General features: G+C 63.7%; 114 protein-coding genes, 1 tRNA gene and 3 pseudogenes (1 of these 118 running past the window's edge). 50 read left to right on the forward strand and 68 right to left on the reverse strand.

Going from position 1 to position 111212, the window contains the following annotated elements; genetic code table 11:
* The 3 genes from ET21_RS0112590 to ET21_RS27700 all read left to right on the forward strand — a co-directional run.
* On the forward strand, positions 1-578 hold a 578-nt coding region (locus ET21_RS0112590), incomplete at its 5' end, for a hypothetical protein (RefSeq protein WP_237751560.1).
* A gap of 93 nt (positions 579-671) precedes the next feature.
* The gene (locus ET21_RS0112595; RefSeq protein ID WP_156029161.1) at positions 672-1142 is read left to right on the forward strand and encodes a hypothetical protein; all 471 of its coding nucleotides are present in this window, start codon (positions 672-674) and stop codon (positions 1140-1142) included.
* A 112-nt stretch (positions 1143-1254) separates the two neighbouring features.
* Positions 1255-1959, forward strand: coding sequence for a hypothetical protein (locus tag ET21_RS27700; RefSeq protein WP_156029164.1), 705 nt, complete (start codon positions 1255-1257; stop codon positions 1957-1959).
* A gap of 264 nt (positions 1960-2223) precedes the next feature.
* On the opposite strand, the gene ET21_RS0112605 is transcribed toward ET21_RS27700, so the two are convergent.
* Positions 2224-3330, reverse strand: a complete 1107-nt coding sequence (locus tag ET21_RS0112605; RefSeq protein ID WP_030539987.1) for an FAD-binding oxidoreductase — start codon at positions 3328-3330, stop codon at positions 2224-2226.
* Positions 3327-4292 carry an alpha/beta hydrolase gene (locus tag ET21_RS0112610; protein WP_030539988.1) on the reverse strand — a complete coding sequence of 322 codons (966 nt, stop codon included), beginning with the start codon at positions 4290-4292 and terminating at the stop codon, positions 3327-3329. Before ET21_RS0112610 ends, ET21_RS0112605 begins: the two co-directional genes overlap by 4 nt.
* 42 nt (positions 4293-4334) lie before the next feature.
* On the opposite strand from ET21_RS0112610, the gene ET21_RS0112615 reads away from it, so the two are divergent.
* Genes ET21_RS0112615 through ET21_RS0112645 form a run of 7 tightly spaced genes read left to right on the forward strand, consistent with a single transcriptional unit; the run spans position 4335 to position 11415 of the window.
* On the forward strand, positions 4335-4808 hold the full coding sequence (locus ET21_RS0112615) for a prepilin peptidase (protein ID WP_021236921.1): 474 nt from the start codon (positions 4335-4337) through the stop codon (positions 4806-4808).
* A 50-nt stretch (positions 4809-4858) separates the two neighbouring features.
* Entirely contained in the window at positions 4859-5863 is a 1005-nt protein-coding gene (cpaB, locus tag ET21_RS0112620) for a Flp pilus assembly protein CpaB (RefSeq protein ID WP_030539989.1), read from the forward strand.
* A 1-nt stretch (position 5864) separates the two neighbouring features.
* Positions 5865-7406 carry a type II and III secretion system protein family protein gene (locus ET21_RS0112625; RefSeq protein ID WP_030539990.1) on the forward strand — a complete coding sequence of 514 codons (1542 nt, stop codon included), beginning with the start codon at positions 5865-5867 and terminating at the stop codon, positions 7404-7406.
* Positions 7407-7423: 17 nt separating this feature from the next.
* The gene (locus ET21_RS0112630; RefSeq protein WP_223308053.1) at positions 7424-8086 is read left to right on the forward strand and encodes a CpaD family pilus assembly protein; all 663 of its coding nucleotides are present in this window, start codon (positions 7424-7426) and stop codon (positions 8084-8086) included.
* 1 nt (position 8087) lies between these two features.
* A complete protein-coding gene (locus ET21_RS0112635; protein ID WP_030539992.1) occupies positions 8088-9377 on the forward strand; it encodes a pilus assembly protein CpaE in 1290 nt (429 codons plus the stop codon).
* A 30-nt stretch (positions 9378-9407) separates the two neighbouring features.
* Complete coding sequence (locus tag ET21_RS0112640; RefSeq protein ID WP_030539993.1) at positions 9408-10406, forward strand: type II secretion system F family protein; 999 nt, start codon at positions 9408-9410, stop codon at positions 10404-10406.
* Positions 10407-10422: 16 nt separating this feature from the next.
* On the forward strand, positions 10423-11415 hold the full coding sequence (locus ET21_RS0112645; protein WP_030539994.1) for a type II secretion system F family protein: 993 nt from the start codon (positions 10423-10425) through the stop codon (positions 11413-11415).
* 56 nt (positions 11416-11471) lie between these two features.
* Here ET21_RS0112645 and ET21_RS0112650 read toward each other — a convergent pair whose 3' ends face one another.
* The 5 genes from ET21_RS0112650 to ET21_RS0112670 form a co-directional block, all read right to left on the reverse strand.
* A complete protein-coding gene (locus ET21_RS0112650; RefSeq protein WP_030539995.1) occupies positions 11472-12164 on the reverse strand; it encodes an aspartate/glutamate racemase family protein in 693 nt (230 codons plus the stop codon).
* A 48-nt stretch (positions 12165-12212) separates the two neighbouring features.
* Positions 12213-12869 carry a hypothetical protein gene (locus ET21_RS0112655; RefSeq protein ID WP_030539996.1) on the reverse strand — a complete coding sequence of 219 codons (657 nt, stop codon included), beginning with the start codon at positions 12867-12869 and terminating at the stop codon, positions 12213-12215.
* A complete protein-coding gene (locus ET21_RS0112660) occupies positions 12866-13135 on the reverse strand; it encodes a hypothetical protein (RefSeq protein ID WP_030539997.1) in 270 nt (89 codons plus the stop codon). Before ET21_RS0112660 ends, ET21_RS0112655 begins: the two co-directional genes overlap by 4 nt.
* Positions 13136-13209: 74 nt before the next feature.
* Entirely contained in the window at positions 13210-14328 is a 1119-nt protein-coding gene (locus ET21_RS0112665) for a Re/Si-specific NAD(P)(+) transhydrogenase subunit alpha (protein WP_021236718.1), read from the reverse strand.
* A gap of 25 nt (positions 14329-14353) precedes the next feature.
* Positions 14354-14479: an aa3-type cytochrome c oxidase subunit IV gene (locus ET21_RS0112670; protein ID WP_030539998.1), complete on the reverse strand. Its 126-nt coding sequence runs from the start codon at positions 14477-14479 to the stop codon at positions 14354-14356.
* Positions 14480-14628: 149 nt separating this feature from the next.
* On the opposite strand from ET21_RS0112670, the gene ET21_RS0112675 reads away from it, so the two are divergent.
* Complete coding sequence (locus tag ET21_RS0112675) at positions 14629-16077, forward strand: sigma-54 dependent transcriptional regulator (protein WP_021236720.1); 1449 nt, start codon at positions 14629-14631, stop codon at positions 16075-16077.
* An 88-nt stretch (positions 16078-16165) separates the two neighbouring features.
* Complete coding sequence (locus tag ET21_RS0112680) at positions 16166-16801, forward strand: hypothetical protein (protein ID WP_021236721.1); 636 nt, start codon at positions 16166-16168, stop codon at positions 16799-16801.
* A 120-nt stretch (positions 16802-16921) separates the two neighbouring features.
* Here the strand turns inward: ET21_RS0112680 and folP are convergent, their stop codons facing one another.
* Both folP and ET21_RS0112690 read right to left on the reverse strand, forming a co-directional pair.
* Complete coding sequence (gene folP, locus ET21_RS0112685) at positions 16922-18046, reverse strand: dihydropteroate synthase (protein WP_030539999.1); 1125 nt, start codon at positions 18044-18046, stop codon at positions 16922-16924.
* Positions 18047-18089: 43 nt separating this feature from the next.
* Entirely contained in the window at positions 18090-19214 is a 1125-nt protein-coding gene (locus ET21_RS0112690; RefSeq protein WP_030540000.1) for a site-specific DNA-methyltransferase, read from the reverse strand.
* Positions 19215-19501: 287 nt separating this feature from the next.
* On the opposite strand from ET21_RS0112690, the gene ET21_RS0112695 reads away from it, so the two are divergent.
* Positions 19502-19846 carry a helix-turn-helix transcriptional regulator gene (locus tag ET21_RS0112695; RefSeq protein WP_030540001.1) on the forward strand — a complete coding sequence of 115 codons (345 nt, stop codon included), beginning with the start codon at positions 19502-19504 and terminating at the stop codon, positions 19844-19846.
* On the opposite strand, the gene ET21_RS0112700 is transcribed toward ET21_RS0112695, so the two are convergent.
* A complete protein-coding gene (locus ET21_RS0112700) occupies positions 19843-20316 on the reverse strand; it encodes a hypothetical protein (RefSeq protein WP_030540002.1) in 474 nt (157 codons plus the stop codon). The genes ET21_RS0112695 and ET21_RS0112700 overlap by 4 nt on opposite strands.
* Before the next feature lie 107 nt (positions 20317-20423).
* Between ET21_RS0112700 and betI the strand changes: the two genes are divergently transcribed.
* The 3 genes from betI (at position 20424) to ahpF (ending at position 23610) form a co-directional block, all read left to right on the forward strand.
* Positions 20424-21071: a transcriptional regulator BetI gene (betI, locus tag ET21_RS0112705; RefSeq protein ID WP_030540003.1), complete on the forward strand. Its 648-nt coding sequence runs from the start codon at positions 20424-20426 to the stop codon at positions 21069-21071.
* A gap of 118 nt (positions 21072-21189) precedes the next feature.
* Positions 21190-21753, forward strand: a complete 564-nt coding sequence (gene ahpC / locus ET21_RS0112710) for an alkyl hydroperoxide reductase subunit C (protein ID WP_021238392.1) — start codon at positions 21190-21192, stop codon at positions 21751-21753.
* 273 nt (positions 21754-22026) lie between these two features.
* Complete coding sequence (ahpF, locus tag ET21_RS0112715; RefSeq protein WP_030540004.1) at positions 22027-23610, forward strand: alkyl hydroperoxide reductase subunit F; 1584 nt, start codon at positions 22027-22029, stop codon at positions 23608-23610.
* A gap of 504 nt (positions 23611-24114) precedes the next feature.
* Here ahpF and ET21_RS28505 read toward each other — a convergent pair.
* The 5 genes and pseudogenes from ET21_RS28505 to glmM form a co-directional block, all read right to left on the reverse strand.
* Positions 24115-24663: pseudogene (locus tag ET21_RS28505) on the reverse strand (L,D-transpeptidase family protein); the annotation flags it as partial.
* Positions 24664-24881: 218 nt separating this feature from the next.
* A complete protein-coding gene (locus tag ET21_RS0112725; protein WP_030540006.1) occupies positions 24882-25481 on the reverse strand; it encodes a ribonuclease HII in 600 nt (199 codons plus the stop codon).
* On the reverse strand, positions 25474-26232 hold the full coding sequence (thiD, locus tag ET21_RS0112730; RefSeq protein WP_030540007.1) for a bifunctional hydroxymethylpyrimidine kinase/phosphomethylpyrimidine kinase: 759 nt from the start codon (positions 26230-26232) through the stop codon (positions 25474-25476). Before thiD ends, ET21_RS0112725 begins: the two co-directional genes overlap by 8 nt.
* A complete protein-coding gene (locus ET21_RS0112735) occupies positions 26229-26453 on the reverse strand; it encodes a DUF1272 domain-containing protein (protein ID WP_021238397.1) in 225 nt (74 codons plus the stop codon). The genes thiD and ET21_RS0112735 overlap by 4 nt, the downstream gene beginning before the upstream one ends.
* On the reverse strand, positions 26453-27793 hold the full coding sequence (gene glmM, locus ET21_RS0112740) for a phosphoglucosamine mutase (protein WP_030540008.1): 1341 nt from the start codon (positions 27791-27793) through the stop codon (positions 26453-26455). The genes ET21_RS0112735 and glmM overlap by 1 nt, the downstream gene beginning before the upstream one ends.
* Before the next feature lie 83 nt (positions 27794-27876).
* Here glmM and ET21_RS0112745 point away from each other — a divergent pair, with 83 nt between their 5' ends.
* Entirely contained in the window at positions 27877-29292 is a 1416-nt protein-coding gene (locus tag ET21_RS0112745) for a sodium:alanine symporter family protein (protein WP_051768164.1), read from the forward strand.
* Between the two features lie 74 nt (positions 29293-29366).
* Here ET21_RS0112745 and ET21_RS0112750 read toward each other — a convergent pair whose 3' ends face one another.
* From ET21_RS0112750 to ET21_RS0112770, 5 genes are all read right to left on the reverse strand, one after another.
* Positions 29367-29549 carry a CsbD family protein gene (locus ET21_RS0112750; RefSeq protein ID WP_021238400.1) on the reverse strand — a complete coding sequence of 61 codons (183 nt, stop codon included), beginning with the start codon at positions 29547-29549 and terminating at the stop codon, positions 29367-29369.
* Between the two features lie 143 nt (positions 29550-29692).
* Positions 29693-30229 (reverse strand): 30S ribosomal protein S9, encoded by a 537-nt coding sequence (gene rpsI, locus ET21_RS25905; RefSeq protein ID WP_037470946.1) that lies wholly within the window; start codon positions 30227-30229, stop codon positions 29693-29695.
* Positions 30229-30708 (reverse strand): 50S ribosomal protein L13, encoded by a 480-nt coding sequence (rplM, locus tag ET21_RS0112760; RefSeq protein ID WP_021238402.1) that lies wholly within the window; start codon positions 30706-30708, stop codon positions 30229-30231. The genes rpsI and rplM overlap by 1 nt, the downstream gene beginning before the upstream one ends.
* A gap of 148 nt (positions 30709-30856) precedes the next feature.
* Positions 30857-31147 (reverse strand): divalent-cation tolerance protein CutA, encoded by a 291-nt coding sequence (gene cutA / locus ET21_RS0112765; RefSeq protein ID WP_030540012.1) that lies wholly within the window; start codon positions 31145-31147, stop codon positions 30857-30859.
* Positions 31144-32190, reverse strand: coding sequence for a COX15/CtaA family protein (locus ET21_RS0112770; RefSeq protein ID WP_030540013.1), 1047 nt, complete (start codon positions 32188-32190; stop codon positions 31144-31146). The genes cutA and ET21_RS0112770 overlap by 4 nt, the downstream gene beginning before the upstream one ends.
* Before the next feature lie 141 nt (positions 32191-32331).
* On the opposite strand from ET21_RS0112770, the gene ET21_RS0112775 reads away from it, so the two are divergent.
* Positions 32332-34368: a PAS domain-containing sensor histidine kinase gene (locus ET21_RS0112775; RefSeq protein WP_030540014.1), complete on the forward strand. Its 2037-nt coding sequence runs from the start codon at positions 32332-32334 to the stop codon at positions 34366-34368.
* Positions 34369-34486: 118 nt separating this feature from the next.
* On the opposite strand, the gene ET21_RS0112780 is transcribed toward ET21_RS0112775, so the two are convergent.
* Positions 34487-35128, reverse strand: a complete 642-nt coding sequence (locus ET21_RS0112780; RefSeq protein ID WP_030540015.1) for a 2-dehydro-3-deoxy-6-phosphogalactonate aldolase — start codon at positions 35126-35128, stop codon at positions 34487-34489.
* Between the two features lie 4 nt (positions 35129-35132).
* Positions 35133-36029: a 2-dehydro-3-deoxygalactonokinase gene (locus ET21_RS0112785; protein ID WP_030540016.1), complete on the reverse strand. Its 897-nt coding sequence runs from the start codon at positions 36027-36029 to the stop codon at positions 35133-35135.
* A gap of 134 nt (positions 36030-36163) precedes the next feature.
* Between ET21_RS0112785 and ET21_RS0112790 the strand changes: the two genes are divergently transcribed.
* The 4 genes from ET21_RS0112790 to ET21_RS0112805 all read left to right on the forward strand — a co-directional run bounded on the left by ET21_RS0112790 (position 36164) and on the right by ET21_RS0112805 (position 41344).
* Positions 36164-37966, forward strand: a complete 1803-nt coding sequence (locus ET21_RS0112790) for an IlvD/Edd family dehydratase (RefSeq protein WP_030540017.1) — start codon at positions 36164-36166, stop codon at positions 37964-37966.
* 112 nt (positions 37967-38078) lie between these two features.
* Positions 38079-39674 carry an aldehyde dehydrogenase (NADP(+)) gene (locus ET21_RS0112795; RefSeq protein ID WP_030540018.1) on the forward strand — a complete coding sequence of 532 codons (1596 nt, stop codon included), beginning with the start codon at positions 38079-38081 and terminating at the stop codon, positions 39672-39674.
* On the forward strand, positions 39671-40600 hold the full coding sequence (locus tag ET21_RS0112800; RefSeq protein WP_272945214.1) for a Gfo/Idh/MocA family protein: 930 nt from the start codon (positions 39671-39673) through the stop codon (positions 40598-40600). Before ET21_RS0112795 ends, ET21_RS0112800 begins: the two co-directional genes overlap by 4 nt.
* A gap of 12 nt (positions 40601-40612) precedes the next feature.
* Entirely contained in the window at positions 40613-41344 is a 732-nt protein-coding gene (locus ET21_RS0112805; protein ID WP_021238411.1) for a FadR/GntR family transcriptional regulator, read from the forward strand.
* A gap of 84 nt (positions 41345-41428) precedes the next feature.
* Here the strand turns inward: ET21_RS0112805 and ET21_RS0112810 are convergent, their stop codons facing one another.
* Together ET21_RS0112810 and ET21_RS0112815 are read right to left on the reverse strand one after the other, a co-directional pair.
* Entirely contained in the window at positions 41429-42286 is an 858-nt protein-coding gene (locus ET21_RS0112810; protein ID WP_030540020.1) for an SMP-30/gluconolactonase/LRE family protein, read from the reverse strand.
* A 4-nt stretch (positions 42287-42290) separates the two neighbouring features.
* Entirely contained in the window at positions 42291-43415 is a 1125-nt protein-coding gene (locus ET21_RS0112815) for an aldose epimerase family protein (protein ID WP_051768180.1), read from the reverse strand.
* Positions 43416-43579: 164 nt separating this feature from the next.
* Here ET21_RS0112815 and ET21_RS0112820 point away from each other — a divergent pair, with 164 nt between their 5' ends.
* Positions 43580-44884: a sugar MFS transporter gene (locus ET21_RS0112820; protein ID WP_030540022.1), complete on the forward strand. Its 1305-nt coding sequence runs from the start codon at positions 43580-43582 to the stop codon at positions 44882-44884.
* Between the two features lie 88 nt (positions 44885-44972).
* Here ET21_RS0112820 and ET21_RS0112825 read toward each other — a convergent pair whose 3' ends face one another.
* The gene (locus ET21_RS0112825) at positions 44973-45866 is read right to left on the reverse strand and encodes an N-formylglutamate amidohydrolase (RefSeq protein ID WP_030540023.1); all 894 of its coding nucleotides are present in this window, start codon (positions 45864-45866) and stop codon (positions 44973-44975) included.
* 145 nt (positions 45867-46011) lie between these two features.
* Between ET21_RS0112825 and cpdR the strand changes: the two genes are divergently transcribed.
* Positions 46012-46389, forward strand: coding sequence for a cell cycle two-component system response regulator CpdR (cpdR, locus tag ET21_RS0112830; RefSeq protein ID WP_030540024.1), 378 nt, complete (start codon positions 46012-46014; stop codon positions 46387-46389).
* A 261-nt stretch (positions 46390-46650) separates the two neighbouring features.
* Here cpdR and ET21_RS27090 read toward each other — a convergent pair whose 3' ends face one another.
* Positions 46651-46983: a YnfA family protein gene (locus tag ET21_RS27090; protein WP_081856723.1), complete on the reverse strand. Its 333-nt coding sequence runs from the start codon at positions 46981-46983 to the stop codon at positions 46651-46653.
* Between the two features lie 73 nt (positions 46984-47056).
* Positions 47057-48391, reverse strand: coding sequence for a dicarboxylate/amino acid:cation symporter (locus ET21_RS0112835; RefSeq protein WP_021238921.1), 1335 nt, complete (start codon positions 48389-48391; stop codon positions 47057-47059).
* Positions 48392-48516: 125 nt separating this feature from the next.
* On the opposite strand from ET21_RS0112835, the gene ET21_RS0112840 reads away from it, so the two are divergent.
* Positions 48517-48591, forward strand: a tRNA-Val gene (locus tag ET21_RS0112840).
* A gap of 312 nt (positions 48592-48903) precedes the next feature.
* Here the strand turns inward: ET21_RS0112840 and ET21_RS0112845 are convergent.
* From ET21_RS0112845 to ET21_RS0112865, 5 genes are read right to left on the reverse strand one after another with little or no spacing between them, the layout of a single operon-like run.
* Positions 48904-50151, reverse strand: coding sequence for a transporter (locus ET21_RS0112845; protein ID WP_051768166.1), 1248 nt, complete (start codon positions 50149-50151; stop codon positions 48904-48906).
* Entirely contained in the window at positions 50141-50695 is a 555-nt protein-coding gene (locus ET21_RS0112850) for a hypothetical protein (protein WP_030540026.1), read from the reverse strand. The genes ET21_RS0112845 and ET21_RS0112850 overlap by 11 nt, the downstream gene beginning before the upstream one ends.
* Positions 50692-51414 carry a C39 family peptidase gene (locus tag ET21_RS0112855; RefSeq protein ID WP_051768167.1) on the reverse strand — a complete coding sequence of 241 codons (723 nt, stop codon included), beginning with the start codon at positions 51412-51414 and terminating at the stop codon, positions 50692-50694. Before ET21_RS0112855 ends, ET21_RS0112850 begins: the two co-directional genes overlap by 4 nt.
* Positions 51401-51763: a hypothetical protein gene (locus tag ET21_RS0112860; RefSeq protein WP_030540028.1), complete on the reverse strand. Its 363-nt coding sequence runs from the start codon at positions 51761-51763 to the stop codon at positions 51401-51403. The genes ET21_RS0112855 and ET21_RS0112860 overlap by 14 nt, the downstream gene beginning before the upstream one ends.
* Position 51764: 1 nt before the next feature.
* The gene (locus ET21_RS0112865; protein ID WP_030540029.1) at positions 51765-52304 is read right to left on the reverse strand and encodes a hypothetical protein; all 540 of its coding nucleotides are present in this window, start codon (positions 52302-52304) and stop codon (positions 51765-51767) included.
* A gap of 587 nt (positions 52305-52891) precedes the next feature.
* Here ET21_RS0112865 and ET21_RS28510 point away from each other — a divergent pair.
* Entirely contained in the window at positions 52892-54283 is a 1392-nt protein-coding gene (locus tag ET21_RS28510; protein WP_021238914.1) for a sugar transferase, read from the forward strand.
* A 34-nt stretch (positions 54284-54317) separates the two neighbouring features.
* Here ET21_RS28510 and ET21_RS0112875 read toward each other — a convergent pair whose 3' ends face one another.
* Positions 54318-54647, reverse strand: a complete 330-nt coding sequence (locus tag ET21_RS0112875; protein WP_021238913.1) for a hypothetical protein — start codon at positions 54645-54647, stop codon at positions 54318-54320.
* Between the two features lie 156 nt (positions 54648-54803).
* Between ET21_RS0112875 and ET21_RS26665 the strand changes: the two genes are divergently transcribed.
* Entirely contained in the window at positions 54804-55238 is a 435-nt protein-coding gene (locus ET21_RS26665) for a hypothetical protein (protein ID WP_051768168.1), read from the forward strand.
* 439 nt (positions 55239-55677) lie between these two features.
* Here ET21_RS26665 and ET21_RS0112890 read toward each other — a convergent pair whose 3' ends face one another.
* The 5 genes from ET21_RS0112890 to ET21_RS0112910 form a co-directional block, all read right to left on the reverse strand.
* The gene (locus tag ET21_RS0112890) at positions 55678-56844 is read right to left on the reverse strand and encodes an AGE family epimerase/isomerase (RefSeq protein ID WP_051768169.1); all 1167 of its coding nucleotides are present in this window, start codon (positions 56842-56844) and stop codon (positions 55678-55680) included.
* Complete coding sequence (locus tag ET21_RS0112895) at positions 56841-58067, reverse strand: glycosyltransferase family 4 protein (protein WP_081856724.1); 1227 nt, start codon at positions 58065-58067, stop codon at positions 56841-56843. The genes ET21_RS0112890 and ET21_RS0112895 overlap by 4 nt, the downstream gene beginning before the upstream one ends.
* Before the next feature lie 4 nt (positions 58068-58071).
* Positions 58072-58731 (reverse strand): putative colanic acid biosynthesis acetyltransferase, encoded by a 660-nt coding sequence (locus ET21_RS0112900; RefSeq protein WP_021238908.1) that lies wholly within the window; start codon positions 58729-58731, stop codon positions 58072-58074.
* Positions 58724-60262: a hypothetical protein gene (locus ET21_RS0112905; protein ID WP_156029170.1), complete on the reverse strand. Its 1539-nt coding sequence runs from the start codon at positions 60260-60262 to the stop codon at positions 58724-58726. Before ET21_RS0112905 ends, ET21_RS0112900 begins: the two co-directional genes overlap by 8 nt.
* A gap of 131 nt (positions 60263-60393) precedes the next feature.
* Positions 60394-61665, reverse strand: coding sequence for a WcaI family glycosyltransferase (locus tag ET21_RS0112910; protein WP_030540037.1), 1272 nt, complete (start codon positions 61663-61665; stop codon positions 60394-60396).
* Positions 61666-62345: 680 nt separating this feature from the next.
* On the opposite strand from ET21_RS0112910, the gene ET21_RS0112915 reads away from it, so the two are divergent.
* From ET21_RS0112915 to ET21_RS0112935, 5 genes are all read left to right on the forward strand, one after another.
* Complete coding sequence (locus ET21_RS0112915) at positions 62346-63581, forward strand: glycosyltransferase (RefSeq protein ID WP_030540038.1); 1236 nt, start codon at positions 62346-62348, stop codon at positions 63579-63581.
* Between the two features lie 54 nt (positions 63582-63635).
* Positions 63636-64700: a GDP-mannose 4,6-dehydratase gene (gene gmd / locus ET21_RS0112920; RefSeq protein WP_030540039.1), complete on the forward strand. Its 1065-nt coding sequence runs from the start codon at positions 63636-63638 to the stop codon at positions 64698-64700.
* Entirely contained in the window at positions 64700-65647 is a 948-nt protein-coding gene (locus tag ET21_RS0112925) for a GDP-L-fucose synthase (protein ID WP_030540040.1), read from the forward strand. The genes gmd and ET21_RS0112925 overlap by 1 nt, the downstream gene beginning before the upstream one ends.
* 282 nt (positions 65648-65929) lie before the next feature.
* Positions 65930-66643: a polysaccharide biosynthesis/export family protein gene (locus tag ET21_RS0112930; protein ID WP_081796390.1), complete on the forward strand. Its 714-nt coding sequence runs from the start codon at positions 65930-65932 to the stop codon at positions 66641-66643.
* Positions 66644-66693: 50 nt separating this feature from the next.
* A complete protein-coding gene (locus ET21_RS0112935) occupies positions 66694-68790 on the forward strand; it encodes a polysaccharide biosynthesis tyrosine autokinase (RefSeq protein ID WP_030540042.1) in 2097 nt (698 codons plus the stop codon).
* A gap of 78 nt (positions 68791-68868) precedes the next feature.
* On the opposite strand, the gene ET21_RS0112940 is transcribed toward ET21_RS0112935, so the two are convergent.
* Positions 68869-69177, reverse strand: coding sequence for a hypothetical protein (locus ET21_RS0112940; protein ID WP_021238900.1), 309 nt, complete (start codon positions 69175-69177; stop codon positions 68869-68871).
* Positions 69178-69535: 358 nt separating this feature from the next.
* Here ET21_RS0112940 and ET21_RS0112945 point away from each other — a divergent pair, with 358 nt between their 5' ends.
* The 12 genes and pseudogenes from ET21_RS0112945 (at position 69536) to ET21_RS25920 (ending at position 83194) form a co-directional block, all read left to right on the forward strand.
* Positions 69536-71800, forward strand: a complete 2265-nt coding sequence (locus ET21_RS0112945) for a hypothetical protein (protein WP_030540044.1) — start codon at positions 69536-69538, stop codon at positions 71798-71800.
* A gap of 134 nt (positions 71801-71934) precedes the next feature.
* Positions 71935-73425, forward strand: coding sequence for a D-glycero-beta-D-manno-heptose-7-phosphate kinase (gene rfaE1, locus ET21_RS0112950; RefSeq protein ID WP_030540045.1), 1491 nt, complete (start codon positions 71935-71937; stop codon positions 73423-73425).
* Positions 73422-74432, forward strand: a complete 1011-nt coding sequence (locus tag ET21_RS0112955) for a glycosyltransferase family 9 protein (RefSeq protein WP_051768171.1) — start codon at positions 73422-73424, stop codon at positions 74430-74432. The genes rfaE1 and ET21_RS0112955 overlap by 4 nt, the downstream gene beginning before the upstream one ends.
* Positions 74425-75006, forward strand: a complete 582-nt coding sequence (locus ET21_RS0112960) for an HAD-IIIA family hydrolase (RefSeq protein WP_051768172.1) — start codon at positions 74425-74427, stop codon at positions 75004-75006. The genes ET21_RS0112955 and ET21_RS0112960 overlap by 8 nt, the downstream gene beginning before the upstream one ends.
* Positions 75003-76064 (forward strand): glycosyltransferase, encoded by a 1062-nt coding sequence (locus tag ET21_RS0112965; protein WP_037470951.1) that lies wholly within the window; start codon positions 75003-75005, stop codon positions 76062-76064. Before ET21_RS0112960 ends, ET21_RS0112965 begins: the two co-directional genes overlap by 4 nt.
* On the forward strand, positions 76061-77413 hold the full coding sequence (locus tag ET21_RS0112970) for a lipopolysaccharide biosynthesis protein (protein ID WP_150113425.1): 1353 nt from the start codon (positions 76061-76063) through the stop codon (positions 77411-77413). Before ET21_RS0112965 ends, ET21_RS0112970 begins: the two co-directional genes overlap by 4 nt.
* Entirely contained in the window at positions 77410-78603 is a 1194-nt protein-coding gene (locus ET21_RS0112975) for a glycosyltransferase family 4 protein (RefSeq protein WP_051768173.1), read from the forward strand. The genes ET21_RS0112970 and ET21_RS0112975 overlap by 4 nt, the downstream gene beginning before the upstream one ends.
* Positions 78600-79550, forward strand: coding sequence for a glycosyltransferase family 2 protein (locus ET21_RS0112980; protein ID WP_237751562.1), 951 nt, complete (start codon positions 78600-78602; stop codon positions 79548-79550). Before ET21_RS0112975 ends, ET21_RS0112980 begins: the two co-directional genes overlap by 4 nt.
* A gap of 52 nt (positions 79551-79602) precedes the next feature.
* Positions 79603-80502, forward strand: coding sequence for a UTP--glucose-1-phosphate uridylyltransferase (locus ET21_RS0112985; protein WP_030540052.1), 900 nt, complete (start codon positions 79603-79605; stop codon positions 80500-80502).
* Between the two features lie 448 nt (positions 80503-80950).
* Positions 80951-81564, forward strand: a pseudogene (locus tag ET21_RS27095) (IS481 family transposase); the annotation flags it as partial.
* Positions 81560-82060 carry a hypothetical protein gene (locus ET21_RS27710; protein ID WP_162180709.1) on the forward strand — a complete coding sequence of 167 codons (501 nt, stop codon included), beginning with the start codon at positions 81560-81562 and terminating at the stop codon, positions 82058-82060. The pseudogene ET21_RS27095 and the gene ET21_RS27710, both read left to right, overlap by 5 nt.
* Before the next feature lie 68 nt (positions 82061-82128).
* Positions 82129-83194, forward strand: a pseudogene (locus tag ET21_RS25920) (IS630 family transposase).
* Between the two features lie 14 nt (positions 83195-83208).
* Here the strand turns inward: ET21_RS25920 and ET21_RS0113010 are convergent.
* The 5 genes from ET21_RS0113010 to petA form a co-directional block, all read right to left on the reverse strand.
* Entirely contained in the window at positions 83209-83388 is a 180-nt protein-coding gene (locus ET21_RS0113010; protein ID WP_030540055.1) for a hypothetical protein, read from the reverse strand.
* A gap of 41 nt (positions 83389-83429) precedes the next feature.
* Positions 83430-83966: an adenine phosphoribosyltransferase gene (locus ET21_RS0113015; RefSeq protein ID WP_030540056.1), complete on the reverse strand. Its 537-nt coding sequence runs from the start codon at positions 83964-83966 to the stop codon at positions 83430-83432.
* Between the two features lie 77 nt (positions 83967-84043).
* A complete protein-coding gene (locus ET21_RS0113020; RefSeq protein WP_021238698.1) occupies positions 84044-84892 on the reverse strand; it encodes a cytochrome c1 in 849 nt (282 codons plus the stop codon).
* Positions 84893-84910: 18 nt separating this feature from the next.
* Positions 84911-86230 (reverse strand): cytochrome b N-terminal domain-containing protein, encoded by a 1320-nt coding sequence (locus tag ET21_RS0113025; protein ID WP_021238697.1) that lies wholly within the window; start codon positions 86228-86230, stop codon positions 84911-84913.
* An 11-nt stretch (positions 86231-86241) separates the two neighbouring features.
* A complete protein-coding gene (petA, locus tag ET21_RS0113030) occupies positions 86242-86808 on the reverse strand; it encodes a ubiquinol-cytochrome c reductase iron-sulfur subunit (protein WP_030540057.1) in 567 nt (188 codons plus the stop codon).
* Positions 86809-87014: 206 nt separating this feature from the next.
* Here petA and ET21_RS0113035 point away from each other — a divergent pair, with 206 nt between their 5' ends.
* The 3 genes from ET21_RS0113035 to ET21_RS0113045 are packed head-to-tail and all read left to right on the forward strand — an operon-like array spanning position 87015 to position 88943.
* Positions 87015-87473, forward strand: coding sequence for a tRNA (cytidine(34)-2'-O)-methyltransferase (locus tag ET21_RS0113035; protein WP_030540058.1), 459 nt, complete (start codon positions 87015-87017; stop codon positions 87471-87473).
* Positions 87474-87486: 13 nt separating this feature from the next.
* Positions 87487-88338, forward strand: coding sequence for an oxygen-dependent coproporphyrinogen oxidase (gene hemF / locus ET21_RS0113040; RefSeq protein WP_030540059.1), 852 nt, complete (start codon positions 87487-87489; stop codon positions 88336-88338).
* Between the two features lie 5 nt (positions 88339-88343).
* Complete coding sequence (locus tag ET21_RS0113045) at positions 88344-88943, forward strand: GNAT family N-acetyltransferase (RefSeq protein ID WP_021238693.1); 600 nt, start codon at positions 88344-88346, stop codon at positions 88941-88943.
* On the opposite strand, the gene ET21_RS0113050 is transcribed toward ET21_RS0113045, so the two are convergent.
* Positions 88925-89710 carry a membrane protein gene (locus ET21_RS0113050; protein WP_021238692.1) on the reverse strand — a complete coding sequence of 262 codons (786 nt, stop codon included), beginning with the start codon at positions 89708-89710 and terminating at the stop codon, positions 88925-88927. The two genes, ET21_RS0113045 and ET21_RS0113050, sit on opposite strands and share 19 nt — an antisense overlap.
* A gap of 77 nt (positions 89711-89787) precedes the next feature.
* On the opposite strand from ET21_RS0113050, the gene lipB reads away from it, so the two are divergent.
* The 3 genes from lipB (at position 89788) to ET21_RS0113065 (ending at position 91632) form a co-directional block, all read left to right on the forward strand.
* Positions 89788-90498 carry a lipoyl(octanoyl) transferase LipB gene (lipB, locus tag ET21_RS0113055; protein WP_030540060.1) on the forward strand — a complete coding sequence of 237 codons (711 nt, stop codon included), beginning with the start codon at positions 89788-89790 and terminating at the stop codon, positions 90496-90498.
* 57 nt (positions 90499-90555) lie between these two features.
* Positions 90556-90846, forward strand: a complete 291-nt coding sequence (locus ET21_RS0113060) for a hypothetical protein (RefSeq protein WP_021238690.1) — start codon at positions 90556-90558, stop codon at positions 90844-90846.
* Positions 90847-90945: 99 nt separating this feature from the next.
* Positions 90946-91632, forward strand: coding sequence for a hypothetical protein (locus tag ET21_RS0113065; RefSeq protein ID WP_030540061.1), 687 nt, complete (start codon positions 90946-90948; stop codon positions 91630-91632).
* 132 nt (positions 91633-91764) lie between these two features.
* On the opposite strand, the gene queE is transcribed toward ET21_RS0113065, so the two are convergent.
* The 23 genes from queE to fliF all read right to left on the reverse strand — a co-directional run.
* Entirely contained in the window at positions 91765-92412 is a 648-nt protein-coding gene (gene queE, locus ET21_RS0113070; RefSeq protein WP_030540062.1) for a 7-carboxy-7-deazaguanine synthase, read from the reverse strand.
* A 4-nt stretch (positions 92413-92416) separates the two neighbouring features.
* The gene (queC, locus tag ET21_RS0113075; protein WP_021238687.1) at positions 92417-93109 is read right to left on the reverse strand and encodes a 7-cyano-7-deazaguanine synthase QueC; all 693 of its coding nucleotides are present in this window, start codon (positions 93107-93109) and stop codon (positions 92417-92419) included.
* 45 nt (positions 93110-93154) lie between these two features.
* Positions 93155-93568 (reverse strand): DUF3617 family protein, encoded by a 414-nt coding sequence (locus ET21_RS0113080; protein WP_030540063.1) that lies wholly within the window; start codon positions 93566-93568, stop codon positions 93155-93157.
* A gap of 145 nt (positions 93569-93713) precedes the next feature.
* Complete coding sequence (locus ET21_RS0113085; RefSeq protein ID WP_030540064.1) at positions 93714-94622, reverse strand: Hsp33 family molecular chaperone HslO; 909 nt, start codon at positions 94620-94622, stop codon at positions 93714-93716.
* An 88-nt stretch (positions 94623-94710) separates the two neighbouring features.
* Entirely contained in the window at positions 94711-95640 is a 930-nt protein-coding gene (gene argF, locus ET21_RS0113090; protein WP_030540065.1) for an ornithine carbamoyltransferase, read from the reverse strand.
* A gap of 147 nt (positions 95641-95787) precedes the next feature.
* On the reverse strand, positions 95788-96981 hold the full coding sequence (locus ET21_RS0113095) for an aspartate aminotransferase family protein (RefSeq protein ID WP_030540066.1): 1194 nt from the start codon (positions 96979-96981) through the stop codon (positions 95788-95790).
* A gap of 152 nt (positions 96982-97133) precedes the next feature.
* Positions 97134-97529, reverse strand: coding sequence for a flagellar export chaperone FliS (gene fliS, locus ET21_RS0113100; protein ID WP_030540067.1), 396 nt, complete (start codon positions 97527-97529; stop codon positions 97134-97136).
* 15 nt (positions 97530-97544) lie between these two features.
* The gene (fliD, locus tag ET21_RS0113105; RefSeq protein WP_021238681.1) at positions 97545-98951 is read right to left on the reverse strand and encodes a flagellar filament capping protein FliD; all 1407 of its coding nucleotides are present in this window, start codon (positions 98949-98951) and stop codon (positions 97545-97547) included.
* Between the two features lie 92 nt (positions 98952-99043).
* Positions 99044-99505: a hypothetical protein gene (locus tag ET21_RS0113110; RefSeq protein ID WP_030540068.1), complete on the reverse strand. Its 462-nt coding sequence runs from the start codon at positions 99503-99505 to the stop codon at positions 99044-99046.
* Positions 99506-99588: 83 nt separating this feature from the next.
* On the reverse strand, positions 99589-100725 hold the full coding sequence (gene flhB / locus ET21_RS0113115) for a flagellar type III secretion system protein FlhB (RefSeq protein WP_030540069.1): 1137 nt from the start codon (positions 100723-100725) through the stop codon (positions 99589-99591).
* Position 100726: 1 nt separating this feature from the next.
* Positions 100727-101509 carry a flagellar biosynthetic protein FliR gene (gene fliR / locus ET21_RS0113120; protein WP_021238678.1) on the reverse strand — a complete coding sequence of 261 codons (783 nt, stop codon included), beginning with the start codon at positions 101507-101509 and terminating at the stop codon, positions 100727-100729.
* Positions 101506-101778 carry a flagellar biosynthesis protein FliQ gene (fliQ, locus tag ET21_RS0113125; protein WP_021238677.1) on the reverse strand — a complete coding sequence of 91 codons (273 nt, stop codon included), beginning with the start codon at positions 101776-101778 and terminating at the stop codon, positions 101506-101508. Before fliQ ends, fliR begins: the two co-directional genes overlap by 4 nt.
* Positions 101779-101876: 98 nt before the next feature.
* Complete coding sequence (gene fliP / locus ET21_RS0113130; protein ID WP_081856733.1) at positions 101877-102653, reverse strand: flagellar type III secretion system pore protein FliP; 777 nt, start codon at positions 102651-102653, stop codon at positions 101877-101879.
* Between the two features lie 97 nt (positions 102654-102750).
* Entirely contained in the window at positions 102751-103017 is a 267-nt protein-coding gene (locus ET21_RS0113135; protein WP_021236401.1) for a flagellar biosynthetic protein FliO, read from the reverse strand.
* 83 nt (positions 103018-103100) lie between these two features.
* The gene (fliN, locus tag ET21_RS0113140; RefSeq protein WP_021236402.1) at positions 103101-103439 is read right to left on the reverse strand and encodes a flagellar motor switch protein FliN; all 339 of its coding nucleotides are present in this window, start codon (positions 103437-103439) and stop codon (positions 103101-103103) included.
* Positions 103436-104320 (reverse strand): flagellar motor switch protein FliM, encoded by an 885-nt coding sequence (locus ET21_RS0113145; RefSeq protein ID WP_021236403.1) that lies wholly within the window; start codon positions 104318-104320, stop codon positions 103436-103438. Before ET21_RS0113145 ends, fliN begins: the two co-directional genes overlap by 4 nt.
* A gap of 52 nt (positions 104321-104372) precedes the next feature.
* A complete protein-coding gene (gene fliL / locus ET21_RS0113150; protein ID WP_030540071.1) occupies positions 104373-105014 on the reverse strand; it encodes a flagellar basal body-associated protein FliL in 642 nt (213 codons plus the stop codon).
* 27 nt (positions 105015-105041) lie between these two features.
* Positions 105042-106760: a flagellar hook-length control protein FliK gene (locus ET21_RS0113155; protein WP_051768176.1), complete on the reverse strand. Its 1719-nt coding sequence runs from the start codon at positions 106758-106760 to the stop codon at positions 105042-105044.
* A gap of 1 nt (position 106761) precedes the next feature.
* A complete protein-coding gene (locus tag ET21_RS0113160) occupies positions 106762-107187 on the reverse strand; it encodes a hypothetical protein (RefSeq protein ID WP_030540073.1) in 426 nt (141 codons plus the stop codon).
* Positions 107184-108512 (reverse strand): FliI/YscN family ATPase, encoded by a 1329-nt coding sequence (locus tag ET21_RS0113165; protein ID WP_030540074.1) that lies wholly within the window; start codon positions 108510-108512, stop codon positions 107184-107186. The genes ET21_RS0113160 and ET21_RS0113165 overlap by 4 nt, the downstream gene beginning before the upstream one ends.
* Positions 108509-109087, reverse strand: a complete 579-nt coding sequence (locus ET21_RS0113170; protein ID WP_152522037.1) for a FliH/SctL family protein — start codon at positions 109085-109087, stop codon at positions 108509-108511. The genes ET21_RS0113165 and ET21_RS0113170 overlap by 4 nt, the downstream gene beginning before the upstream one ends.
* A gap of 52 nt (positions 109088-109139) precedes the next feature.
* The gene (gene fliG / locus ET21_RS0113175; protein ID WP_021237070.1) at positions 109140-110153 is read right to left on the reverse strand and encodes a flagellar motor switch protein FliG; all 1014 of its coding nucleotides are present in this window, start codon (positions 110151-110153) and stop codon (positions 109140-109142) included.
* A protein-coding gene (fliF, locus tag ET21_RS0113180; RefSeq protein ID WP_030540076.1) for a flagellar basal-body MS-ring/collar protein FliF crosses the window boundary here: on the reverse strand, positions 110146-111212 show its 3' portion. 652 nt of this gene lie beyond the right edge of the window; 1067 of the gene's 1719 nt are visible here — the last part of the coding sequence; the start codon falls outside the window, past its right edge — the gene reads right to left on this strand; the stop codon is at positions 110146-110148. Before fliF ends, fliG begins: the two co-directional genes overlap by 8 nt.

A 111212-nucleotide genomic window follows, 5' to 3' on the forward strand; every position in this document is an offset into this window, starting at 1 on the left:
CGCTGCCCGCTTCAAGGCACAACCATCGCGGTAACAATCGGGCGGTTACGATAGGGGCTGCAGGACGCATTTTGATCGGCGTACTTCTTGCTGTGGCAATCCTAATCCTTATGACAATGTGTTCTGTTGGAACCAAACAACCCTTGACGCCCGAGAATGAGCAGGATGCATACAAGCGTTTCTCTAGCATCGTCTTCGAATTTGCTTCGGCCTATCCCAACGCATCAAACGAAATCAAGAAAACCGATATGAGGTTTGCCCGAGGCCAAGCCCTATGTAGGATTCAAAGCAAGTTCTTCATCACCCCCGCGACCATCCGGTCAATCCATACGAACAAAGAGGGCACTGCCAAAATCATCTTCCGATCGGCAGATGGAATCGGACTCGAAACTGGGTTCGATGCTTCGCGCGGTTCGCGTCTTCACGAACTGCTACGCCGTCATAATGAGGGTGATGCCGTCGCTATCAGGTTCAGCTTCCGGCCCGACCGCAAGGATTGCTTCTATAGCACCCGCTGGCTCGAGAAGACGAATATGGTTGATCCTAGCTTTTATGTCGAGCTCGATGGGATCAGCTAGACATAGTTTCGATCAGGCTGAGATATTGTGAGCCAAGCTGACGAACTTACGGACGCAGACATCCGGGTCCTCCAGTCGATAACGGACTTTCAGATGGCGATTAGCGCCGTGACTTTCCTGTGCGAGCTTGAACCAGATCAGCGAATTTCCCGCGTCGAGCGTCGCCGCTATCGCTGCTTCGAGGATACGGCCATTGTGTCATACTGTCGACCATTTACGCAGTCCAAGGGGCTGCCGACACTGAGCCTCAAGAAGCTGGGCGTGAAACCGACCACAGAACAACAGGTCCTCCATGACCGATTGTGGGAACGACGCAATAAGGTGGTCGCTCACACAGATATCGACCGAATGCGTCTTGCCATGTCGTCATTCCAGCCTTTCGACGACCATCCCGTCATGCTGCCGATGATGGACTTCGATGATGGCCTCGCCTTCTTCAACGAGCGTCATGAATGGGAGGAATGGGTGCAATTGCTCATCCATAGGGCCACGAAAAGCGTCTTCGATCGGGTTCAGGGCAGATTGCCAATCCGATTTAGGCGTGACCACGCCGACGACCGCTGAACTAAGGTCACTGGCGCTCCGGTAGGCCCTTGAACTTCGAAACCCTAATGACGATCGTCACATCATTGACGGTCGCAAGCATGCGTGCGTGCATCGCGCGAAGGAGAACGTCGTGAGTACCATCAAAACAGCTCTGCATGACGCACAGGAGGCGGTTGCTGACATCGCTGATCAGGTGTCACCAGAGGAAATGGAACAGGCGGCTTCTGAGGCGCGGCGGAGTAGATCAGCCATTTTTGCTGGATATGACGACTTGCGGTCGGTCCGCATGGCAATACAACATCGTGTCCTTCGGGCTGTGCTCATGAAACTCCACGGGGTTCAGCCGGTTGGCGAGGACGCCTTCAACGCACGACTGAAGCATATTCTTGATCTGGAACTTGTTACGGATCGGCGGCCAAACGGTAGGGGATGGAGAACCTACGGCTTGGTTGACGTGTTCGAAATAGCGCTCTGTCTCCAACTCCAGCGGTCATTCATCCCACCAGCCACCGCAGTGCGGTTCATCGTAGAAAACCGCGCATATTTGGATAAATTCTGGTCCGAAGGAGCGAAAGGATCGGCTCCTCGACTATATGTTGAGGTTGATGCATTTGCGGCAATCGGCGCTACCGGGCGCGATAATGGTCGGGGGTCTCGGGGCAATGAGGTCGGCACCATCAGCATGAGCCGACTAGGACATCTAGACGCAGATGCCATTCCGCCTTCGTCCCTCATAATTGACTTAAACGATCTACAGAGGCGAGTGCAAGATCAACTGGTGCGAGTGGGCGTCAGAGACGTTCTTTCCCGGGCAAGAGAAAGTGGATGTTTGTGAACGCAATGCCTCGAAGAGGAGGGGCAAACGCCAAACACTTGTGACAGACAAGATACACGTATTTTGCCTAAAGGATTTATGGACATCTTTTGGGTGCCGCCCACCCCCATATGGACAACTTATGGGTGATGAAACATCAAATTATGGTTGTGCCTGATGCTTGTAAGCATTGGAAAAATTAGGTAACCTATGGACAACTTATGGAAGGGAACGCACTAGGGTTTGTTCTCGTCCAATAATCAATGGAACGGCGGCGCGAAGCCGCTACCTCCGAAACCGCGCCGGATCGTAAGGCGCCGGGTCCAGCGCCGCGATCGAGGAAGGCGGAGAATCCCCCGTCAGCAGGCTGGCCGCCAGCAAAGCCGCCGCAGGCGCGGTCTGGATGCCGAAGCCGCCCTGCCCCGCGAACCAGAAAAAGTCCGGCTGACCGGGATCGAAGCCATAGACCGGCGCGCGATCGGGCGCGAAGCTGCGCAGGCCAGCCCATTTGCGCTCGACCGCGGCGATGGGCCAGTCCACCACTTGCTGGAACCGGGCGATCGCCTGCGCCACCGCCATCTCCTCCGGCGCGGCGTCGCATGGGGGCGATGGCTCCTCGTCATGCGGGGTCAGCCAGATGCGGTCCTGCCCCTCCGGCTTGAAGTAGAATTGCGATCCCAGGTCCATGACCAGCGGAAGGTCCGGCGACGGCAGCGACGGCACGCGCAACTGCACCACAGTGCGGCGCAGCGGCGTGATGCCGACCGGCGCGAGGCCGCAAAGCCGCGCGGCATGATCCGCCCAGGCCCCCGCCGCATTGACCAGCAGGCCGCATTCGACCGCGCCCCGCGCTGTGACGATCCGCCATCCGCCGCCATCGCTCGCGGCGCTCAGAAGCCCCGCGCCCATCCGCAGCTCACCGCCCGACTGCCGGAAACGGCGCAGATAGGCCTGGTGCAGCGCCGTCACGTCGATGTCGCACACATCGGGTTCCAGCAGGCCGACCGTCCATTCGGGCCGCAGTCCGGGCACCAGCGCCGCCGGGTCCACCGGGCGCAAGTCCACCCTGCCCGCAAAATCGGCCATCAGCCGGTCGCGCGCGGCTGCCTCGCCAGCGCGCCCGACATAGAGCGTCCGGCGCGGCGACAGGAACGGCGCGGGGGCGAAGTCCGGCGCGGGAAAGCGCAGCATCGGCCCCGACGCGGTGGTCAGCGGCTGCACGACCTTGCCGCCATAGGTTTCTTCCCAGAAGGCGACCGACCGCCCGGTGGCGTGATAGCCCGCGCTTTCCTCCTGCTCCAGGATCAGGACGGAGCCACGCCCCGCCAGCTCCGCGCCCAGGCTGGCCCCGGCGATGCCAGCGCCGATGACGACGAAATCGAAACGGCTCATGCAGGCGCGGCTTCGTCGAAAAATTCGTCGATCCGGCGCAGCGCGTCCAGCCGCACATGGTCGCGCTCGCGCAATATCTCATGCGCGGCGTCGCGCCCATAGACATGCAGCCGCGCGCCCGGAATGCGCCGCGCCACCCGCCGGATCGCGGGGGTGGACACCAGCCGGTCATGCCGCGCCGCCAATATCAGCAAGGGCACGGCGATCCGCTCCAGCCCGTCGCCGCGCTCCAGCGCCCGCGTCGATTCCAGCGCTTCGGCCACCCACCGCCAGCTTGGCGGGCCCAGCGCTATGTCCCGGCTATGTTCGCGCCACCATAGTTCGTCGGCATAGCGGTCCGGGTCGTGGGTCAGCCGCTTCTGCCGCGCCGCGCGCTGCCAGCCGGATTCTTCCTTCTGCGTCCATGCCTGCCGCGACGCATGGCCCATCGCGCACATGCCCCTGGCGATCAGCCGCGCCAGTCCCATGGGCAGCAGGCCCGCATGCACCCCCATCATCGGCGCGACCGCCGCCGCCGCATCGGGCGGCGGCATTCCTTCGGCCAGCGCGCGCAGCAGCAGATGGCCGCCCATGCTGTGGGCGACGATGACGGCAGGACCTTCGCCCTCGCCGCGCCATTCCGCCGCGAAGGCTTCCAGATCGGCGATCCATTGGCCGAAATTCTCGATATGGCCGCAGAGCGGATCATCGGTCAGCCGCCCCGATCCCCCCTGCCCCCGCCAGTCGAAGGCCGTGACCGCCCACCCCCGTTCGGACCAATGGTGGATCACTTCGAGATATTTCTCGATCATGTCGCCGCGCCCGCCAAGCACCAGCATGCGGCCGCGCGCGCCATCCCCCAGCCGGTAGCGGCGCAGCGGCCATCCGCCGGGCGCGGTCCAATAGTCCAGCCGCCCGTTCATCGGCCAGGCGCGGCGGTCAAAGGCCGGGGGAGCGAACACAGGCGAATCCATTGGGCGCATGGTTACGGTTTGGTAAGCCATGCGGTCTAGAGGGTTAGAGTCATGACGGGGGAATATTTCAGGCTGGCGCTGCTGTGCGCCCTGGGGCTGCTGCTGGTCGGCGCGTCCGTGACGGATCTGCGCTCGCGCATCATCTCCAACCGGCTGAACCTTTCCATCGCGGCCATGGCGCCGCTGTGGTGGCTGGCGAATGGCCTGCCGCTCTGGCCCGGCATGGCGGCGCAGCTTGCCCTGGCGGTCGCCGTCTTCGCCATTTTCGCGGCGCTGTTCGCCTTGGGCTGCATGGGCGGCGGCGACGTCAAGATGCTGGGCGCGCTGGCGCTCTGGTTCCCGTGGCAGGCGCTGCTGTCGATGCTGATGGTGATGGCGGTGCTGGGCGGCGTGGTGACGATCGTGACGGTCGTCCACCATCGCATGACCCGGCGGCTCGGCCAGCCCCAAATACCTTATGGCGTCGCAATATCCGTGGCTGCTCTGTGGCTGATTGGCGAACGATATCTTAACCAATTTGCGTAATCATGAAGGCTCAGGTGCAACTCGCCTGATTGAGGGAGACGAATTTCATCATGGACGCCAAGAAAATCGTTCTGCTTGCCGGAGCGCTTATCATAGCGGTCACGACGGCCCTTCTAGCGCGCAACATGCTGAGTTCGTCGGGCGCGCCCCAGGCGGGTGCATCGGCCATGCCCGTGGAAGCCAATCAGCCCCATGTGCTGGTCGCCACCAAGGCGCTGCCGGTGGGCACCATCCTGAACGCGGAAAGCTTCCGCTTCCAGCCCTGGCCCAAGGATCTGGTCGAACAGGCCTATTATATACAGGGGCAGGCCGATCCGGCCAAGCTGATCGGCAGCGTGATCCGCACCGCCATTTCCGCTGGCCAGCCGATGACGGTGGGTTCGGTGATCAAGCCGGGTGAGCGCGGCTTCCTGGCGGCGGCTCTGGGGCCGGGCATGCGCGCCGTGACGGTGCCTGTGTCGGCGCAGAATTCCGTCGCCGGCTTCGTCTTTCCCGGCGACCGCATCGACCTGGTCCTGACGCAGAGCGTCAGCGGCGGGGGCGACGGCGATCCGCTCAAGGTATCCGAAACCATCCTGCGCAACCTGCGCGTGCTCGCCACCGACCAGCGCATGGACGCGATGGGCGAAGACGGCAAGCCGGTGGTCCAGACCTATTCCAACGTCACGCTGGAAGTGACGCCCAAGATTGCCGAGAAGATCGCCGTGGCGCAGACCATCGGGTCGCTGTCGCTGTCGCTGCGGTCGCTGGCGGACAATCCGTCCGACCTGGACGCCGCGATCGCCGGGGCCGATGTGGACCTGTCCAACGCCGCCAATCCGCAGGCGGAAAAGAAGATCATGGCAAAGCTGGCCGCGCGTCCGATCGACCGTGGCACCACCTATTCCACGGGCGCCGACGTGTCCCGCTACCAGCGCAGCAGCGTGCCCGCCAAGACGGCGGACGGCTCCGTTCCCGCCGTGCCCACGGGGGGCGCACCGGCGGGCGCGAGCGGCCCGGTCATCCGCATCGCTCGCGGCACCAATGTGACCGAAGTTCCGGTCGGGGGGAAGTAAGATGAAGCGTTTCCACCTTCACGCGGGCAAGACGGCGATCAAGCCGCTGATCGGCCCCGCGATCGCGCTGGGCCTGGCGGCCGCCATGGCCGCGACGCCTACCGCCGCGCTCAACGCGGCCCCCGCTTCGATGCAGGACAATGCGATCCTGATGTCGGTGGGCGGCAGCCGGGTCGTGAACCTGTCCGCCAGGATGTCCGATGTGGTCATCGCCAACCCGGATGTCGTCGACGTCCATGTCCGCGCGCAGAACCAGCTCTACCTCATCGCCAAAAAGCCGGGCGAGACGACCGTGTTCGTCACCGCCACCAATGGCAAGGTGCTGTTTTCCGGCACGGTGCGGGTGGGCAACAACCTGACCAGCATCGATGACATGCTGAAACTCGCCATGCCCAATGCCGACATCGCGGTGAACAAGATGAACGGCATGGTCCTTCTGACCGGCACGATCGGCGCGCCCGAAGACGCGGCCGAAGCCGAGCGCCTGACCCAGGCCTTTGTCGGCAAGGACGTGACGGTCGTCAGCCGCCTGCGCACCGCCACCCCGCTACAGGTCAACCTGCAAGTGAAGATCGCCGAAGTCAGCCGCGACATCGGGCACAAGATCGGCACGAACTTCATGTCCGCCGACAATAGCGGCGGCAAGGTGCTGGGCAATATCGGCGGCGGCACGCGCGACTTCGCCGAATATACCCGGCCGACGATCGCGAATGGCGTCGTGACCCAGCCGGGCTTCTGGAACTTCACCAATGTGGCGGACGGCAGCTACAGCATCGGCGGCGTCGCCCGCCTGCTGGGCATGGACATTGCCGGAGCGCTCGACCTCGCCGAATCGGCGGGCCTCTCCACCACCCTGGCCCAGCCGAACCTGACCTCGCTTTCGGGCGAAACCGCCAGCTTCCTGGCCGGTGGCGAGTTCCCCTATACGGTCAGCAACGGCACGCAGGGCAACAGCTTGGAATGGAAGCAGTACGGCGTGCAGCTTGCCTTCACGCCTACGGTGCTGGCCGATGGCCGCATCTCGCTGCGTGTCCGTCCCACCGTGTCGACCCTCGACTTCTCGGTCGACCTCAACGTGCCTGCGCTCAAGACCCGCACGGCTGAAACCACGGTCGAACTGGGATCGGGCCAGGCCTTCATGATCGCTGGCCTGCTCAACAACGACACCGGCAATTCGATCAACAAGGTTCCGGGCCTGGGCAATATTCCGATCCTGGGCAGCCTGTTCAAGTCGCGGTCTTTCCAGCGCAACGAAACCGAACTGGTGATTGTCGTCACGCCCTATCTGGTGAAGCCGATCAACGCGTCGGACGTGCGCCTGCCGACCGATGGCTTCCGCAACGCCAATCAGGGCCAGGGTCTGTTCCTGCAACAGGGCCATGACGGCGTCAGCGGCGCGCGCGACCCGATGCCCAGCCGTGGTCCGGGCGAACAGGTCCCGCCGCCCGGCCCGCAGGCATCCGCCCCCGCACCCGCCGCCACCGCGCGGAATGAAGGCAAGCGGCAGGCCAAGTCCAGCGCCGCTCCCGGCTTCAGCTTCTGATCCGAAGGACGAAAGACATGATCATGATGTCCCGCACCATCCCGGCGTCCCGGACGTTGCTCCGCCTTGGCGCCCTCGCGCTTCTGGCGCTGCCGCTCGCCGCCTGCGAACTCGACAATCGCGGCATGCAATCGGTGCACCAGCCGGTCGTCAGCTATACCAGCTTCACCTATGACGTGCAGGCCGCGCCTGACGGCGGCCTTACCACGGCGGAGGCGGTCCGCCTGCAAGACTGGTTCGCCTCCATCGGCCTTGGCTATGGCGACAAGGTCTCCTTGGTCACAGACGGCGCTTATTACAGCCCCTCGCTGCGCGAAGGCATTGCGGGCGTCCTCGCACGCCGCGGCATGCTGATCGGCGAGGACAGTTCCGCGACCGCCGGGCATGCGCCTGACGGCAGCGTCCGCCTGATCGTGCGCCGCGCCAGCGCCAGCGTTCCCGGCTGCCCCGACTGGTCGGACAAGGCCGAATCCACCACGCAGATGGGCACATCGGCCAATTTCGGCTGCGGCGTGAACGGCAATCTGGCGGCGATGATCGCCGACCCGGAAGATCTGGTCCGCGGCCAGAGCACCGACAGCGACCTGCGCACGGCGACGTCGAACCGCGCGATTTCCACCTATCGCGAAAAGACGCCGACAGGGTCTGGCGATCTTAAATCCCAATATGGAGGCAATTGAGATGAACGCGCCCTGGAAACCCGGAATGGCCGGCCAGCGTGATCCTTTCCACGCCTTCGTCTGCGACGATCACAGCCACGACCTGCTTTCGGCCATCGCCGCCGAAATGGGATGGGCCCCCGAAAAGGTGAACAAGGGCGGCATGCGCAATGCGGTGCAGAGCCTGTCCGTCAGCGCCAGCCCGCAAATCCTGTTCGTCGACATGTCGGAAAGCGGCGATCCGCTGAACGACATCAACAGCCTTGCCGAAGTGTGCGAACCCGGCACGGTCGTGATCGCCGCCGGGCAGGTCAATGATGTCCGCCTCTATCGCGACCTGCTCGCCAGCGGCATTCAGGACTATTTGTTGAAGCCTTTCGGCGCGGACCAGTTGCGCGATGCGCTGGCGCAGGCGCAGGCGGTGTTCTTCGCGCCGCGCGACGCAGCGCCTGAACATGCCCACATCACCACCGCCGTCATCGGCACGCGCGGGGGCGTCGGCGCATCCAGCATCGCCACATCGCTCGCCTGGCTGCTCAGCACCCGGCAGAAGCGGCCGACCGCGCTGCTCGATCTGGACGTTCATTTCGGCACCGCTGCGCTCGCCATGGACCTGGAGCCGGGCCGCGGCCTGACCGACGCGATCGAAAACCCCAGCCGCATCGACGGCCTGTTCATCGAACGCGCGATGGTGCGCGCAAGCGAGACGCTGGCGATCCTGTCGGCCGAAGCGCCGATCAACCAGCCGATGATGACCGACGGCGGCGCTTTCTACCAGTTGCTGGAAGAATTCCGCCTGGCGTTCGAATGCAGCGTCATCGATCTGCCGCGCAACATGCTGATCCAGCATCCGCACCTGATGGGCGACGTCAATGTGACGGTGGTCGTCACCGAACTGACGCTGGCGGCGGCGCGCGATTCCATTCGCATCCTGTCCTGGCTCAAGAGCAACGCGCCGCAGTCGCGCGTGCTGGTCGTCGCCAACCGGGTCCATCCCGGCGTGCCGGAAATCAGCCGCAAGGACTTCGAAGCCTCGATCGAACGCAAGGTCGACATCCTCGTCCCATTTGACCTGCGCATCGCAGCACAGTCGGCCAAGCTCGGCAAGACGCTGGCCGAAACCGCCAAGGGCAACAAGGTCGGCGCGGCCTGCATCGCCCTGCTCGACGCCGTGATCGGCGCTGCGGAGGAAAATGAAGGCGAAGGCGCGCCGAAGAAGAAGAAAGGCGATTCCCTGCTCGGCAAGATCGCGGACCTCAAGTCGCGCATCCCCGCCCGCCGCAAGGACAAGGCAGCAGCAGCGCAGAACTAAGCGCACATCCATCACGGAACGGGCGATCATATGGACGGCAATTTCATCCTGCTCCTGATACTGCTGATGACCCTTTTCGGGATGGCCGCCATGGCCATTTCGGGTCCTTCGGTGTCGAAGGCGAGCAGGCGGCGCGTGGGCCTGATCCGCGCCCGCCACAGCGGCTCGCACGACGCGATTCTGGAAGCGCGCATGCGCAAGGCGATCTCCAATCGCCAGACCGGCACCGAATTGAAGATGCTGACGTCGCTGGTGCCCAACCCGGAAAACCTGACCAAGCGTCTGAAGGCGACGGGCAAGAAGTGGACGCTCAACAACTATATGCTGACCTGCGCCGGACTGGCCCTGACGCTGTGCGCCATCATGTTCATCCGGGAATATCCGCCGCTGCTGGCGGTCATGATCAGCCTGGCGGTGGGCCTTGGCCTGCCGCATATGTGGGTCGGCCGCCTGATCGCCAAGCGGGTGCAGAAGTTCACGGCCAAGTTTCCCGACGCGCTTGAACTCATGACGCGCGGCCTGCGCTCCGGCCTGCCGGTCGCCGAAACGCTGAGCGTCGTCGCATCGGAAGTCCCCGGCCCCGTGGGCGAGGAATTCAAGCTGATCACCGAACGCATCAAGATCGGCAAGACGATGGATCAGGCGATGCAGGAAACCGCCGATCGCCTCGAAACGCCGGAATTCCAGTTTTTCGTCATCAGCCTGGCGATCCAGCGCGAAACCGGCGGCAACCTTGCCGAAACGCTGGCGAACCTTGCCACGGTGCTGCGCCAGCGGTCGCAGATGAAATTGAAAATCCGCGCCATGTCGTCGGAATCGAAGGCGTCGGCCTATATCATCGGCGTGCTGCCGTTCCTGGTCTTCGGCCTGATCTGCTACATCAACTACGACTATATGTCGCCCTTCTTCACGCCCGATCCGGCGGGTCTGTTCGGCCTTTCGCTGATGCAGCTGATCGGTGTCGGCGGCATGTGCTGGATGGCCATCGGCGCCTTCATCATGGCGCAGATGATCAGCTTCGAAATCTGATGGGAAGGAGATAGACATGGAATCCGCTCCTGTCCCCGGCGGCACGCTGTTCGGCATGACCGCCGCCGACTTCGGCACTTTGCTCGCCGCTCTGGCGACGCTGGCCACCCTGTTCGCCCTCTACGCCATCATGACGGCGCGCGATCCGATGGCCAAGCGCGTCAAGGCGCTCAACGAACGGCGCGAACAGCTAAAAGCGGGCATCACCGCCTCGACCGCGCGCCGCCGCGCGAAGCTGGTCAAGAAAAACCAGGCGACCGACCAGATGCGGTCCTTCCTGTCCAGCCTGAAGGTGCTTCAGGACGATCAGTTGAAGGAAGCGCAGATCCGCCTCGGCCAGGCCGGCATCCGCTCCAAGGACTGGGCCGTCGCGGTCATTTTCGGCCGCATGGTGCTGCCCATCGTCATCGGCGGCACGGCGGCGCTGCTGCTCTACGGCCTTGGCGCATTTCCCGACTGGGGCGGCGGCAAGCGGTTCATGGCCTTCGCCGTGGCGCTGCTGCTGTCCTACAAGGCGCCCGACCTTTTCATCGACAACAAGATCCAGAAGCGCTCCGCCGCGATCCGCAAGGGCATTCCCGACGCGCTCGACCTGCTGGTCATCTGCGCAGAAGCGGGCCTGACCGTGGACGCCGCGTTCAGCCGCGTCGCCCGCGAACTGGGCAAGGCCTATCCGGAGCTTGGCGACGAGTTCCAGCTTACCGCGATCGAGCTGTCCTTCCTTACCGAGCGGCGGATGGCGTTCGAAAATCTTGCGACTCGCGTGAAGCTCGACGCGATCAAGGGCGTGGTCACGACCATGATCCAGACGGAAAAATACGGCACGCCGCTGGCCTCGGCGCTCCGCGTGCTGTCGGCGGAATTCCGGCATGAGCGCATGATGCGCGCGGAAGAAAAAGCCGCCCGCCTCCCCGCGATCATGACCGTCCCGCTGATCCTCTTCATCCTGCCTACGCTGTTCGTCGTCATCCTGGGCCCGGCGGCCTGCTCGATCAGCAAGGCTTTCTAGGGAGAGTTGGGGCACGGATCAGCCTTGGCGCTTTGCCAAGGCCTCATCCGAACGCCCTACTCTCCCAATATGAAATCCGCCCCCGCGCGCGCATGGATGGCGGTGCCGTCATAGATGGGCAGCACATTGGCGCGCACGTCGACGATCATTTCCAGCTCGGTGCAGGCCAGGATCGCCGCCTGCACATCTTCCTTCGCGATATCGGTCAACTCCGATCGCATATAGCGTTCCGAATCGCGGCTCGCCTTGCCCAGCGTCAGTTCCTCATAGACGATGCGGTCGATCCGCTCCGCCAGTTCCAGATCGGGCGGCAGCAGCGATATGCCGTGGGCCACCAGCCGTTCGCGATAGAAATCCTCGGTCATGACGTTGCGCGTGCCGACCAGCGCCGCCTTCGTGATGCCGTCGGCCTGCATCTTGCGGCCCACCACATCGGCGATGTTGATGATGGGAATATCGACGCCGCGCTGCACATCGTCATAGACGCGATGCATGCTGTTGGCGCAGATCAGCAGCGCGGCGGCCCCGGCCTGCTCCAGACGCCGGGCGGACGCGGTCAGCACCTCGGCCGCATAGGCCCATTCCTCATCGGTCGTCGATCGGCCGATATCGGCGAAGTCCAGGCTTTCGATGATCAGCGGCGCGCTGTGCTGCCCGCCCTTGGCGCGATAGACTGCCTGATTGATGATCTGATAATAGCGCGCGGTGGATGTCCAGCTAAGACCACCGATCAGACCGAGTTTCTTCATCTATCGCCCTACCCCACAGCTAGTTCCGGGACCTTTTTCCCGCCCATCTCAAGGGTTAGGGAGGCCGCCGCGCCTCGGCAAGTCCCTTCCGGCGCGCACCGCGCGAAGGCGCGCCGCCAGCACCAGCCCGGCCGTGCCGCCTAGCCCGCCCCCCACGGCCAGCCCCGCATGCTGGAACAGAAAGCCAAGCGCCGCGATCGAACAGCCAGCAAGGCCGCCCGTCAGCGCGAGCAAGCGCGCCCGCTTCGCCTGATCCGTGGCCCCGCGCGGCATCATCGCGCATAGCGCCGTGATCGCGCCGCTGATCACCGTCACGGCGGCGCAGGGAGCGGCCCAGGGCAGCAGCCCGTCGCCCTCCTCCGGCAACAGCCCAAAGGCGTTGGGGTTGAGCAATGCGGCCAGCGCTGCGCACAGCATGGCGATGCCGGTCAGCCCCGCCAGCCCCAGCATCAGCCGGAACAGCACCTGCCCCGGCAGCCCCCGCCCCAGCATCAGCCCCAGCGCCCCGCCTGCCGCCAGCATGGCGGCGATCTGCGGCAGGTTGACGACATCCACGCTGTAGATGGCCGCCGCGCCCAGCATCACGGCTCCGGCAAGAGCGGCAAGCTGACGCCTGTGGCCCGGCCCGGCGCCCCATAGCGACAGGAGGAACAGGAGCGAGGAAAGCGCCCATGCCAGCGCCACCAGATCCACGCCGCCGCTCACCGCCGCCGGTCCTTTTCCATGCGGCGGAGCGCCATGACCGATCCGGTCAGGACCGCGCTGGCCAGCAGCACCGCCAGCAGGCCCAGATAGCGCGCGGCTATGCTGCCCGCCTCAGCAGCGGCGATGATCGATCCGGCAAGTCCGGCCGAACACAGGATCAGGACGATGCCAGCAAGGGCGAAGGCGTCCTTGCGCGGCGTGCGCATCGCCGCCAGCCCGCCCAGCAGGCAGGACAGGAGGAAGAGAATGACGAAGCCCATGTCCATCCGCCCCGCTCCCTGCCCGGCTGCGCCCGCCCCCTCCTCTCCGGCTGCGGAGAGGAGGGGGCGGAAGCGCGATATTACAGCAGCCGTTCGCTGACGACCTTGCCGCCCTGGGTGATGCGGATGGCGTTGCCGATCTCTTCGTCCAGCACCGGCGCGTTCTGGTCCTTGTTCCAGAAGGCCGAAAGGAAGTTGTAGAGATTGCGCGCGAACAGGGCGGACGCATCGGCCGCGAGGCGCGAAGGCACATTCTTGTGCCCGACGATCTTGACGCCGTGCCGCTCCACCACCTGGCCCGCCACCGCGCCCTCGACATTGCCGCCCTGCTCGACGGCGAGGTCGACGATGACGCTGCCCGGCTTCATCGACGCGATCTGCGCATCGGTGATCAGGCGCGGCGCGGGCTTGCCCGGAATCAGCGCGGTGGTGATGACGATGTCCTGCCGGGCGATGTGGCTGGACACCAGTTCGGCCTGCGCCTTCCTGTATTCCTCGGACATTTCGGTGGCATAGCCGCCCTTGCCCTCACCCTCGATCCCGGCGACGCTTTCCACGAAGATCGCCTTCGCGCCCAGGCTTTCGATCTGCTCCTTCGTCGCGGATCGCACATCGGTGGCCGACACCTGCGCGCCCAGCCGCTTGGCCGTGGCGATCGCCTGGAGCCCCGCGACGCCCACGCCCATGACGAAGGCGCGCGCGGGCGAGATGGTGCCCGCTGCCGTCATCATCATCGGGAAGGCGCGGCCATATTCATGGGCCGCGTCCAGCACCGCCTTGTACCCGGCAAGGTTCGACTGGGACGAAAGGATGTCCATCGACTGCGCGCGGGTGATGCGCGGCATGAATTCCATGGCCAGCGCTTCATATCCGGCCGCCGCATAGGCGTCCACGCGCGCGCGCTCGGCAAAGGGGTTGAGCCCGGCGACGATCCAGGCGCCCGGCTTCGCGCCTGCAATGCTGGCCGGATCGGGACCCTGCACGCCCAGGATGATGTCCGCGCCCGCGACGGTGGCGGCGCGATCGCCCAGCGCCGCGCCCATGGCGGCATAGTCCTGGTCCGCGATGTCGGCGGTCAGGCCCGCGCCCGCTTCGACCGCGACCTCCGCGCCCAGCGCCTTGAACTTCTTGACCGTTTCGGGCGTGCCCGCGACGCGGCGCTCGCCCTCTGCGAGTTCCTTGATGATGGCGATTTTCATTGTCATCCCCCTGTCGGCGCTGGCCTTAGCCGGAGATCAGCAGAACGACGATGGCGGCCACGATCACGCTGGCGATCGTCCCCCACTTCATCAACGCGACGAACCCCGAATAGGTCTGGTTCGCGCTGTCCATATTTCCTTCCGACGCCATGTCAGGTCCCCTTGTCAGCCGTTTCGAGCGCCCTCTTATCGCCAAGCCTGCCCCCTCTCAACCCGCAAAAGCCGGAAAAGATGTCGCGGTTAAGTCCGCCTTTACCCGCAGGCGGTACGCTTTGCCCTCAGTTCAAAAAGAGGGTCCCAATGGCACGCGACGGCGTACCCATGCTGATGCTGATCGATGACGAGCCCGCGCAGCGCAGGCTGGTGTCGGCCCTGGCCGCGCGCGCGGGGTGGCGCACGATCTTCGCCAATGACGGCGAAAGCGCCATCGCGATGCTGGGCACGCAGGACGGCATGCGGCTGGACGCCGTGCTGCTGGACCAATGGAGCCCGAATTACGAGCCCGCTGGCCTCATCCGCGAATTGCGCAGCCGCCGCCCGGCGCTGCCCATCCTGATCCTGACCGCGCACAACAGCGTCGCCGTCGCGGTCGAAGCCATGCGCGCGGGGGCGACGGACTATCTCTCCAAGCCGGTCGCGCCCGAACGGCTGCTCGCCGCGCTCAACGCCACCGTGTCGAGCGAGCATGGCAAGGGGGAGTTGCGCCCGCTCACCGAAAAGATTTCCGCGCCCCTCTCGTTCGAGGATGTGGTCGGGGCCGCGCCGCAATTCCGCGCCGCGCTCGCCATCGCGGCCAAGGCGGCGCGCGCTCGCGTGCCCGTGCTGATCGAAGGGGAAAGCGGCGTCGGCAAGGATGTGATCGCCCGCGCGATCCACGCCGCCTCCCCCCGGCACAAGCAGGCGATGATCACCGTCAATTGCGGCGCCATCCCCGCCAACCTGGTCGAATCGGACCTGTTCGGGCATGAGCGCGGCGCGTTCACCGGCGCGTTCGACCGCCATGTCGGCAAGTTCGTCAGCGCCGACACCGGCACCATCTTCCTTGATGAAGTCAGCGAAATGCCGCTCGACGCGCAGGTGAAGCTGCTGCGCGTGTTGCAGGATGGCGAGGTGCAGCCGATCGGCGCGCGCAGGCCCCTGCATGTCGACGTGCGCGTGATCGCCGCCACCAACAAGCGGCTGACCGATGAGATCGAGGCGGGCCGTTTCCGCGAGGACCTTTATTACCGCCTGAACGTGGTCCAGCTCACCGTACCGCCGCTGCGCGAACGGCTGGGCGACGTGCCCGCGCTCTGCCGCCATCTGCTCGCCCGCATCGCGACCCAGCCGGGCCTGCGCAGCCTTGGCCTGACCGACGATGCGCTTGCCCTGCTGATGCAGCATGACTGGCCGGGCAATGTGCGCCAGTTGCAGAACGCCCTCTTCCGCGCGGCCGTGCTGTGCGAAGGCGACGCGCTGACGCCGCAGGACTTTCCCCAGATCGCCAGCCAGATCCGCGCGCGCGCGCAGGGCGAAACGGCGCAGCCCCGCCTGCGCGCCATTCCGCAGAGCCATCGCGAGGCGGCCGGGATCACCCTGTTCGAAGGCGACGGCCATGTGCGGCAACTGGCGGAGATCGAAGCGGACGTCATCCGCCTCGCCATCGGCCATTATCGCGGGCGCATGACCGAAGTCGCCCGGCGGCTGGGCATCGGCCGTTCGACCCTGTACCGCAAGCTTACCGAACTGGGCATCGACAGCGCCGCCTGAACGCGCCAGCGCCCGCTCCGGTTCGCCTTATCGCGCCGCGCGTCGTTGCGGCGTTGAAATGTCGCAGCGGCTATGCTTTGGAAGCGACATGAAAAGCTTCCCCTTCGCCGCCTGCCTCCCTGTCTTGCTGCTCGCCGCCTGCGGCCGTGCCGAGCCGGTGGAGGACATGCCGAGTCAGGAGGAGCTGGCCGCCGCCGCCAATGCCGCCGCCGCCAAGGCGCTGGCCAGTGCGAAGGCGGACGATGCGGAAAGCCGCAACTATGTGAATGTCCAGCGCGGCTTTTCCGTGACCTTCCCGGAAGGATGGGAAAAGGACGCGGCCGCCAGCAACGCCAATGGCGCGGTGTTCCAGGACCCCGGCGCAGGCGCTGACGTGCGCGTCTTCTGGCAGGACAATCGGGACAACCAAACGCTGCAACAAATCGTCCAGAGCGTCAGCAGCGGGGCCGAAGGAGTCGATGGCGACTTCATCGGCGACAATGAATATCGCGGCACCGCCAATGACGGCGAAGGCAACAACGTCGCCATCCGGCTTGTGCGCCAGCCCGATGGCGGCATCGTCACCGCCACCTTCGTCTATCCCGAAATGCTGAGCGAACAATATCAGGCGATCGCCGAGCGCGTGCTCGACAGCCTGCGCGTCTTCGCCCCGGCCAGCCAGACGCAGGGCGGCGCGGCCCCGGCGGCAACCGGCAACAGCGCCGCAGCGCAGCCGGAGGGATAAGGGCTGCGGCCGAAAAGGCTGGAACCCCATTCCCCAACCGTTCAGGCTGAGCGAAGTCGAAGCCCTCGCCGTAGCGAAGGCGCCTCGCAGCCTTCGAGGCCAAGAGGAAACCGGCCAGACTTAAACCGCGCTCAACCCCGCATCCGCCAGCCCGCGCCAGAGGTGCAGCGCCTGCACGCTTTCCGGCACGTCATGCACCCGCACCATCTGCGCGCCCTGCTGCGCCGCCTGATAGGCCAGCGCGATCGATCCGCCCAGCCGCTGCGGCGCAGGCGCTTCGTTGGAGAGGGCGCCGATCAGCCTTTTCCGGCTCCCCGCGAACAGCACCGGCACGCCCAGCGCCTGAAACAGCGCCAGCCCATTCACCAGCGCAAGATTGTCGGCCAGCGACTTGCCGAAGCCAAGGCCGGGATCGACCATGATCCGGTCCCGCGCGATGCCCGCCTCCACGCACGCGGCGATCCGCGCCTCCAGCATGTCGAACACGTCCGCCACCACATCGGCATAGCCCGCCGGATTGTCGTGCGGATCGTCGCCCGCCGATGGCGCATGCATCAATATGACGGGGCAGTCCGCCTGCGCCGCCACGTCCATCGCGCGGGGATCATGCGCCAGCGCGCTGACATCGTTGATGACCTTCGCCCCCGCCGCCAGCGCGGCTTCCATCACCGCGGCCTTGCGCGTGTCGATGGAAACAGCCACGCCCGCCGCCGCCAGCCGCTCGATCACCGGGACGACGCGCGCAATCTCGTCGCCTTCCCACACCTTTGGCGCACGGGGGCGGGTCGATTCGCCCCCCACGTCGACCAGCGCCGCCCCCGCCGCCGCCATGGCAAAGCCCGCGTCCGCCGCCGCCTGCGGATCGCCCGCATGCTTGCCGCCATCGGAAAAGCTGTCCGGCGTGATGTTGAGGATGCCCATCACCTGCGGGGCGTCGAAGCGGATGGTCCGCTCGCCAAGGCCGAGCGGCGGCCGTGGCGCGGAGATGTTGGCCGCCTGCGCCCGCGCCCGGCGCGCCAGCGGATCGGGCAAGGCCGCCACCGCCTCCTCGAACCCGGCGGCCGGCACGATCTGCCGCGCCAGCCGGTCGCGCCCGCGCCGGACCGTCAGTTCATAGGCCTGGAACCAGATCAGCCCGTTGCCCATCCGCGCCGCCGACCCGTCCGGCAGGCCGATGGGCGAAGGCACGAACCAGGCGGGTTTCAGGTACAGCCGCGCATCGGCGGGAAGAGGTGGCAGGGACATTTTTACTCCCGTTCGCCCTGAACGAATCTATTCCCGCTCGCCCTCAAGGCTCATTGGCCAGCAGATAGGTCTGCCGCAACGCGTCGATCGGCTTCAACCCGCCCTCGCCCTCATAATGCCAGAAGGTCCAGCCGTTGCAGCTCGGCGCGCCTTGCAGCGTCGCGCCCAGCTTGTGGATCGATCCGCTTTCCGCGCCCGCATTCAGCGATCCGTCCGCGCGAACGGTCGCCTGCCAGCGGCGCTTGCTGTCCATCAGCACCGCGCCCGGCTGCAAATAGCCCGTCTCCACCAGCGTGCCGAAGGCGACCTTGGGCTGCGCCTTGGCGCTCTGCATGATGGTCAGCGCCGATTCGTCCAGCGGCAGCGCGGCCTCGATCCGCTCCAGCGCGACCTCGATATAGCTGTCCTCGCGCTCGATGCCGATCCACCTGCGCCCCAGCCGCTTGGCCACCGCGCCGGTCGTGCCGGTGCCGAAAAAGGGATCGAGCACCACGTCGCCCGGCCTGGTGCAGGCCAGCAGCACGCGATAGAGCAGCGCTTCGGGCTTCTGCGTCGGGTGCGCCTTCGTCCCGTTGCGCTTCAACCTCTCCTGCCCGCCGCAGATCGGCAGCACCCAGTCCGACCGCATCTGCAACTCGTCATTGAGCGTCTTCATCGCCTTGTAGTTGAAGGTGTAGCGGGCATCCTCGCCCTGGCTCGCCCAGATCAGCGTCTCATGCGCGTTGGTGAAGCGCGTACCCTTGAAATTGGGCATCGGGTTCGCCTTGCGCCAGATGATGTCGTTCAGAATCCAGAAGCCTTCATCCTGCAAGGCGGTGCCGACGCGGAAGATATTGTGATAGCTGCCGATCACCCAGATGGTGCCGTTGGGCTTCAAAATGCGGCGCGCCTGCGCCAGCCACGCCTTGGTGAAGCGGTCATAGCTGGTCAGCGTGTCGAACTTGTCCCAGTCATTGTCGACCGCGTCCACGCGCCCGCCTTCGGGCCGGAAAAGGTCGCCGCCCAGTTGCAGATTATAGGGCGGATCGGCGAAGATCATGTCGATGCACGCGTCGGGCAGCTTCGCCATTTCGGCGATGCAGTCGCCACGCAGCAGGCGATCCGCCTCGATTTCAACAGGCGCGACCGCCTTCTTGCGCCGCGTCGCGACGCGCTCCATCACACCCATTGCCGGACCCCCGTTCGTTACGCCGCCAGCGTTGAGTCCTCTGGAGTCCGCCGTCAAGATCAGCAGCTTAGCGTTCGCGGCTGACACGGCGTCGCCGCTGGACGGAACGAATGGAGTAGCCACGAGATGTTGAGTCCTTGGGTTCGGCCTGGACTCAATATAAGGTGGTGTGACTCAAAAGACTCACCCTTTGGCGATGCCCAACTTTTTTTGGTTAACGGCATGGCGAGGGCAAATTCGCCGCCTGATCTTGATCCATTCATAACAACATGGTTATGACTTTGGCGATGACGGATCAACTTTCCAGCGGCGACCGCAGCGCCGCCTGCGACGAACTTTTCAAGGCGCTGTCCGACGGCACCCGCCGGGCCCTGCTCGAATATCTGGTGAAGGAAGGCGAACAGAGCGTCCATGCCCTGACCGCCATCTCCGCCGTGTCGCAGCCCATGGTCTCGCGCCATCTGGGCAAGCTGAAACGCGCGCGGCTGGTGACGGCGCGCCGGGCGGGCCGCGAAACCTATTACAGCGCGCGGGTCAAGGGGCTGGCCCCGGTGGTGCAATGGATGGCGATCTATGGCGCGCTCTGGTCGCAGCGCTTCACCGCGCTGGAGAAACTGGCCGAGCCTGCCTAACGGCAATAGCCTTCCCTGCCCGGCACCAGGATCAGGCAGTCGCTCTTTCCCGCCAGATATTTGAAGCCGGTCTCCTCGCCCGATCCGGGCCGGATCGTCACATCCTTGCCATCGCGCGTGAAGCGGATCGCCGCGCCCTCGCGCACGCCTGCATAATCCGCCTGCCGGTCCAGCGTGTCGCGATTGGCGATCGCATAATGGCCCGGCTTGCCGTTGGGCGAAGGCTGGATGTCGAGGAACAGCCCTTCGGGGCCGGTCCAGCGCCCCACCCAATCGTCGGTCGGCAGCCTTTCCGGCGCATCCTCATTCCCGGCGCGCGGCGAATCGGGGTCATCGATCGCTTCCACCTCAGGCGCCTGCGCCACATTGTTCGCCGCCGCCTGATCGTCCACGGCCCCGGAGCAGCCGCCCAGCGCCGCCACGCCCAGCAGCATCGGCATCAGAAGGGCAGCGGCGGCATTGCGGTTCATGCATCTTTCCCCTTGCAATTCCTTCCTCAAACGGGTGAACGATGGGGTTTGATCCATGAATGCCGGGCATCCATGGCGGCAGGAAAAAAGACGTGGAGCAAAAAAGCATGAGGAGCCCCCGGACGGGGCAGACAAGGGCCCGGTTCGTCCGGGAGTCGGCCGACGTCAGGCGTCAGGCGCTGATCGAAGCGACAGCGCGCTGCCTTGCGGAAAAAGGAGTGGGCGCGATATCGGTGCGCGCCATCTGCGCCAGGGCCGGGGTCTCCGCTGGCCTGCTCACCCATTATTTCGACGGCGTGGAAGCGCTGATCCTCGCCACCTATCGCGATGTGGGCGAAAAGGTCGCGGCGGCCATGGAACAGGCGGTGGCGCAGGCCGGGCCTGATCCCCGCGCGCGCCTCTGGGCCTATCTGCGCGCCAATTTCCAGCCGCCGGTGCTCGACCCCAATCTGCTGGCGACGTGGATCTCCTTCTGGAGCCTGGTCAAGACCAACCCGGAAATCGCCGCCACCCATGCGGAAACCTATGGCGGCTCGCGCGAGCGGCTGGAAGTGCTGCTGCGGGAAGCCGCCCCTCAAATCCCCCGTCCCGCCGCACGGGTCGCCGCCATCGCCCTTACCGCGATGGTCGATGGGTTGTGGCTTGAACTCTGCCTCGATTCGTCCACCTTCACCACGGAAGAGGCGCTGGCGATGGTCAAGGAAGCGATGACCTATATCATCGAAAAGCCCAGAGACGGCGCTGTCGATCAATAACCCGCCCTCTGATCGCTTTTCTCAATATGACCGGGCGAGAAAACCAATTTCCCCCGGCGGCGCTCCTTCCCTACATAGGCCAGGCAACAGCAACCCCTCAGAAGGAACTGGAAAGCTCATGGCGCTTATCAACACCACCATCAAGCCGTTCAAGGCCACCGCGTACAAGGAAGGCAAGTTCGTCGATGTCACTGACGAGGATGTGAAGGGCAAGTGGGCGATCTTCTTCTTCTACCCCGCTGACTTCACCTTCGTCTGTCCGACCGAGCTGGAGGACCTTGCCGGCATCTACCCGACGCTCCAGTCGCTGAACGTGGAAGTCTATTCGGTGTCGACCGACACGCATTTCAGCCACAAGGCATGGCACGACACCTCGCCCGCGATCGGCAAGATCAACTATTACATGCTGGGCGACCAGTCGGGCCAGATCACCAACAATTTCGACGTGATGCGTCCGGGCGTCGGCCTGGCCGACCGCGCCACCTTCCTCGTCGATCCCGAAGGCGTGATCCAGTTCATGGAAATCACGTCGGAAGGCGTCGGCCGCAACGCGACCGAACTGCTGCGCAAGGTCAAGGCCGCGCAATATGTCGCCGCTCACCCCGGCGAAGTGTGCCCGGCCAAGTGGGAAGAGGGTGAAGAAACCCTGGCTCCCTCGCTCGACCTCGTCGGCAAGATCTAAGAGCTGACAGCATCCGCCGGGCCGGGTCGAGGACCCTCCCCGGTCCGGCGGGCGCCTATGACATGACGCACTCCATCATGGGTGCGTCATACCGGGCCTGACCCGGAATCCCGCTTCACTTCGGGCAATGCAGGCAAGTGAGCGGGACCCCGGATCAAGTCCGGGGTGACGGTAACGAGACGAGATAGAGACAAGCGCCGGAACCTTCGGGCCGCACCGGCGATCGGACAATCGCGTGCCCGCAAAGCGGCGCGCTCATGGAGCTTTGACACGATGTTGGACGCAAATCTCAAGGGCCAGCTCAAGGCCTATATGGCGAACATCACGCAGCCCATCGAGCTGGTGGCGTCGCTGGACGAAGGCGCGAAGTCGCGCGAACTGGAAGAATTGCTGACCGAAATCGCCGGGCTGTCGGACAAGGTTTCGCTGGTGCTGACGGGCAATGACCGCCGCAGGCCCAGCTTCATGATCCGCCGGGCTGGCACGGATATCGGCGTGACCTTCGCCGGCATTCCCATGGGGCATGAATTCACCTCGCTCGTCCTCGCCCTGCTCCAGGTCGGCGGCCACCCGTCGAAGGCGGCGCAGGACCTGATCAGCCAGATCAAGGATCTGGATGGCGATTTCAGCTTCGAAACCTATTTCTCCCTGTCATGCCAGAACTGCCCCGACGTGGTGCAGGCGCTGAACCTGATGAGCGTGCTCAATCCCCGGATCAAGCATGTCGCCATCGACGGCGCGCTGTTCAAGGATGAGGTGGACGAGCGCAAGGTGATGGCCGTGCCCACCGTCTTCCTGAATGGCGAGCCCTTCGCTTCGGGCCGGATGGAGCTGGAGCAGATCGTCGCGAAGATCGACAGCGGCGCTGCGGACCGCGCGGCGGAGAAGATCCGCAACCAGCACCCGTTCGAGGTGCTGATCGTCGGCGGCGGCCCCGCAGGGGCGGCGGCGGCGATCTATGCGGCGCGCAAGGGCATCCGCACCGGCGTGGCGGCGGAACGTTTCGGCGGGCAGGTGCTCGACACGATGGATATCGAGAATTTCATCTCGGTCCAGCATACCGAAGGCCCCAAATTCGCCGCCGCGCTCGAAGCGCATGTGAAGGATTATGACGTCGAGGTCATGAACCTGCAAAAGGCGGCGAAGCTGATCCCGGCCAGGAGCGAGGGCGGCTATCATGAGGTCGTGCTGGAAAATGGCGCGTCGCTCAAGGGCCGCACCGTGATCCTCTCCACCGGCGCGCGCTGGCGGCAGATGGGCGTGCCGGGCGAGGAGGAATATCGCAACAAGGGCGTTGCCTACTGCCCCCACTGCGACGGCCCCCTGTTCAAGGGCAAGCGCGTGGCGGTGATCGGCGGCGGCAACAGCGGCGTCGAAGCCGCGATCGACCTTGCCGGTATCGTCGCCCATGTGACGCTGATCGAATTCGACAGCCAGTTGCGGGCCGACGCCGTGTTGCAGCGCAAGCTCGCCAGCCTGCCCAATGTGCGCATCATCACGTCCGCGCTCACCACCAGGGTGGACGGGGACGGGACCAGGGTGACGGGCCTCAGCTACAAGGACCGCAACCAGGGCACCGAACATGATGTTGAACTGGAGGGCATCTTCGTGCAGATCGGACTCGTTCCGAACACGGAATGGCTTAAGGACACCGTTGCGCTTTCCCCGCGCGGCGAGATCGAGATTGACGCGCGCGGCGAAACCAGCCAGCCGGGCATATTCGCCGCGGGTGACTGCACCACCGTTCCCTACAAGCAGATCGTGATCGCTTGCGGGGGCGGCGCCACGGCCGCGCTGTCGGCGTTCGATTATCTGATCCGCCTGCCCGCTTCGGCGGAAACGGCGGAAGCAGCCTGACGAGACAACCCCGAGCGGGGGGTTGGGAAGCGGCCGGCCCCAAGCCCGGTGCCGGTCGCTTCTTTAGGCCGTGATCGCCCCATGCGGGACCATCCGCGATAAGGCTCCTTTCCGTCACCCTGGACCTGACAAAGGGTCCGGGGCGGCGATCCCTCAAACCTGATCATGCTCTGGCAGGTTACTGACTGAACAGCCCGATCACCGGCGCAGGCGCGGCCGGAACACGCTGGGATCGACCGACAGCGACGGGGCATCCTGCGCCGCGAGTTGAATGCGGCTCTCCTTCTCCTGTACCCGCGCGGGCCGGGCTACAGGCTCGGCCCGGCTCGGCTGCACCGGCATCTCCTTTGCGGCGGTTTGAACCGCGCTCCCGTCCATCGGCGCTTTTTTCGCCTCCTGCCGCACATCAGGCCGCGCGATGGGCGCAGGCGCGGCGGTCTCGCGCACGGCCATCTGCACCCCGGCCTGCTGCACCGGCGCGGGCACAGGCTTCGCATCCGGCGTAAAAGTCACGATCGCCGTCCCCGGATCGTTCAGGACCAGTTGGTCCAGCATCAGCGCGGGCCGCAACTCATCCGCATTCACCCGCACCAGCGTTCCCAATTGCGTCAGCGTAAACAGCTTGCGGGCAAAGGCGGTCGGCAGGCGGATGCAGCCATGGCTCGCCGGATAGCCCGGATTATGCCCGGCATGCAGCGCCACCCCGTCCCAGGTCAGCCGCTGCATGAAGGGCATGGGCGCATTGCTGTACAGGTTCGACCGGTGCCATTCCCGCTTCTGTAGGATGGGAAACTCGCCCGTCGGCGTGCGATGGCTGCGCGTCCCGGTCGATACGCTGGCCATGCCGATCAGGCGGTCGCCGCTATAGACATGGACCATCTGCTGCCGCAGGCTGATGATCAGGTAGAGCGGGCCTTCGAACGGCCCCTCCTCCAGCCAGCGATAGGCGCCAGCCTCCAACTGTCCGGCATCCGCGGGCTGCGCGATCGCGCCTCCCGCGCCGGGAAGAATCGTCAGGGCGGCTATGGCGAACAGGGACGGCAGGCAGCGCATAAATTTATTCTTAACCATAAGTAAGCGCCGCGCCAGCCCCGGCAGGCGCATCGCGCGCGCTATCCCATCATGGGACAGGCAATATTTTCCTGTCCTACAGCCCGCCGGTCATGATAGCGCCCAGGCGGCTCTTTCAACCGTCGATCCCTCCTGTAGGAAAATACACGAAAAACCACGCTTTTCCGCGCGCCTGTCGTGTCACCTATGTCACCCAGATCCTACAGCAGCATCAACTGCGCGACGGGGGCGAAGCTGCGGCGGTGCAGCGGCGTCGGCCCATGTTTCCGCAGCGCCGCAAGGTGCATCGGGCTGCCATAACCCTTGTTGCTTTCCCACCCATAATGCGGATGCTCGCTGGCCGCTTCCACCATCATCCGGTCGCGCGCTTCCTTGGCCAGGATGGAGGCGGCGGCGATGGACAGGCATTTGGCGTCGCCCTCCACCACGGCCGTCGAGGCCCAGCGCCATTTGGGGCAGCGGTTCCCGTCCACCAGCACATGGGCGCAGTCCCGGTCCAGCGCCTCCATGGCCCGCGTCATCGCCAGCATCGTCGCCCACAGGATGTTCAGGCTGTCGATTTCCTCCACCGAAGCGACGCCGACCCCCCAGCACAGCGCCCGCGCCTTGATCTCCCCCTCCAGCACGGCGCGGCGGGCGGCGGTCAACTGCTTGCTGTCGTTGAGGCCATCGGGGCAATCCTCCTGCCGCAATATGACGGCGGCGGCGACCACGGGCCCGGCCAGCGGCCCCCGGCCCGCCTCGTCCACCCCGGCGACAAGGCCGGGATGATGCCGCAGTTCGTGCGCGAAATCAGGCATGGACATGAAATCCCAGCGGCGATCCCATGGGACCGCGCCCCTGCCCCAGTCCGGGCGCCAGCGCCAGCGCCTCGCGCACATATTTGCGGGCCCGCTCGATCGCATCGATCAGGTCCCGGCCCTGCGCCAGTCCGGTCGCGATGGCGCTGGCCAGCGTGCAGCCGGTGCCATGATTGTGGGGCGTGTCGATCCGGGCGTTGCTCCACGCCTTGAGCACGCCGCCGGGGCCAATCAGCCGGTCGGTCAGCATGGGGCCTTCGCCATGCCCGCCCTTGGCAAGGACATGCGTGCCGAACCTGACGGCGATCTCCTCACCGCCCAGCGCCGCCAGTTCGGGGATGTTGGGCGTGACCAGCGTCGCGACTGCCATCAGCCGCTCGAACGCCGCAATCGTCGCTTCGTCGGCCAGGACGGAGCCGCTGGTCGCGACCATCACCGGGTCGAAGACGATGGGAACCTCCAGCGCCGCCAGACGATCGGCAACGGCAGCGGCGGTCCCGGCCGAACCGATCATGCCGATCTTGACCGCATCCACGCCGATGTCGCCGATGACGCTGTCCATCTGCTGCACCACCATGGCGGCGGGAATGGCATGCACGCCCTGGACGCCGGTCGTGTTCTGCGCCGTGACCGCCGTAATCGCGGTCATGGCGTGCCCGCCCAGCAGCGTCACCGTGCGGATATCCGCCTGAATGCCCGCGCCGCCGCCGCTGTCGGACCCGGCGATGATCAGGATGCGCGCAATGCTCATGCCTTGTAATGACGCTGGGTTGAGGCGGGATGCCGGGCGAGCGCATCCCCGGCGCGGACCGGCCGGTCCATCAGTTCGCCGCCGCAATTGGGGCAGCGATCGTCCAGCGCTTCGGCGCAAGGCGCGCAGAAGGTGCATTCGAACGAGCAGATGAACGCGCCCGGCTCGTCCGCAGGCAGATCCACGCCGCAACGTTCGCAGTCCGGCCGCATCTCCAGCATCAGGCCGCCACGCGCGCCACGGCGTCGCAGATGCGCTCCACCACGTCCCTGACCTGATCCTCCCGGTCGCCCTCGGCCATCACGCGGATCACCGGCTCGGTTCCTGACGGGCGGATCACCAGACGGCCGCAGCCGTTCAGCTCCGTCTCCGCCTGCGCGATCACCCGCTTCACCTCGTCATGATCCAGCGGCTTTCCGCCGGAAAAGCGGACATTTTTCAGCAACTGCGGCACGGGATCGAACTGGTGCAGCAGGTCGCTGGCCCGCTTGCCCGACCGCACCAGCGCCGCCAGCACCTGCAATGCGGCCACGGTGCCGTCGCCGGTCGTGGCATAGTCGCTCAGGATCATGTGGCCCGACTGCTCGCCGCCGACGTTGAACCCGCCCTCGCGCATACGCTCCAGCACATAACGGTCCCCGACCTTGGTGCGCTCCAGCCTGATGCCCTGGCCTGCAAGGTGGCGCTCAAGGCCCAGGTTGGACATGACCGTGGCCACCAGACCGCCGCCGCGCAGGCATCCCTCGCGCGCGAAATTGCCCGCGATCAGCGCCATGATCTGGTCGCCATCGACGATGCGGCCCTTCTCATCCACGACGATCAGCCGGTCCGCGTCCCCGTCCAGCGCGATGCCGATGTCGGCGCCGGACGAAACGACCGTCTCCTGGCACAGCAGCGGCGATGTCGATCCGCACTGGTCGTTGATGTTGACGCCATTGGGTGAAACCCCCACGGCAATCACCTCCGCGCCCAATTCCCACAAGGCGGAAGGCGCGACCTGATAGGCGGCGCCATTCGCGCAATCGACGACGATCTTGAGCCCGTCGAGGCGCAGGTCGGCCGGGAAGCTCGACTTGACCGCGTGAATATAGCGCCCGCGCGCATCCTCCACCCGGCGCGCCCGGCCAATGTCTGCCGCTGGAGCGAGGGGGATGTCCTGCTCCAGCATCGCCTCGATCTTCAGTTCGTCCTCGTCGGACAGCTTGTAACCGTCCGGCCCGAACAGCTTGATGCCATTGTCGGCATAAGGATTATGGCTGGCGGAGATCATGACGCCCAGGTCGGCGCGCATCGAATGGGCCAGCAGCGCGACCGCCGGAGTCGGGATCGGACCGAACTGGACGACATCCATGCCGACAGCGGTGAAACCGGCGACCAGCGCATTTTCCACCATATAGCCCGACAGGCGCGTATCCTTGCCAATCACCACGCGATGCCGGTGGCTGCCGCGCTGGAAATGCTTTCCCGCCGCCATGCCGACCTTCATCGCCAGTTCCGCGGTCATGGGCCACTGATTGGTGCGTCCCCGAATGCCGTCGGTGCCGAAATATCGCCTGCCCATGATTCCCTGTCCCGGTCTGACCTTGCGACACCCATAGCAATCTTTGTTCGACTTTCCACCGGAGACCAGCCATTCCCTTGCCGATGAGCGCATTCAACGCCGCAGTCGACGCACTATCGGGCGCCGTCTTTTTCAAGGTGCCGCTGCTGGGCGCGCACATCGAACTGATCGTCCTCTATCTCGCGCTGCCGATGCTGTTCTTCACCGTCTGGCTGGGCTTTCCCAATGTCCGCGCGGTCGGGCGGGCACTGCGCATCCTGCGCACCCAGCCGGAGGCCGGCGAGGCAAAAGGCGATGTCAGCCAATGGGGCGCGCTGACGACGGCGCTGGCCGGGACGATCGGCCTCGGCAATATCGCCGGGGTCGCCGTGGCGCTGACCATGGGCGGGCCGGGCGCGATCCTGTGGATGTTCATCATCGGCTGGTTCGCCATGACGGTGAAGATGGCGGAAGTGACGCTGGGCCTGAAATATCGCGTGTTCGATGAACGCGGCCATGTTCATGGCGGGCCGATGTATGTGCTGAAAGCCATTGGCGCGGCACGGGGATGGCCCCGGTTGGGCCTGGCGCTGGGCGGGCTCTACGCCTTCTTCGCGCTGTTCGGGGCCATCCCCATGGTGCAGGTGAACCAGAGCTTCGCGCAGGTCCAGGTCGTCACCGGCCTTTCCAACGGCTGGACCTATGGCGTGATCCTGGCGGCAGCCGTTGCGCTGGTGACGTTGGGCGGCGCTGCGTGGCTGGGCGAGGTCGCCAAGCGGCTGACCCCGCTCAAGGTCGCGGTTTATCTGGCGGGGGTGGCAGCGGTGCTGATCTTCCATGCGCCGCAAATACCTGCGGCGCTCGCCCAGATTTGGCATGGCGCGTGGAGCGGCAATGCGGCGACGGGCGGCGCTGTGGGCGCTTTCGTTGCGGGCATGCGGCGCGCCGTGTTCGCCAGCGAGGCCGGGGTCGGTTCCGCCGTGATGGCACACAGCCTCGCCAGAGTGCGGCACCCTGTGTCCGAAGGGCTGGTGGCATTGCTGGAACCGCTGCTCGGCACCATGATCGTCTGCGCAGTCGGCGGGCTCGCATTGGTCGTGGCGGGCACATGGACATCAGGGTTGGAAGGCATCGCCATCACTTCCGCCGCCTTCGCGCAGGTATCGCCCTGGTTCCCATGGCTGCTCGCGATCGTCGTCGTGCTGTTTGCCTATTCGACGCTGGTCGCCTGGGGATTTTATGGACTTCAGGCCTGGGGTTATCTGTTCGGCAACGGTTCCAGGGCGCAATGGAGCTACAAGATCCTCTACATCATCGCGCTTCCGCCCGCCGCCGCGATCGATCTGGGGCGCGTGGTGGATATCGTCGACAGCAGCTTTTTTCTGATGGCGATCCCGAACGTCATCGCGCTCTATCTCTGCGCCGGGGAATTGCGGCGCGACGTCAGGGATTATCTTCGCCGAAGCGAGGCGGAACACGCATCGGCTGCTGATGAGGCGCTGGCCCGATCCCGCACTTGAAGCCTTTGCGATACGGCAGACAAGGCGAAGGCCTCACCCCAAAGGGGCGAAGCCTTCTGCCATTCAGCTATGTGTCAGATGTCGTCGCCAAGCGCGCCCTTGATCGAGCCTTTGACATTCTGGGCCGTGCCTTTGGCCTTCTGAGCGCGGCCTTCGGCTTCAAGATCGGGATCACGCTGGTGGCGGCCCACGGCTTCCTTCACCGAGCCTGCCGCCTTGTTGGCAGCGGCCTTCGCCTTGTCGGTCAGTTCGCCCATCGCATTTCTCCTGTCGATTGCGGTTGACAGATGAACATCCGGCACGGCGGGAAGTTGCGTCCGGTACGGGGCCGGAATGGAAAAAGGGCAAAAGAAAAGGGCCGGCAAATGCCAGCCCTTCCCTGATCTTGCAAAAGAGGCGCTTAGCGCTTCGAGAACTGGAAGCTGCGGCGAGCCTTGGCGCGGCCGTACTTCTTACGTTCGACCGTACGGCTGTCGCGGGTCAGGAAGCCTTCGGCCTTGACCGCGCTGCGCAGCGCCGGTTCATATTTGCTGAGCGCCTGGGCAATGCCATGCTTGACAGCGCCAGCCTGACCCGACAGGCCGCCGCCCTTGACGGTGGCGATCACGTCATACTGGCCTTCGCGGTCAGTGACGCCGAAGGGCTGGTTGATGACCAGACGCAGGGTCGGGCGAGCGAAATAGACTTCCTGATCGCGGCCGTTGACCGTGATCTTGCCGGTGCCGGGCTTTACCCAGACGCGGGCGACGGCATCCTTGCGGCGGCCGGTGGCATAAGCGCGGCCGAGGCTGTCGATTTCCTGCTGGCGCAGCGGAGCAGCGGGCTGAGCGGGAGCGATGGGCGCGTCGGCAGCGGCGGGAGCCTCACCAGCGGCGGGCGCGGGAGCGTTGGCGGTCAGCGACGCGAGGTCGGACAGGGACTGGCGGTTATCGGACATTATGCACCCACCTTGTTCTTGCGGTTGCGCGACGCGAAATCGAGCACTTCGGGGTTCTGGGCTTCGTGCGGATGTTCGGCACCGGCGAAGACGCGCAGGTTGCGCATCTGCTGACGGCCGAGCGGGCCGCGGGGGATCATGCGCTCCACGGCCTTTTCCAGCACGCGCTCAGGGAAACGGCCTTCCAGGATCTTGGCGGGCGTGGTTTCCTTGATGCCGCCGGCATAGCCGGTGTGCTTGTAATAGACCTTGTCGGTCAGCTTGCGGCCGGTGAACTTCACCTTGTCCGCGTTGATGATGATGACATTGTCACCGCAATCGACGTGGGGGGTGAAGGACGGCTTGTGCTTGCCGCGCAGGATGTTCGCGACGGTCGACGCGAGGCGGCCGACGACGAGGCCTTCCGCGTCGATCAGGATCCATTTCTTTTCGACCGTTGCCGGGGTCGCCGGCTTGGTGGTCTTCATCAGCGCCTTCATGGTGCCAATCTCCAGAGTGTAATAGAGGACTGCGCGGCTTTTTCCGGCCGTGCAGAAGTGGGGCGCTAATGACGGGCGGGAGCCAGGAAGTCAAGAGATTCGGCGGCTTTCGTGACGGGTAAAATAATACCCGTCGCCTTTACCCCCCTCATCTGGAGATGTGGCCGGCGATCCATTTCGCGTAGGCCGGCTCGGCCGCATCCACCGGCAAAGCGAGGATCGCCGGGACGTCATAATCATGCAGTTCGCGGATGCGCTGCATCAGCGCGTCGCGGCGGGGGGGGGCGGGCTTGATGACGCCGTTCCATTCGTAGATTGAGGTCGCCGCCCCCAGGATATTGGCGCAGGCGGCCAGCCTTTCCTGCACCATCTGCCGCCCCACCTGCTCCGCGCGTTCGGCCGAGCCGAACAACGTGTAGACGAGAGCGACCCCGCTCATGCCCGGCGGATGCCCGCGGCGTGCGCGCCCCATGCGGCGGTGGCCACGACCAGCGCGCCGACGGCCTGATGAAGCACGGCGAGCGGCAGGGCGATGCCGCTGATCACGGTCGCGATGCCGAGCGCGATCTGGGTGCCGACCGCCGCGTTGATGGCGATCGACGCCCCGCGCCGCCCCGCCCGCTTAGCGCCGCGCGCCAGCAGGATGAGGGCGGCAGCGGCGGCCCAGGCCCACCAGCGATGGATAAAATGGACGAGGTAGGGATCGCTGGAGACGGTCGCCCACAGCGAGCCCAGCCATTCGATCCCTTCGGGCACGAAATGGTCGTTCATCAGCGGCCATGTGCTGGAGACATAGCCCGCGTCCAGCCCGGCGGTGAACGCGCCGAACATCAGCTGGACGAACAGGATGAGCAACACCACCAGCGCGAAGGGCCGCAGCGCCGCTGGCCGCGCGCGCGAGTTGCGGGCCAGCATGAACAGGTCGAGCGCGGTCCAGATCAGCCCGCCGATGATGAACAGCGCGGTGAGCAGGTGGACGGCAAGACGATAATGGCTGACATCGGTGCGCACCGACAGGCCGGATGTCACCATCCACCAGCCGATCGCCCCCTGAAGCCCGCCGAGCGCGAGCAGCGCGGCCAGACGCGGGCCATAGCCCGCCGGAATGGCGCGTACCCAGGCGAACCAGATGAGCGGCAGCGCGAAGGCCAGCCCGATCAGCCGCCCCAGCAGGCGATGCACCCATTCCCAGAAGAAAATAAACTGGAAGTCCGACAGGCTCATGCCCCGGTTGATTTCCTGATATTCCGGGATCTGCTGGTAAAGCCGGAACGCTTCCATCCACTGGTCATGAGTCAGGGGCGGGATGGCGCCGGTGATCGGTTTCCATTCGGTGATGGAAAGGCCCGATTCGGTCAGGCGGGTGATCCCCCCCACCACGACCATGCAGAAGACGAGCGCGGCAACGGCAAGCAGCCAGCGGGCGATCGACGCCGGCCGGGGGGACGGCCAGGCGGGGCGGCGGAGAGCGAGCGCGGTCATGGCGCGGTTCATGCGCTGGCGGCGGCACTGTTGCAAGAGGGCGGCGCGCGGACAAAAGGTCATAGGCAAAGCGAAACGGCCGGATACAATCGCGCGGCCGGGCGTATCCCGCCAGATGGGAAAGTTAACCGAGGATAGTCAATGATCGGCCCGGTTCAGCAAGCAGCCGGGATGATCGCGGCGCAGGGCCCGCTGGGCGCGATGACCGCCCGTATCGATTCCCGATCACCACTGGGGCCGGTAAACCAATGGTCGCCCGCGCTGCTGTCCACCGTGCGGCTGATGCTGTCGTCCAGGGCGGAGATCGTCCTGTTCTGGGGACCGGACCTGTGCGCCCTGTATAATGAAGCCTATGCGCCCACGATCGGCGACAAACATCCCCATGCGTTGGGCCGCCCGGCGCGCGAATATTGGGCGGAGCTGTGGCACGATCTGGAGCCGCTGCTGCTGTCGGTCGTGCGCGACGGCGAGACGGTGCATGCCAAGGACCGCCCCTTCTACATCGAGCGTGACGGCGGCCGGGGCGAGCAGGTCTATTTCGACATCAGCTATTCCCCGGTGTACGAACTGGACGGATCAGTGGGCGGCGCGCTGTGCATCGTCAATGAAACGACGCGCCGGGTCGAGGCAGAGCGCCAGATGATGGCGGAACGCAACCGTTTGTGGACGCTGGCGCGCGATCCCTTCCTGATCGCCGACAAGGCGGGCACATGGATCGCCGCCAGCCCCGCCTGGACCGAGATATTGGGGTGGAGCCAGGAAGAACTGATCGGCCGCACGTCCGAATGGATGGAGCATCCCGAAGATTTCACGAAGACCCGCCAGCAGATCGAAAGCCTGAACGAAGGGACGCCGACGCTGCGGTTCGAAAACCGTTTCCGGGCGAAGGACGGCAGCTACCGCACCTTTAGCTGGACCGCCGTGCCGGACGGCGGGCTGGTCTATTGCGTGGCGCGGGACGTCACCGACCAGCGGTCGCATGCGCAGGCGCTGGCGGAGACGGAAGCGGCGCTGCGGCAGGCGCAGAAGATGGAAACGCTGGGCCAGCTGACTGGCGGGGTCGCGCATGACTTCAACAATCTGCTGCAAGTGGTGACGGGCAATCTGGAACTGCTGCAACGCGGCCTTGCGGGCGATGAGCGGCTGCGCCGGGCGGCCGACAATGCGATGGGCGGCGCGCAGCGGGCGGCGATGCTGACGCAGCGGCTGCTGGCCTTTTCACGGCGTCAGCCGCTCGCCCCCGAACAGGTCGACCCCAACCGGCTGGTCGCGCAGACCACCGAATTGCTCAGCCGCACGCTGGGCGCGACGATCGAACTGGAAACCATCCAGGCGGCGGGCGCATGGCCGATCGAGATCGACGTGCCGCAGATGGAAAATGTACTGCTGAACCTGGCGGTCAATGCGCGCGATGCGATGCCCGCTGGCGGCAAGCTGACCATCGAGGTGGCGAACACGCATATCGACGCTTATTATGCCGCGCTGGAAGAAGAGGTGACGCCCGGCCAATATGTGCTGATCTGCCTGTCGGACACGGGCCATGGCATGGACGAGGAAGTACTGGCGCGCGCGATCGAGCCTTTCTTCACGACCAAGGAAGTGGGGCGCGGAACGGGCCTGGGGCTGTCGATGGTCTATGGCTTCATGAAGCAGTCCGGCGGCCATCTGCGCGTCTATTCCGAACCGGGGCAAGGCACCACGGTCAAGCTCTACCTGCCGCGCAGCCGCGGCCGGGTGGCGGCGAACGACCAGTTGGCCGAACCCGCCCGTCCGCCGCGCGGCGCTGGCAACGAAACGGTGCTGGTGTGCGAGGATGACGAGAAGGTGCGCGCCTATTCGGTCGAGGTACTGACGGAACTGGGCTATCATGTGCTGGAGGCGGAGGACGGGCGCGCCGCCCTAACCCGGCTGGACGAGACTTCTCCGCCGGTCGACCTGCTGTTCACCGATGTCGTGCTGCCCGGCGGCATGACGGGGGCGGACATCGCGCGCGAGGCGCTGGAACGCCAGCCTGCGCTCAAGGTGCTGTTCGCCACTGGCTATGCGCGCAACGCCATCTTTCACCATGGGCGGCTGGACCCCGGCGTGGAATTGCTGACCAAGCCTTTCACCTATGCCGATCTGGCGCGCAAGGTGCGGGAGATATTGGACCGGACCAAGGCCAAGGGGGCGGCTTGAGGGGGTGTGGCAAGCTCAGGCGGGCGGGAAAGCGGCAGCGGGTTTGAGGAACGAAGAGGGGCTTCGACAGGCTCAGCCTGAACGGGGGAGAGCGATGGAGGCGATCAAAATGCTGCGCCTAGCGGAACTCGCCCTTCGCCGCTTTCCACGCCGCGACCAGTTCGCGCGCCTTTTCGCCAGCCTGGGCGGCGCTGTCACCGGGGCGGTAGAGCGCGCCACCGACGCCGATGCCTTCGCAACCAGCGGAAAGCCATTCGCCGATGCTGTAGGCGCCCGTGCCTCCGACAGCCCACAGGCCAACGTCGCGCGGCAGCACTTCCTTCACCGCCTTCACATAGGATGCGCCGAGCCGGGCGGCGGGGAACAGCTTGATTCGGCGCGCGCCTGCCCTGACGGCGGCGAAGGCTTCGCTGGGCGTCATGAAGCCGGGCATCAGTTCCAGCCCCAGCGCCGCGCCACGGGCGATGACGGCGGGGTCGGTGTTGGGCGTCACCATGATGCGGCCACCAGCGCCGTGCAGCCCTTCGGCGGCCTCGACCGACAGAACCGTGCCGCCGCCGATCAACGCTTCCTCGCCAAACTGGCGCTGGAGCGCGGCGATGCTGTCCAGCGGGCTGGGCGAGTTCAGCGGCACTTCGATGATGCGGAGCCCGGCGTCGATCAGGGCCGCGCCGACAGCGGGCGCTTCCTGCGGGGTGAGGCCGCGCAGGATGGCGACGATGGGGGGCGCTCCATCAGCGAGCAGGTCGTCAAGGGTCATGGGATCAATTCTCCGTAAAGCCAAGGCCAGCGAGCGCGCAGGCTTCGCCGTCGAGCAAGCGGGATCGCACGCCCTGCGCCTCCAGCGCCTGGGCATAGCGGGCGGACAGGCGCGGGTCGCCGATCAGGGTGACGTTATCGCCGTGAAACAGGGTGGCGCGGATTTCAGCGATCTCGCAGCCGATGAGCAGGCCCGACAGATAGCCGGACGCCCAATCGGCGGACTTGTTCGCGCGCAGCCGCATGGACCGCGCGGCGAACAGGCCAGTGAGCAGCCGCCCTTCGCCCGCGCGGGCAAGCCCGTCCGCGAAACCCGCTTCCTCCTGCTCGGCGTCGCCAGCGGCGTCCCTTGGGGCCAGGGTGGAACGGTCGCGCAGCAGGGCGAACAGTTCCCCGGTCGGGACGGTGCGGAAGGCGAGGACCCGGCCATCCTCCACCAGCGTCCATTTATTATGCGTGCCGGGCAGGACGATGAGGTGGCGGCCCCGCGCCAGATCGGGATGGAGGGCGCAGGCTCCGAATATCTGCGTTTCTTCCCCCCGCATGACGTCTGGCACGCCGTCCGCGCCATCGCAGGTGAGGCCCGCCATGATGCTGACCGGCACGCCCCGCCAGTCGAAGCTGGCGGCGGTGGCGCGCCATGCCGCTGCGCCCGCGGGGCACTGGGCATAGGGCGCTTCCACCCAGCCATCCCGCGCGCCCGCCATGCCACAGAGGCGGATTTCAGCGGGCATGCCATCTTCAAGCCATGGCGCGATCGCCCCGGCGAAGGCCGGTTCGGCCTGATGCCCCGCCTCCCCGATGCCGGGACCTTCGGCCTGCGCCGTGATGCGGCCATGCTGCACACGGAAAAGGCGCAGGTTGCTGGTGCCCCAGTCGCCCAGGACGGCGTAGCTGCTCACAGTGGCGATCCTGCGCTGAACAGGGTGGATCGGGGCATGGTCATGTCAAGTCCTTGAAACAGTATTTGTATGAGTATATGGGGAGAGGCGAGCGCGTCAATGCGTCCCTTCCTCTTCACCGTCAGGATGCCGTCATGAGCGAAAACTCCAAGCCCGCCCCCAAGTTGCGCAGCCGCGCCTGGTTCGACAATCCCGACAATATAGACATGACGGCGCTGTATCTGGAGCGCTACCTGAACTTCGGCCTGACGCTGGAGGAACTGCGCAGCGGCCGGCCGATCATCGGCATCGCCCAGACCGGCAGCGACCTGTCGCCCTGCAACCGCCACCATATGGTGCTGGCGGAACGGGTGCGCGAGGGCATTCGCGAGATGGGCGGCATCGCGCTGGAATTTCCCGTGCATCCCATTCAGGAGACGGGCAAGCGGCCGACCGCCGGGCTTGACCGCAACCTTGCCTATCTGGGCGTGGTCGAGGCGCTGTACGGCTATCCGATCGACGGCGTGGTGCTGACCACCGGCTGCGACAAGACGACGCCCGCGCTGCTGATGGCGGCGGCGACGGTGAACATTCCCGCCATCGCCCTGTCGGTCGGGCCGATGCTGAACGGCTGGCACAAGGGCGAGCGCACGGGGTCGGGCACGATCGTGTGGCATGCGCGCGAACTGCTGGCGACGGGGCGCATCGACGATGAGGGATTCATCAAGCTGGTGGCGTCGTCGGCGCCGTCCACCGGCTATTGCAACACGATGGGCACGGCGACGACGATGAACAGCCTGGCGGAAGCGCTGGGCATGATGCTGCCGGGATCGGCGGCGATCCCCGCGCCCTATCGCGACCGGCAGGAGGCCGCCTACCGCACCGGCAAGCGCATCGTCGAGATGGTGCGTGAGGACCTCAAGCCCTCCGACATCCTGACGCTGGACGCGTTCCACAATGCGATCACGGTCAATTCGGCGATCGGCGGATCGACCAACGCGCCCATCCACCTGGCCGCGATCGCGCGTCATGCCGGCGTCGGCCTGCCGCTCAAGGATTGGGAGACGGTGGGGCACAAGGTGCCGCTGCTGGTCAATCTGCAACCGGCGGGCGAATATCTGGGCGAGGATTATTACCGCGCCGGCGGCGTGCCCGCAGTGGTCGGCCAGCTGATCGCCCAGGGGCTCATCCGCGAAGGCGCGATGACCGTCAACGGCAGGACCATGGGCGAAAACTGCCGGGGCGTGGAGATCGAGGATGAGCGCGTCATCCGCCCCTTCGCCCAGCCGATCAAGGAGGAAGCAGGCTTCCTGGTGCTGTCGGGCAATCTGTTCGACGCGGCGGTGATGAAGACCAGCGTCATCAGCCCGGAATTTCGCGAGCGTTATCTTTCGAACCCGGACGATCCCGATGCGTTTGAAGGCCCGGCGGTCGTGTTCGACGGGCCGGAGGATTATCATGCGCGGATCGACGATCCGGCCACGGGCATCACGGCCGACACGCTGCTGTTCATGCGCGGCGCGGGGCCGATCGGCTATCCGGGCGCGGCGGAAGTCGTGAACATGCGCCCGCCCGCCTATCTGATCACCGAAGGCGTCGGCGCCCTGCCCTGCATCGGCGACGGGCGGCAGTCGGGGACGAGCGGCAGCCCGTCGATCCTGAACGCCTCGCCCGAGGCGGCGGCGATGGGCGGCCTTGCGCTGCTGGAAACGGGTGACCGGGTGCGCATGGACCTGAAAAAAGGGACGGTCGACGTCCTGATACCGGACGAGGAACTGAAGGCCCGGCGCGATCGGCTGGTGGCGGCGGGCGGCTATCCCTATCCCGCATCGCAGACGCCATGGCAGGAAATCCAGCGCAATCTGGTGGGTCAGCTGAGCGAAGGCGCGATCCTGGAGGGCGCGGAGAAATATCAGCGCATCGCGCAGACCAAGGGACTGCCGCGCGACAATCATTGAGGCGGCCCACAGCCGCCTTTTTGGCATTGAGGCGGCCCACAGCCGCCCTGGCGAAACGAATCATGCCGGTCCCGCCTGCTGCACGGGCGGACCGGCGAGCAGGAGATTAAGCATGTTCAACGGAGCGATACTGGTTGGCGCAAGCGAACGGCGCGGGGGCGATCCCTTTTTCGCGGTCCATCCCGCCAGCGGCGGGCAGGGCGAGGTCGCCTTTTCCAACGCGTCGCCCGCCGATGTGGCCGACGCCTGCGCCTTGGCGGAAGCGGCGTTCGAGAGCTTTTCGGCGCTGACGCCGGACGCGCGCGCGACCTTCCTTGAGACAGCGGCCGAGCAGATATTGGCGATCGGCGACCTGCTGATCGAAACCGCCATGACCGAATCCGGCCTGCCTCGCCCCCGGCTGGAGGGCGAGCGCGGCCGCACCGTGGGCCAATTGCGCCTGTTCGCCAGCTATGTGCGGCAGGGCGACTGGCTGGACGCCGCCATCGACAAGGCCCTTCCCGAACGGCAGCCGCTGCCCCGCAGCGACCTGCGCCGCGTCAATCAGGCGCTGGGGCCGGTCGCGGTGTTCGGCGCGTCCAATTTCCCCCTCGCCTTCTCGACGGCGGGCGGCGACACGGCATCAGCCTTCGCGGCGGGTTGCCCCGTGGTGGTGAAGGGCCATCCCGCCCATCCCGGCACCGGCGAGCTGGTGGCGCGCGCCATCCAGGCGGCGGTGAAGGCATGCGGCCTGCATGAGGGCGTCTTTTCTTACCTGCCCGGATCGACCCATGAACTGGGCGGCGCGCTGGTTTCGGACCCGCGCATCAAGGCGGTGGGCTTCACCGGATCGCGCGGCGGCGGCATCGCGCTGATGCAGATCGCGGCCAAGCGGGCCGAGCCCATCCCTGTCTATGCGGAGATGAGCAGCATCAACCCGGTCGTCCTGCTGCCCGGCGCGCTTGCGGCGCGTGCCGATGCTCTGGGCGCGGCCTTCGTCGGGTCGCTGATCATGGGATCGGGCCAGTTCTGCACCAATCCGGGGCTGGTCATCGCGCTGGAAGGGCCGGACCTCGACCGCTTCGTCGCCGCCGCCGCGCAGGCGATGACGGCGAGCGAGCCGCAGGTCATGCTGACGCCCGGCATCCATGAAGCCTATGAAAAGGGCGTCGCCGCCCTGCTGTCGGCCGAAGGCGTCACCACTGTCGCGCGCGGCGCGCAGGCGCAGGGCGCGAACCGGGGGCAGCATGCCTTGTTCACAACGGACGCGGAGCGGTTCCGCAGCAACCCGGCGCTGGCCCATGAAGTGTTCGGCTCCTCCTCCATCCTGCTTTCATGCCGCAGCATCGACGAGGTGCTGGAAACCATCGCCGGGCTGGAGGGTCAGCTGACCGCCACGCTGCACATGGAGGAAGGCGACAGCGCCGATGCGGCCAGGCTGCTCCCGGCCCTGTCGCGCAAGGCAGGGCGCATCCTGACCAATGGTTGGCCGACCGGCGTCGAGGTCACCTATGCCATGGTGCATAGCGGGCCGTTCCCGGCGACGTCGGATGGGCGCACGAGTTCCGTTGGAACCCTGGCCATGGAGCGCTTCCTGCGCCCGGTCTGCTATCAGGACGTGCCTGACGCGCTGCTGCCCCCCGCCTTGCAAGCCGCCAATCCGTGGAAGCTGATCCGCCGGGTCGAAGGCAGGCTGGAGGCCGCCGCCGGTCAGGACCGCGCGCTGTGAGCGGCGGCATCAAAGCCGGGCTGGTCGGCCTGGGCAAGATCGCGCGCGACCAGCATCTGCCCGCGATGGAGAAGGTGGAGGGCATAGAGCTTGCCGCCGTCGCCAGCCGCAATGCGCAGGCGGAAGGCGTGAACAACTATCCCGGCCTTGACGCCATGCTGGCGGGCGAGCCCGATCTGGACGCGGTCATCCTGTGCCAGCCGCCGCAGGTGCGTTACGAGGCGGCGCGGCAGGCGCTGCTGGCGGGCAAGCACGTATTCCTGGAAAAGCCGCCGGGCGCGACCGTTTCGGAGGTGGAGGCGCTGATCGCGCTGGCCGAACGGCAGGGCGTGACGCTCTATGCCAGCTGGCATAGCCGCTACGCCGCCGCTGTCGCGCATGCGGGCCAGTGGCTGGCGACGCGGACGATCCGCCATATTTCGATCCAGTGGCGCGAGGATGTGCGGCACTGGCATCCCGGCCAGCCGTGGATCTGGGAAGCGGGCGGCTTCGGCGTGTTTGACCCCGGCATCAACGCCCTGTCCATCCTGACCGAGATCGTGTCCGATCCGCTGGCGCTGCTGTCGGCGAAGCTGGAGGTGCCCGCGAACAAGCAGGCCCCGATCGGCGCCGAACTGCGCATGGCGACGGCGTCGGGCGCATCCGTGGATGCCGTGTTCGACTGGCGGCAGACAGGCCCGCAGACATGGGACATCGCGGTGGAGACCGATGACGGCCAGCTACTGCTGTCCGAGGGCGGCAATATGCTGCGGCTGGATGGCGAAGTGCAGGTGCAGGCGCCGGACGAGGAATATCCCTCCATGTACCGGCGGTTCGTGACGCTGGTGGCGAATCACGCGATCGACGCCGATGTCGCGCCCCTGCGGCTGGTGGCCGACGCCTTCCTTTGCGGCGAACATTGTCCTACTACAGCCTTTGAGGATTGAAGGGGTTGGGGTTTGGCAGGCGCGCACAGGACCGGGAATGAAGAAGGCGCGCTGCGCATCCATCAGGCTATCGCGCGCGATCTGGGCACGGCGATCCTCATGGGCAGGCACCGCCCCGGCGACCTGTTCGAAGGCGAGATAGAGGCGGCCGAACGGCTGGGCGTATCGCGCACCGCCTATCGGGAAGCGGTGCGCATTTTGGTGGCCAAGGGGATGCTGGAAAGCAGGCCCAAGGCAGGCACCCGCGTGCTGCCGCGCAGCCGGTGGAACGTGCTGGACCCGGAAATGCTGGCCTGGATGTTCGCAGGGGAGCCCGACCCCGCCTTCATCCGCGACCTGTTCGAACTGCGCGGCGTGATCGAACCGGCGGCCGCGGAGTTCGCGGCGCGGCGGCGCACGGAGGACCAGATCGCCACGATGCAGCGCGCGCTGGAGGAAATGGAGCGGCATGGCCTGTCCACCCCGGCGGGGCGGCTGGCGGACCAGCAATTCCATAATGCGATATTGGCGGCGACCCACAATGATGCGCTGGCGGCGCTGGCCAGTTCAGTCGGCGCGGCGGTGGGATGGACGACCATGTTCAAGCAGCGCAAGCAGAAGGCGCCGCGCGATCCCCTGCCCGACCATCAGGCGGTGTGCCGCGCCATTGCCGCCAGCGACGCGGCGGCGGCGCGCGATGCGATGATGGAGCTGCTGCGGCTGGCGCTGGCGGACATGGACCTGGCGCTACCGGAGCCGGGATAGCCATCGCATGAAGCGCGGCGTCGCCCGGCTTTAACCCGGAAGCGGGATTGCCGGGCATCTCCCTCGCCCGCCCACGCCGATCGATCAGCCAGCGAACAGGGATGCGGGAAGGCCGGTCACGCCTGCGTCGACTTCGAAAAGTGCGCCGTCATATTCGCTTTCAGGCAGGTTGAACGCCGCCGATGTCACGAACATGCGGTCCAGCTTCGGCCCGGCGAAGGTGATGTTCGTCACCTGCCGCGCGGGCAGCGGGATGACGCGGTCCAGCTTTCCTTCGGGCGTGAAGCGGCTGATGCGCGCGCCGCCCCAATGCGCGATCCACAGATGCCCCTGGGAATCGACCGTCATGCCATCGGGATAGCCTTCCTCTTCCGAAAAGAGGATGAAGGGCTGGCGGCTGGCAAGGCCGCCGCCATCGGTCCGGGAGAAGCGGTAGATGGTGCGCCGCGCCGAATCGGTATGGTAAAGCCAGCGGCCGCAGGGAGAGAAGGCTGGGCCGTTGGGCACCAGATAGCCGGTGTCCATCACCGTCCAGCGGCCGTCCGGGTCGAGCCGGTAGAAGGAGCCGCTATCCTGTTCCTCCGCCATATCCATGGTGCCGCACCAGATGCGCCCGTCCGCATCGGCCTTGCCATCGTTCATGCGGTTGCCGGGCAAATGAGGTTCGGGATCGCCGATCGGATCGATCGCGACGGGATCGAGCGTCAGCCGGGCAAAGCCGCTCTGGAACCCAGCGACGAAACCGCCGCCGCGCCGTTCCACCACCCAGCCGAGCGGTTCGGGCATTGGCCAGCGCCTGATGCCGCCATCGGTTAGCGACAGGCGGTTGAGCGCGGGCGCGCGTATGTCGACCCAATAGACAGCGTTTTCGCGCGCCGACCATAATGTCCCCTCGCCCAGCGTGTCGCGCACATCGCGGTCGATCCGTTTCCATTCGCTCATCGCATCAATGCCTTACTGACAGACGGTAGATCATGACATGGCGGTAGGGCTTGCCGGGATCCACGCGCGCGGATGGAAAGTCCGGCTTGTTGGGCGTGTCGGGGAATTTCTGCGGCTCCAGCGCGATGCCATCGCCCATGCGATAGAGATGCCCCTGCTTGCCCGCCAGCGTGCCGTCGAAGAAGTTGCCGGAATAGAATTGCAGCCCCGGCTCGGTGGTCAGCACGTCCAGCACGCGGCCCGACACGGGATCTTCCAGCCGCGCGGCGAGTTCGGGCCTGGCCGTGATCCCCTTGTCCAGCGCCCAATTATGATCATAGCCCCGGCCGAACCTGATCTGCGCATCGGTCCCGTCCCTGACGCCGTCTTCCACCCGCCGGGGCGTGCGGAAATCGAAGGGCGTTCCGGCTACCGGCCTGATCTCTCCAGTCGGGATGAGCCCGGCATCGACGGGCGTGTAGGCCTTTGCGGCTATGGTCAGCAGATGGCCGAGCGCGCCACCGGGCGCCCCCTCCCCCGACAGGTTGAAGATGGCATGGTTGGTGAGGTTGACGATGGTCGGCTTGTTCGCCGCCGCCTCGAAGCTGATGGTCAGGGCGCCGCTTTCGTCCAGCGCGTAGCTGACCTGCGTGTCGAGCCTGCCGGGATAGCCGGAATCGCCGTCGGGGCTGCTGTAGGACAGGACGGCCTGCGGCCGGGGCGTGCTGCTGACCGACACGACCTTCCAGACCTGCTTGTCGAAGCCCTTGCCGCCGCCGTGCAGCGTATTGGTGAAGCCCTTGCCGCCGCCGTGCAGCGTATTGGTCTTGTCATTGAAGGGAAGCTGGTGATCATGGCCGTCGAGCATGAACCTGCCGCCCGCGATGCGATTGGCGTAGCGGCCGATGGTGACGCCGAAATATTCGGGATGCGCGAGATAGCCCGCCACGTCGTCATAGCCCAGCAGCACATCGGCGATCCTGCCGTTCCGGTCAGGCCCCGTCAGCGACTGCAAGGCCGCGCCATAAGTCAGTATTTTTGCCGTGACGCCTTTTCCATTGTCCAGGGTGATGACCTCGACCGGGGTGCCGTCCGGCAGCTTTCCTGCGGGAGCGCGGCTTGCTTCTGCCGATGCGGATGTGCTTGCCATGATCAGTCCGAGAAAATAGAACGCAAATGTTCGAAAAACATGGCTGCCCGTCCTTTTCAGCACGACCCCTTCCGCCGCCGAGACATATTGACGCCCGATGGGGAGCTATATACTCGGACAAATTGAAACAGCACAAGCCTGTTGCCGCTTGACGGAGAAGATGAATGCCTGCTCCCCCATCATCATCGGCCACCCTGACGGCGGAGCATCATCCAGCCACCCGCTACGGCCCGGCGCTGACGCTTCTGGCCAGCCTCTTCTTCATGTGGGGGTTCATCACGGTCATCAACAACACGCTGCTGCCCCATCTGCGCAGCGTGTTCGACCTCAACTACACCCAGACGACGCTGATCGAATCCGTGTGGTTCATCGCCTATTTCGTGGCGTCGATACCTTCGGCCAAGCTGATCGAGCGGGTCGGCTACCAGAAATCGCTGGTGATCGGGCTGCTGATCATGGCGGCCGGGTCGCTGGGCATGATGCTGGCGGCCAGCCTGCCTTCCTATGGCGTGACGCTGGCCATGCTGTTCATCATCGCCAGCGGCATCACGCTGCTGCAAGTGGCGGCCAATCCCTATGTCGCGGTGGTCGGCAAGCCGGAAACCGCGTCGTCGCGCCTGAACCTGGTGCAGGCGATGAATTCGGCGGGCACGATGCTCGCCCCCCTGTTCGGCGCGTACCTGATCCTGGGCCGGTCGAAGGGCGGCACGGCGACCGCTGGCACGGTGCTGACCGAAGCGGAACGGCTGGCCGACGCGCAGTCGGTGATCCTGCCCTATGGGCTGGTGGCGCTGGTGCTGTTCGTGCTGGCGATCATCATCGCCCGCTTTCCCCTGCCCGCGATGGGCGGAGCGACGGCGCGGCTGGCGCGCGAGGAGCGCAAGCGGCATTCGCTGTGGAATCACCGCAACCTCGTCTTCGGCATTCCGGCGATCTTCATCTACCTGATCGCGGAGATCGGCGTCGCCAACCTGTTCGTGAACTTCGTCAGCCAGCCCGACATCGCTAACCTGACGCATGAGCAGGCGGGCCGCTACCTCACCTTCCTGTGGGGCGGCATGATGGTCGGGCGGTTCGCCGGGTCCGCGATCATGCAGAAGGTGGACGCGGGCAAGGTGCTGGCCGCCTTCTCGATCGGCGCGTTCATCGTCATGATGATCACCGTGTTCGCCAATGGGCCGGTGGCGATGTGGTCGCTGATCCTGGTCGGCCTGTTCCATTCGATCATGTTCCCGACCATCTTCACCCTGGGGATCAAGGGGCTGGGCCCGCTGACCGAGGAAGGGTCAGGCCTTCTGATCATGGCGATCGCCGGTGGATCGCTGGTGGTGGTGCAGGGCTGGCTGGCGGACCGTTATGGCCTGCAAACCTCCTTCCTGCTGACGGCAGCGTGCGAGCTTTACATCCTCTTCTACGCGCTCTGGGGTTCGCGCCCGACCCCCGCCCTGCCCGACCAGCATATCGAATAGAGCCGGGCAGCGCAGCGCTGCTTCAAAAGGAAAAGGCCGGAACGATCGCCGTTCTGGCCTTCTCCCGTTTCCGCCCTGAACGATCGCGCTATTCGGCGGCGAGCGGATAGGCGGCGCGCGGCTGTTCGCTGGCAAGGGCCGTTATCATTGCCGTCAGCGCCTGTTGCAGGGCGGGCAGCCCCGGCCCCGGTTCGTCCAGCGCCGCGTCGAGATAGAGGCTGCGGTCCACCTCCACCTGCAAAGCGTACAAATCCCTGGCGGGGCGGCCATGCCGTTCGATCATATGATCGCCCGCATAGGGATGGTTCTGCGCGGCGGTGATGCCGTGTCCCGCCAGCACATCCTGCGCCAGCGTCATCAGCCGCGCCGACGCCGCCCGTCCGAAGCGGTCGCCCAGCACCACGGCGGGCGGGCTCTGCCCGGCGGCGGGCGGCGGCAGCGGCGGCATGGAGTGAAGGTCGATGAGGATGGCGTGGCCATATTCCTCGCGCGCCGCGCGCATCAGCGATCCCAGCGCGGCATGATAGGGCCGGTGGATGGTGTCGATCCGCCGCTGGACCTCCGCCCAGTCGACCGGCCGCCGCCATAGCTCATAGGCGCCCGGCAGCCTGCGCGGGATGAGGCCCAGCCCGCCGCGCAGCTTGGCGCTGGTCTGAAGCGGCATGTCGCGCGGAATGCCGGTCACCATGGCGGGATCGATCTCCCGCTCATGCCGGTTGAGGTCGATCAGGGCGCGGGGCGCGCGGGCGACGATCACGGCATGCCCCTGTCCGATCAGCGGATGGGCGAGAAGGTCCGCCCAGCGATCCTCGAGTCGCCGCAGCACGGCCGGTTCGACGCGGGCAGCGCCCAGCAGCGCGCCATCATAGTCGCGCCCAGCATGCGGAACGGAGATGACGACCGGCGCGACCGGCCGGTCCGGCCGGTAAAGGTCGTAGGCAGCTGTGGTTTCGGCCGGAGCCCGCGGCGCGGAATAGTTCAACTCGTCTCCTTTCACCCGCGCGGCAAAAATGGTTACCCGGCTGGATAATATCCGCGCCTTGTCGCATATATGGGCCGGAAGCGCCATCCGTGACGGATGGGTATTAGGCAGGCCGTGGGCCGCCAGAGGCGAGACTGACGCAGCGATGGTTCGAATTTTGCTGGCCGAGGATGATGACAGCATGCGCGCCTATCTGGCCCGCGCGCTGGAGCGGTCCGGCTATGAAGTCGTGGCCGTCGCGAACGGCGCGAACGCCGTACCGCATATCAACAGCGACCGTTTCGACCTGCTGCTGACCGACATCGTCATGCCGGAAATGGACGGGATCGAACTGGCGCAGCACGCCGCATCCGTCGCGCCGGACATGCGGATCATGTTCATCACCGGCTTTGCCGCCGTCACGTTGAAGGCGGGCAAGGCCGTGCCGCAGGCCAAGGTGCTCTCCAAGCCCTTCCACCTGCGTGACCTGGTGCTGGAGATCGAGCGCATATTCGGCAGCGCGACGATGAGCGGGCTGAGCTGATCCAGCGGAGGGGTTGAAGCGGCTGCGCTCCGTGTTGTTGCGCAGGGGCAACCCGGTGCCGAGGTATGAAGCGGTTGTCTTGAGGCCTTCCCCATATGCATGCGCGTGCAGGAACAGGCCGCGCCTTGTCCTGATCGGGCAAATGCTGGCGGTGTAGACAGGTTCAATGTGCGCCGAACAGGTTGGATGGGTTGTTAGCAGGCGCCGCCAGTTCACAATTTCGTCGTCCCTCGCGCGGGCGGGGACGACGAAGATGGGTGGTTAGACGATATTTCCCGAACGGGGGCCGAAGTAGATGATTGCTGCACCGACAAGACAGACTGTTGTGCCTAGAAGGTCCCAACGGTCAGGCTTCGCTCCCTCGGCGATCCACAGCCAAATCACCGCCGCAGCAATATAGACGCCGCCATAAGCGGCATAGGATCGTCCAGCTTGATCTGCATCTGGAAGGGTCAATAGATACGCGAATATACAAAGCGATGCGATCCCCGGCGCGATCCACCAGGCCGACTTTCCAAGCCTGAGCCAAGCCCAGAAGGCGAAGCAACCAGCAATTTCCGCGAGCGCGGCACCTACAAAAGCGAATGCAGTCATGATGGGACGTATTTCAGTTTAGCGGAACGTCCGCTAGCGGTCGATTCCAGACCATCCGAATTGCCCACGCACTCTAATCGGGAACGACTTCCTGCATGTCGGGCGTGGGGTCCAGCGCCAGGCCAGCCATGGCGGCGTCGAATCGCTCCCGGTCCAGCCCCTTCTCCCAGGCTGACACCACGATCGTCGCAACCGCATTGCCGATGAAGTTGGTGAGGCTGCGGCATTCGCTCATGAACCGGTCGACGCCCAGGATCAGCGTCATGCCAGCGACCGGAACCGACGGCACGATCGACAGCGTGGCGGCGAGCGTGATGAAGCCCGCTCCGGTCACCCCCGCCGCTCCCTTGCTGGACAGCATCGCCACCAGCAGCAACAGCAATTGCTGGCCAAGGCTGAGATCGACGTTGGTGGCCTGGGCGATGAACAGGGCGGCGAGCGTCATGTAGATGTTGGTGCCGTCGAGGTTGAAGCTGTAGCCCGTGGGCACGACCAGCCCGACCACGGACTTGCGGCACCCGGCGCGCTCCATCTTTTCGATGAGGCTGGGCAAAGCGGCTTCGGACGAGGATGTGCCGAGCACCAGCAGCAGCTCTGCCTTCAGATAGCGGATCAGGTGCAGGATGTTGAAACCCGCCAGGCGCGCGACCACGCCCAGCACGATCAGGACGAACAGCAGCGAGGTCAAATAGAAGGTAACGACCAGCCCCGCGAGATTGGCGAGCGTGCCAATGCCATATTTGCCGATGGTGAAAGCCATCGCTCCCAAGGCCCCGACCGGCGCGACTTTCATGAGGATGAAGACCAGCTTGAAGATAGCGTGGCTCGCCGAATCGAGCAGCTGCATCAGCGGATCGGCCTTGTCCCCGATCAATATCAGCGCGATCCCGAACAGGATGGCGACGAACAGCACTTGCAGGATGTTATGCCCGTCCGCGACCGCCGAGATCAGCGTGCCGGGAATGATGTCCAGCAGGAACGCCGTCAGCGTGCGGGCATGGGCCTGCTGCTGATATTCGGCGACCTTGCCCGCGTCGAGGCTGGCGGGATCGATATTGAGGCCCGCGCCCGGCTGGACCACATTGGCGACCAGCAGGCCGACGATCAGCGCCAGGGTGGAAAAGGTGAGGAAATAGGCGAAGGCCTTTGCCGCGACCCGGCCGATCGCGCCCAGCTCCTTCATCCCCGCTATGCCGGTGACGATGGTGAGGAAGATAACCGGCGCGATGATCATCTTGACCAGCTTGATGAAGGCGTCGCCCAGCGGTTGGAGAGCCACGCCCACGCCGGGGAAGAAATGGCCGATCAGCACGCCCAGGGTGATGGCGGCGAGCACCTGGACATAAAGCTGGCGATAGAATGGCAGGCGCGGCGTGGTTTGAATCGGCGCTGTGGTCGATGGCATCATGGCTGCGTCTACCCCCTTTGCACCGCAGCATATGGGCAGAACATCGCCTGTCCAGAAGATTAGGAAAAAGACGCAATTTCCCGCTTGCGCCACCCCGCGCCCCCCGCTATTGGCCCAACTCCCGTGGGCGTGTAGCTCAGTGGTAGAGCACTGTGTTGACATCGCAGGGGTCGCAAGTTCAATCCTTGCCACGCCCACCATGGAAAAGCCCGTTAGGTCAGTGACTTAGCGGGCTTTTTCTATGCTCTCATCGGGATGATCGTTGCGCCTCTTCCGGTGTCTTTTCGGTGAAGCGCTCCCGGAGCGAACTCTTCGATCTCATCTATGAGCCCGTCGATCGTGCGGATGCATTCAGCCAGGTAGACCGGATCTTAGCCGCATAGAGGTAACGCTGTCTATGCGGAGGTTCCAGTTGTGCCTGGGCATCTTGCACGCGGGGTTGCGCATATCTGCGCGACCGAATGGCGGATAAGCTCTGGCCATTCTCGCCATCCTTGTCGGGCCAGCCCAGCCTAGCGGACAGAAAAGGGCATGCGGACCGTGACATTGGCATCAGGCGCGCTGTCGGTCGTGCCAACTTCAACCGCGACGTTCAGCATCTGCCTTTCGGTTAGCCGGTAGGACATGCCGAAGGAAAAGGCGCCGATCTGGATCGATCGCGATCGCTGCACCACGCCATCGATCATCGTCTTTGTCGGAAAAATATAATTATGCTCATAGCCAAGGGAAAATGAAAAACGGGGATTGAGGGCGAAGCCAAAACCCAGATTTGCGTTTATCGCGTCGCCTGGATCGACCCGTCCAACAGCGACGCCGCCAATCTCCCGGCCGATGTCCGCCGAAAAATTGCGTAAGTAGCTGACGCCGCCGAAAATCACTGCCGGGTCGGATGGCAGCAGGAAGCTAAGGCCCGGCTGCATCGCCCAGAAACCGGAGCCCGTCGCCAGGCCTTGCGCCACTCCATATTCGTCGTAGGCGATGTCGAACGGCCCCTTGCCGGTAGGCATCTTGACGCGAAGGCTTCCGATCCAGATCGGGTGATCGCCCGATGCTTGATTGAGCTGATAGCGCAGCGCCAGTTCAGCATCGCCGATATGCTGTTCCGACAGATGCAGGACCCTGCTGATGCTGCTTTCCCGCTGCTGCACGACTTCCACGCGATCAGACCGGAAGAGATAGGGCAGCCGCGCCTCCAGCTCGATCCGGTTCGTCAGGCCGTAGCGCAGCGTCGCGGTGGGGACGATGCTGTTGCGGACCGCTTCATTGGCCTCGATCAGTCCGATCTGAATGCCCGGCGTCAGTTCAATGCCACGAAACACCAGCCGGTTGCTTGAAGAGGTGCTATATTCGATCGACGGATCGAATGTGAGGCGCCCTGCCCGTGTCAGCACGCCGGCTTCCTCCGGCAACGCTTCAACCTTGGGCTCGGTGAAGATCAGGCTGGGCGCTTCGCCGACAGGCTGCGTTGGTGCGCTCGCCTCGGCGTGGGTCGTTGCCTTGGCGGAGGTGCCCTTCTCTTCGACAGGCCCGGCGGCCGCCATGTCCGCTCGCAAGCGCGCGATCTCACGATCCTGCAACGAGATTCGCGCATTCTGTGCCTCGATCGTCGCTCGCTGCGCGTCAAGGTCCCGGCGCATGGCCTGGAGTTGCGCTTCAATTGGACTTGCGCCGCGCGCCAGAGCAAGCGGCGGCGAAACCCCGGCTGAGAGCATCAGGCAACCTGCGGCCAGACGGGCGATCACCATGCGGTCACCGTCCATAGGCACCCACCATCTCGCCGACGGTCTCACCAAGCTTGCTCGTCAAAAGCCCCGCCTGAAATGGCACGAAGCCGCCAAGGTCCAGCCGGGCGTCAATCTCCTGGCGCAACGCGACATTGCTGGCGCTATTAAGGATCATCGTCTGCAACGACCCGTCCACGCGCTGAAGTAGAACGGTCTGCCCATGGTTGGCGAGAAGGAGACCGCCGCCACCGAGATACTTCTCCAGCCCGGAACCAAGGCCAGCCGCCGCCAGCGTCTCATCGGTCGCGGTCGTCAGCGCCGAGGAGAACGAACGCTCGACACTCCTTTCCTGGCCGCTCCAGCTGACATTGGTTTGCAGGACCAGGCTGCCGCCGACATAGGTTCGCATCTCCACGCCCAAACGGATATCGACGCCGCCGATGACGAAACCGCCGCGCTGCGCTTCCAACTGCGCGTCCGTTAATTGAACGGCCGGCACTTCAATCGGCTGCGCATTGGCGGACTCCACGCCGGCAGGGCAGCAGAGCAGCAACAGCGCCAGGCCGCTGACGCACCTCATGGCGAGACCGCGTTAATGGACGAGCTGATTTGATAAAGCGGAGGCAAACGGTGGAGGAGATCGGTGATGGCCGCCGGCCGCCCCACTTCCCTGACTGGCGCGCGCAGGCGGTTCTCCCATTCGGCCGCGAGATTGTAGAGCGGCGGATGCGCAGAAGCCGGTGAGAGCACCGCCAGAAATATCCCGTTCCACATCGCGGAGAAGTCGGAGAAGGAATAGATTTTCAGCCCCAGCATCGGATCACCGACAAGCACCTCTTCGCCACGGACGCCCTTCACAACGACGAAATGCTTGTAACCTTTGATGTCCAGAATAACGATTCCGGGCTGCCCCAATCGCCGCAACTGAACCGGCGTGAGGCGAAAGCCTTCGGCGCGCAACCCGATACTCTCTAGGTAAAGCTTCATGTCCCGCATGGAAAAGCCAAGCTTGCGAATCTTGGCCTGATCCCCCTCCTCCCACATGGACAAGAAAACCGCTCGCTCAGGCATGGGGCGTTCATAATGGTAGCTGAGCAGCGTCGCTATCGCCGCCGATCCGCAGCTGAAGTCGTAGCGTTGGCGCACCACCCTGCGGAACGGCATGTCCCGCCAGCTCAGAACCGAAACGGCGGGACGTCCACCATCGCTGTCCAGCCGGACCTGCGCCTGCACGACCGGAGCCGCTATCGGCAGGCTGGACACCGCGGCAAAGAGGGACAGGCGCCTAGGGGTGAACATTGATGGTAAGGTTCACCGCCGTTTGGAGGCTGACCTGCGCTCCTGTATTGATTGCGAAATTGCCGATGCCGTTGAAGTTGGACAATGCCTCGCCGCTCAGACTAATCGCCCCGGCGCTATAGTCGCCTTTCAAGCTGTTGCCGGAAAGAACGGATGTGAGCGTCTGACTGCCGGAAACGATGGTTTGCCCGCCGCGATTAATGTCCAATTCCGCTTCACTCAGCGGCTGGCCTGTAGCCGCCTTATCCGCATCTGGCCCATCCGCAGCCCGCCCAGGCTGAGGCAAAAGTACACCGCCGCCGAGCAGCGCTGCGGCGAGCAAATTATTGTGGCTGGAGAACAGACGCATGTCAGTTGCCGCGCCCCACCGTCGTGTTTCCCTGCGCCGCGATGTTCGTCGCCGCGAGCGCGTTGGAAGCGAGGCCGCTGTTCCAACCGTTGTTCAGGACACCGGCGAAGTTGGCGAAGCTTGCCCCGCTCACTACATTATCGCCCGTGCGGATCGCGGGCGTTGACTGCGTAGCCGAACCTTCGACACTCACGCCGCTATTGGTCGTAACAGTCGACAAGTCCTGTATCGCCATGATGATCGTATGCGAGCTGCTGTCCTGGCTATTGTCGATACTGTTATCAAGGACACCGTTGCTGGTCGCCGTGGCCGTCGCATTGTTTCCGATGTCCGTAGTTACAGTATTCGCGGAAGAGGACTGGTTGATGACATCCGCGTTGCTGTTGCCGGTGGCATGAGCGTCGCTTCCGGCCTGGCTGTTTGAACCCGCATTCTGGCTGATGCCTGCCTCAAGACTGATTGGAGCTTGAGCGGCGGCCACGCCGGGGATTCCGGTGAGCACCATGGTCATGGCGGAAAGGACGTTGAACCTGAAAGCCATCTTGAATCCTCACGTTGCAAGTGGCCGCAACGATGCAGCCTGTGTTGATTGAGTTTCCAAAGAGCAGTCGTTCCGAGCCAAGTATGAAGGAACAGCGGCCCCCTATCTTAAAACGCACAAAACAGGCGCGCACTCTTAAACGCAGAACAATTTCCAAAGGGATTTATAGTGCAGTGCGTCATAAAGCTGCTATGATTCGGCTCATGCTGTCAATGTGAATCAGCGGATAACGAAGGATAGAACGTCTCAAATACAGACAGCCGGGCTATTTTGGTTTGATTGTCGATATTGCACTTGCACTAAAGCATCTCCAAGATATTCCATATACGATCATTTGTTATGTGAACGAATCAGTAACATGATGTTTCGTCGCTCACCGCCCATAGGTGATGCGCCGCTATTGCAGAAAACTCATATGGTCGCGCCATAAGGAAGAATAGCGATACCGGATGGCGTCATGCGACGCGATCGAGGGAAATGGGATTGAAACTCATAACCTCCATGGCTGAATATTCATCCGGTGAATAATTGGAGAGGATGGCTGAACACCATAGCTGATCGGATCCACGATCCGAGGGATGGTTTTAGTGTATCTGCTGAATGACATCAGGAGTGCTGCTCAGACCCGCGATCTTCTCCCGCTGCGGCGGTCGAAGAGTGAAATACGCTGGCATCTCTATGTCGAATTGCTCCTGCTTGACTGTATTTGCCTCACCGCGCTGCTGATCCTGGCGGAAGGATTGTTTCACGATGGGTGGTTCAACCGGGATGCGATCAATTTGGTGGCCATGGTCGTTCCCATCTATGTAGGCGCGGCAGTCAACAGTAACGCCTATTCCTTGCGAGCATTGACTCAACCATTGCAGGCGGCTGTGAAGGCAGCGCTGAATATCGGACTGACGATGCTGGCGGTGCAATGCGTGCTCTATTTCGCCCAGGTCAGCGAGAGCGTCACGCGGCTACCCTTTGCGATCGCGATTTTGTGCAGCGCAATAGTCCTTCCAGCCTTGCGAAAGCCGTTCAGTTTACATGCGCTCTCCCGCGCGGGCGGCAAGCTGACCAACGAACTGATCATCAGCGATGGCGTCCCGCGCGACCGGCTTCCCCGAACGGAGATACTGGATGCGGACCTGCACAAGCTCGGACCTGATCTTAGCGATCCCTATATGCTCAATCGCCTCGGCCGGTGGCTTCGCACCTTCGACCGGGTCGTCGTGGCTTGCCCGGCGGAGCGGCGTTCCGCCTGGACGATCGTGCTCCAGGGGGCAGCGGTGCAGGGTGAAATAATGCTGATGGACGACAGCAACGCGGGCGTGCTCGGCATAGGCCGCTGCTTCGACAGCGACACCCATATCGTGTCGAAGGGACCGCTCAACATGTCCGATCGACTACAGAAGCGGCTGTTCGACCTGGCCCTCACGGCCCCCGCGATATTGCTGCTCAGCCCTTTGTTCATCCTGGTTTCGATCGCGATCAAGCTGGAAAGTCCAGGGCCTGTCCTGTTCTTCCAGAACCGGGTTGGCCTTGGCAACCGGTTGTTCAAGATCGCGAAGTTTCGCAGCATGCGGGTTGAGACGTCCGATAACGACGGATCTCTTTCGGCCAGCCGCTCCGATGACCGCATCACCCGCGTTGGTCGCTTCATCCGCCGGACCAGCATCGATGAACTGCCCCAGTTATTCAACGTTCTTCTGGGCGACATGAGCATCGTCGGCCCGCGCCCGCACGCGCTGGCGTCCACCGCCGATCGCAAGCTGTTCTGGGAGGTGAGCCAGAATTATTGGCGCCGCCATGCGCTAAAGCCCGGCATGACGGGACTTGCGCAGGTGCGCGGCTTCCGCGGCGCTACCGAGAAGATCGAAGACCTTGAAAATCGATTGAGGGCGGATCTGGAATATCTTCACGACTGGTCGCTGCTGCGCGAAGTCATGATCATCCTCAAGACCTTCAAGGTCTTGGTCCACAAGAACGCCTACTGAGGGCGAAGCCTTGTGGAAAGCCTAGCTCAAACGCCTATTCCTTTTTGTCAGCGCGTCGCGCTCCCGCGATTGAAGCCAATATCGGCGCGCCGGCCCTGCATATTCTGGACGCGATTCCAGCCAATGCGCGACGGTGCCGAAGCCTCGTGCGGGTATCGGCTGGCGTTGACAAACCGGCAGGAGAAAAAAGATCGGGAGCCATCTCATAAGCGCGCCTTGCGATGGCCAGCGCATCGTCACCATCCTCGGCCCGGCGATAGGTCCATGCCTGACGCCAATCGACAACAAGCCCTTGCCCATTGTCCAGCATACAGATCAAATCATCCCCTTCCGGCATGATTGATATAATGGCGTTTGCGCCCATCTTCCTTTCCGTCATTGTGGTGTGCCGGACTGCTCGCGACCGGTGCGCACCTCTCGCTGCTGCGCGCACAATTGGACATGCTTCGATGTCCAGTCAATCCGCAGGACTTCGATTGATCCGCGCAGTTCATCGGCCCGTCCTGCAACGCAGGATGCGATGGAGCGCCGCAAATTACGCGGCCCCCTGATCATGGAATATGTCGCCCTTTACCAGCAGCTTGTCGGCTGGGTCGTCGGACTGTTCGGCAGTGACAAGATGGCGCATGTTGTCGTAGGCCTAGCCCTATGGTTCGGAAGCGCCTGGGCGCTGCGAAAGCCTTTTCACAGCCTGCCCCCTTTGGCAGTCCTTGTGGCCGCCGAAGCACTTAATGAATGGCTGGATCGGATCACCTATGGTTCCTGGCGTTGGACCGACACGAGTATGGACATCGTGGCGACCCTTGCCTGCCCCTTGCTCATATTGCTAGCGCAATCCTGCGTGACCTTCGTCCTGAGGCGCCAAGCGCTCTCGCGGCGATCAGAAGAACCGCGGCAAGGCGAACAGGGTAACGGCCGCGCCACCGAGCAGGGCGGCGATCCCAGCCGCGCGTGACACAGCCCGGATAAAGCGCTCGCCATGAGATAACGGGTCCGAAAAATGCTGCCAATCCGCAAGGGCCGATGCGCCCCCAGGCGCGGCATTCACCACCTGAAGCTCGGAGACGGACCCTTCATGGGGCGAACCGCTCGCAATCTTTACATGTTTCATGTTCAGCCCCGGAAAAAGCCTCTCTTCCTCCTATCCGGGACAGGTTTAGAATGACTTAACAGGCGCGAACGGCTTTGCTTTCGCGGCCGCATTCGCTTTTTCGGCTGTTTCATCGAAGCGATCAGCGTGATCAGGACGAAGGGCAAGAACAAAGGCAGCCACATCAAGGCTATCGCGCGATCAGTCCAGTTGATAGAGACAAGCTTCGCCGACTGACTTTGCTGCTTCCATAGGTGGCAAGCACCGGCAGCCCAGATTATGGCGGTCCCGCATAAGAGGATGATCACAAGCCGTTCCTGATCCTGACATCCTGCTGCGGAACCATCTTCACTGGCGAAATGGCCTCCTCTGCAATCAATGCCGTAAAGCCGGTCATGATGTGGTAGAGGGAGGAGGCAGGTGCTGCTTCCAGCACCCATTCGCCTCCGGCCGTCATCCGGTCATGCCAGAGGCCGGGCGTACGCACATTCAGGAAAGCGCGAATACACTCGAAGCTTTCGATCGCGTCGTTCTCGCACTGACGAACGATTGCGGTGCGCAGCCGTTCAGTCTGCGCCCAGAGGCGCGACGATGCATCGATCGATCTTCCGCTTGGGTCTACTGAAAAAAGCACGCGACCATCGCAAACGCCCCAGCGCCTGCCGAATTGATACAAGCTGGCGCTGACGAGCTGGGTATCGAAACCCAGCAGCCGTTCGGCTTCACTCAAGAGAAACGCCCATTCAAACTGATGCCCTGGCTCGCGGATGCAGCCGCTGTCATCGCACTGGGGCCGCCACTCGGCATCGAAATACTCGCCTACTGAGCCTGTCGATCCGTCTATCATCCGGTCGAGCGCCAGCGCAGTCAGCCCGCATGCGATCCGTTCCATTATCGAACCGGGCGACAGCTCCGTCCAGGCGATCATCGCCTCCAGCATGTGCATATGCGGGTTGGAACGGAGCCCGGTCCGCCCATCTATTTCGATAAAGCCGCCTTTGGGATGGGCATAGTGCTGGATCAACAGCGACAGCAAACGGATTGCCTGTTCCTCATGCCCCGGCTCGTCAGGAAATGCGCGCTGCGCGGCCGCCAGCGCGAACAGGACGAAGGCCTGATCGTAAAGGTCGGCTGTATCCTCGACCACGGTCCCGTCGCGTGCGACTGCGGCTCGATACAAGCCGTCCGGGCGACGATAAGCGTCCAGAAATGCCAGGCCGGCGCGCATTGCGCCGCGCCAGTCACCATTCCAGCCCATCGCTCCAGCTTGGCCGAAGACATATATCTGCCGCGCCTGCACGCGCAGCCGCTTAGGCAGATCAACCGGATGGCCATCCATGTCGAGCCGGTCATGGAACCCGCCAGCCTCGCGATCATGACCAGCCTCGCACCATAGGGGCAGAGCGTGGTCGAACAACCAGTCCTCGGCCCATTGCGCAGCCCACTTCAGCCTTTCATTCGTTGCTTTCATGACGGGCGCACCCCACTGAATTGAGCCGTAGCAATGGCTGGCGCCGCGATCGGTTCGCGTCGCACGGGGACCGCCGCATGCCTCATGCCTCCATCCACAGGCATGCCGGTGAGGGCCGAGAAATCCTTAAGGAAAAGCTGGGCGACCCGCCCAGGCACATATTCCTGGCTCTTGGCTTTGGAAGCTTCGGCGAAGCGCCGCCGGAGGGCTTCGTCCAGCATGAGCTTTTCGAGCGCCTGCGCCAGGGGTTCTCCGGTCGGGTCACGATGATCGAAGCTTAGGCCATGCGCGCCGGGCGTTATCGCATCCTCGAAACAACCGAGGTCCGACACGATGGGCGCGCAGCCACATGCCATCGCCTCCAGCGGCGCGACAGGAAAGGCTTCGCCAAGTTCGGCTACGGACGGGTAAACGAAAAGCGCCGAGCGCCGGAAATGATCGGCCAGTTTCTGCTGATCGAACACCGGTCCCGTAAAGTCGATTGGCGCCCCCGAATCCTGCGCCTGCTGTTTCAATTCTGCCATGAATGCTTCCCCGTCTCCACCCTGACTTTCCAGATGTGGTCCAACGACGACCAGCCGCCAATCAGGATACCGGCGCGACAGCAGAGCGAAGGCGCGGATCAGCAAATGAATGCCCTTCTCTCGCGCAACCCGGCCGACAAACACGATTTGCTTTTCCTTCTCCAGCGACAAAGGCGCTTCCGCCTCCCGCGCGAAGACGCTGGTCAGCGCATTGGGGATGGCTTTCACCAGATGAGCGACCGAAGGCGTCTGCTCGATCACCGCCCTCGCGATATGGCTGGAGCAGCATTGCAGCCGATCGACGCGGCTATAGAGCGCCATCTGCCCCTTTGGGTAACGGGCAACATCGACATAGATCTTGCCCGCCTTATGGCGCGGAATGATGACTGGCGCCGACACGCTATTGGTAATGGTGACGTCCGCTTGGGGCATCGCTTTGCGAATCCGCCATGCATAGAGAATGTCGGCGAGCCGGAAGATGATCTTGTTCCTGGGCATGTCGCGCGAACGGACACGTAGATGGCGGACGCCGTTGATGACTTCCTCACGGGGAAATTCGCCATATGCCCGTGAGATCATTGTCACATCATGACCCCGCCGCGCGAATTCTTCACAAAGGGCATAGAAGATTTTTTCACAAGCTCCACCCATTACGGGCGGCAGTGGCAGGAAAGGTCCAACGATGCAGTTTATGCGCATGACGCTAATTCTTTCTCAGGGGGATCATGACGGCGCTGGAAGCATCGCAACATTGCCGCGGCGCACGAGGCCGAACGATCGCCGCCGGGTTCCCCCGGTAAATGGTCCAGGGCTTAAGCGCGGTGAAAGCGCAGGCGCGAGCGCCAAGTACCGCTCCGTCGCCTACCTGAACGCCCGGACCTACAAAGGCTTCCGCGGCGATCCACACGTCCGCGCCGATGGTGATCGGCCGGGCGATCAACTGAAAGTCCGGGTCTGCGACATCATGCGATCCCGCGCACAGATGGGCGCGCTGCGATATGATGGTTCGCCGCCCAATACTGACCATGGCCATGCTGTAGCAGTTGACACCCGGCCCCAGCGTCGCGTGGGCGCCCAGGCGCAGATGCCGGGGATACCAGACGAGCGCACTGGCCGCGATCGCCGCCCCCTTCTCCACCTGAGCGCCGAAGGCTTTCAGCAACAGGATGCGCCACGGACTGAACATCGGCGGCGTCCAGCGCGCGAGTAGCGTCCAGCAGATTTGCCAGGCAAGACGCTCCAGCCGGTTCGCCAGCGAAAAGCTCGCCCCCCCCGTCAGCGGCGTCGTGTCACGCGCGCTCAATATCTTGGAACGATCGGGCGCGTCGAGCGGCGCCGGGCATTCGCGCAAGATTTCAGCCATGGCCCAGATTCCTTTGCCCTTGGAGGCCCGCCAACGGCGCGAGCGCCAAGCGGATGCCGAGTGTCAAAATGGTGTAGACAAAGATCGCCTGAATATAGGCCCGGCTCGCACTCTCAACGAGGCTGCGGAAGGACTCGTAGACCAGTCCCCGCGCGACGATTTCATATAGCAGCACAAAGGAAATCGCCGATATCAGCAACCGGCCATCATGCATCAGCGAATAGCTGTCGAACTCGATAAACATCAGAATGCAGATCGCGAACACAACTAGCGGCCAGAAGACGCTCAAGACGTCGATCGTGTTTGTGATTGATGATCCGGTGCGATAGCCGCCCAGATCTTCGTTGAACGCCAGGTTCGCATAAACGTCACCCGTGGAAAAACCGCGATTGGCCTTATCCACCGACAGTCCCAATGCATTAATGATAGGTGTTGGCAAAATGCTGATAATACCTTCGTAGGCATCGCGTCTGATCTGCGACTGTTGAAAGTCGGATAGGCGCAGCGAAGCCGCCATGGTCAGGTCGGTATATTTGGTATAGGTCAGCCGCTGAAAAAACTCGCTTTCCAGATAGATTTCCGAAATTCCACTAAAGCCCGATTCCATCGTCATGCTGGCTTCATCGCGCCGCATCGCCTCCAACCGCGCCTTGTCGCCAAAGGCCCGCACCGTTTCCATCGCGATTTCCGCCGGGGTTGCCTGACCGCGCAGCAGGCGCCCGGCCTGCATCGCAGTCGCCAGATCCTGCGCCACGCCCGCGATCGGCAGCGCGACCAGCACGCCAACCGCGATCATGACCTTCGCCCGGCGGGAAAAACGCACACGGCCCATCGCCGCCATCATCAGGATCGATAGCAGCACGGTGAAGATGCAGACCGCGAATATGACTCGTGCGTTGAAGAACAGGGCAGTCACCAGCACCAGCGCGAAATAGCCGCTCAGCATAGGGATGGTCCCCGGCGGATCTACGATGTCACGATCGAAGAAATAGCGGCGAAGCGGTATGAAGAAAGGCGCGACAATGAAAGGGACCAGCGCCTGAAGGAACTTGCCTCCGACATTTCCGAATTCAACCGCATCGCCGAACATGATGCGCGAAACCCATGTGGCGCCGATGCCGAGTAGCCCCAACGCCCACAGCTCGACCGGCCGAGGAATGCGAAAGATCCAGATCGGCTTCAGCACCCGCCGGGCGAGCCACCGCGATGGCGCCTGCAAAGCCGGAGCATTCGTGTAAACGATGTGAGCGGCCAGTACCACAGCCTGAAAGGCTACCGTTGCTTCAAAGACTTCGCGCGGAACCAGCAAATTGTAGATTAGTGGCCGCCAGCTCATCGTCTGCGCCAGGAGCGGCAACGCATAGGTGGTGACCGCAAAACCCATCACCGCCATGCTGGAAATCGGGAACCGGCTGACCGTCTTGCGCCTGAGGCAATGGATGGTCGTCGCCACCCCGGCGACAGCGCATAAAATCGAACAATAGATGTTCACGACCGACGGCTCTATGATGATCTGCGCCAGCACCAGCATCGCAGCGCCGGTCGAGCAGATCAGCAGCATGCGCAGGCCGGGCCGCGATACGTCGATGAACCTCATCGCGATACCCCTTCATCGAAGGACGTGGTGCGGGGTGCGGGGCGGATCATGCGCCGTCCCTCCGCTTAGCTGACTGCTGCGTCGGTGATTGTGTCCGCTGTCTTGGGAAGATCGCGCATGCAAAGGGCCGAAAGCTCCGCCTGGACCGCACTCATGATGGCGGCCTTGGACCAGCGCTCACGCGCCCGCTGCCGCGCCACCTCGCCTAGGCCAGAACGCATGGCGGGCGAGTCCATTACCGCCTCGACCGCAGCAGAAAAGGCGTCTGCGTCGCCCGGCGGAATCGCCAAGCCGCACCCTTCTATCTCCCAGGCCAGACCGGTTTCGGCTCTGGCGGTAGCGATCACCGGCCGGCCCGAGGCGAGCATGTTGGTGAGCTTTGACGGCAATACCAGATCTGCGGCACCCTCGATCTGCGGCAGCAGGTGCACCGAAGCGAGTGACAGCAGCGATCCTAGCTGCTCGCGTGGCTGCAATCCTTTCAACAGCACGTTAGGCAGGTCGCGGGTCGCTTCGGCGAGATGGATCATCTCCGGCCCCTCTCCGCAAATCACGAAGCGAATGTCGTCGCGCCGCTTCAGCTTGCGGGCCGCGTCAACGACAATGCCGATGCCCTGCTTGCGGCTGACATTGCCGGAATATAGCGCGATCTGCTTGCCGTCGAGCGCCCACTCGGCACGATAGGCCCGGTCGTCGGAATTGCTTTCGACCAAGCTCATGTCCGCCCAGTTGCGCACCTCCAACACTTGCGCTGAGGAAGGAAGCAGCCTTGCAAGTTTAGCGCACATCTGCGGCGAAATGCTGCTGTAGCGATCAAAGCCGCGAAAGGCCCAGCATTGAAATGCGAGCGCGAGCCGGGCAGCGCGGCCTTCCTGCGCGACAAGGCCCGTCGCAAAGGCGGCCTCCACCTCGAAATCCTGCACATGAACCCAGGTTCGCGCACCTGAAAGCCGCCCCGCCATGCGCGTAAGCGGTGCCGACATCAGGGAGGGCGCGATTGCGATCACCACATCAGGCCGCTGGAACAATATGTTCAGCATCACCGGGATCAGCGCGCTGAACACGAAGCTCAGATGATGGATGATGCGCCGGAAACCCGTTGGATTTTCTGGAACATAAATCGGGCAACGGGTTACAGAGACGCCCTCCTCCACCGCATGGCGATAGAGAAAGCGGCTATACCCCTGCGCCACCCGCCAATGGGGATAATAAGGCGCAGCAGATACGACGGAGACCTGCGTTCCCGCCTGCGCCAAAAATGTCGCCATGTCGCGTGTGTAGGGACCTATACCAATAGGTTCCGGCGCGTAATTGAGCCCGATGATTAGCACTTTCATGGGAAACCCCAATATTGAACGACGCTAATCCTCTCCCGAACTATCTATCATTCACGCCGAAGCGTGCGTTCTGTTCAATTGGAGCGACCCATTTTCATGTTCTAAGTTCTGCCGCGGCCATAGGCATCGTCATGGATCGAGCGCACACAGCAACATATTGTTGCTTTGCACCCAAAATGTCGATGATTAACAACCGCGCCGCGACATAGCGCGCTTTTGTTAGCCTATTGTTATAAAACGCTGTAACGTCATGGTCTTTATTTATATTGCGACCGTCCAGCTGCCCTGTTTGGCATTTTCGCTAGAGCTTGTTGACTCCTGAACCTTCTTTGATTCGCAAGCACAAGTCAACGTCTATTTTAACACTGATAAAGTCTTCTTCTCCTCACGAATCGTTACGTTATCCCGAACAAATTTCAGGCAAAATTCTTGAGAAGCAGGGGAAGAATCTGGATGCTTAGTAACCGTGTCTTGGTTATGTGCAACCGAACGATGTTGATCTATCACTTTGGAAACATAGATAAATATATCTAAAGGTAGCCCTTCGATCGTTCAGTTTGCCTCATTTTGGTTAACAGCCCTTTACCACTCCCAGGAAAGAGTGTTATCGCTGCGTTGCAGCATAGGTGACTGCGCAATCGCAAAAATAAGCAGCAATTCAGCATGGAAGGTAACGTCGAGTGCGTATTCTTCATGTTATCGCATCTGCTGATTCAAGGGACGGTGGACCGATTGAGCATGCGGTGCGCACCGGCCATGCGTTTGCGCTGCGCGGCCACAGCCAGGATTTCCTGACCTTCGATCACGCCTCCATGAGCAGCGCGACCGACCTGAACGCCCATGTTTTCACCTTCGCGCGTCGGCCGCGATCCGGCTGGCTCGGGAAGTTCGCCAGCGTTATATTGGATCTCCCGCTTGCGCTTGGCTGGATGCGTCGGCGTCTGGCTGATTATGACGTGGTGGTGGTTTCCGGCCTATGGAATGTCGCGACACTCGCCGCGCGCCTTGGTCTGCCTCGCGGAAGGACGCCTTACATCGTTTTCATCCATGGCATGCTCGACCCCTATTTCAAGCACGCCAATCCGCTGAAATCATTTATGAAACAGTTGCTGTGGCTGGTAAATGAGCGCGTGCTCGTCCGCCACGCGGACCGGGTACTTTTCACCTGTGAGGAGGAACGCCGACTCGCGAGGCGCAGCTACTGGCCTTATTCCGCACGCGAGCAGGTTGTCGCCTTTGGAACGGCCGATGTCCCTATTCCAAGCCAGACGCAGCTTGCTGCTTTCGATGATCATGTCCCCGGTCTTGGCGATCGCCCCTTCCTGCTGTTCCTCAGCCGCATTCATGAGAAGAAGGGCGTCGATCTGCTTATCCGCGGCTACGCCGCATGGCTGCGATTCAATCCTGGAACGAGCTTTGACCTTGTCATCGCAGGCCCCGACAACAACGGCCTGCGTGATCGCTTGAAGGAGCTGGCCCGGCAGGAGGGCGTCGAGAGTCGCATCCATTGGCCTGGCATGCTCAAGGGTCACGCCAAATGGGGGGCGTTCCGGCGCTGTGATGCATTCATCCTGCCCTCTCATCAGGAAAATTTCGGCATTGTCATCGCAGAAGCCTTGGCCTGCGCGCGCCCTGTCCTCATCAGCGATAAAGTCAATATCTGGCGCGAAGTTGCGGATGACGGCGCGGGGCTTGTTGAAACAGACTCGGTAGAGGGAGTCACCACCCTGTTGCAGAGGTGGACGTCGCTTAGCGACGACCAGCGCAGGCTGATGGAAGATGCAGCGCGAGCGACGTTTTCGCGCCGCTACGATTTGAACAGTGCAGTGAAAGATCTTGAGCGCGTCATGCTCGAGACGATTCAGGAGAGAGGCAAGGTTACCGATAAAATCAAAATGGAAGTGGTCGCACAATAACATCCAAACGGATGAAATAGCTTAGCCTTCCTTATGTGATTTTGGGGTTACAACATGGCTAAAAGGACCGCTCTCATATCGGGCATAACGGGTCAGGACGGTGCGTATCTTGCACGCTTCCTGCTCAACAAAGGGTATCATGTCCACGGCATCAAGCGCCGATCATCGTCATTCAATACCGGACGTATTGAGGACATCTATCAGGACCCGCACGAACCAGACCGAAACTTCTTCCTCCACTATGGAGACCTGACAGACGGGTCGAACCTCATACGCCTGGTCGAACATTGCCAGCCGGACGAAATCTACAATCTTGCCGCCCAAAGCCATGTTCAGGTGAGTTTTGACACGCCCGAATATACGGGCAATGCCGATGGCCTGGGGACATTGCGCTTCCTTGAGGCGATCCGTATCCTCAAGATGGAGAAGGCCACTCGCTTCTATCAGGCTTCCACATCAGAGCTTTACGGCCTTGTTCAGGAAGTGCCGCAGCGCGAGACAACGCCCTTCTATCCTCGCTCGCCCTACGCGGTGGCAAAGCTCTATGCCTATTGGATCATCGTCAACTATCGCGAAGCCTATGGCATGCATGCGTCAAATGGCATATTGTTCAACCATGAAAGCCCGCTGCGCGGCGAGACCTTCGTCACCCGCAAGATAACCCGGGCCGCGGCGGCGATCTCGCTGGGGCGTCAGTCAAAGCTCTATCTTGGTAATCTCGACGCAAAACGCGACTGGGGCCATGCGCGCGAATATGTGCGCGGCATGTGGTTGATCCTTCAGCAAGACGAACCCGACGATTATGTGCTCGCCACTGGCGAGACGACGACGGTGCGCGACTTCGTGTCGATGGCCTTCTCCGAGGTAGGCGTCGATATCCGGTGGACCGGCAAGGGCGTGGACGAAAAGGGTCTTTGTGCGCGCACCGGCACATGCCTGGTCGAAATCGATCCGCGCTACTTCCGTCCGACGGAGGTCGATCTGCTGATCGGCGATCCGACCAAGGCGCAGACGAAGCTTGGCTGGCATCATGAAACGTCGGTGCGCGAGCTGGTGGCGGACATGATGCGCGAGGATCTGAAGGTCATGCGCTACGAAAAGATCCAAAAGGACGCGTGATGAGCTTCACACTGCACAACAAACGAGTCTGGGTCGCGGGCCATCGCGGCATGGTCGGGCGCGCGATCGTGCGCCGTCTGGCAAGCGAGGACTGCGAGATACTGACCGTCGGCCGCGATGAACTGGATCTCAAGGATCAGGCGGCCACGCGCTCCTGGATAGAGGATCGCAAGCCCGACGCGGTCATCGTGGCCGCTGCGAAAGTGGGTGGAATCCTGGCCAACTCTCGCTTCCCGGCCGACTTCCTCTATGACAATCTGGTCATCGAAACCAACGTCATAGAGGGCAGCTTTCGCGCGGGCGTATCGAAGCTGCTGTTTCTCGGATCGTCCTGCATCTTTCCCAAGTTCGCTCCCCAGCCGATTGTGGAGGAAGCGCTGCTGACAGGCGCGCTCGAACCCACGAACCAGTGGTATGCGATCGCCAAGATCGCCGGGATCAAACTGTGCCAAGCCTTTCGCCAGCAGCATGGCGCGGATTTCATCTCCGGCATGCCAACCAACCTTTATGGGCCATGGGACAATTTCGACATCGAATCCAGCCATGTGCTGCCCGCACTGATCCGTAAGTTTGACGATGCGAAGCGGTCAGGTGCGGACAGCGTCACCTTATGGGGTACAGGCACGCCGCGGCGGGAATTTTTGCATGTCGATGATTGCGCCGAGGCCTGCCTGTTTCTGCTGAAATCCTATTCGGGCGATCAGTTCGTCAATATCGGTTCGGGCTCGGACGTCACCATCAGCGAACTGGCTTCCTTGATCCGTGACGTAACGGGATTCACCGGCTCTGTCGAATATGACGCCTCCCGCCCCGATGGCACGCCACGCAAGCTCATGTCGTCGGCTCGCATCAACAGCATGGGATGGACGCCACGGATCAGTCTGCGCGAGGGCATTGAGCAGACCTATCGATGGTATCTGGAAAATGTAAATGCGCTGGCGGCCTGACAAGACCAGTATAGGAAACATGATCGAATCTGGATGAGAGAATTATCGATGATCTCACGTCTCTCCAACATAGTCGAACGTGGTATCTGGGGCGTTCATATCGGTCGATATGATTTTGCCATAAGCACATCGTGGGTTCGTGCAGTTCCAGATCTTTATTCCATAAAGCATTCACGATTATACAGATTCGGCCGATGCCTGATCGTCATCAGCGCTCTGGATCGTCACGGATAACCGAAAGCACAAAGCGGCCAGGCCGCGATGTAAGCAAAGGTGTAAGGCATGCAGCGACATCGACAGGGACATGGCGGCCGCTATGGCGTTGCTACCACAAGAGCAACATTGCTGCTTGCCGCTGCGCTGATCACACCGAACGTGGCGAGCGCGGCGCGGTCCGACCCCACGATGGCGGCGACATCCCTGCCAGCAGCCACACCGGGCCAGACTGTGATCGGGGCGGGCGACCTGATCGACATCCAGGTCTATGACGTGCAGCAACTGAGCTTTCAGGGCATTCGCATTGATCCGGCCGGACATTTTTCCTACCCGCTGCTCGGAACGATAGACGCGCAGGGCAAAGCACCCCAGGTCCTCTCCGCCGAAATGGCCGAAGGACTGCGCCGCTACCTCGTCAATCCGCAAGTCACAGTCTTCGTCAAGGAATCCGCGACCAATACCGTCACCGTCATCGGGTCAGTTACCGAACCGGGCAAGTTCAAGCTGATTGGCCACACCAGCCTGATGGACGCCGTCGCCCTTGCGAAGGGCTTTACCCGGATCGCGGACCAGAAACAGGTGACGATCCTGCGCACGATCGGCGGACAGCAGACGGCCGCGCTGTTCGACATGCGCAAGATCAGACGCGGAGAAATGACTGACCCGCCGCTACTGGGAGGGGACAAGGTCGTCGTGGGCATCAACCATCTTGAGGCGGCATGGCGCGATGCGCTGCTGGCGGCGCCGCTGCTCGGCATATTCGCGCAACTCAACAACTGACCGGATCGACATTTTGGCAAGCTCCGACGGGAGCGACAAGGAACAGGCACATGGCAACCATCGCGCCAAACCAGATCACCCAACGCCCCCGCCGCGACGATGACGGCGGTAGCGAAGGCATAGATATAGACTTCCCCGCGATCTGGAATCTGCTCCGGCGCAACGTCCACCTCATCGGCGGAGTGGTGGCGATCGCGCTATTGATCGGGGTGGTCATCGTTATGCGCGCTGAGCGGCTCTATCGCGCGACAGCCACCGTGCAGATCGAGGAGCAGTCGGCCAAGGTTCTCAACAGCGAAGACGGCAGGCAGGCGAGCGGATCGCAGGAGGCCGAACGCTTTCTCCAGACCCAGCTCAGCCTCTTGAACAGCCGCGCCATGGCGCAATTGGTCGTCAAGAAGCTCAACCTTGCCTCACGTATCCCGCCAGGGCCAGACGGCCGCATCCTCTCCCCGCAGGAGCGGGAGGAAGCCGCCATCGCCAAGCTGCAATCATCGATGAGCCTCACCTTGCCGCGAGATTCGCGGGTAGCGCAGATCACCATCACGGACCGCGATCCGCGCTTCGTGGCGGACGCCGCCAACGCCTATGCCGAAGAATTCATCCAATATAATCTGGGACGCCGTTTCGGCGAGACCAGCTATGCCCGCACGTTCCTGGAAAATGAACTCGGAAAGGCCAAGAAGCGTCTCGAAGCATCCGAAGTGGCGGTGGTCGATTATGCCCGCCGAACCCGCCTGATCGACGCCACGGGTGGCAAGGGCACGGAGGATGGCGTGCGCATGCTCACCTCTTCGAACCTCATGGACATCAATTCCGCATTGGGCCGCGCCAAGGTTGAACGGATCGAAGCGGAACGGCGCTGGCGTCAGGCGCAAGCTACCCCCGCGCTGAACATGCCGGAAGTGATGACAAATCCTGCCGTACAGCAACTTGTCGAAAAACGCGCGCTGAGCACCGCCGATTACAGCCGGGACCGGGAGAAATTCAGGGAGGATTATCCGGGCATGCGCGACCGTGCAACCGAGCTGACCGCCCTCAACAACGAGGTGCAGAAGATCGCCCAAACCATTCGGGGCGGCCTGCGCAATAATTATGAAATCGCGGTCAACCAGGAGCGTGCCCTCGCCAGCCAGCTCGAATCGCTCAAGACGCGCACGGTCGAGGAGCAGAACAAGAGCATCGGCTACAATATCCTACGGCGCGAGGTCGATACCAATCGTCTGATGTATGACGGGCTGCTGCAACGCTTCAAGGAAGTAAGCGCCGCAGCGGGCGTGACCGCCAATAATATCTCGATCGTCGATCGGGCGGAGGTTCCCAACCGGCCTTTCACCCCGCGGACGACCATGACGCTTCTCTCCAGCCTCGCTTCCGGCTTTGCGCTGGCTCTCGTTCTGGTGGGCGTCCGCTCGCGACTTGATGACATCATCCGCTCGCCCGAAGATGTGGCCAGCGCGCTTGATCTGCCGGTGCTGGCGACCATTCCTTCACACCCGTCCCGCTTGTCGATGACGGAAGTAATCGAAGGCTCATCGCTCTCCGAGGCCTTCTGGTCATTGCGGCTGGCGGTCGAACGCACATCGTCCGGCGGCGTGCCACGATCGCTGCTGTTCACCAGCAGCCGATCATCGGAGGGTAAGTCGACCTGCGCTTACGCCGTCGCATTGAACTTCGCCCGCAGCGGGCGGCGCGTGCTGTTCATCGACGCCGATCTGCGCAGACCTACCCTCCACCGCGCCATCGGCCTGCCTAATGACAAGGGGCTGGCCAGCGTCCTGGCGGGTGAAACGACGCTGAACGATGCAATCCGCTATAGCGTGGCGGATCGGCTGGACGTCCTCACCGGGGGGCAGCCGACCCGCAATCCCGCCGAGCTGCTGGCGCAGCCGGTGCTCGCCTCGATCATCGCCGCAGCCGAGCAAAGCTATGATCTGGTTGTCATCGACAGCGCGCCGGTACTCCTGCTTGCCGACGCCATCGCCCTCGCTTCGGCGGCCGGGGCCACGGTATTCGTGGTGGAGGCCAATGGCGCCAGGGCGCGCGAGGCGCGCGCAGCGGTCCAGCGGCTGGATGAGAATGGCGCCAGGCTATGCGGCGCCGTTCTCACCAAATATGACCGAGAACTGATGCAGTATCGCTATTGAACGGCTGCGGCGATGTCTCACACATTCACCGATGTATGGGCGGAGGCGCGGCCCGTGCCATGCGCCCCCTCCTCTGTTTCATTGGCAGGCCTGGACTGCCGCCGGGTCGCTTCCCGCCGCCTTCAGGCAGGCCTGTTTGCGGATGTCCTCGCTCGATTCGGCGGTCTGATCGTTCCCGCCATCTGCGGGCGTGCTCGCGGCCTCGGGGGCACTGACTCCCAGCTTGCTGAAGATGGCCTGACGCAGCGCTACACTTTCCTTGCGGTAGAAAGCATCGTCGATCCAGCCATTGGCCCGCGCGTTGCACAGGTGCCAGGACATCTGCCCGACAACCTCGCCCAGATTGTCCCCTGCGGCCTGCAACTTACCTTTGCCGGCTCCGGCCAATGGCTTGCTCTCCTGCCCCTCCGCACTGACCGAAGGCGAAGGGCCGCAAACATCGCCGAGTGTCTGCCGCCCCCCTTCGGAACTGCCGCAGGACGCCAGGAGGAAAGACATCATTGCCGCCGCTGGATATCGAATCTGCATGTAACGCCTCCTCAAGTAAATATCTCTATAAATAGCTCATTTTAAGTCAGTGTAAAAGTAACTATTAATAACATTATTTTCCCAACCTGATCTACTCGTGAATATGTTTTACAAAATATTATATCTATAAATATTTGGAGGAAATTTGAGGATTTTTCGCCAATTGATGCTGCGTTTAAGACACTCCCAGACGCGCGATAGCATCTGGCGCGGAGCCTTGCGCGCCAGCGTCATTCTGGTGACCGCCTGTGGCGGGTCCTCCTCCAATATTGTCGGCGGTGCGAACGGCGCCGGAACCGAAAGCCCAAACACCTCCCCCTCCTCGTCCACCGCGCCCATCATCTTCAACGCGCCGCAATCGGCTCAGGCAGGCGACATCATCTATTTGCAGGGCGAGAATTTCGGCCCCGCTCCGGCCGTGGTGATGCAGTCATCCGGGTCCAATCCTGAAAGGCGGCTGCGCATCGTCAATCACGTGGGCGATTGGCTAGCCGCTGAAATCCCCGCCGATGCAGGACCCGCTCTGGCTGTCCGCGTTGTAAGCGGCGCCTTGTCGAGCGCGACGGTCTCGTTGAACGCCCCGATCATCTACAATTTTGACAGTATTGCAACCGCTCCAGGTGGTGCGTTCCGCATCTTTGGCCGCAATCTCATGCTCGCATCATACACCCCGCGCGTTGACGTAGATGGGGTAGCCGCCTCTGTCGATCTCGCCGCCAGCGGCCCGGAAATGCTCGTGGTCAGGGCGCCATCGAACCTGACCCAAAAGCAAGCTGTAGCGGTGCGGGTCGATAATGGCGGCGGCTTGGCTCCAGCTACCGCCGATCAGACAATAGAGATCGTGGCTGGTGCAGGACACAACATCTTCGGTGGGGAAGCAGGATGGCTGGATCTCTTCGCCCCCCTTCTTGGCCGGATCGCGCAGGTGGATTGCAGCGGGAACAGGTCCGCGTCGCAAGCCATCCAGACGCAGGCAGACGCACTCGCCCGGAGCGGCGGGGGAATGATTTCGCTAAGCGCGGGAGTCTGCACGTTGGACAGCAGCATAGTCCTCCCCAGCAACATCGTCCTTCAGGGCGCGGGACAGAATGCGACGCAGCTTCTCTACCGCAGCGACTACCCGCTCTCCGCCATCCAGAAACAAGTGATCGCGATCCGAGATCTCACCCTCACCAACGCGGGCGCGTCGGAAGGACCGATTCTTCACAAGAGCCGTTTCCTGCTGCTGCAAAATGTGACGATGAACTTCGGTACGCAGCGCCAGTCTTTTTTTGACGGCAACGAAAACACCCTCGTGACCGGCTGCACCTTCAACCAGACCGGCAGCATGAACCAGCAGTCACCCTATCTGTTCAGCGATTCCAATGGCTTGATTTTCCAAAACAACGTCACACGTCTCGTCATGGGCGCGGCGGCGTTCGAACGCACGCGCAATAGCTATATCGGCAAGAACCTGTTCCGCCGCGACGCCAGCCGCCAGGACGAAGCTGGCGCGCTGCACATGATGACGGTCGATTTCGCGTCCGGGATTGCGATCATCGGCAATGTCTTCGACACGGTGAATGGCCCTATCACCAATCGCACCCGCAATGACGGGGAAGCGATCCTGACCGAAGGGGGCGGAGCGATCCGAACGGAAAGCATCGGGACCGTCGAGGCCGCTGACGCCAACAGCATCACTGACAGCAGGTTTTCAGCAAAGCTCGGTCCCTTCTCGCAACTGCCCGGCAATTATGGGATCGCGATAGTCGCAGGCCGGGGCGCGGGACAGACCCGCTCGGTACGCAGCGCCAACGGCTCGGTGCTGACTGTCGACCATCCATGGAACAGCATCCCCGACGCGACCAGCAAATATGCGGCCTTCGTCTGGGGACTGCAAAAGGCTCTGATCAAGGATAATGTTTTCAGCCAGATGCCACGCGGCGTGTGGCTCTATCAAACCGCCATTCGTCATGTGTTGATCAGCGGAAACCACTTCCTGGAAAGTGGCGGCGTCTACCTGCGCTCCTATCAAAATCTCGATACGGGTATGTTCGACCCGATCTACGATGTCGATATTCTCGATAATGAGGTGAAAAACCTCACCCTCTCCTGGCCTTCTTACCTGACATCGATGTTCGTGAACGCGGACGCACGCGCCTTCGGCATTGCGATGATGGGGATCAGGTTCCGCGACAACAGCATAACGGCGCACAATCCACCCTTCACGCCCAATTCGGAGGAATATGCCGGAAATGAAGGATATTTTGCGATGATGCGGGTGGAAAATAACACGCGCTACGAACCGATGACCGTGCCCCGCGTGCTTGGGACGATCTTTCAACGCAATAGCTGCACCGATTGCGACGTCGCATATCGGATCGGGACAGGAAGCGGCGGCACAGTGATCAGCGCGGCGCGCACATCGGGACGCGGGGAGTTCTTCGAAGATTGGAGGACCACCGCCTCGGCCGAAAAGGCGGCGAACACCGTTATTGAATAGCGATACCGCACCGCAGAACAAATCGGACGATTTTGAAACACTCATGGGTACAAAATCTGGCCATTTGTGCACTTGCTAATAAATGAATTTTGAAGCACGATTATGACCAACGGCATGAACGGAGCATCATTGTTATGATTCGGCCGAAAGATTTCTCATTTGTCCGAACTATTTGCGTTGGCGATCTCATGTTGGATCGTTTCATATATGGCGCAGTTACCAGGATATCACCGGAAAGTCCGGTCCCTGTAATCGCAATAGAGCGGACGGAGAGCGTTCCTGGCGGTGCAGCGAACGTTACGCGCAACATCGCAGCAATGAACGGCGAATGTTCTCTGATTGGCGTCATAGGCAATGATAAGGTCGGATCAGATCTGATCGGTTCCTTGTCGGAATTTGATCATGTCCACTTCGTACCAATAAATGACGATGCGCGCCCGACGATAGAAAAGACCCGTTATGTCGCGCAGGGGCAGCAGCTGCTACGCGCCGATCATGAAAGCGTCCATAGCGTATCGAAATCCGCCGAGGATCGAATTTACGCATGTGCGGTAGAAATGCTGCAATCGCGAGATGTTCTTGTAATTTCCGACTATGCCAAGGGCGTGGTCACCGATGGATTGCTGCGCCGCCTGATCCCGGCGGCGCGCCTTTCCGGCGTTCCCGTCATCATCGATCCCAAGTCCAGCGATCTCACCCGCTATGCTGGCGCGACGGTGCTGACGCCTAATATCAACGAAGCGCGGGCAGCGACTGGCATGATGATCACGAACGATGCCGAAGCCGAAGCCGCTGGACTGAAGATGCTCGCCATGGCGCAGTGCGACGCCATCCTGCTCACGCGCTCCGAACAGGGCATGTCACTCTTCCGGCGAGATCAGGCTCCCCTCCATATCTCAGCCAGCGCACGCGAGGTTTTCGACGTCTCAGGCGCGGGCGATACCGTCGTCGCAACCCTCGCCATCGCGCTTGGCGGCGGCATGACGATGGATGACGCAGCCAGAATGGCCAATGCAGCGGCCGGCCTCGTGGTGGGCAAACGCGGCACCGCCACTGTGTCGATCTCCGAAGTGCAGGAAGAACTGAACCGCCTCGCCGAGCAGCATCTGCAAATCCCCAGCGGCAAGGTGCGCACCCTCCGTTCCGCCCGCGTCCAGCGGGAGGATTGGGCGGCACGGGGCTTGACCGTGGGCTTCACCAACGGCTGTTTCGACATATTGCATCTTGGCCATGTGAAGCTGCTGGAGTTCGCCCGTAGCCAATGCGACCGGCTAGTCGTCGGCCTTAACAGCGACGCGTCGGTCAAACGGCTGAAGGGGTCGGCCCGCCCTCTCAACATGGAGATGGATCGCGCACAGATCCTCGCCGCGCTCGCCTTCGTCGATCAGGTGCTGATCTTTGAGGAGGACACGCCCCTGGAGGCCATCAAGGCGTTGCAGCCCGACCTGCTGATCAAGGGCGCAGATTACAAGTTGGAGGATATCGTCGGCGCCGACATCGTGCACGCGCGCGGCGGTCGCGTCGTGACCTTCGACCTTCTTCCCGACCGCAGCACGTCGCGAACGATCGTCCAGGCGGCGCTACGCAATGGTGACGCAGGCCTGACGGGAGCGGCCATCTCTTGAGCAGACCAATCCTCATCTACCGGCTGGGCAGCCTCGGCGACACGCTTGTCGCGCTCCCCTGCTTTCATCAGATCGCACGGCACTTTCCGGACAACGAGCGGGTGGTGCTGACAAACAATCCGGTTTCCGGCGCTGCGCCTGCGCTGGAGGCGGTGATCGGCGGCAGCGGCCTCATCCATCGAACCATCGCCTATGATGTGGGAGAGCGGTCACGCGCCCAACTGATCCGGCTGCTGCTGAAGATTCGCGCAACTGGCGCACGCACCATGATCTACCTCGCCGCAGGCCGCGGACTGGACATAGTCGCGCGAGACCTGACTTTCTTTCGCTATGCGGGCATTCGCAAGGTGATCGGCGCACCGGTCACGCCCGACCTCCACAACAACCGCATAGAGGCGGATGGCGCTACGATCGAGCCGGAGACCGAACGCCTGGCTCGCACCATCGCCGATCTCGGCGCTCTTGACCTTGCAGACCGGAACAATTGGGATCTGCGCCTCACCCCGGCCGAAATAGCAAAGGGGCAAGAAGCTCTCGCTCCCCTTGGCGGCAAGCCGTTCCTTGCCATCAGCGTAGGGACCAAGCTGCCCGCCAATGACTGGGGCAAAGAAAATTGGACTGCGCTGCTTTCCCGCCTCGGCGGCGAAATGCCGGGGCTGCCACTGGTCGGCCTTGGCGGCGCGGGCGATTTCGCGCCAACGGAACGACTGCTGCGCCGCTGGCCAGCGGAAAGGCTGAACCTGTGCGGTCCGCTCAGCCCGCGGCAGTCGGCTGCTGTCCTGGCGAAGGCGGCGCTTTTCATCGGCCATGACAGCGGGCCTATGCACCTGGCGGCAGCGGCGGGAGCGCCGACGCTCGGGCTTTTTGGCGACAATAATCCGCCCCGGAAATGGCATCCCTATGGCGACCATTGCGGAGCCATTCAGGACATGAGCGGAGTACGCAACATCAGCGTCGGCCATGTAGCCGCCCGCGCCCTCGCACTGTCGCGGTGCGCCCATGCCTGATGTCATGGGCGCAGCCGTGCTGCTCGATCGGGATGGGACGATCAACGTCGACACCGGCTATGTCAGTGACCCCGCCTGCATCAGGCTGGAGGAAGGCGTGATCGACGGCTTGCGGCTCCTGACGGCCGTCGGGCTTCCCTTGATCATCCTGTCGAACCAGTCCGGCGTCGGGCGCGGCTATTACGGCCTGAGCGATCTGGTCGATGTCAATCATGCCATCGCCAAACAACTGGCCGCGCACGATATCAGCGTCGCGGGCTGGTATATCTGTCCCCACGCGCCCAGCGACGATTGCAACTGCCGCAAACCGCTGCCCGGACTGGCGCTGCATGCCGCGCAGGATTTCTCGCTCGATCTGCGCCGCTGCTGGATGATCGGTGACAAAAGGTCGGACCTGCAACTGGGTGACGCGGTCGGCGCTTCTTCGATCCTGCTGCTGACCGGCGAAGGTGCACGCCACAGCGACTGGGCGAAGGCGACCGGTAAACCAATCTGTTCCGATATGGTCGAAGCGGCCAGACTCATCCTGGCGGGGTCATCCTACCCGGCCACGCAATTGCAGGCGGCGCGATGACGCACTCCCATTCCATCCTCTATATCGGCCCCGACAGCGGAACCTGCCGCGCACGGCGGCTCGCCCTCGGCCGGTTGGGACACCGGGTGAAGGCGGTCGATCCCTTCGCCGCCCTGCCCTTGGGCAGTCTCGCGCGCAGTTGGTCGTTCAAGACCGGCGGCTTCGGCTTCGGCGCACTGGTCCGCAGCCACATAGCGGCATGCGCAGGCGATCAGGCATTCGACCTCGCCTATATCGACAGCGGCGAACTGATCGACGGAAAGACGGTTCAGATGCTCCGCCGCTTCGCGCCCATCGTCGTGAACTACAATCCGGACAATCCCTATGTCCGGCGTGATGGCGGCCGCTGGCGTGCGTTCCTCGGCGCGGTCCCACATTATGACTGCCTTTTCGTTCCGCGTGAGAGCAATGTCGCGCAGGCAAAGCTTGCGGGTGCGCGGCGGGTGCATCGGGTCTGGTTTGCCGCCGACGATCCGCTGCGCGATCCTGACCGGCTGCCCCAGGAAGAAGCGAAGAAGCCTTATCTTTCGTCCATTTCCTTCGTCGGGACCTGGATGCCAGAGCGCGGCGCCTTTCTCCTGAAGCTGGCGCAAGCAGGCCTGCCGCTGCAAATCTTCGGCCCGCGCTGGAACAAAGCTCCTGAATATACCGCGCTGGAACCCCTGATCACGCTGGGTGAGTTGACGCCGCAGGCGTATGACGCAGCGGTGGCGGCAGCCGACATCTCCATTGCCCTCCTCTCTCAGGGCAATCGCGATCAACACACAACGCGCTCAATGGAGATCCCGGTGCTTGGCAGCCTGTTGTGCGGCCAACGCACGCCTGAACATCTCCAGCTATATGAGGAAGGGCGGGAGGCGCTCTTCTGGTCCGACGCGCAGGAATGCATCGATCATTGCCGGCAATTGCTGACAGACCCCGCGCGCCGTCGCCGCATAGCCCAGGCGGGCCGGGCCCGCGCCCTCCGCAACGATCATTTCAATGAAAGCCTGATGAGTTCCATGCTGAACCTGGCGCTGAGTGCGCAGGCAGCCCCTTCGACGCGGGCCGTCGCATGAGGCGCCGCATCGCCCAGGCATTGTCGACACAAGCGGGCCGTCGTCTCTCCCGCGTCATGTCGGCGCAGTTCCTTAACCAGGCGACAACCATCATCCTACAGATCGGCCTGGTGCCGGTGCTGCTCTATGCCTGGGGTAAGCAAAGCTATGGCGTCTGGTTGTTGTTGTCGGCGGTGCCCACCTATCTCACTTTCAGCGACTTCGGCTTCACCCTGATCGCGAAAAATGAAATGCTGATGCAAGTGGCGGGCGGGCGGCGCGAGGAAGCGCTGCGTACCTTCCACAGCGTCTTCGCGCTGCTCAACCTCGTCATGCCATGCCTCATCGGCTTGTCCGTACTGCTGATTTGCAGCGTCGATCTGTCGCATGCGCTGAACCTTGGCGAATACGCCAATGGCGACGCCCGCGCGGTGCTGATCCTGCTGCTGCTCAATGTCGTCTCCTACCAATATTTCCTGCTGATCTGCGGCGGCGTGCGCTGCGAGAACCGGCTGGCTATGGAGGCCAGCTGGGGTGCCCTGTCCCGCCTCGCCGAAGGACTGGCGGTCGCCGGCTCCGCACTGCTCGGCGGCGGACTGGTCGCCGCCGCAGCCGCCGCGCTCATCACAAAATTGCTCGGCAGCGTTGGTCTTTATCTCTGGCTGCGAAAGGCCTCTCCCTGGCTTTCGCTCGGCCATGCGAAAAGCAGCGCGGCGGAGATCAAGCGCCTGCTGAAGCCCGCCCTCGCCTTCATGTTGATGCCCATCTCACAGTCGATGCTGATCCAGGCGCCGTTGATGATCATCGGCGTGCTGATCGGTCCCGCGGCGGTCGTGACATTCGCAACCACACGCACACTCGCTCGCACCGGCACGGCGATCACCAATCTGCTCAACGGCACGGTGCAGGGTGAATATAGCATCGCTTTCGGCCGCGCCAATCATGCGATGCTGCACAAGGTGCTGCGCTATCACCAACGGGCCGGGCTGGCCGCGATCATAGCCTTCAGCGTGCCGCTCTACCTGTTCCGCGATCCGCTGATGCGACTCTACACCCATGGCCAGGTATCGGCGGTCGATCCCTTCTTCCTGATGGTCATCCTGACGGTAGCGGCGGAAATGATGTGGAGTTCCATTGCGACCCCCCTTTCATCGATCAACCGCCATGTGACCTTTGCCAATCTGTCGCTGCTCATCTCGTTGGCCGGTATCGGCCTGTGCTATGTCTTCACCCTCCATTTCGGCCTCAACGGCGCCGCCGCCGCCATGCTGACGGTCCACGGCGCGATCCTTGTCCTCAGCCAGGCGCTTCGGCATGCGATCCGGCTCCCGCACCCCCCGCTTACCGCACGGGAGGCTCATAGCGCATGATGCCGGTCACGCAGGTTGCGCTGGGGCGCTTCCATCATTTCCATCTTGCCCGCCAGCTGGAGCAGCGCGGCAGGCTGGCTGCGATATGGAGCGGCTATCCACGCTTCAAGCTGAAGGACGAGAGCGGAATTTCCCCGGACAAGATTCACAGCTTCCCGTGGTTCTATGTTCCGGCTCAAGCCGCGCCCCGCTTGCCCGTCATCGGCGCGGCTCCATCGGTGCGCCGTTATATGCATTGGCGGGCGATAGAGGCGATTGATCGCCGAGTGGCAGCGAGCCTCGACGCACCAACGATCCTGGTGGGCCTGTCGAGCGGAGGATTGCAGGCCGGCCGGCGCGCACAGGCACTGGGCGGCGCGCATGTCTGCGATCGCGGCTCGACCCATATCCGGTTCCAAGACTCCATTCTGAAAGAGGAATATGCGCGCTGGGACATCCCCTACCAGCCCATCGATCCCAAGGTCGTTGCGAAGGAAGAGGCGGAATACGCCAATGCGGATATCATAACCGTCCCGTCGCAATTCTGCTTTCAGACCTTCATTGATGCCGGCGTCCCCACAGAGCGCATTCGGATCATTCCCTATGGTGGGCGGCTAGACCGCTTCGCACCGACCGGGGAGCCCGATCGCGATGCCTTTACGGTACTGTTCGTGGGCAATGTCACCATACGCAAGGGCATCGCCTATCTGCTTCAGGCTTTCGCCGCTCTGCCCCACCCCACCAAACGGTTGAAGATCATCGGCGCCATCGACCCGGAGGTCGAACCGCTGCTGCGCAAAATGCCGCTGGACTCGGTCGATTTTTTCGGTTCTGTCCCTAATATCTCGCTTCCCGGCCATTACAGCAGCGCAGACGTCATGGTGCTGCCCAGCCTGGAAGAAGGGCTCGCCCTCGTCATGGCCGAAGCAATGGCGTGCGGCTGTCCCGTCATCGCCTCAGCTAACACCGGTGCTCTCAATCTGTTCACCGATGGCGTGGAAGGCCGCATCGTGCCCGCGCGTTCCACACAAGCCCTGCTCGAAGCGATGCAGGACCTTGCGCAGGACCGTGTCGCCGCCAGCGAGATGCGCCAGCGGGCACGCAGGCGTATCGAATTGCTGGGCGGCTATGATCGCTACGGGGAGCAATGGGCGGACTTGCTGGGGGAGCTTGACTCCGCCTCATCCACGACGCGCCGGGCGGCGGCATGAACTACAGCCCGAAGCTGTCGGCGAGGCACGCCGTACCCACGATGCCCACGCTGTCGGTTATCATCCTCACCTTCAACGAGGAACGCCATATAGAGCGCGCCATCGCAAGTGTCCGTTCGATCGCTTCCGACATTCTGGTGGTCGATTCCTTTTCCACCGACCAGACGATCGAGCTTGCCCGCAATGCGGGTGCGCGTGTTCTCCAGAACCGCTTCGTCAACCAGGCGAAGCAGTTTCAATGGGCGCTCGACCATGGCGATGTGCGTTCGGCATGGATATTGCGGCTTGACGCCGACGAGGTGATCGAACCTGACTTGGCAGAGGAGCTCATGCGGGACCTCCCTTCACTTCCAGAGGATGTCGTCGCCGTCAATTTCAAGCGCAAACATATCTTCATGGGCAGGTGGATCAGGCATGGCGGCCGCTACCCGCTCGTCCTGCTGCGGCTGTGGCGCAACGGCCATGGGCGGGTCGAGGATCGCTGGATGGACGAACATATCGTCACCTGGGGCGGCCGCACCGTCACGGCCAGGGGCGGGTTCGCGGACATATGCCTGCACGACCTCAGCTTCTTCACGGCGAAGCATAATTCCTACGCCACGCGGGAAGCGGTGGAAATACTGAACGCCCGTTACGGCCTGTTCGGACAGGATAGAGAAAGGAACCTTGGATCGGCGCAGGCGCGGGTGAAGCGGTTCATCAAGACGAACATCTATAATCGGATGCCCCTGTTTGCAGGACCGGCTCTCTTCTTCTTCTATCGCTACATCATCAAGCTGGGATTCCTCGACGGCCGGGAAGGCCTCATTTATCATTTTCTGCAAGGCTATTGGTATCGTTTCCTGGTCGCCGCAAAGGTGGTCGAACTGGAACAAGGATTGAAACAGTGCGGCGCAAACACCGATCGTCTGGACCGGCTGCGCCAGTTAACGGATCTGAAATTGTGAAGTGAGGCGATAATGATCACGATCGTCGTCCGCCTACGGATGTGAGGGAATGATGTCCTACAAACCAATCCGCAAAGCCGTGTTCCCTGTCGCAGGTCTCGGTACGCGCTTTCTGCCCGCAACGAAGTCAGTGCCCAAGGAACTGCTCCCCGTCGTTGACCGCCCGCTGATCCAATATGCCGTCGATGAGGCGCGCGAAGCGGGCATCGAACAAATGATCTTCGTCACCGGCCGCGGCAAAGGCGCGATCGAGGATTATTTCGACATGGCCTTTGAGGCCGAAGCCATCCAGCGCGAACGCGGCAAGGACCTGTCCGCCCTGGAAGGCACACGCCTCGCGCCTGGCAACGCGGTTTTCCTGCGCCAACAGGAACCGCTTGGCCTTGGCCACGCCATCTGGTGCGCGCGCGACATCGTCGGCGACGAACCCTTCGCCATCCTGCTGCCTGACGAATTCATGAAGGGTGCGCCGGGCCGGGGATGCCTCAAGCAGATGGTCGATGCTTACAACCAGGTCGGCGGCAATCTCGTCTGCGCGCTCGAAGTGCCAATGGCCGATACGCCCAACTATGGCGTCATCGACCCCGGCAAGCGTGACGGCGTGCTGACCGAGGTCAAGGGCCTCGTCGAAAAGCCCGCGCTGGGCACCGCGCCCTCCAACCTCATCCTACCCGGTCGTTACATTTTGCAGCCCGAGGTCATGAAAATCCTCGAAACCCAAGAAAAGGGCGCAGGAGGTGAGATTCAGTTGACCGACGCCATGGCCTCCATGATCGGCCGGCAGCCTTTCCATGGCGTAACCTTCAAGGGCCGCCGTTTCGATTGCGGCTCTAAGGCGGGCTATATCGAAGCGAACCTTGCCCTGGCACTGGAGCGCGAGGATCTGGGCGAACATATCCGCGCATTCACCATTGCGGAACTCGACATGATCAAGATTTCGGCCGCAGCCTGATCGCCCCTGCCCCGCATAGCGCCGGAAAACTCTTCATCCGATTGGTCGCGCCAACGACAAACAGATCGCCCGTGCTTTCGAGAAGGTCGCCTCTTGGATAGGTGATGTAACTGAAGCCCAAGAGCCTGACCTTCTCGTGTCCAATGCCGGGCTTGCAGATCCCTTCGGCAGTCCGATCGACCAACTGGGCCTTGAGGCTAGCGAAAGTGGCAGGATAGCATGTGGTGGGCGCCTTCCTGATGATGCGCGCATCCGTGTCCACAAAGCCCTCGCTAGGCTCCTGGTACGGAGAGCCGACTGCTTGCCGTCATGCCCTCGCGTGCGGCAGGGTCTGAGCCGACGCAAGTAAAGGTTGGAAAACCTGCTTCACGATTATTCAGGCGCGTCCTAGCTGTTTAGTCCCAGCATGTGATGGTGTGGCTTTGACCTCATCACAGCGGAGGGAGCTATGGGCCAGCTTCTCCACGGCAACGCCAAGACCACGCACGCCATTCGAGGCGAGCTACAGCGATCGCAAGCTTCGGTCGCGTACCTCGCGAAGCGATACGGGATCAACGAGAAGACGGTCTTGAAGTGGCGCAAGCGGCAGTCGATGGAAGACCTGCCGATGGGGCCAAGGGAGCGCCGCAGTACTGTCCTCTCGCTTATGGAAGAAGCTGCCATTGTGGCGCTGCGCGTGCAGGCGCGTCTTCCGCTGGACGATGTCTACATTGCATTGAAGGATGTGATCCCGCATCTGACGCGGTCGTCGCTGCACCGCTGTCTGTAGGGGCACGGGATCAGTCGCTTGCCCAAAGCGGATCGCGAGAAACCCACGAAGTTCGAAACATACGAGATCGACTATTTCCACATCGATATCGCCGAACTGCGTCACGAAGGTGGCAAGGCTTTCCTTTATGTGGCTGTCGATCGCACATCGAAGCTGGTCTTCGCCCGCATTTATGGCAGGGCTGCCAAGATGGTGCAGCTGGCTTCATCAAATCGCTGATCCGCACAGCGCCTTATAAAATCCTCACTGTGCTGACTGATAATGGCGTGCAGTTCGCTCAGTTCGAGCGTGGCAATCTTCAGGCCTTTGCCATCGCTGGCCATTGCAGCAGTGCGAGCGTCAGCGCCACGGGTGGAAACACCGGCGGTCCTGTATGGCGTGGTGACCTGCGACGGCATCCTCCCGCTGCTGAACCAGTTGCAGACGCTTCCTCCCGGTGACGCCGTGTTCTTCTATCCTGCCGATCCGATGTTGCCTTTCCTGACCGGGCGCCGCTACCCCGTCCGCCTAGACATGCTGTTACCGCAATATTCAACTCCGGCACAATATCAGGAGACATGCCGTCAGCTAATGCAGGAAGCACAATGGGTCGTGTCGCATGTCGAAATCACTCAGCCGGATTTTTATAGAGCCGTGTTCCCCGCGATGACCAACCCTCTTCCGCCAGAAAAAATGGCGTTCGAGGCCAGCCTCGACGCTGCCTTCGTGCATGTTGGTACCTATGACGGATTTCAGCTCATGCGAAGGGCGGCGGCCGATGTCGCGCTATGCGACGAAATCATCCGCTAAGCTGGTCACCTGGAACTGAAGAAAGCTTCATTGTATATATCCTTGCCGGATACGCAGGGGCGTTTTTGATGGCGGGTTGGCAGGCGGATTTGGTCGTATTCAGCGGCGAGGACCAAGCTTTTCTCGAAGCTCAGGTACGGCGTCACAAAGCGCCGCGTTCCCTGTCGGATCGCTGTCGAATGATCCTTCTATGTGCCGAGGCACTTCAGAGCAAGGAAGTTGCCGAACGCCTTGGCGTGCACGAACACACCGTTGGCAAGTGGCGTCGGCGGTTCGCGCAGGATGGCCTTGAAGGGCTGACCGATGAGTATCGCGCTGGCCGGCCACGCACGGTATCTGAGGCGCAAGTAGATCAGGTGATCGAGCGCACACTGAACACCAGGCCGGAGGATGCCCCGCATTGATCAATCCGTTCCATGGCAGCCTGGGCAGGGCTGTCGCACATGACCATCCGTCGGATCTGGGGTGCATTCGGCCTGTAGCCGCACCGGTCAGAGACATTCAAGCTGTCCGCCGATCCACTGTTCGTCGAAAAGGTGCAGGACATTGTCGGCCTCTATATACCCCCCGACCGGGCGATCGTGCTGTGCGTGGATAAAAAGTCGCAAATACAGGCACTGGGACCACGAGCAGCCGGTTCTACCCATGACGCCAGGCGTGTCCGAGCGGCGCACTCATACCTACATCCGCAATGGGAACACGTCCCTGTTCGCCGCCTTCGACATCGCCACAGGAGCGATGATCGGTAAAGTGCTACAAGCGCCGCCGGGCGACCGAGTTTCTCGACTTCCTCAAGCGGATCGACGCCGAGATGCCCGATGGGCCGAACGTTCACCTCGTGATGGACAACTACGCCACTCACAAGACGCGTGGATCAAGGCTTGGCGCGCCGTCCGCATTGGCATGTCCATTTCACACGGACATCGGCGTCATGGATCAATCAGGTCGAACGCTGGTTCGCGGAACTCACCCGTAAGCAATTTCAGCGCGGTGTCCATCGGTCCACCGCCGATCCTCGAAGCCGACATCACCGCCTTCATCACCGCTCACAACGAAAATCCGAAATCCTATAGATGGGTCAAATCCGCAGCGGAGATCCTTGCCTCCGTCAAACGCTTCTATCAAAAACAATGAGCCGAACTTCAGATTCAGGTGAGTAGATCCGGCAGCGCATCGTCCTGGTACATCCGGTACAGGATCAGGCTGGTGGCGATCGCCGCTTCCACCGGGCCGACGCCGATCAGCCCGCGCGTGAAGCGCTGTTGCAGGTGTGGCCCATATTCGTCCTCCACTGCCATAAGGAAGAGGACGCGTTGGCCCGCGATCATGGCACAACGGCCTGCGGATTGCAGAGGTGCCATTTGCCGGATCAATGGCCCGGAAATGCGAGTATGGCGGAGGTGGCGATGCCATCCGCCTCCAGCGCAGCCATACCCCCAAGGTCAGGCAGGTCTACAGCGAACAAAGCCATCAGCACACTTGCACCCTGTTCCCGCAGAAGTTGTGCAGCTGCCAAGGCCGTGCCGCCGGTCGCGATCAGATCATCGATCAGGATGACGCGCGCTCCAGCAGGGACCTGCCCTTCGTGCCGTTCCAGCCGGTCCGTGCCATATTCAAGTATATAGTCGATACCTACCGTGCGTCCGGGCAGCTTTCCCGCCTTGCGGACCGGCACGAAACCAGCGCCGAGAACATGGGCAAGCGCAGCGCCCAGGATGAATCCGCGCGCTTCGATACCAATGACATATTCGGGGTCGAGCGGAGCCGCGATGCGTGCCATGCGGCCGATCAGATCCGCAAAGCCGCGGCGGTCCGCCAATAGAGTCGTTACATCGCGGAACTGGATGCCCGGCTTCGGGAAATCAGGGATGGTGCGGACCAGGGCCGCCAGTTCATCGACGCTCATCATCCCTCCAATGAAAAAGGGCGCGGATTCCGCGAAGAACCCGTGCCCTTTTGCTTAGCATGAGCTGCACCCTGCGATCAGGCGGCCTTCTTCTTATCCGCCCAGATATTCTGGTAAGACATATAGGCCAGGGCGGTCGCAATCAGCAGGAAGACGATCGTCGCCAGGCCCGCACGGCGGCGATTTTCAAGCTTCGGTTCCGCCGTCCAGGTCAGGAAAGCCGCGACGTCCTTCGCCATCTGATCAACGGTCGCCTTGGTGCCGTCGCCATAGGTCACCTGACCATCGGCCGTCAGCGGCGGCGCCATCGCCAAGTTCAGGTTGGCGAAATAGGGATTGTAGTGCAGCCCTTCAGGCGTCTTCGCATCGGGGAAGTGCTTGAGCAGTTCGGCAGGCTGACTCTGATAGCCGGTGATCAGCGAGTAGACATAGGCGGAACCGTCGTGACGCGCCTTGGTCATCAGCGAGAGATCCGGCGGGATCGCATTGTTGTTAGCCGCCGCCGCCGCTACATTGTTAGCGAAGGGCTTCGGGAAATAGTCTGCCGGGACCGGATCGCGAGTGGACATCTCACCCGTCTTGGGGTCGACGTCGGGAGTCTTGATCGCCCATTGCTTGGCAATCGCCTTGATCTCCGCCTCATTATAACCAAGCGCGGCTAGGTCGCGGAACGCCACGAACTTCAGGCTATGGCAGGCCGAGCAGACTTCCTTGAAGACCTGGAAGCCGCGCTGGAGCTGCGGCCGGTCGAACTTGCCGAACGGGCCGTCGAAAGAGAAGTCCACATCCTTGGGGTGCTTGTGGAATTCATGCTCCACCGTCTTGGCAGGCGGTTCGGAGACATAGGCCACAGCGCCCACGAGGAAGGAGATCAGCAGCCAGCCAGCAAAGAAGAGGCCGACGAGAAATGCGCCGATGCGAACCATGTTACTCTTGTCCCCCTCTTAGCCGGCGTTCGACGGCTGCGGATCCGCGCCCATACCGGGAAGCGCATCCTGTTCGCCCTTGATGTTTTGACGATTGAGCACCGATTCCGTGATCGAGCCGGGCAGCGGCAGCGGCCGTTCAAAGCGCGAGATCAGCGGGAGGATGATCAGGAAGTGAGCGAAATAATAAGCGCCCGCGATCTGGGAGATCATCACATAGGGCTCTTCCGCCGGCGCGCCGCCGCAATAGCCCAGGATCAGCACGTCGATGATCAGTATCCAGAAGAACTTCTTGAAGGTCGGGCGATAGTTGCCCGAACGCACTGGCGAGGTATCCAGCCAGGGCAGGAAGAAGAGCATCAGGATGGCGCTGAACATCGCCAGCACGCCCAGCAGCTTTGCAGGTACGAAGAAGAAATCGACCGTGAAAGCACGCAAGATCGCGTAGAAGGGCCAGAAATACCATTCCGGCACGATGTGCGCAGGCGTCGAAAGCGGGTTCGCTTCGATATAGTTGTCCGGGTGGCCGAGATAGTTCGGCGCGAAGAACAGCAGGATCGAGAAAAGGATCAGGAACACGCCCGCTCCGAAGCCGTCCTTAGCCGTGTAGTAAGGATGGAACGGAACAGTATCCTGCGGACCCTTCACTTCCACACCGGTCGGGTTCGACGAACCTGGAATGTGCAGCGCCCAGATGTGCAGGATGACAACGGCCGCTATCACGAAAGGCAGCAGGAAGTGCAGCGAGAAGAAGCGGTTGAGCGATGCATTGCCGGGAGCAAAGCCGCCGAGCAGCCAGGTCTGGATCGGCTCGCCCACCACGGGGATCGCGCCGAACAGGCCGGTGATCACCTTTGCACCCCAATAGGACATCTGCCCCCAGGGAAGCACATAGCCCATGAAGGCAGTGGCCATCATGAGGAGGAAGATGACGAGGCCGAGCAGCCATACCATTTCACGGGGCGCCTTGTAGGAGCCATAGAAAAGGCCGCGGAAGATATGGAGATAGACGACGATGAAGAAGAAGCTTGCACCGTTGGCGTGCGCGTAGCGCATCAGCCAGCCCGCATTCACGTCGCGCATCGTCTGTTCTACGGTGCCGAAGGCCACGAGCGTGTTGGCGCCATAATGCATCGCCATGATCACGCCAGTGACGATCTGAATCACCAGCGCAAGGCCAGCGAGGACGCCGAAGTTCCAGAAATAATTGAGGTTGCGGGGCACCGGATAGCCAGCGCCGACCGCATTGTAGACGAGGCGCGGAAGCGGCAGCTTCTCGTCAATCCACTGCATCACGGGATGCTTGGGAGTGTAATGTTCAGCCCAGGGAAAGCTCATCGTTTCTTACCTCAGCCTACAAGAATGGCAGTGTCGGAAGTGAAGCTGAACTTCGGCACTTCCAGGTTCTTAGGCGCGGGGCCTTTGCGGATGCGGGCAGCCGTATCGTAGGACGAACCGTGGCAGGGGCAGAAATAGCCGCCAAATTCACCGCGGTTCTCGCCCTCCCCCGCGCCCAGCGGCACGCAGCCCAGATGGGTGCACACGCCCATGGTGACGAGCCACTGCTTCTTGCCGTCGACGGTGCGTTCTTCCAGCGTCTGCGGATCACGCAGGGAGGACGCATCCACCTTGTCAGCTTCGGCGATTTCCTTGTCGGTCAGGTGACGCACGAACAGCGGTTGCGAACGGAAGGTCGTCTTGATCGCCTGCCCCGGCTGGATCGCCGACAGGTCGACCTCGGTCGAGGCGAGCGCCAGCACGTCCGCACTGGGGTTCATCTGATCGATCAGCGGGATGACGACGGCGACAGCCCCCACACCCGCGAAGCTGACCGCGGCGATGTTGATGAAGTCGCGGCGGCGCACCCCATCCCCGCCAGCTAAACCTTGGCTGTCCGTATGTTCAACGCTCGCCATGCATATCAACCCTTGCAAAGACGTCCCTGTCACCCGCCACATTGCCGTTGCCGGCTATGATTATCAGGAAAGTGGCTCCCACGGAGACGGGCCCCGCCTTTCCCCTTGGCGTGGTTCGCGGGCCTGATAGCCGCAGGATGGCGTCTTTGCCAACAGCAATTTGGCCAAGCCTATGACAATTTGCCCCGCTGCATTATGGGCGGGGCATGCGTATTGCCCTCTATCAACCCGAGATCGCCGGAAATGTCGGCGCGATATTGCGCCTTGCCGCCTGCTTTGCGGTGCCTGTGGATATCATCATGCCGATGGGATTCGCCTTTTCCGACGCACGGCTGAAACGGGCCGCGATGGACTATGGCGCAGCAGCCGATGTGACGCGCCACGCCAATTTCCAGGCCTTCGACCACGAGCGGCGGGCCAAGGGCCGCCGCCTGGTGCTGATGAGCAGCCATGCGTCGGAACCGTTGCCCGATGTCCGTTTCCGGCCGGATGACGTGCTGCTGATGGGGTCGGAGAGCGCTGGAGTGCCCGACGCGGTCCGCGATCTTGCGGATGTGCGGGTGCGCATTCCGATGGCGCCCGGCTTCCGGTCCTTGAACATCGCTGTTTCCACAGGCATCGCCGTCGCCGAGGCCCTTCGCCAGACTGGACAATTCCCGCAATGACAGAGATTTTCGAATGACCATGGCCCTCGATCCCCAGCAGCAAGCCGCCCGTGACTGGTTCGAGTCGCTTCGCACGCGCATCTGCGCCGAATTCGAGGCGATCGAGCGCGAGGCCGGGAGCGACGCGTCCTTCACCTTCACGCCATGGGACCGCGAAGCGCCGGGCCTGACGCCGGGCGAAGGCGGTGGCGGCGTGCGCGGCGTCATGAAGGGCAAGGTCTTCGAGAAGGTCGGCGTCAACGTGTCGACCGTATCGGGAGAATTCGCGCCGGACTTCGCCAGGACCATCCATGGGGCAGAGGACAATCCCGCCTTCTTCGCCACGGGAATCAGCCTGGTCGCGCACATGGCCAACCCGCACGTGCCCGCGGTGCACATGAACACGCGCTACCTGCGCACCTCCAAAAGCTGGTTCGGCGGCGGAGCCGACCTGAACCCGCCACTGCCGCGCGATGAGGACACGGCCGAGTTCCATGCCGTGCTGAAAGCGGCATGCGATGCTCATGACCCGGCCTATTATCCGAAGTTCAAGGCGTGGGCCGACGATTATTTCTATATCCCCCACCGGCAGGTCCATCGCGGAGTCGGGGGCATATTTTATGATCATCTAGAGAGTGATTTCGACGCCAGCTTCGCATTCACCCGCGCGGTGGGCGAAGCCTTCCTCGCCGCCTTTCCGCCGATCGTCCGGCGCAGGATGCATGAAAGCTGGACGGAGGAGGAATATCGCCGGATGCTGGAATGGCGCGGCCGTTATGCCGAATTCAACCTGGTGCATGACCGGGGCACGCTGTTCGGCCTCAAGACCGGCGGCAATATCGAAGCGATCCTGATGAGCCTGCCCCCCATGGCGAGCTGGAGCTGACGTCCATGCCCGTGACGCCCGTCGCCAATGATCAGATCGCGACGATCGTGACTCATCTGGAAATGCGCGCAAAGCCGATGCCAGCGCCCATTCCGCCCGCGCCGCTTCGGCTCAAGCCGTGGAAGGCCCCTGCCCCCGAAGCCTATCGCGCGCTGTTCCGGCGGGTAGGCGAGCAATGGCTGTGGTTTTCCCGCCTCGTGATGAGCGATCAGGAACTGACCGCGGTCATCCACGACCCGGCGGTGGAGGTCTATGCCGTCACCGACCCGCGCGGGGTGGAAGTGGGGTTGCTGGAACTGGACTTCCGCTCGATGCCCGACTGCGAACTGAGCTTCCTTGGCCTCATCCCCGATCTGACAGGCAAGGGGCTGGGCAAATGGTTGATGGCGCAGGCGAAATCGCTCGCCTGGCGCAAGGATGTCAGGCGTTTCTGGGTGCATAGCTGCACGCTGGACAGCCCGGCTGCCCTGCCCTTCTACATCAAGTCGGGCTTTGTCCCCTTCGCGCGGGAGGTCGAGACCTTCGCCGATCCCCGGCTGACGGGATTGCTGCGGCCCGATGCCGCGCCGCATGTGCCGCTGCTGGATCAGGCCCCTTCGGCCTGACGGTAGAGGCGGGCCAGCATCACCAGCATATAGACCTGCACCACCGTCGAGACGGCAGCGGCGGCGATCCCCCCGGTCAGCCGCGCGCCATCCGGCCCGCCGGCCAGTCCGCCGATCACGCCGAAGATCGCCTGCGCGGCGGAACCGGCGATCGCCGAGAGCAGCGTAAGGATCAGGATGAAACCCAGCAGCCGCCAGAAATGGCCGCGAGTCAGGGCCCAACTGTGGCGGAGCGAGGCCATAACCCCTTCCGACCCGTCGATCACCACAGGGTTGAGCAACAGCAGCCGCACACTTGCGAACAGCATGATACCGCCCACCGCCACGCCCAGCAGCATCGTCAGCGCCGCGCCCAGCGGCTTTGCCACCAGCGTCAGCGCGACGACGATGATCGCCACTGCGAGCACGGCCGCGCTGAGCAGGCCCGCGACGACCAGGGCCGTGCCCAGCAGCACAGGCAGGCGCGCAAGGCTGAGCCGCAGCGCCTCATGCACGCTGATCCCCGGACGCAGGGCCAACGCGAACAGGGTCAGCGACCCGAACCAGATGAGGATGACGCCCAGCAGCATCGCCAGCCAGAAGCTGGGCGGAACAGCCGGGAACGCATCCTTCATGTTCCAGCCCGCCAGTTCGGGCGGCGTCATTTCCTGAACGACAAGACCGGGGAGCGCGACGAAAAGCAGGGCGACGGGGAACAGCAGGCTGCGTTCGCGCGCGACGAAGGCGACCGCTTCTTCCCACGCCTTGCCGATCGACATCACCGCCATATCTTCATGCCCTGTTCTTTACCGGAAAATCGGGGAGGAGACTTGATCGCTCGCCCCGCCCAAGTCAAGGAAACGCCATGGCATCCCCCTCTTCTCCCGTCAGCGGCGCAGGCGCGCCCGGTGTCGAATGGCGGACAGACTCCGCGCCGGTGGACTATCCCGCCGCGCTCAGGGACATGGAGGAACGGGCAGCGGCGATCTTGACCGGGGAAGCGGTGGAGCGCGTCTGGCTGCTGGAGCATCCGCCGCTCTACACCGCAGGGACAAGCGCCGACCCGGCGGAATTGATCGATCCGCGCTTTCCGGTCCATGATGCGGGGCGCGGCGGGCGCTATACCTATCATGGGCCGGGGCAACGCATCGGCTATCTCAACATCGACCTGCGCGATCGCGGCCGGGACGTGCGCAACTTCGTCCATCATCTGGAAGGATGGATGATCGATGCGCTGGACGAGCTGGGCATCGCCGCGCGGCGGGCGGAGGGACGGATCGGTATATGGACCGATGATCTGGATGGACGGGAAGCGAAGATCGGCGCGCTGGGCATCCGGGTGCGGCGCTGGGTGACGCTGCATGGCTTTTCGATCAACGTCGATCCCGACCTGTCGCATTTCGGGGGCATCGTGCCGTGCGGCCTGGCCGAATATCCGGTGACGAGCATCGCGGCGCTTGGCAAGCCTGCCTCCATGACGGCGCTGGATGCGGCGCTGGAGCGGCATTTTCCGTCCTTTCTCAATCGCCTGGGCCGCTGCAGCGCGGGGCTTGAGCAATGTGGCGGCGGCAGCTAGGGTCTGCGCCTTCGCCGGGTGGGGGGCCGCCAGGCAAAACCGCTTGAGGAGACCCGGATGCGCGCCGACGCAAGGACGATCTTGACTGCTTTGCTGCTGGGCGGCTGCTCGCTGCTCGCCGCATGCGGGGGGGACGAGAAGGGCAGCAATAAGGTGGAGATGAAGGATCTGGAAGTGGTGGACGGCACCACGACCGACGCCATGACCGATCTGGACGGTGTACAGAGCGAGGTCCCTGCGCCTGCCTCTTCGGCTGGACCGGCCGCCAATGGCGCGGCGCCGCCTGCCCAGGCGGAACCGGCCGCGAACGCGGCGCAGCCCGAAACGGAAGTGGTGACGGATCAATAAGGGACAAGCGGCGTTCAGGCGCGATATAGGCGCGGGCGGGCAGAAATAGAATTTAAGGCGTGGGCCGAACGGCCCGGCGCTCTGATCAAAGGGGAAGTCATGACATCCTGTTCCACATTGCGGCGCATCTGTTCCGTTCTGACGCTGACCGTCGCGCCGGTTATCGCTCAGCCTGCCGCGGCGCAGTTCTTCTGGTCGCCGCCCGATTTTTCCGCGCCGCCGCTGACCGACGCCGCTGCGGCCACCGCCCTGGGCCTGCCGGGCGCGACGCCTGAGGAAATCCGTGCGGGGCTGGTGTGGAACCTGCGCGCGGCGCTGAACGTCGCGGCATTGCAGTGCCAGTTCGAGCCCACCCTGCTGTCGATCAGCAACTATAATGCGATGATCGCCCATCATGACGCGGAACTGGATTCGGCGCAGGCGACGCTGCTGGGCTATTTCCAGCGGACCGTGGGCAAGGGCAAGCCGGGCCAGGCAGCCGCCGACCAATATGGCACGCGCATCTATTCGGGCTATTCCACCGTGCAGGCCCAGCGCGGCTTCTGCCAGGCGGCGGCCGAGGTCGGACGGCAGGCGATCTTCGCCAATCGCGGTTCGCTCAATGAAGTGGCGCGCACCGGCCTTGGTTCGATCAAGAAGTCGCTGATCCTGGCGGGCGAGCAATATTATGGCGAACCCGGACGCGGCTATTCGCTGAAACTGCCTTCGTTCGACAAGAAATGCTGGAAGAAGAACCAGCTTCGGCCGAACTGCCAGGTCGCCTATAACCAGCAGATTGGCGGTTAACAGGACGCTGTTCGCCTGAGCCTGTGGGCCTCCTCCTTTTCAGAAGGGAGTAGAGGCTTCGACAGGCTCAGTCTGGACGGGGACAGCGTTGATGCATGCGGGCAGTCTGGTGCGGCCGCACATACTGTAGCCTCAGCGCAATCCCAGATATTTGTGCGTCTGAAGGCTGAGCCGCCAGCGGGGACGGGCCATCACCAGATCGATCGCAGCCTGCATGTTGGCGGCTGCATGAGGATCGTCGAGCGGCTGGACGAGGAGGTGATCGAAGGCCCAGCCCTCCATCGCCTCTACATCGGTCAGACTGTGGCCCGCACCGGGTTGAGGCCAGACCAGCTTCAACTCATTGCCGCTGCGCTGCACGATTTCGCTGCCCGCCTTGGGGCTGATGCAGACCCAATCAATACCCGGATGCGCCGCGATCGTGCCGTTGCTTTCAATCGCGATGGTGAAGCCGCGCGCGTGGAGGGCGTCGATCAGCGCGCCGTCGATCTGAAGCATGGGCTCGCCGCCCGTGATGACGATATAGCGCCCCTCCCCGTCTTCACCCCAGAAGGCCAGAGCGGCATCGGCGAGCATATCAGCGTCAGCGAATTTGCCGCCGCCTTCGCCATCAGTGCCGACGAAATCGGTGTCACAGAACTGACAGACGGCCTTGCGCCGGTCCTCTTCGCGGCCGGTCCACAGGTTGCATCCGGCGAAGCGGAGGAAGACGGCGCGGCGGCCGCTGTGCACGCCCTCCCCCTGGAGCGTCAGGAACATTTCCTTGACGGCGTAGGTCATCACATCAGGGCTTCGCCGCGTAATCGGTGGGGTCAGGCAGGCCTGCCTCCTGAAAGCCCTTCGCCCTCAGGCGGCAACTGTCGCACAGCCCGCAATGGCGATTGTCGGGCGCCGGGTCATAGCAGGACCAGCTAAGCCCCGCATCGAGGCCGAGCCGGTGCGCCTCTCGCACGATATCCGCCTTGCTCATATGCTGGAGCGGCGCGTTGATGCGCAGCGGTTGCCCTTCCACGCCCGCCTTGGTCGCGAGCGCCGCCATTTTCTGAAACGCTTCGATAAATTCCGGGCGGCAATCGGGATAGCCGGAATAATCCAGCGCGTTGACGCCGATGAAGATGTCATTCGCGCCCGACACCTCCGCAAGGCCGAGCGTCAGCGACAGGAAGATGGTGTTGCGGGCCGGGACATAGGTGATGGGGATGGCCGATCCCACGCCGCCCTTGGGCACGGCGATGTCCGCCGTCAGCGCCGATCCGCCAAAGGCGGTGAGGTCGAGCGGCAGAACGATATGCGACATGGCATTGAGCGCACCCGCGACCCGCGCGGCGGCGCGCAGTTCGACCCGGTGACGCTGATTATAATCGATGGTGAGGGCAAGCACATGAAAGCCAGCCTCGCGCGCCAGCCCGCCCGCGACCATGGAGTCCAGTCCGCCCGACAGCAGGACGACCGCGAATTTTCCTTTATTGGCAACCATGGTCCCGCGCTAACGATCCGGGCGGCTGTGTGCAAGCGGCGCGCGTCAGCGGCAGGCCCCGATCCGCCGCGCCTCCATGTCGAAGGAGAAGGGCGCGCCGTCGGCTATGCCCTGCGAGCGGAGTTGCACCAGCCGGGGCGTTTCGACCCTGAGTTCGGTGCGGCCGCCACCCGCGCCGCCGCAATCATAGCTGACCGACAGGCGGTTGCCCGCTTCCTGGAGCGTCAGCTGCTTGCAGGCGGCGCGAGGATGGCGAAGCTGTACCAGCTGGCGAAGTTGCGAGACGCAGAGCCTGCGCGGGCCGCTGCTTTCCCGTTCAGCGCCCCTTTCCCGCAATTCCCATTCGCCCGGCTCCATGCGAGCAGCGTCAGCCCCGTCCGGCACTGCAAGCAGTGCAGAGGGCGACGTGGCGAACAGCATCGCGAACGCACATGCACCAGCACGCAGACCTTGAGTCATTCCTTAGCCCCCATGTTCAGCGATAGCGCCGCGGGTCCGCCGGTGCATCGTCCGGCCAAGCGCCATGATACACCGCAAATACGGCCATTTGATGCGCAGCCCCCGCGGCGCACCAAAACCCCCGCACCATCATTGCAACTTCGTGTCAGCCTTGTGCAAAACTGTCCAGCGAAACCGGGAAGAGGCGCGAACAGAAGGCGCAGTCCACGCCGATCACGCCCTGCTCATCCGCCATTTCCGCGCGCTCGCTGGCGGGAAAGCGGCTGATGACGCTGCGGATGTGGGCGAGGTCGCAGCGGCAGCCCTTGGTCAGTTCCACCGGATCGGTGACGCGCACCGCCTCTTCCTCATGGAACAAGCGCCACACGATATCGGTCAGCGGCAGCGCGCCGTCGGTCAGTTCCTGATCCTTCAGGGTCACGGCGAGCGCCTGCACATGCTCCCATTCGGGATGGTCGTGCCGTGTGTGCAGCCGTTCGCGGCCGACTTCGCCCTCCGGCAGATGCTGGAGCAGCATGCCGGCGGCCAGGCACCCCTCGCCCGCGTCATGCCGGGTGGCGATTCGCACGACGCTGGGGATCTGTTCGGACTGGAAGAAATAATGTTCCGCCGCGCTCGCCAGCGAATCGCCATCCAGGGGGACGATGCCCTGATAGCGCTCCCCAGTCACCGCCTGGTCGAAGGTGATAGCCAGATAGCCCTTGCCGAACAGGCCGAACAGCGTCGGATCGGGGCCAAGCTCAGCGAGGCGGTCTGCGTCGAACTTGGCATAGCCGCGCACCTCGCCGCCCTTGTAGTCAGCGACCAGCAGGCTGACGACGCCGCTTTCGGTCTGCGCCTGCAAGGTCAATTGCCCGCCCGCATCCTTGAGCGTGCTGCCCAGCAGCGCCGCCAGCACAAGGGCGGAGGCGAGCAGCCGCTCGATCGGCGGCGGATAGCTGTGAGCGGCCAGCACATCGTCGAGGACGGGCCCAAGGCGCAGGATGCGGCCACGCGCGTGGCGCGACGGGATGGTGAAACCCAGGGCCTGGTCGATATCAGCAGTCGGGTTCAAATCAGGCTCCAAATACGAGGCGCGACCTGCCTATTGAAAGCCGTCGTGGGTCGCCGTTTCGCTTTAGATAGGGCGCGTCACCCGAATCTCAACCGAGGCGGCCAGCGGCCCAGAGCAGCACCGACTTTTGCGCGTGGATGCGGTTTTCCGCCTCGTCCCAGATCAGCGACTGCGGGCCGTCGATCACTTCGGGCACCACTTCCTCGCCGCGATGGGCGGGCAGGCAGTGCAGGAAGCGCGCGCCGGGCCTGGCATGCGTCATCAATGCGGGCGTCACCTGATAGGGCATCATCGCCTTCAGCTTCTCATCGGCATGAGCCTGACCCATGGAAATCCATGTGTCGGTGACCACGACATCCGCCCCGGCGACGGCCGCGACCGGATCGCGGGTCAAGGTGATCGCGGCGCCCGCCGCCTGCGCCCGGTCCGCAAAAGCGGCGTCGGGCTCATAACCTTCGGGCACGGCGATGCGCACGTCGAACTTGAGCAGGCCTGCGGCTTCGATGATCGAATGGAGGACATTGTTGCCGTCGCCCAGCCACGCCCATTGGCTGCCCGGCAGCGCCAGGCCATGTTCCACCACCGTCAGCAGGTCGGCCACGATCTGGCACGGGTGCGACATGTCGGTCAGCCCGTTGATCACCGGAACGGTCGCGTGATGCGCCATTTCCTCGATCTTCGCATGATCGTCGGTGCGGATCATGATCATGTCGCACATGCGGCTGAGCACGCGCGCCGTGTCGGCGATGGTTTCGCCCCGGCCAAGCTGGCTGGTCGCGCCGTCCAGGATCAGCGACGTGCCGCCCAGCTGCCGAACGGCCATGTCGAAGCTGACGCGGGTGCGGGTGGAGTTTTTTTCGAAGATCATCGCCAGCGTGTGCCCGGCGAGCGGCGCGTCGGCGTCCGCCTTGCCCTTGGGCTGGCCCCGGCGCGCGGCCTTCCGGTCGATGGCGTCGGCGAGCATGGCGGCGATCGCTTCGCCGCCTGCATCGGACAGGTTCAGGAAATGTCTGGTCATAGGGCTGTCCCCTTCATCATACCGTTCGTGCCGAGTGGGACCGAGCTTGTCGAAAGCCCGTATCGAGGCATTCGCCCAAGCCCGGTCCTTCGATACGCCATTTCGGCAAGCTCAATGGCTACTCAGGACGAACGGTGAGCAATTTGTTTAAGCCGCCTCCGCCTGCGCGAAGCTGCGCGCGCCGGCCGACAGTTTTTCGATACATTCGGCGACGTGGCTTTCCTCGATCACGAGGGGCGGCAGGATGCGAACGACATTCTGACCCGCCGAAACGGTGAGCAAGCCATGATGATCGCGCAGATGGGCCACGAAGTTGCGCGCGTCGTGGCTGTCTTTCAGCTTGACGCCGAGCATCAGGCCCATGCCGCGCACATCTTCGAACATATCGTGATTGGGAATGAGCTGTTCCAGCGCCGAGCGCAGGCGCGCGCCCATGGCCTTCACATGATCGAGGAAGCCGTCGGCCTGCACTTCGTCCAGCACGGCCATGCCGACCGCCATGGCAAGCGGATTGCCGCCATAGGTGGACCCGTGGGTGCCGAACACCATGCCCTTGGCCGCTTCCTCGGTCACCAGGCACGCGCCGAGCGGGAAGCCTGCGCCGATCCCCTTCGCCACGGCCATGATGTCGGGCGTCAGGCCATAATGTTCATGCGCGGAAAAGGCGCCGGTGCGCGCATAGCCGCACTGGACCTCATCCAGGATCAGGAGCATGCCCTTTTCATCGCAAAGCTTGCGCAGGCCCGACAGGAATTCCTGCGTCGCCGGAGTGACGCCGCCTTCGCCCTGGATCGGTTCCAGCAGGAAACCGGCGGTGTTGTCATCGACCGCGGCGGTGGCCGCTTCCAGATCGTTGAACGGCACCACGGTGAAGCCGGGCAGCAGCGGTTCGAAGCCGTCGCGCATCTTGGGCTGGCTGGTGGCGGAGATCGTCCCCAGCGTCCGGCCATGGAAGGCGTTGTCGAACGCGATGATCTTGTGCCGGTGCGGCTCGCCATTGGCATAATGATAGCGGCGCGCGGTCTTGATCGCGCATTCCACCGCTTCCGCGCCCGAATTGGTGAAGAACACCGTATCGGCAAAGGTCGCGTCGACCAGCCGCTGGGCGAACTTCTCGCCAAGGGGCATGCCATAGAGGTTCGAGGTGTGCATCAGCGTCGCGGCCTGATCAGCGATCGCCTTCACCAGCCGGGGATGGCCATGGCCCAATATGTTGACCGCGATGCCGCTGGCGAAGTCGAGATAACGTTCGCCGCGCTCGCCGATCAGATAGCACCCCTCGCCTCGGACCGGGCGTACATCGCACCGGGGGTAAACGGGCATGAGCGGCGTGATCGACATGAGGCCCTCCCTTCGCTGGGCTGATGTAAAAAAGTCCAAAACGCAAAAAGGCGGCCCCCGCCGGGCCGCCCTGTGCGAGCGCTGCCTATACAGAAGCCGCCGAAGCGGTGCAAGTGGTGCTGTGGGCGGCCGATCCTTACAGGCTGACGAATTTACCCGATCTGGTTCCAGGCATCGGCGATTTCCGCGATGATGTCGCGCGCCTGTTCAGCAGGCCGGGGATCGCGTTCCCTGGCGCTGAGCAGCAGCAGGCGGCGCGCCTCGCGGTAGATCTGGGCAAGGCCGGTGGCGATGTCGCCGCCCTTGTCGAAGTCCAGGCTGGATTCGAGCGCGATCAGGATCGACATGGCGCGGGCCTGCTTGTCCGAAACCTTGAGGCGGTCGTTATTGCGTTCGGCGAGCGCGATCGCTTCCAGCGCGATCAGCAGTTCGTCGAACAGCACCTTGACCAGCGCATGGGGCGTCGCGCCTTCGATCCGGCTGCCCGAATGAACGGCCGCATAGCCCCGCGCCGCGCGGTTGCCTGCATAGCCCTGACTGTAGAACATTATTCCTGACCCCCGTTATCCATTGTCGCTCTTGGTCCACATGGCGACCTGCTGTTCGAGATAGCTCTGTGTGGCCTTGAGCGCGGTGAGCCGCGTTTCCATGGCGGTGTAGACCTTTGACAGCTGCGCCTGGTAATCGGTCATCTGGTCGTTCAGCTTTTCGAGCTGCTCGGCCAGTTGTTCGCCCAGCTTTTCATATTTGGCCTTGGCGGTGGCGAGCGCGCCATCCTTCTGCTGAATCTTGTCGCGCACGCCGTCCATCAGCCCCGCAAGTCCCGGCGTCGTGGCCGACTTGACCGGCGGGTTCAGCATCTGCGTGATCCCCGCCGCGTCGGCGGCAAGCGCCTTGTCCAGCATATCCGTGTCGAGTTTCAACGTGCCGTCGCGATTCGTGGCGACGCCGATGGACGACAGCGTGGTGTAGCTTCCCGACGGGGCAAGCACGGCGGACGTCATCTGCGACAGCTGCCGCTTCATGTCGCGAATCGACGCATCGCCGTTCAGGACGCCCGCGCTGGACGAATCGGCCCCCTTGGCCGTCGCGGTATTGAGCGCCTTCATCAGCGTGTTGTAGGCGTCCACGAACTCCACCATCAGGTCGCGCATGGTGGTGGTCGGCTGCGTCGTCGCCAGCGTGACGCTGGTGCCCGGAGCGGCCTTGTTAAGATCAATGCGCAGATTGGCGATCGCGGTGTCGATGGTGTTGCTGCTATACTGCTGCTGCACCCCGTCCAGCAGAATAATCGAATCCTGCGCCTGCACCTGGCGGGTCATGCCGCCTGCCGCGCCGTTCCAGGTGAAGGCGTCGAGCGCCGTATTACCGGACGTGTTGGTGAAGGTGAAGCTGTTGGCCGCGCCGGTCGCGCCCTTCATGACCAGGCGCGTGCCCTGATTGTCGGTGATGACGCTGGCGGTGACGCCGGTTCCGGCCGCGTTGATCGCGGCGGCAAGATCGGAATAGCTGGTGTTGGGCGCGGTCAGCGTGATCGGCACGGCCGCGCCAGTGCCAACCTTCAGCGAAAAGCTGCCAGCGCCAAGCTGAGTCGAGGCGGTTGCGGTCGAAACCGGTGCGGACGCGATGGTCTGTGCGGCGGCAAGCTGCTTCACTTCAAGCTGGGCGGGCAGCTTGGGCGTGCCGCCGGGCAGCGCGCTCACCGATGCGATGCCGGGATCGTTGGAGGCGGGCGTTCCCGCATAGCCGGTGCCCGCCAGCAGGCTGTTGAGCGCATCGGCGAAAGTGTCGAGGGAGCTGGAGGCCGACGCAAGGGCGGAAATGCGCGCATTGTTCACGCTCTGCCGGTCGGTGATCATCTTCTGCTTGGGATCGCGCGCCGCGCTCACCAGGCTGGAGACCAGCGCCGACGTGTCGATGCCCGAACCGATGCCCAGGGCCGTCGAAATGCTGCTGCTTACCGAGGTCATCAACCGTCCTTTCAGAAGTGAGAACGGCTCTAGGATGAAGACCTTTAGGAATGATTTTCATGAAGGAGAAAGATCGCGCGCGGCGATCTTCCTCAATGGCCGGTCGAGAGCAGCTGATCCACCGTGCCGCGCTTCACATGCGCCTGCGCGGCGTGGGCGTAGCTTGCCTGCTCCGCGATGCGCTTGCCCAGGGTGACGGCGCTTTCCACCGCCTCCTTGGACGCGGGCGGCAGGGGCACCAATATGATCGGGGCCGGCAGCAGAGACTGGATATCGGCCTCCGCCCCTTCAACCGCCTGATCGGTGGAGGCCGAGCGCAGTTCGGCGAGAATATCGGCCACGCGCGCATGCACCTTGGCATATTCCGCCGCGCTCGCCAGATCGTCTTCGGAGCGGGCGAGCGTTGCGGCCGCGCCGCCGTCCTGCGGTTTTCCGCTGTGCGAATCGATGCCCTGCTGGGCTGAAACCGGCTGGACCGCGGGCACGGCCGAAGGCGGCCGGGGCGTGACCCGGTCCACCTGCGTTAAGTCGCTCCGCGAAACATATTCGTTCATGACGCACCATCCTAATGCGTCCCCATGAATATATTACGGCCAGCAATGACTAAGATTTAGTTCACCTAAGAACTTTTTTCCCCTCAGATCTTCCGCCCGTCGGCATCGAAGCGAAGATCGACCGGCACGTCGATGAAGGGCCGGTCCATCTCGCTCGCCATCCGGTTTTCGACGCGGAAGACGAAGGCGAGCACGGTCGCCACCGCCATGTAGAGCCCTTCATTGACGATCTGCCCGGCGCGCGAGGTGAAATAGATGGCGCGGGCGAGGTCGGGATATTGCAGCACCGTGACGCCATTCTGGTCGGCCAGTTCGCGAATGGCGGCGGCGATCGCGTCGCAGCCCTTCGCCACGACCACGGGCGCGGCGTCCTGCCCCGGCTTGTAGCGCAGGGCGACGGCGAAATGCGTCGGGTTGGTGATGATCACGCTGGCTTCGGCAACCGCCTTGCGGGTCGATCCGCTCAGCACCTCGAACTGGCGGCGGCGGATATGGCCCTTGAGTTCGGGGGAGCCTTCGCTTTCCTTATTCTCGTCCTTGATGTCCTGCTTGCTCATGGCGAGGCGCTTGGACCGCTGCATGATCTGCGTTGGAACATCGATGCCCGCGATCAGGAAGAGGCCGCCTGCCATGACGAGGCAGGTCATGATGAACATATTGCCAAGGTCCGACATGGCAGGCGCGATCCCCGCCTTGCCAAGGCCGATGATGGCGGTCAGCCGGTCCCAGATCATCCACACGCCGATGGAGCCCAGCAGCGCGACCTTGGCTATCGACTTCAACAATTCGATCAGGCCCTGAAGCCCGAACATGCGCTTGAGGCCAGCGGCGGGGTTGAGCTTCGACGCCTTGGGCGCGAAGGCGCCGGGGCGGAAGCCGAGCGAGCCAAGGATGGCGGGCCCGGCGATCGCCGCGAGCGTGGTCGCCAGCAATATGCCGCCCACGGGCAAGGCGATGCCGGTCAGCAGGCTCATGCCGCGCGCGGCCGGGGCGAAGTCGGTGATGTCCTCACGGCGGAAGCGCAGCGCCTCCACCAGCATGTGCGAGAGCGATTCGACCACGGACGGGCCAGTGACCGCGATCCAGCCGATTCCCGCCATCACCACCAGCGCGGTCGCAAGCTCCTTGGACTGGAGGATGTCGCCCTTCTTGGCGGCGTCCTGCAATTTCTTCGGTGTCGGCTTTTCGGTCTTTTCGCCGCCGCCATTGCTGCCCGACATATCAGCGGCCCTCCGCGATCGATTGGGCCTGGTCGAGCCCGGCCTTGAGCGCGGCGGTCAGCCCCTCGCCCATGACCGGCGCGGCGATCGCCAGCAGGACGAGGCCCGCCATCAGGGCGACCGGCATGCCCACCGCGAAGAGGTTCAGCGAAGGCGCGCTGCGCGCCAGCATGCCCATGATGATCTGCACCAGAACCAGGGCGAAGCCGACCGGCAAGGCGATGGTCACCCCCGCGCCGAGCAGCGATCCGCCGAACTGGACGAGATGCCAGACCGCATCATTGCTGAGCATCGCGTCACCGGGCGGCAGCGCCTTGTAGCTTTGCACCACGAAGCTTGCGAGCAGCAGGTGACCGTCCATGCCCAGCAGCAGGAAGGTGGCGAGGATCGACAGGAATGTGCCGACCGCCTGCGTCGCCTGGCCGGAGGAGGGATCGACCATGGCGGCGAAATTGAGGCCCATGGCGTTGCCGATCGTCTCCCCCGCGACGAAGGCGGCGGCATAGCCGATCTGCACCGCAAAGCCCATGGCGAGCCCGGCCAGCACTTCGCCCGCGACCAGCATCACGCCCTGAAAGCTGGCGATTCCGTCCTGCGGCAGCTGGATGGTGACGCTGTTTAGCGCAGCCATGCCCAGAGCCAGCGAAAGGATGAAGCGCAGCGGCAGCGGCACCGCTGGCGCGCCGAATACGGGCGCGGCGATGAAGGCCGCGCCGGGACGGATCATGGCGATCAGCCATACCCACAGCTGCGTTTCGACATTCGCGAAGCCCGGCGCGATCATTGCAGCAGGTCCGGTATCCGTTCGAATATCTCACGAGTGAAATCAGCGATTAGCACCATGATCGAACCGCCGAACAGCGCCAGCATCGCGCCTACGACGATGATCTTGGGAATGAAGCTCAACGTCTGTTCGTTGATGGAGGTCGCCGCCTGCACCATGCCGATCAGCACGCCCGCGATCAGCGCGGGGATCAGCACCGGGGCGGCGGCAAGGGCGGTGATCCAGAGCGCCTGCTGGGCGAGACCCATGAAAAAGTCTGCGTTTTCCATGAGTTACCTCCGTTCGCTTTGGGCGAAGCCGGGAAGCGGATGCGCTGACCGTTTCTCGACTTCGCTCGAAACGAACGGATGTGAGAGCGTGGCGGCGCTCATGTTGCGAACGACCCGGCCAGGGAGCCCATGGTCAGCGCCCAGCCGTCGACCAGCACGAACAGCAGCAGCTTGAACGGCATGGAGATGATCGTGGGCGAGAGCATCATCATGCCCAGCGCCATCAGCGTGGAGGCGACCACGAGGTCGATGATCAGGAACGGCAGGAAGATCATGAAGCCGATCTGGAACGCGGTCTTGAGTTCCGAGGTCACGAAGGCGGGCAGCAGGATCGAGAAGGGAATGTCGGCAGGCGAGCGGAAGGCGGGCGCTTCGGCGAGGTTGGCGAACAGCTTGAGATCGGTTTCGCGCGTCTGCTTGGTCATGAAGCCGTGCAGCACCTTGCCCGACCGGCTGACCGCTTCCTCGATGCTGATCTGCCCCTTCCCATAGGGGTCGAAGGCCTGTGCGTTGATGGTGTCGATCGCCGGGCGCATCACGAACAGGGAGAGGAACAGCGACAGGCCGACCAGCACCTGATTGGGCGGCGTCTGCTGGAGCCCCAAGGCCTGACGCAGCAGCGACAGGACGATGATGATGCGGGTGAAGCTGGTCATCATGAGCACAAGCGACGGCAGCACCGTCAGCAGGCTCATGAGGATGAGGATTTGCAAGCTGAGCGACAGCGGGCGGCCGTCGCCGGAGATCGCGCCCATCGCCCGCGTCAGCGCGCCGCCATTGTCGGCCGCCGCCGGAGCGGCGGGCGCGGCCTGAGCCAGCGCGGGTTGCGTCAGGATCAGGAAGCAAAAGAAGGCGGCGACAAAAAGCGCCGCTATCCCTGCGAAGATGGGGACGCGCCGTGCCCCGCCCGTATGCTCGTGAGTAACGGAAACATGGGTCCCCGCCTTCGCGGGGACGACGGTGGGGGAAGGGTTAGCGTCCGGCACGGTAGGGATCGCCTTCCGCGATCTTTTCGATCCGGCCGCGGGTGACGGACAGCAGGATCTTCTTGCCCTCAAACTCCACGACGGCGAGCTTGCCGAAGGTGCCGAGCGGCAAGGCCTCCAGCATTTTCAAGGACCGGCCGTCCTGGCCCGCCATCATGCCGGGCTGATATTTGCGCCAGAGCCAGAGCGCGCCGAACGCCATGCCGCCGACCAGCGGCAGGAGAATCAGCAATTTGACGAAATACCAGAACATGGGGCGGGTCCGCGCTTATGGTTAATCGCTTTTTCGAATCAGAAAGATCGGCGCGCAGCAAGGGAAAAAGCTGTGACGCGCGATCAGCCGCGCCGTTCGACCCCGGCCAGACGGCTTTCGGCGGTGGCGATATCGACGATGCGGATGCCGTAGCGGCCGTTCACCGTCACCACTTCCCCCTTCGCGATCAGCGCGCCGTTCACCATGATGTCGAGCAGGTCGTCGGCCTGGCGGTCCAGTTCCACGATGCTGCCTTCGGCAAGGTCCATGACCTCCGCCAGACGCAGCGAGGTGGAGCCCACCTCCACCGACATGCGGACGGGAATGTCCGCCAGCAGACGGAATTGCGGGTTGCTGACCATGCGGCTCAGCCCCGTGTCGCCCATGCCGTCCATACGCGGCGCTTCGGTCATGTCACTCATCTGGCAGGTTCCTGTGCAAGCTTTTCAATCTGGAAGGCGGCGCGGCCGTCCTGTTCGCCGATCGAGCCATGGGCGACGATGCGGTCTCCCACGATCAGCGGCAGGCTGCGGCCGATCGTGACGGGAATGATGTCACCGGCCTTCAACTTCATGAGGTCGGCAAGGGAGAGGTTGGGGCGCGCCAGCACCGTGCGCGCGGGCAGGCGGATGTCGCGCATGCGGTTGGCGATGCGGGCCTGCCAGATGGGATCGCTCTGGTCCTCGTCCACCGGGGCCCTGGCGCCCATCAGCGGTTCGACCGCGCGCAGCGAGGCGAGCGGGAAGAGGAGATCGACCGGCCATTCCTGATCGCGCGTGATGCTGATCTGAAAGCGCTGGAGCACCATCTGTTCGTCAGGCTGGGCGGCGGAGGCGAAGCCGATGCCTGCTTCCCGGACGACAAGGCTGATGTCGAGGGGCAATATGTCGTCCCAGCATTCCGCCATGCGCGACATCAGCGCTTCGGAAATGCGGACGATCAGCCGGTCCTCGGTCGGCGTGAATTCGCCGCGCGCGGGCAGCGGGCGGTTGCCGATGCCGCCATAGAAGCAATCGACCAGAGTGGAGATCATCGCCGCGTCCATGCGCAGCAGCATCTGCCCCTTGAGCGGGGCGACGCGGTAGACGCCGATGCTGGAAAAGGCGGGCACGTCGGCCGACCAGGCGGCGAAGTCCAGCAGCCGGGCATTGTGCGCCACCACATGCGGGCGCGCGCCGGAAATCGGCTCGATCAGGCCGCGCAAACGCCGGCCGAGCTTTTCGCCCAGCCGGTCGAGCCCGGACAGCATCTGCGGTGTCTGCGTTTCCCTGCGCCCCAGGGCGTAGGCCTGAACTTCGTTCATCATAGTCCCCTGCCCTAGCGGGCCGGGGGACTTCCCGGCCTTTCGGGCACCCCTATTGAATAACGAAATTGGTAAAATAAACGTTATCCACGCCCCCATAACCCGTCTTTTGCTTCAAAATGCTGTTGATGATGGCCTTGATCTTGCCCTGAAGCTGGCGTTTGCCCTCCGGCGTCGCCAGCATCGCTTCGGGCTGTTCGGCGAGCATCATCAGCACCTGGCTGCGAATCGCCATCTCATGCGTCTTGATCGCTTCGATGACGCGCATGTCGTAATAAGTGGACACGGCGAGCGAGATCTGGGCGAAGGCATCGGTATCCGACATATTCGAGGTGAAGGGCGTCTGGAGCTGGAAATAGGTCGCCTGATAGGCGGCCGGATTGGCTGGCGCTGGCAGGTCGATGCCCTTGCCCGGCGCGTGCGCCGCCGCATGGCCTTCGCCAGCACCGCCGCCGCCATGGCCTTCCCCGCCCATGCCGTGCGCCTTCGCCACCTCTTCGGCATTTTCACCGGCAAGGACGAGCACGGGCTTGTTCGGGTCCTCCTTTGGCCCCTCCTCCTTCGCGCCGAAGAAACCGGCGGCATAGAGGCCGCCAGCAGCGCCAGCGCCGCCCAGCACCATGGCGACGACGATGAGGAGGATCATCTTCATGCCTCCCCCCTTCTTTTTCTTCGCCTTCGCCTCATCGCTCATGTGCCGGTCCCCTGAAAATCCTGATGATCAAGCGTAGCGCGCACGCACGGCGCCGCTGGCGTCCTGGCGCGCTTCCGCATGGTTAAGAACGGCAGGATCGCCGGAGGATTTAGGGGAAAAAGCACTATTTTCGCGGGTTTGCCAGCGGCCCTGCTGCCCCTGTGGCTGGCCCATATTCTGGCCGCCATTCTGGGCCCAGGAGGATGCGGTCTGCGAGCCTTGCTGCTGCTGGGACGGCTGGCGCTGGGACGAGTCGCCGCCCATGTCGGATCGCGCGGCTTCGGCCACATGCGCGCGCTCCACCCTGACTTCGGCGATGCGGACGGCGGACAGGCCCGCGTCGAGCTTCAGCCGGTCGCTGTCCTGCCGCAGCGCCATTTCGGCCGCTTCGCTGGCGACGGTCAGGCTGACCGCAGCGCCATCGGCACCCTGGCGGATATCGACCTGGACCGTGCCAAGCTGATCGCCGTTGATCTGGAACCGGCCCTGCGCGCCATTGGCGGACAGCCCGGCAATGTCGCGGGCGAGCCCATCGATCCACTGGCCCGAAACGCCCATGTCGACCACCTGCGCGCCCAGGCTGGCGGACAGGTCGGCGACGGGCATGGATGGGGACGGCGCGGCCTGCGCGCCCGCCGTCAGCGGAGCCGTGGCTGCGGGAACGGACGGAGTGGCGCCGGGCGAAATCGAGGCCGCCGGAATCTCCGGCGCCGGATCGGCGTTCGGAGCGGGCGTTTCACCCTTTGCATTGGCCAGCGCTGAAACCTGCTCCCCCACGTGCGGCGACGCGCCGGTCTGGCGGGCGGCGACCTGTTCGCGCACCATCTGCAACAAGGCGAGCGCCTCGGCCTTCACCGGCTTGCCGTGGAGGACGGGAGCGGCAGGCTGCGCGGTGCCGGGATTGGACGCTTCCTGATCCGTGCCAATGGCGCGCGGCTGATCGGCGGCGGCGCGCGGAGGTTCGAGGCCGCTTTCCGCTGCGGCATTCTCCTGCGCCGGAGCAGGATTGGCCTGCTGCGGGGGAAGCGCGGGGTCGAGCGGCTGCGGCGCGGGCGCGGCCCCTCCGGCGGCCGGAGGCGGGATGGCGGCTGCGATGGGGGGTTCAACGTCCTTCGATGGTTCCGGGCCGGCAGCGGCTGGCACGATGGGGGGTTCAGCGATGATCGCGGCTGCGCTCAAGGGCTGCGGTGCTGGCGCGGCCGCGTCGATATCATGCTGGGGCCACTCCGCTTTCGCCTTTTCCTTCCACGCGGGCTTGGCTTCCGGTGCCGGAGTGCCTTCCGTGGCGGGCGTTTCGGCGGTTTCCAGCTTCGGTTCCGCCTTGGCCGGGAGGGGTTTGGCGGCAGCCACGGCCTGCTCCACATCAGCGGCCGGATCGGAGGAAGGTTGCGGCACCTGCGCAGCGGGCAACGCCGGCGGTTCCGCCTCTGCCTCTCCTTCGGCGGGTTGCGCCGGGACAGGCTCCGGCACGTGCTTGATGAGACCGAGCGCAAGGCCGGGCGGCACATGATCGTCCGGCCGGGGAGCGGGACGCTGATCGTCCGCAGGGGCGGCATCGACCGTCACGTCCGGCGCTTCCTCGCCCGTGGGCAGGGCAGCCGGGGGCGCGGAGCTCACCTCTTCCATCGATCCGTCGAGCAGCGCGGCGAAATCGGAGGTCTCCCCCGGCGTGGCGGGCTGCGCCGCCGCCGTGCCGAGCGGGGTCGAGGAAAAGAGCAGTGCCTTGAGGCTGGGAAGCATGGTCATGTCACACATCTCCTGTCCGCTGCATCCGGCGGTAGCGGGGCAAGGCCGCCAGCTTGTTCTCCCGCCATTGCTCCAGATCCGCGCGGGCGCGATCCTTGAGCTTTTCGGCGATTTCGCGATCCCGATTGGCCGCGAGGGTGAGGCCTTCCTTGGCCTCCACCTTGCGGCGCGCATCGTAGAGCGCGCCATCCAGCTGACGGCCAGCCTGCTCCAGCCGGCCAGCAAGTTCCTGCATGGATGCAAAAGTCGCGCCAGTTGCAGCGCCATTGCCGGAAAAAAGATCACCGCGCACTTTCCGCAGGCGTTCGGCATTGCGGGCGATGCTTTCCGCCTCGTCGCGGGCGCGGGCGGTTTCGGCGACGGCCATGGCGTGCTGCACATGGCGGACGCGCAGCACGCGCTGGCGGCGGGCGACCTCTCCCTTCACGCGCCGAACTCGGCGATCAGCGCATCAGCGCTGGTGGCAAGGTCGATGCGGCTTTTCTGATCCTGACGGATGAAGTCGAGTATCTCCTGCCGGCGCTGCACGGCTTCGTCGATCACCGGGTCGTTGCCGGGGCGGTATGCGCCCATCAGGATGAGGTCGCGATTTTCCTCATAGGCGGCCCAGAGGCGGCGATAGGCGGCGGCGGCCATGCGATGATCGTCAGGCACCACATCGGCCATGACGCGCGAGAGGGACTTGCCGACATCGATCGCCGGGAAGATCGCCTGCTCCGAAAGATGGCGCGACAGGACGAAATGGCCGTCTACGATGGCGCGGGCGGCGTCCACGATCGGATCGTCCGTGTCGTCGCCATCGGCCAGAACGGTATAGAGGGCGGTGATCGATCCGCCGGTGCGCGCATCGACGCCCGCGCGCTCGACCAGCCGGGGAATGAGCGCGAGGGCGGAGGGCGGATAGCCCTTCATCGCGGGCGGCTCGCCCAGGGCAAGGCCGATTTCACGCTGGGCATGGGCGCAGCGGGTGAGGCTGTCGATCAGCAGCAGGACCTTCTTGCCGCGCGCGCGGAAATATTCGGCGATGGCGGTGGCGCGAGCGGCGGCGCGCAGGCGCAGCACCGGGGGATGATCGGCAGGCACGGCGACGACGATGGACTTGTGCATCGCGCCCTTGAGCTTGGTTTCGAGGAAGTCGCTGACCTCGCGGCCGCGTTCGCCGATCAGGCCAGCGACGACGATGTCGGCTTCGGCCCCGGCGATCATCTGGCCCATGAGGACCGACTTGCCGACGCCCGAACCGGCGATGATGGCGATGCGCTGGCCCCGCCCCGCGGTGAGTAGCGCGTTGACGGCGCGGACGCCAAGGTCGAACGGTTCGGTGACGCGGCCCCGGTCGAGCACATTGCCCTTGACGCCATTCAGCGGCCACGATCCGCCAGCGATGATCGGCCCCTTGCGGTCGAGCGGCTGGCCCATGGCGTCGATGACGCGGCCGATCAGCCCTTCGCCGACCTGCACCATATTGGCCTGGCTGTCCGGTTCGACCCGCGCGCCATTTTCCAGCGGGGCGTCGGCGTCGAGCGGGACCAGCAGCGTCCTGTCGCCGCGAAAGCCGACGACCTCGGCGCGGCAGACGGTGCCGTCCGAAGCGATCACCCGCGCGCCCGCGCCGATCGGCTTGCGGAAGCCCGTGACCTCCAGCATGCCCGCATCATGGCTGACCAGCCGTCCCACATGGCGCGGCTGCCGGTTCTGGACCTGAAGATGGCCGAACAGGCTTTCGGCCTGGGCGAGCGCGGCCTTGATCACGCCTTGCCCTCCATATCGTCGAGCAGCGCGCGCAGGCGGGACAGGCGGACGTCCGGCCCGTCCTCGACCCAGCCGTCCGTGGTTTCCAGCCGCACCGAGCCGCGCGGCATGGCGGGGTCGCCCACCAGCCGCAGGCCGATCGCCTCCCCTTCCAGCATCGCCATGTCGTCGGGGTGGAGGTGCAGCGCGCCCTTGCCATCATTATCCTCGATAAAGGCGGCGACGGTGTCGCAGCGCTGGACGAGGCGTTCCAGGTCGATCTCCACCTCGCCGACAATCTGTTCGACCAGGCGGACGACCGTCGCCGACAACATGGTCGACAGCATGCCGCTGGGCGCGGGGGTCAGCAGTTCGAGCGCTTCGGCGAGGCGCGCCCGCGCCTCGGCATCGGCGGCGGCGGCATCGCCGACCACCCGGCATCCTTCGTCAAAACCCTGCGCGAAGGCTTCCATCCGCGCCTGCTCGATCAGATCCTCGTCCGTCATGGCGGGCATGGCGTCGTGCATCGCCGCACCGCTGGCGCCGGGCGTATCGGCATAGAGGCTGCGAAAGCCGCCGCTGCGGACCTGCGCCATGCCGGTCAGCGGAATGCTGGCGGCGTCGCGGATGCTGCCCGCGTCCAGAACCTTAAACAAAATCGTTCCCCTTGCCGCCCAGCATGATGGTGCCAGCGTCGGCCATGCGGCGCGCGGTGGCGATGATCAGCTTCTGCGCCTCGATCACTTCGGCAAGGCGGATGGGGCCGCGCTCCTCGATCTCGTCGGCGATGGCCTGCGCCGCGCGGGCGGACATGGAGCCGAAGATCTTGCCCTTGAGCATCTCGTTCGCGCCCTTGAGCGCCACGACCAGCACGCTGCTGTCGATGGTGCGCATCAGCGTGCCCATATTCTTGTCATCCATGTCGATCAGGTTATCGAACACGAACATCTCTTCCTCGATGGTCTGGGCGATCATCTTGTCGCGCTTGGCCACCGCCTTCATGATGCGCTGTTCATTTTCCTTGCGGACATTGTTCATGATCGCGGCCGCTTCGACCGTGCCGCCGCGCTGCGAGGCCGCGCCCTGCTTCTTCGACGTCGATCCGCGCAGCAGGAGCTGTTCAAGGTCGTCCAGCGCCTCGTTCGACACGGGACCGAGCGTCGCGATGCGGTAGACGATCTCTTCCTGATATTCGGCCGGAAGCAGTTGCAGCACATCGGCGGCGATGGGCGCTTCCAGATGGGCGAGCACGATCGCCATGATCTGCGGATGCTCCGCCTCGATCAGCGAGGCGACTTCCTTGGCATCCATCCATTTGAGCATTTCAAGCTGGGTGGAGCGGGTCGGCGGCGTGATCCGCGCGAGGATGGTTTCGGCGCGCTCCTCACCCAGCGCCTTGGTCATCGCGCCACGGATATGGCGGCTCGCGCCATAGCCGATGGTGGTGCGCTTCTTCGCCTTCGTGACGAAATGGTCGAGCGCTTCATTCACTTCCTCGACCTGCACGTCGGCGACATCGTACATTGCATAGCCAAGCTGGCGCACTTCGTCGGGTTCGAGACGCGAGAGGATCTGCGCGGCCTCATCCTCGTCGAACAGCATCAGCAGGACGGCGGCGGCGGCGCTGCCCTTGATCGCGGGGGCGGTATCGGCCTCAGCCATTGTCCTTCTTCCCTTCCTTCAGAAGGTCGCGGACGACGAGGGCGGCGCGATCGGGGTCCTGCTTGACGAAGTTGCGGATGAGGTCGGCGCGCTGGGCATAATCATAGGTGGAGGAGATCATGTCGAGCGTAACCGTTCCGCCCGCGTCGGGCGTCGCGCCCGCCTGACGGCCGATTTCGGTCGAGATTTCGCGGCCGATCTTCTGTCCGGCGGCGGCAGCCTCCTGCGCGGCAGCGCGGCGCTTGAGCAGCGGGCGGCCGATGCCGAAGACGACCAGCAGGGCGACGGCGAGGGCCGACAGGTTGCGCACGAGTGGGGAGACCCAATCAGCCTCATACCAGGGCGCCTTCACTTCCTCGGCCTTGACGAAGCTGCGCGAGGAGAGCGCGACCACGTCGCCGCGCGCCTGGTCGAAGCCGACCGCGCCCTTCACCAGAGCCTCCAGCGCGGCGATTTCCTGCGCGCTGCGGGGCTTGCCGTCCGCGCCATTGTCGAGCGCGACGGCGACCGACAGGCGCTTGACCGTGCCGACCGCATCGCGCGTGACGGACACTTCGCGGCCAAGCTCGAAACTGCGGTTGAAGCTTTCCTCCGTCTTCATCGGCGCGCTGGGCGGCGTGGCGGGCTGAGCCGCCTGCGTGCCCTGGCTGACCGCCTGACCGTTGGGGTTGGTCTGGGTGACGGTGGGGTTGACGGGGGCCTGATTGCTGAGCGCGCCCGGAATGCCGCTCGCCTCGCCTGCGCCCTGGCCGCGCGGATCGGACGCCCAGCTGCCGGTTTCGGTGCGAAGGCGGGCTTCATCCTGCGGATAGGTTTCGCGGGTCGCCTGACGTTCGGCGAAGTTCAGCTCGGCCCGCACCTCGGTCGAGAATTTGCCCTCGCCAAGGATCGGGGTGAGCAGCGCGATCACGGACTGGCGGTAGCGGTCCTCGATCTTCGACTGGACCGCGAGCTGGCGGTCGTCGGCGGCGTTGCCGTCATTATTGCTGAGCAGGCGGCCATTCTGGTCCACCAGCGAAATCTGATCAGGGCTGAGTTCGGGCACCGACGAGGCGACGA

This window comes from Sphingobium sp. DC-2 (assembly GCF_000722555.1).
Lineage (GTDB): Bacteria > Pseudomonadota > Alphaproteobacteria > Sphingomonadales > Sphingomonadaceae > Sphingobium > Sphingobium quisquiliarum.

Bases quoted from the DNA above. Each gene is read 5' to 3' on its own strand.
- ET21_RS0112635 (WP_030539992.1), top strand. From the start codon at position 8,088: ATGAACGCGCCCTGGAAACCCGGAATGGCCGGCCAGCGTGATCCTTTC.
- rfaE1 (WP_030540045.1), top strand. From the start codon at position 71,935: ATGATTCGGCCGAAAGATTTCTCATTTGTCCGAACTATTTGCGTTGGC.
- ET21_RS0113095 (WP_030540066.1), bottom strand. From the start codon at position 96,981: ATGTCGATCACGCCGCTCATGCCCGTTTACCCCCGGTGCGATGTACGC.
- ET21_RS0113010 (WP_030540055.1), bottom strand. From the start codon at position 83,388: ATGATCGCGGGCCAACGCGTCCTCTTCCTTATGGCAGTGGAGGACGAA.
- lipB (WP_030540060.1), top strand. From the start codon at position 89,788: ATGGCATCCCCCTCTTCTCCCGTCAGCGGCGCAGGCGCGCCCGGTGTC.
- fliN (WP_021236402.1), bottom strand. From the start codon at position 103,439: ATGAGTGACATGACCGAAGCGCCGCGTATGGACGGCATGGGCGACACG.
- ET21_RS0112820 (WP_030540022.1), top strand. From the start codon at position 43,580: ATGCCTGCTCCCCCATCATCATCGGCCACCCTGACGGCGGAGCATCAT.
- ET21_RS27090 (WP_081856723.1), bottom strand. From the start codon at position 46,983: ATGACTGCATTCGCTTTTGTAGGTGCCGCGCTCGCGGAAATTGCTGGT.
- hemF (WP_030540059.1), top strand. From the start codon at position 87,487: ATGACCATGGCCCTCGATCCCCAGCAGCAAGCCGCCCGTGACTGGTTC.
- ET21_RS0113045 (WP_021238693.1), top strand. From the start codon at position 88,344: ATGCCCGTGACGCCCGTCGCCAATGATCAGATCGCGACGATCGTGACT.
- ET21_RS0113065 (WP_030540061.1), top strand. From the start codon at position 90,946: ATGACATCCTGTTCCACATTGCGGCGCATCTGTTCCGTTCTGACGCTG.
- ET21_RS0112860 (WP_030540028.1), bottom strand. From the start codon at position 51,763: ATGCGTCTGTTCTCCAGCCACAATAATTTGCTCGCCGCAGCGCTGCTC.
- ET21_RS0112630 (WP_223308053.1), top strand. From the start codon at position 7,424: ATGATCATGATGTCCCGCACCATCCCGGCGTCCCGGACGTTGCTCCGC.
- thiD (WP_030540007.1), bottom strand. From the start codon at position 26,232: ATGAGCATTGCGCGCATCCTGATCATCGCCGGGTCCGACAGCGGCGGC.
- ET21_RS0112660 (WP_030539997.1), bottom strand. From the start codon at position 13,135: ATGGACATGGGCTTCGTCATTCTCTTCCTCCTGTCCTGCCTGCTGGGC.
- ET21_RS0112985 (WP_030540052.1), top strand. From the start codon at position 79,603: ATGTCCTACAAACCAATCCGCAAAGCCGTGTTCCCTGTCGCAGGTCTC.
- ET21_RS0113110 (WP_030540068.1), bottom strand. From the start codon at position 99,505: ATGAACGAATATGTTTCGCGGAGCGACTTAACGCAGGTGGACCGGGTC.
- ET21_RS0112680 (WP_021236721.1), top strand. From the start codon at position 16,166: ATGAAAAGCTTCCCCTTCGCCGCCTGCCTCCCTGTCTTGCTGCTCGCC.
- ET21_RS0112645 (WP_030539994.1), top strand. From the start codon at position 10,423: ATGGAATCCGCTCCTGTCCCCGGCGGCACGCTGTTCGGCATGACCGCC.
- ET21_RS0112670 (WP_030539998.1), bottom strand. From the start codon at position 14,479: ATGGCGTCGGAAGGAAATATGGACAGCGCGAACCAGACCTATTCGGGG.
- glmM (WP_030540008.1), bottom strand. From the start codon at position 27,793: ATGGGCAGGCGATATTTCGGCACCGACGGCATTCGGGGACGCACCAAT.
- ET21_RS0113080 (WP_030540063.1), bottom strand. From the start codon at position 93,568: ATGACTCAAGGTCTGCGTGCTGGTGCATGTGCGTTCGCGATGCTGTTC.
- fliG (WP_021237070.1), bottom strand. From the start codon at position 110,153: ATGGCTGAGGCCGATACCGCCCCCGCGATCAAGGGCAGCGCCGCCGCC.
- ET21_RS0112875 (WP_021238913.1), bottom strand. From the start codon at position 54,647: ATGGGCGCAAACGCCATTATATCAATCATGCCGGAAGGGGATGATTTG.
- ET21_RS0113145 (WP_021236403.1), bottom strand. From the start codon at position 104,320: ATGAACGAAGTTCAGGCCTACGCCCTGGGGCGCAGGGAAACGCAGACA.
- ET21_RS0113050 (WP_021238692.1), bottom strand. From the start codon at position 89,710: ATGGCGGTGATGTCGATCGGCAAGGCGTGGGAAGAAGCGGTCGCCTTC.
- ET21_RS0112970 (WP_150113425.1), top strand. From the start codon at position 76,061: ATGAGGCGCCGCATCGCCCAGGCATTGTCGACACAAGCGGGCCGTCGT.
- ET21_RS0112810 (WP_030540020.1), bottom strand. From the start codon at position 42,286: ATGAGCGAATGGAAACGGATCGACCGCGATGTGCGCGACACGCTGGGC.
- gmd (WP_030540039.1), top strand. From the start codon at position 63,636: ATGGCTAAAAGGACCGCTCTCATATCGGGCATAACGGGTCAGGACGGT.
- ET21_RS0112965 (WP_037470951.1), top strand. From the start codon at position 75,003: ATGACGCACTCCCATTCCATCCTCTATATCGGCCCCGACAGCGGAACC.
- ET21_RS0113020 (WP_021238698.1), bottom strand. From the start codon at position 84,892: ATGGTTCGCATCGGCGCATTTCTCGTCGGCCTCTTCTTTGCTGGCTGG.
- ET21_RS0112790 (WP_030540017.1), top strand. From the start codon at position 36,164: ATGAGCGAAAACTCCAAGCCCGCCCCCAAGTTGCGCAGCCGCGCCTGG.
- ET21_RS0112770 (WP_030540013.1), bottom strand. From the start codon at position 32,190: ATGACCGCGCTCGCTCTCCGCCGCCCCGCCTGGCCGTCCCCCCGGCCG.
- ET21_RS0112890 (WP_051768169.1), bottom strand. From the start codon at position 56,844: ATGAAAGCAACGAATGAAAGGCTGAAGTGGGCTGCGCAATGGGCCGAG.
- ET21_RS0112835 (WP_021238921.1), bottom strand. From the start codon at position 48,391: ATGATGCCATCGACCACAGCGCCGATTCAAACCACGCCGCGCCTGCCA.
- ET21_RS0112935 (WP_030540042.1), top strand. From the start codon at position 66,694: ATGGCAACCATCGCGCCAAACCAGATCACCCAACGCCCCCGCCGCGAC.
- ET21_RS0112855 (WP_051768167.1), bottom strand. From the start codon at position 51,414: ATGTTCACCCCTAGGCGCCTGTCCCTCTTTGCCGCGGTGTCCAGCCTG.
- fliQ (WP_021238677.1), bottom strand. From the start codon at position 101,778: ATGGAAAACGCAGACTTTTTCATGGGTCTCGCCCAGCAGGCGCTCTGG.
- ET21_RS0112625 (WP_030539990.1), top strand. From the start codon at position 5,865: ATGAAGCGTTTCCACCTTCACGCGGGCAAGACGGCGATCAAGCCGCTG.
- ET21_RS0112695 (WP_030540001.1), top strand. From the start codon at position 19,502: ATGACGGATCAACTTTCCAGCGGCGACCGCAGCGCCGCCTGCGACGAA.
- ET21_RS0112775 (WP_030540014.1), top strand. From the start codon at position 32,332: ATGATCGGCCCGGTTCAGCAAGCAGCCGGGATGATCGCGGCGCAGGGC.
- ET21_RS0112975 (WP_051768173.1), top strand. From the start codon at position 77,410: ATGATGCCGGTCACGCAGGTTGCGCTGGGGCGCTTCCATCATTTCCAT.
- ET21_RS0113155 (WP_051768176.1), bottom strand. From the start codon at position 106,760: ATGACCATGCTTCCCAGCCTCAAGGCACTGCTCTTTTCCTCGACCCCG.
- betI (WP_030540003.1), top strand. From the start codon at position 20,424: ATGAGGAGCCCCCGGACGGGGCAGACAAGGGCCCGGTTCGTCCGGGAG.
- fliL (WP_030540071.1), bottom strand. From the start codon at position 105,014: ATGAGCGATGAGGCGAAGGCGAAGAAAAAGAAGGGGGGAGGCATGAAG.
- ET21_RS0112780 (WP_030540015.1), bottom strand. From the start codon at position 35,128: ATGACCCTTGACGACCTGCTCGCTGATGGAGCGCCCCCCATCGTCGCC.
- ET21_RS0113035 (WP_030540058.1), top strand. From the start codon at position 87,015: ATGCGTATTGCCCTCTATCAACCCGAGATCGCCGGAAATGTCGGCGCG.
- cpaB (WP_030539989.1), top strand. From the start codon at position 4,859: ATGGACGCCAAGAAAATCGTTCTGCTTGCCGGAGCGCTTATCATAGCG.
- ET21_RS0112960 (WP_051768172.1), top strand. From the start codon at position 74,425: ATGCCTGATGTCATGGGCGCAGCCGTGCTGCTCGATCGGGATGGGACG.
- fliR (WP_021238678.1), bottom strand. From the start codon at position 101,509: ATGATCGCGCCGGGCTTCGCGAATGTCGAAACGCAGCTGTGGGTATGG.
- ET21_RS0112930 (WP_081796390.1), top strand. From the start codon at position 65,930: ATGCAGCGACATCGACAGGGACATGGCGGCCGCTATGGCGTTGCTACC.
- ET21_RS0112865 (WP_030540029.1), bottom strand. From the start codon at position 52,304: ATGGCTTTCAGGTTCAACGTCCTTTCCGCCATGACCATGGTGCTCACC.
- fliS (WP_030540067.1), bottom strand. From the start codon at position 97,529: ATGTTCTACAGTCAGGGCTATGCAGGCAACCGCGCGGCGCGGGGCTAT.
- ET21_RS0112815 (WP_051768180.1), bottom strand. From the start codon at position 43,415: ATGGCAAGCACATCCGCATCGGCAGAAGCAAGCCGCGCTCCCGCAGGA.
- ET21_RS0113170 (WP_152522037.1), bottom strand. From the start codon at position 109,087: ATGGCGCAGGTCCGCAGCGGCGGCTTTCGCAGCCTCTATGCCGATACG.
- ET21_RS0112745 (WP_051768164.1), top strand. From the start codon at position 27,877: ATGAGCGCATTCAACGCCGCAGTCGACGCACTATCGGGCGCCGTCTTT.
- argF (WP_030540065.1), bottom strand. From the start codon at position 95,640: ATGACCAGACATTTCCTGAACCTGTCCGATGCAGGCGGCGAAGCGATC.
- ET21_RS0112895 (WP_081856724.1), bottom strand. From the start codon at position 58,067: ATGCGCATAAACTGCATCGTTGGACCTTTCCTGCCACTGCCGCCCGTA.
- ET21_RS0112845 (WP_051768166.1), bottom strand. From the start codon at position 50,151: ATGGACGGTGACCGCATGGTGATCGCCCGTCTGGCCGCAGGTTGCCTG.
- ET21_RS0112905 (WP_156029170.1), bottom strand. From the start codon at position 60,262: ATGCTGGTGCTGGCGCAGATCATCATAGAGCCGTCGGTCGTGAACATC.
- cutA (WP_030540012.1), bottom strand. From the start codon at position 31,147: ATGAGCGGGGTCGCTCTCGTCTACACGTTGTTCGGCTCGGCCGAACGC.
- ET21_RS0113060 (WP_021238690.1), top strand. From the start codon at position 90,556: ATGCGCGCCGACGCAAGGACGATCTTGACTGCTTTGCTGCTGGGCGGC.
- ET21_RS0112650 (WP_030539995.1), bottom strand. From the start codon at position 12,164: ATGAAGAAACTCGGTCTGATCGGTGGTCTTAGCTGGACATCCACCGCG.
- ahpF (WP_030540004.1), top strand. From the start codon at position 22,027: ATGTTGGACGCAAATCTCAAGGGCCAGCTCAAGGCCTATATGGCGAAC.
- ET21_RS0112640 (WP_030539993.1), top strand. From the start codon at position 9,408: ATGGACGGCAATTTCATCCTGCTCCTGATACTGCTGATGACCCTTTTC.
- ET21_RS0112795 (WP_030540018.1), top strand. From the start codon at position 38,079: ATGTTCAACGGAGCGATACTGGTTGGCGCAAGCGAACGGCGCGGGGGC.
- ET21_RS0112665 (WP_021236718.1), bottom strand. From the start codon at position 14,328: ATGAAAATCGCCATCATCAAGGAACTCGCAGAGGGCGAGCGCCGCGTC.
- ET21_RS0112675 (WP_021236720.1), top strand. From the start codon at position 14,629: ATGGCACGCGACGGCGTACCCATGCTGATGCTGATCGATGACGAGCCC.
- ET21_RS0113025 (WP_021238697.1), bottom strand. From the start codon at position 86,230: ATGAGCTTTCCCTGGGCTGAACATTACACTCCCAAGCATCCCGTGATG.
- queE (WP_030540062.1), bottom strand. From the start codon at position 92,412: ATGACCTACGCCGTCAAGGAAATGTTCCTGACGCTCCAGGGGGAGGGC.
- rplM (WP_021238402.1), bottom strand. From the start codon at position 30,708: ATGAAGGCGCTGATGAAGACCACCAAGCCGGCGACCCCGGCAACGGTC.
- petA (WP_030540057.1), bottom strand. From the start codon at position 86,808: ATGGCGAGCGTTGAACATACGGACAGCCAAGGTTTAGCTGGCGGGGAT.
- ET21_RS0112980 (WP_237751562.1), top strand. From the start codon at position 78,600: ATGAACTACAGCCCGAAGCTGTCGGCGAGGCACGCCGTACCCACGATG.
- fliD (WP_021238681.1), bottom strand. From the start codon at position 98,951: ATGACCTCGGTAAGCAGCAGCATTTCGACGGCCCTGGGCATCGGTTCG.
- ET21_RS0112925 (WP_030540040.1), top strand. From the start codon at position 64,700: ATGAGCTTCACACTGCACAACAAACGAGTCTGGGTCGCGGGCCATCGC.
- ET21_RS0112910 (WP_030540037.1), bottom strand. From the start codon at position 61,665: ATGAAAGTGCTAATCATCGGGCTCAATTACGCGCCGGAACCTATTGGT.
- flhB (WP_030540069.1), bottom strand. From the start codon at position 100,725: ATGTCGGGCAGCAATGGCGGCGGCGAAAAGACCGAAAAGCCGACACCG.
- ahpC (WP_021238392.1), top strand. From the start codon at position 21,190: ATGGCGCTTATCAACACCACCATCAAGCCGTTCAAGGCCACCGCGTAC.
- ET21_RS0113135 (WP_021236401.1), bottom strand. From the start codon at position 103,017: ATGTTCTGGTATTTCGTCAAATTGCTGATTCTCCTGCCGCTGGTCGGC.
- ET21_RS26665 (WP_051768168.1), top strand. From the start codon at position 54,804: ATGGAGCGCCGCAAATTACGCGGCCCCCTGATCATGGAATATGTCGCC.
- ET21_RS0112595 (WP_156029161.1), top strand. From the start codon at position 672: ATGGCGATTAGCGCCGTGACTTTCCTGTGCGAGCTTGAACCAGATCAG.
- ET21_RS0112605 (WP_030539987.1), bottom strand. From the start codon at position 3,330: ATGAGCCGTTTCGATTTCGTCGTCATCGGCGCTGGCATCGCCGGGGCC.
- ET21_RS0112690 (WP_030540000.1), bottom strand. From the start codon at position 19,214: ATGGGTGTGATGGAGCGCGTCGCGACGCGGCGCAAGAAGGCGGTCGCG.
- folP (WP_030539999.1), bottom strand. From the start codon at position 18,046: ATGTCCCTGCCACCTCTTCCCGCCGATGCGCGGCTGTACCTGAAACCC.
- queC (WP_021238687.1), bottom strand. From the start codon at position 93,109: ATGGTTGCCAATAAAGGAAAATTCGCGGTCGTCCTGCTGTCGGGCGGA.
- ET21_RS0113015 (WP_030540056.1), bottom strand. From the start codon at position 83,966: ATGAGCGTCGATGAACTGGCGGCCCTGGTCCGCACCATCCCTGATTTC.
- ET21_RS0112735 (WP_021238397.1), bottom strand. From the start codon at position 26,453: ATGCTGGAGATGCGGCCGGACTGCGAACGTTGCGGCGTGGATCTGCCT.
- ET21_RS0112725 (WP_030540006.1), bottom strand. From the start codon at position 25,481: ATGCCTGATTTCGCGCACGAACTGCGGCATCATCCCGGCCTTGTCGCC.
- ET21_RS0112615 (WP_021236921.1), top strand. From the start codon at position 4,335: ATGACGGGGGAATATTTCAGGCTGGCGCTGCTGTGCGCCCTGGGGCTG.
- ET21_RS0112700 (WP_030540002.1), bottom strand. From the start codon at position 20,316: ATGAACCGCAATGCCGCCGCTGCCCTTCTGATGCCGATGCTGCTGGGC.
- ET21_RS0112750 (WP_021238400.1), bottom strand. From the start codon at position 29,549: ATGGGCGAACTGACCGACAAGGCGAAGGCCGCTGCCAACAAGGCGGCA.
- ET21_RS0112610 (WP_030539988.1), bottom strand. From the start codon at position 4,292: ATGCGCCCAATGGATTCGCCTGTGTTCGCTCCCCCGGCCTTTGACCGC.
- ET21_RS0112850 (WP_030540026.1), bottom strand. From the start codon at position 50,695: ATGAGGTGCGTCAGCGGCCTGGCGCTGTTGCTGCTCTGCTGCCCTGCC.
- cpdR (WP_030540024.1), top strand. From the start codon at position 46,012: ATGGTTCGAATTTTGCTGGCCGAGGATGATGACAGCATGCGCGCCTAT.
- ET21_RS0112900 (WP_021238908.1), bottom strand. From the start codon at position 58,731: ATGGCTGAAATCTTGCGCGAATGCCCGGCGCCGCTCGACGCGCCCGAT.
- rpsI (WP_037470946.1), bottom strand. From the start codon at position 30,229: ATGTCCGATAACCGCCAGTCCCTGTCCGACCTCGCGTCGCTGACCGCC.